We start from the raw sequence: 112,857 nt of genomic DNA, 5'->3' as shown, positions 1-112,857 counted from the left end.
GTGACCTCGAGTGTCGCGGCCTACAAGCGCCCCTACCGGAGTGTGCCGACGATTGAGGATCAGGAGGCGCTCTGGGACGATCCCGGCTTTCCCTATGCCTTCCACAAGGCCGCCATGGAACGGGTCCTGTGGGAATCGATCCGGCAGGACCACCTGCCGATCACCGTCATTCGTCCGTCATTGACCTACGGGCCGGGGGCGATGAATATCGGCGTGCTGCGCCAGAACTACGGGATCGTCGACCGAATCAGGCGTGGCAAGCCCTTGGTGATGTTCGGCGATGGGACGACGCCATGGAGTTTTACTTTTGTCCCGGATCTGGCCAAGGCCTATGTCGGCATCGCCGGCAATCCCCACACTTTTGGCCAGGATTTCCATGTCACCAGCGAAGAACGCTGTCTTTGGAACGACCTGTATCTCGAATTCGGTCATCTGCTCGGCCGGACGCCGGAGATCGTCCACCTGCCTTCCGAGTTGCTTCGGATCGCGGCGCCCGATCTTTGTACCCATTTGTATTTCGAGAAATCGCATTCGGGCCTGTTCGATAACACGAAGCTGAGGAGCGTGATTCCCGATTTCAGGGCCGACGTGTCGCTACGGGATGGACTGAGAGCCATTCTGAACTGGTATGAGTCGGAAGCGCATGAGGTCGATCGGCAAAAGGACGACCTGGAGGATCGGTTGGTGGCGCTTCATGGTGCTTTCTCGGCGCAGATGGCGGCGATCGCGGCAGGCAATGCTCAGGAGACAAAATGAAAACCGTGGCAGCAGTCTATACGGCGCAATCCCTGATCGAGCCGACCAAGGCCTTGTTTGCGGAACTCATCCCGGAGCATCGGCTGGTCAACATATTCGACGACAGCCTGATTGCCGACGTCATGCGGGCCGGGCACAGCGTCACGACCGATGTCCGTCGGCGCTTGTCGGCGTACTACCGCGCCTGCGAGGACATGGGCGCCGATGTCATTTTCAACACATGTTCTTCAATGGGCGACATCGTCGATCAGATCCGGCCGTTCTCCAGGGTCCCGATTCTGAAAATAGACGAGCCGATGGTTCGCCAGGCGGTCGGTGTCGGGACATCGATTGCGGTGATGATGACCAATCCGACCACCCTCGTTCCGACGCTCGGTCTGGTTCGCTCGGTTGCTGCGCATTTGCAGAAGCCGATCCGCGTCATCGAAGGCATGGCACAAGGGGCATTCGAGGCACTCGTTGATGGGCAGCCGGAGAAGCACGATGCGCTGTTGCTGGACGCGGCGATCAAGGTTGCCAGCGAGGCCGATGTCATCATCCTGGCCCAGGGGTCGATGGCACGAATGCAGGAGGCGATCGTCGCGGCCACCGGCCGGCCCGTTTTTTCAAGTCCACGGCTTGGTGTGATGGCGATCAGGGATTTTCTGAACGTGTCCTGACTGGGCTGTGGAAGCCCTGACAGATAGATGCAGCACACCCCCTACGAGAGTACAGCCCATGATCAGAGTGACCGTAATATCGTTTTCGGATGGCCGGAAAAGAGTGCACGACGAACTCGAACCGTATATCGCGAAGCAGGCCGAGCGCATTCGCGCCAGTCTTGAGTCGACCGGAGAGGTTCAGGTGCGATTGGCTGAAAGCATCGTCTGGAACAACGCGTTGGCCAAGTCGGAGGCCATCGCCTGTTTGGCCGATTATCCGGATGCCGTGATCTTGAACATCCCGGTGTTTGCTTTCCCCAATTTCGCCATGATCGTCGCGTCATTGGTGACGGCGCCGTGTCTGGCGATTGCGCCGGTTAACGGAAAGCTTCCCGGACTCGGCGGCCTTCAAGCCGCCACCAATGCTATTCGCCAGGTCGGGTTCAAGTGCGACAAGGTCTGGGGCAATATCGATGAGCATACGACCCTCGACAAGGTGATGTCATTCCTTCGTGCCGCGCACGCCGTCACGCAACTGAAGGGACAGGTCTATGGGCTGATCGGCGGCAGGAGTATCGGCATGGCTTCCGGCGCCGTCAATCCGGACGCCTGGATGCGGATTTTCGGCGTCGATGCGGATCATGTCGATCAGTCCGAGATCCTGCGGCGTGCCGAGCATGTCGATCCGGAGCGGGTTGAGGCGGCGCTGTCGTGGCTCGCCCAGAATGTGCGGGCGATTCATTATGACGGCGACAAATTGACGCCGGAATCGCTGAAGATGCAAATCCGCTGTTATATGGCGACCAAGGAATTGATCGAGGAGCGGCATTTCGATTTTGTCGGCGTGAAATGCCACTATGATCTGAGCGAGTACTATGTGACTCAGTGCCTCGCGGCCGCGCTGTTTAACGATCCTTACGACTGGGACGGCAGCAAGAAACCGGTGATCTATTCGTGCGAAGCGGACGCCGACGGCGCCCTGACGATGCAGATCATGAACCTCGTTTCGAACAAGCCAGCGCTGTTCTTCGATTTCCGGCATTACGACAAAGAGGCCTGCGTGTTCGTGTTCTGCAACTGCGGTTCCATGTCGACCTGGTATGCCGCCCGTAGCAGTAAGCCGGAAACGAATCTGAAGAAAGTATCCCTGCATCCGATCATTTCCAAGTACGGCGGAAAAGGCTGCCATGTGCAATACATCGCCGATCGGGGCGAAATGACCTTGGGAAGGCTGACCCGGGTCGGCGGGGAATACAAGATGACGCTGTTCCGCGGGCGCCTCAAGTCGTTTCCGGAAGAAAAGCTGCAGGAGTCCTGCTCGGTGTGGCCGCACGGTTTCCTCGAGCCTTATGTCGACCCGTGGCGGGTGATCGAAGGCTACGACTGCAATCATGTGCACGGAATATACGGCGACTATGTCGATGCATTGGTGAAATTCTGCGAACTGAAGGACATTCAATGCGAAGTCCTGAGTTGAGAAGCGTTTGCTGAAAACGTCGAGGATGGGGACGCAGGAACGAATACAGGAGGATTGACAGATGAATTCAGGAGAAATATTCATCGGTAACGATCATGGCGGTTTTAACCTGAAGGTCAGGATCGTCGATGTGCTCGAGAAGAAAGGCATTCCCGTCCATGATGTCGGAACCGGCTCAACGGATATCGTGCGATATCCCTATTTTGCCCAGAAGGTGGCCGGTGCCGTTTCGGAGGGACGGGTTTCGCGCGGCATCCTGATTTGTTCGACGGGCATCGGCATGAGCATCATCGCCAACAAGTTCCGGGGAGTGCGCGCATCGCTGTGCACGAGCACTTTCATGGCCAAAATGACGCGCGCGCACAATGATTCCAACATCCTGGTGCTTGGCGGCAAGATCACCGGTGAATTGGAAGCGCTGGATATCCTCGACGCATGGTTGTCAACGGACTATGAAGGTGGGCGCCATGCCATATCGCTGGGGCTGATCAGCGAAGCCGAGGAAGTGCTCTGCAATCCGGCGGGCTGGCATCCTTCGGCGCCGCCCCCCTGATCCTTCCAACACCGAAGAAGCCGGACGGAAATCTCCACTTTCATCCGGTCGGCAATCGGAGGGAGATGTTCAGGGTGTGTTCTAACACCGCGATCAAGGCTTGATTGTGACTTCCCCCCAAGGCGGGCAGTCGTCGCTTGGCGATAGTTATTGGCTATTGAAAATATAGACTTTAATCATTGGACGCTATCGCGGGGTGTCGCGACAATGAGGATCAAAGGCAAGCCAACGAGGAGATCGTCATGAACATGCTGGATTTGCGCCGCCTGGGACGTGGTTTTTCGGACGTGTTTTCCCAGTGTGAACTGACCCCGAGGCTAGTACTGGGAATCGCCATCAATCTGTGCGGTGCGATGGTGCTCCTCGGTGGCGGGCTGACGTGATCGCACCGGTGCTCGATCGAAACCGTCGCCCGATCGAGCGACCCTTCATCCAAACCAATGCATTTGAAAAGGAGACCCTTCATGGCCACGAAGAAATCGAAGAAGTCCGTCATTGACATCGGCATCGGCGTCGCCGACCGCGAGGAAATCGCCCGGGGCCTGTCCATGCTGCTGGCCGACAGCTACTCGCTTTACCTGATGACGCATAATTTTCACTGGAACGTGAAGGGGCCGATGTTCAATACGCTCCACGTCATGTTCATGGCGCAGTACACGGAGCAATGGAACGCGCTCGACCTGATCGCCGAGCGTATCCGCGCGCTCGATTTTCCGGCGCCGGGTACCTATCGGGAGTTCCAGAAGCTGTCGTCGATCAAGGAGGTCGCCGGCGTGCCGAAGGCAGTCGAGATGATTCGCCTGCTGGTCGCGGCGCAGGAAGCGACGGCGCGTACCGCCCGCAGCGTCTTGCCGATCGCCGACAAGGCCAACGACCAGCCGACGCTGGACCTGCTGACGCAGCGTCTCGACGTGCATGAGAAAACGGCCTGGATGCTGCGCAGCATGCTCGAAGAGTAATCGGGCGGTATTGATTCGTGTTCGCGGTAAGGGCGCGCTTCGCGCGGGATGGATTTTCCCTTCCGCGCGAATGGGCGCGTGCTGCGCCGGGAAAATGACGGAGGCTTGACTCCGCGCCTTACAGGACGCCGGTGTGGCGGAGATGCTCGGCGAATTTCCGGTCCTGTTTGTTGATGTGATCCAGCCACCATTCCTTGAGGAAATTCAGCACGATCGTGGCGTCGTTGTTGACGATGCCCTCGTGCAGGATTTCATGCGCCTGGCTTTGCAGGTCGCGGTGCAGCAGAAGATGCGCGTCGAGGTCGCGAAAGCCGTGCAGCTTCATCAGTTCTTCCTCGGTTTCGAAATGGATCTTCGTGTATTGCTCAAGCACGTTCAGCGTCGGGCGCAGGGCAGCGACGCCGCGCTTCATCTGCATGAAATAGAAGAGCGAGTTGATCGTGCCGACGGCGACGCGGTGCTGTTCGTCGATGATGGGAATCCCGATTTCGTTGTCCTTGCTCCAGACGATGTAGAGGTCTTTCATCACAGGCGCTCCCGAGGCTGTATTTGGAATGACAATGCGCTTACAGTATCTCGCCAAACGGGTGCGCCTGTCACGATGCCGCCTGCCGATCGGCGCACATGGCGCGGCGCGGCCGCCGCAGCCTGGGCCGCGACGGCCGCCTGCCGTCGGGTCCTGCTTCGAGGGATTAAATTGCCTTCACGGCCGCCGGCCGTTTTCAGGGCGATGTTGTGGCGTCAGCCGATCTGCACATCAACTCGTCAGGACGTCGGTATACGAGCACGGGAATACGGCTGTGGGCGAGCACGTTTTGCGTCTCGCTGCCGAGGAGCAGCGCGCCGATGCCCCTGTGTCCGTGCGATGCCATGAAAATCAGGTCGCACCCCTGACGCTGGACGGCTTCGACGATTGCCTCGCTGGGCGCGTCGCAGGTCATCGTCAGCGAGGCGCACGCGACCCCGGCGGCAGTGGCGCGTCGCTCGGCGTCGCCGAGAATCTCCTGCGCGATGCTGTCTTCGCCTTGATGAAAGCGGTGCAGCATCTGCGGGTCGCCGATCGCCCCCATGTCGACGTACAGCGCCGGCAGGCGTTGCTCGGCGTGAAAGAAGGTGATGCGGGCGTCGGCGTCGTGCGCGAAGGCGATGGCGTGCTCGACCGCGTCGCAGGAGAGCGGCGAGCCGTCGGTGGGAACGAGAAGATGCTTGAACATGTCTGTTTTCCTTAGGGAAATGTGGGGCGGCATTCAGTGGCCGCCGGCGCCGGGCTCGACCATCCGAGACGGTTTCGGCGCCAGCCAGATGACGCTCGCGGCGACGATGAAGGCGAGCCCGATGCCGATCATCAACTGGTTGGTCGCCAACATGACGCTCTGCTGGGTGATCATGGTGTCCACCACTGACAGCGTCGCCTCGGGCGTGCTGCCGGCGCTGTCGAGCAGGGTGCGCACGCTCTGGTCGGCGTCGGCGAGGCCGACGAGTTCGGCGTGGTTGGTGATGATCCTGTTCGACCAGAGCGTGGTGACGACCGACGTCGCGGCGGCGCCCGACAGCGTGCGCAGGAAATTCATCAGTCCGGCGGCCGAGTCCATCTCGTGTTCGTCGACGCTGGCCAGCGCCAGCCCGGTGGTCGGGACGAAAAAGAGCGGCAGGCCCAAGCCCATGACCATCAGCGGTATCGAGACGTCCCAGAAGCTCATGTCGGTCGTCGCTACCGAACGCCAGAGCGTTACCAGACCCATCAGCACGACACCGACGAAGACCAGGCGGCGGGGGTCGCTGCGATGCGCCGCCTGGGCGACGATGGGCGCGAGAAATACAGCGGTGACGCCGGACCAGGCGGTCGCCAGTCCGGCGATCGTCGCCGTGTAGCCCATGAAGCTCTGCAGCCAGAGCGGCGTCAGCACGTTGACGCCGAAGAAGGCGGCGAATGCCAGGGTAATGGTCAGGACGCTGGCGGTGAAGCCGCGGTGACGGAATACCTTGAGGTCGACGATCGGATGCGTCTCGTACGACTCCCAGATCAGGAAGGCGGCGAAGCCGGTCGCGGCAATGACCGCCAGCGCGATGATCTTGTTCGAGGCGAACCAGTCGAGATCCTTGCCTTCGTCGAGCATCAGTTGCAGTGCCGCGACCCAGACGACGAGCAGGGCGATGCCAATGGCATCGATCGGGTTCTTCGCCAGCGGTTCGGTGTAGCGCTTGAGGAGATTCCAGGCGAAGAGCGCGCAGACCATTCCGATCGGGGCATTCAGGTAGAACACCCACGGCCAGCTGTAGTCGTCGCAGAGATGGCCGCCGAGGATCGGGCCGACGACCGGCGCGATGAGCGTCGTCATCGACCACAGGCCGATCGCCGCTGCCGCCTTCTCCTTGGGAAAGATCCGCATCAGCAGCGTTTGTGACAATGGCATCAACGGGCCGCCGGAAAAGCCCTGGAATATCCGTGCGACGACGAGCAGTCCGAGCGAGTTCGACAGGCCGCAGATGGCCGAGAACGTCCCGAACAGCGCCATCGATCCGACGAAGACGCGGACCGAGCCGAAGCGGGCGGCGAGCCATCCGGTCAGCGGCACGGTGATCGCCTCGCCGACGGCGTAGGCGGTGATGACCCAGGTGCCCTGGCTCGTCGTCGCGCCGAGGCTGCCGGCGATGTTGGGCACCGAGACGTTGGCGATGGTCATGTTCAGCACGGCGATGAAATTGGCCGCGGCGAGAATGATGGCCGCCACCCACAGCATGCCGCCTGTCAGCGGGGCGTCCGTGTCCCGCGGGGCGGGCAGCGCTAGCGTATCGCTCATCGGGGCGTCTCCGCTCAGTTCAGCTTGCGGGTGTCGATCTCGGCCGTCATCGACAGTCCGACCTTGAGCGGATGCGTGGCGATTTCGCCCGGATCGAGCTTGATGCGCACCGGCAGACGCTGGACGACCTTGATCCAGTTGCCGGTGGCGTTCTGCGCCGGAATGGCGGAGAAGGCAGCGCCGGAGCCGCCGGAAAAGCCCTCGACGATGCCGTGGTAGGTGACGCCGCCGCCGTAGAGGTCGGCATGCAGCTTGACTGGCTGGCCGGGGTGGACGTTTTCGAGCTGAACCTCCTTGAAGTTGGCGTCGACGTGCATTTCCTGGACCGGCACGACCGCCAGCAGCGGCATGCCCGCCTGCACGCGCTGACCGAGCTGGACCGTGCGCTTGGCGACGATGCCGTCGACCGGGGCGCGCACGACGGTGCGTTCGAGGTCGACGGCGGCCTGGTCGCGGCGGGCGCGGGCGAGGGTGACTTCCGGATTGGTTTCTTCGGTGGCGTTGGCGATCAGGACGGCGTTGGCTTCGCGCGAGCTGAGCGCGGTGCTGCGGTTGGCCTTGGCCTGGGCCGCGACGGCGCGACTGGCGTCGAGATTCGCCTGGGCCGCGGCGAAGGCATTGGTCGCGCGCGTCAGTTCGTCGCCGGAGACCGAGCCGGAGGCTGCCAGCGCCTGGCGCCGGTCGAGATCGATCCGGGCGCGTTCAAAGTCGGCTTCGGCGGCGCTCAGCGCGGCGGCGGCGCGCTTTTCGTCGGCTTCCCGCGCGGCGATCTGCGCCGCCAGGCTGCCGTCGTTGGCGACAAAGCCCTTGACGCGGCGGACGGCGCGGGCGAGGTCAGCTTCGGCTTGGGCGAGGGCCAGCGTCGCATCGGTCGGGTCGATGCGGACGAGGATGTCGCCCTGCTTGACCGCTTGCGTGTCGGTGACCAGCACTTCGCTGATGGTGCCGCCGACCGACGGTGTCACCTGCGCGACCTCGACGGCGGCATAGGCGTTGTCGGTCGAGACGAAATGCGCGCCGTAGAAGAACCAGTACGCACCGCTTGCGACGGCGACCAGGCCGACGCCACCGGCGAGGGCGCCGAGCAGGGTCTTGCGGCGCGAGGTCGGGGAAAGTTGGAGGGTGTTCTCAGACATGGAGCGGTCCTTGTGGAATTAGAGGGAGTCGATGTGATAGCCGCCGCCGAGCGCGCGCTTGAGCGCGACGTCGAGCACGAAGGCGCGGGACTGGAGCACGGCGAGCGCGCGCTGGTTGCCGAGAAGCAGGTCTTCGGCCGACAGCACTTCGAGATAGTTGGCGAGGCCGCCTTCGTAACGGTTGCGCGCGACGCGGTGCGCGTCCCCGGCCGCCTCGACGGCGGTCCGGCTCTTTTGCAACTGCGCGCTCAGCGCTTTCTGGCTCAGCCCGGCACTGGCGACGTCCTGCAGGGCCTGGGCGACCGTGCGGTCGTAGGTGGCGACAGCTTCGTCATAGGCGGCCGACGCGTCGCGCAACTCGCCGCTCAAGCGGCCGCCGGTAAAGATCGGCAGCGAGATCGCCGGGCCGGCCGAGCCGAATTTCGAGCCGCCATCGTGCAACTGGTTGAGCCCGAGCGATTGCAACCCGATCATCGCCGACAGGTTGACGTTGGGGTAGAACTCGGCCTTCTTCTGCTCGATGCGGCGCGCCTGGGCTTCAGCCATGAGACGCGCGGCGACGATGTCGGGACGGCGTCCGAGCAGGTCGGCGGCGAGTTCCGGCGGCAGGCCGAAGGCGCCGTCCAGGCGGATCGTCGGGCGCTCGATGCGCAAGCCCCGGTCGGGACCGGCGCCGAGCAGCGCGGCCAGACGGTGGCGCTGCAGGTCGATCTGCTCGTCGAGGGCCAGCACTTCGCCCTCGGCAACCGCCAGCCGGGCGCTCGCCTCGTTGAAGCTGCCGCGGGTTTCCAGACCATTGGCGAAACGCTGGTCGAACAGTTCCGCCGTCTTGCGACGGATCTCGACCGAGCGGCGCGCGGTGTCGCGGACGGCAAAGCGCTGGGCCAGTTCGGCATAGTTCGTGGCGATGGCCACGGCCAGGCTCAGCCTGGCTTGCGCCAGCTCGGCCCGGCTGGCTTCGATCTGTGAGGTGGCGGCGGCGAGGCCGGCCCGGTGCTTGCCCCAGAAATCGATTTCCCAGCCGAGGTTGAGCGTCGCCTGGCCGTAGTCGTTCCAGCCGTCGGGCAGCGCCGAACGCGGCATCAGGTAGTTGTAACTCTGCTTCTGCTCGCTGGCCGACACGTTGACGCCGACCTGTGGCAACAGGGGCGATCCGGCGACTTGCGCACCGGCTTCGGCCCGGCGCAGGCGCGCCGTGGCCGCCGCCATGTCGGGCGAATCGCGCAGCGCCTCGTCGATGAGCGCGTCAAGCTGCGCGTCGCCATAGGCGGTCCACCAGCGATCGGCTGGCCAGGCGGCGGCGGGGGCAGCGAAGGCGCTGCTGGTTTCGTAACCGGACGCGGGTTTCAGCGTCTTGGCCAGGTCGAGCGACGGCAACTGGGCGCAGCCGGCGAGGCCGACGATCGATGCCAGGGCCAGCGCCAGCGAACACGGCGCAGGTCGGCGGGGAGGTCTGTTCTTGCTCATGCAAACTCACTTTCTAAACTGTACTAAACGTTACGGTACAGAATCGATTATAACCGACTCGGTGTAAAATTGAACCGTTCGGTACATTTTTTGAAAGGTGTCAGCGATGCGTGTGAGGACCGAGGCGAAGCGCCAGGCGATTCTGGATGTCGCGGCAAAAACATTTCAGGAACTGGGATTCGCGCGGACGTCGATGTCCGAGATCTGCGCCCGGGTCGGGGGCTCGAAGGCGACGATCTACAATTATTTCGCGTCCAAGGAAGAACTGTTTTCCGAGGTCATGTTTCAATCGACCGAGGCCGAATTCATCGTCATCCACCATGCGCTGGCCGAGTCGACCGACGATATTGCCGCATCGCTGCGCCGTTTCGGCGAGCGCCTGCTCGGCTTCATCTATTCTCCCCGCATTCGCGCCGAGCGGCACCTGGCGATCGCCGAATCGAAGCGTTCGGACTTGGGGCGGCTCGTGTATGAGCGCGGCGTGCTGCGCAGCCAGACGCTGATGTCGGCGTTCATGGACGGCGCCATGTCGGACGGCCGTCTGCGGCGCGCCGACCCGCTGGTGGCAACCCGGCATTTCATCGGATTGCTGGAAGCGGAATTGCTCGAGCCCTTCCTCCACCATCAGTTGGGCGACGTCGATGACGCGCAGATCAAGGCCGTTACTGCTCGCGCCGTCGACGTCTTCATGGCCGGGTACGGCGCGGCGCGCGCGTGATACCGCCCGTCAGCGCCACGGGTTTTGCACCGCCGGCGCGTGTCACGCAGCGACAGGCGAGCGATTATTGAACGAAGAAATCCGTGATCAGCGCATCCTTGACGGCCGACGGCTCGGTCTCGCGAAAGGCCTGATTGATTTCCTTGACGATCTGCCGCTTCAGCTCGATCTTGCCCTTGTTCGACAGCAACACCTCCGATGCCTGTTCGCTGAGGACGAGCAGGATCTGGTGCATCAGCTTCGGCTTGAAGCGCAGGAAATGCGCGGCCAGGCGACTGTCGGCATACTCCAGGACGATGGCGATCCGCAAGATGCCCCTGCGATAGTCGTCCCTCTTGATGTTGACCAGGAACTCCATCGGTTCGGGCGGTTTGACGACGGCCGTTTTATCGGATGCCCACGACGGAAGGGCGCAGGCGAGCAGGACGAACGCGACAAGATGCGGCAGACGCGCCAGGATGAAACGCCGGAGAGGGGGGCAATACGCGCTCATGGAAGATTCGGTAGCGTCGCACGTTCGGAAGAGGCGAGGCTTTCGGCATGTTGCCAATGCGCCGATTGCCTCGATGCCGACTGATTATAGTGAGACGGAATCGCGAACAGGCGTGTCGCAGTGCCCAAAATGGGCGGTCATGATGGGGCGTGGAAGGGCAGTTTTTGCCTTGTCGAGGCCACGACGCGGCGACGCGAACGGAATCGTGGCGGCAGCCGCTTCAGCCGATCGGCGAGCACCCGGCAATCGGCATTCCGGTCAGTTCCCGCATGCGTCGTTCAGCTGCGCAAGAGAATCTTCGCGATTCTTTCGTGGGTGTGCATGAAGTCGATGAAGTCCTTGTAGCCGACTTCCGGAAGGGTTTTTGTCCGAGGTTTGTTCGTTAACACGAAGCCGTCGTCTTCCCTCCTGATATGTCCGTCCCGTTCCAGAATCGCCAGCTTGCGACGAACCGTTTCCCTGGGAATGCCCGTGGATAGGGCAATCGACGAGGCGTTGCACGGCTTGAGGCTGCCCGGCGAATGCAAAGCGTCCAATTCCTCCTCGATTCCTTGCGCGTAAGACTCGTGCTCGCCGATGACGCCCGAGACATTCCGGAAGGCGATTTCCCCGAGAATCATCGGCAGAAGAAGATCGCCGTCATAAAGGGTGTAAAGCATCCGCGCATGTCTGACGTGGTACTGCCCGAGAATCACGGCAAACTGCAGTTCGTTCTCCGCATGGCGTCGCCGATCGAGTGCCGTGTCGCGGCTGATGGATCGGGGTGTCTTGGGGGTGGCCATGGAGTGTTCTTCCGTGAAGTGCCCAAAATGGGCACAAAATGTTTGAGCGAGTGTACTTCCATGCAGTAGATTCCGCCAGCTCCGTCGGACAACTACACGGGACTCGCTCCCCAAAAAAATGAAAAACGTTTCCATTTCCCTGCGCCTGATCGTGCTGATTGCGTGTTCGATCATCGCGCTGATTATGGTCGGTGCAACTGGCCTGTCCGCCGCCAACAAGGCGGAAAGCGGCATCGCCAACATTCGCGACGACAGTCTCGCCAGCATCAAGGTGCTGAATGCTGCGCGCGCAGCGTTCCAGAGTTTTCGCGTCAATGCGTATGCCCATGTGCTTAGCACGGGCGACGCTGACATGGATGCGATCGAACAACGTTGCCGGGAGTTGGAAGCGCGCGTCGAGGAAAATCTGAAAGCCTACGAAAAGCTGCTGGTCAATGAGGAAGACAGGAAGCTGTTCGAGGCCGAGGTCCGCGATTTCCAGGCCTACAAAGCGCTGTTCTGGCGGGATCTGCGGCCAGTGTCGCGACAGAACGACACCGCCAAGGCGACCGAATTGTTGCGCGTGACCATGCGGCCGATCGCCCTGAACCTGCAGCAGGGATTCGACAAGCATGTGGTTTTCAACGACACCATGGCGGTCGGCTATGCCAACGAGGTCGGCGAGACCGTCGCCACGAAGAAACTGCAGATCGCCGTGATGATCGCGCTTGCCGCGCTCTTCGTCGGCGGTATCGGATTCGTCATGTATTCGATTATCCGTGGCTCGCTCAACCATATCCGCGATCGCGTCGCGCTGGTCGAGTCGACACTGGACTTCACACAACGCGTCGAGATTGCGCGCAAGGACGAAATCGGAATTGCCGGGGAAGCGCTCAATCGATTGCTCGGCAAGCTCCAGGACAGCCTCAAGACGATCATGACGCGCACCGAACATGTCGCGCATTCGGCCGGTGAACTGGCGACGACGTCGAAGCAAGTGGCCATCGCCTCGCAGCATCAAAGCGAAGCGGCGTCGACGATGGCGGCGACCGTCGAAGAGATGACGGTCAGCATCAGCCATGTCGGCAACCAGGCGCAGGAGAGCGATCGTCTCTCCGCCGAGTCGGGCCGCCTGGCCGCTTCGGGCGAGGCGATCATTGGCGCCACGGTCAATGACATCCACAATATTTCGGCGACCGTTCGCTCTGCCGCAGAGAAGATCCGCGAACTCGAACAGCATGGACAGCAGATCGCCAGCGTCGTGGCGGTCATCAAGGAGGTCGCAGACCAGACCAACCTGCTCGCGCTGAACGCGGCGATCGAAGCGGCGCGGGCCGGCGAGCAGGGCCGAGGGTTTGCCGTCGTTGCCGACGAGGTGCGCCAACTGGCGGAGCGCACGGCGAGTTCGACGCATGAAATCGCCGCGACGATCGCAGCGATGCGGACGGGCGCCACCGACGCCGTCGTCAGCATGCAGCAGATCGTCGGCGAGGTGAGCAACGGCGTCGAATCGGCGCAGAAGGCGAGCGACGCCATCCAGAGGATCGGTGCCGGCAGTCGCGCCACGGTCGAGATGGTCGAGGAGATTTCGACGGCGATTCGCGAGCAGGCCAGTGCGATGACCGGAATCGCGCAGCAGGTCGAGCGGGTTGCGCAGATGTCGGAGGAGAGCAACGCCGCCGCGGAGAACAGTGCGCAGGTGGCCGGCGATCTCGATCAGGTGGCCTCGGAAATGCGGCGGATCGTCGCCGCCTATCGTCTATGAGCTGAAAAGGAAGATCTCGTGGCCGCCGATGTCCCTATCCTGGGAACGACCGACTTGCAGGATCGCGACGGGATCGCCGTGCGTCCGGATGCCTGCATCCGCCACGGCGGGCAGCGCCATGGCGAAGGGCGGGCGCGGGATCAGAACAACGGAAAGCGAAGGACCTGGCGCGCCTCGATGCATTCTTCCTGAAGCGCGTGCAGGTGCCGCGTCACCTCGTCGCGCAGCGCATGCAGTTCGCTCAGCCGGCCGCGTGCCAGTTCGGTCTGGCCATTCGCCCACAATTCGGTCAGTTCCAGACCGAGCGCATGCATCGACGCGTGCAGCGGGCCGAGCGCGGCGAACGCCGGCAGACGTCCGTAGTGCGTCTGTCCGTCGCCGTGGTACCACTGCCCGAAGCGGTACTCGCAGAGGTCGGCGACGGTCGCGACGCTGCTGGCGACGAAGCACGATTCGACGCATTTGACCCAGTGGCGCAGTTCCACTTCGGCATAGGTCAGCGGCAGATCGTCGCGCGTGGCGGCAAGATTGCGACAGGCGCTCCAGCTGGGTTCGGGTTTCCAGGTCGCCGCCCAGGCGGGGATGTCGTTTGCCGGCATCGGGCGGGCGATGCCGTAGCCCTGGGCGAGGTCGCAGCCGAGGCGGAGCAGCAGTTCGCCGTGTTCGGCCGTTTCGACGCCTTCGCCGATCACCGTGCGCCGGAACGCCGCGGCGAGGCCGATGACGCCTTCGACGATGGCCATATCCTCGGAATCCCAGAGCATGTCGCGGACGAAGCTCTGGTCGATCTTGAGCACACTGGCCGGCAGGCGGCGCAGATAGGTGAGCGACGAGTAGCCGGTGCCGAAGTCGTCGAGCGAGAAGCGCACGCCGAGCGACCGGCAGTCCTCGATCAGGCGCGAGATCCTCGAGACGCCTTCGAGCGCAGCGGTCTCGACGACCTCGAGTTCGAGATTGTCGGCCGGCACGTCGGCGTGGGTTTCGAGCTTGGCCTGCAGGCGCTGGAGAAAATCCTCCTGCTGCAGATGCAGGGCGGCGATATTGACGCTGACCGGCAGGCTCAGTCCCTGCGATCGCCATTCGGACATCTGGCGCAAGGCCGTGTCCATGACCCAGTCGCCGATGCGGACGATCAACTCGTCGTCCTCGATCAGCGGCAGGAATTCGCCCGGCGAGATCAGTCCGCGTTCCGGGTGTTGCCAGCGGATCAGGGCTTCGGCGCCGGCGATTTCGCCGCTGCGCATGTTGACCTTCGGCTGGTAGAACAGTACGAATTCGCTCCGCACCAGCCCCTGGGCGATCTGGCGCCGGGTTTCGAGGTGCGTCTGCGTCTGCCGGTCGCGCTCGGGGTCGAACAGGTGATAGCGGTTCTTGCCCGCCTGCTTCGCCTGGTACATGGCCTGGTCGGCGTGACGGAGAAGGGTGTCGGCATCGCTGCCGTTTTGCGGATAGAGCGTCACGCCGAGGCTGGCGGACAGTTGCAGCGTGTGCTGCCGGATCTTCACCGGGGTCGCCGCCGCCTGCTGCATGCGCGCGAGGATGCCCGTCCATTCTTCCTGCTCGCCGAGGTCGGTCAGCACGGCGACGAATTCGTCGCCGCCGAGTCGCGCCAGCGTGTCGCCTTCGCGCAGCGTGTCGCGCAGTCGCTGGGCGATGGCGATGAGCAGCAGGTCGCCGGTCTCGTGGCCGTGCAGGTCGTTGACTTCCTTGAAGCCGTCGAGATCGAGGTAGACGACGGCGAGGTTGCGCTTGCGCCGTTGGCTCTGGGCAATGGCCTGCTCCAGCCGGTCGGCGAGCAGGACGCGGTTCGGTATGCCGGTCAGCGCGTCGTAGTGCGCCATGCGTTCGAGCTGGTGCTGGTGTTCCTTGAGTTCGGTGATGTCGGAAAAGAGCGCGACGTAGTGGCGGGACTCGCCGTCGACGTTCTTGACCGCGGCGATGCTGAGTTTTTCGGCGTAGAGTGTGCCGTCGCGGCGCCGGTTCCAGACTTCGCCGTGCCAGTGGCCGAGCTTGACGAGGTCGCGCCACAGGTTGGTGTAGAACGCCGAATCCTGGCGGCCGGACTTGAGCAGGCGCACGTTCTGCCCCAGCACTTCCTCGCGTGAATAGCCGGTGATCCGGCTGAAAGTGTTGTTGACCTCGACGATGCAGCTGCGCGTGTCGGTGATGATGATGCCTTCGTGGGCATGGGTGAAGACGCTGGCCGCCAGCTTGAGCCGCGACTCGTTGGCCTTGCGCTCGGTGATGTCGGTGAACGAGAAAACGCGCCCGATGATCAGGTTGCCGTGCCGCGCCGGCCGCGACTTGCGTTCGAGGACGCCGCCGTTGGCCAGCATCAGGGTGTCGACCGTCTCGATATCGTCATAGGGCCGGATCTCGTCGATCCGCGCGCGGTAGGCCTCCGGATCGCGCATGCGGCCGGCCATGAATTCGAAGATTGCCGCATCGTCGTGCGCCAGCAACAGGTCTTCCGGGATCTGCCACAGCTCCGAGAAGCGGCGGTTCATGTTGAGGATGGCGCCGGAACGGTCTTCGACGAGGATGCCGTCGGCCGTCGCCTCGAGCGTCGCGCGCAGGCGGGCGCTCAGGTCGGCGAGTTCCTTTTCGGTGCGCTGCAGCTTGCCGACCGGCAGCGCGCAGACGACGAGCAGCGTCGAGTCGGGGGTCGCCCGGACGACCGTCTTGGTCGCCTGCAACACCTCGCCGTCGGCCTTCAGGTACGAGGCTTCGGCGTCGTGGAGTTCCGGGGCGATGCCGTTGCGCGCGTCTTCCCAGTAGAACACGTCGGACAGCGCGCACTCGATGTCGGTGACCTGCATCTTCAGCAGCGCCTCCTGCGCGTAGCCGAGATGCCGGGTGGCGGCGGCGTTGGCGGAGAGGATCGCCAGACTCGCCGGTTCGACCAGCAGCAGGATCTCGTTGCCGTGCGCGAGCAGCAGCTGATTCGTATCGAGGCTCATTTCGTTCCCTGAGAGGGTTGCACGCTGCTGTCGAAATAGTAGGTGACGCGCTGCCGCGGGCTCAGATAGGCGTGGATCGCCGGCGGCAGGAGCGCCGGGCGCAAGGCCTTGGCGATGACCAGTTCGGTTTCCTGTTCGAGGTTGAGCAGGATCGCTTCCTCTTTCGGCACGTCGGCGTCGTAGGCCATGATCCAGGGGCGCAGGGGCTTGGTCGGGTTGACCGACATCACCAGGCCGACGACGTCGTTCGACAGCGTGACGATCGAGCCCGGCGGATAGACGCCGAGGCAGCGGATCATCTGCTGCAGGATGGCGGTGTCGAATTTCGTCCGGCGCTGGCCGAACATGAAGGACAAGGCTTCGTGCGGCGTCAGTGCCTGGGCGAGGTCGGCGGGGTTGCAGAGATTGTCGTAGAAATTGACGAGCGAGACGACGCGGGCCGGGAAGGTGATCTTGTCGAGCCGGGCGCCGGTCGGGTAGCCCGATCCGTCGGCCATTTCGTGGTGCTGGAAGATGATCGCCAGGATGTCGGGCGGCAGGCCCAGCTGCTTGCCGAGGCGCACGCCGAACTCGCAGTGCATGGCGCGCAGGTCGCGCTCCGGCTTGGTGTATTCGTCCGGCCGCTTCTTGAGGACGCGTTCGGGAATCTCGGCGAGGCCGATGTCGTGCAACAGCGCGCCGAGGCCGAGGCTGTGCGCCTGGTCCGACGAAAGTCCCAGGCCCTTGCTCAGCATCATGCAGAGTACCGACACGTTGAGACTGTGCGAATACGATTCGACGCCGCTGAATTTCTCGCCCATGACGTGCAGCGTCACTTCCGGATGCTTGAGGAAGGCGGTCACCATCTGGTCGACCAGCACGTCCATTTCCTGCAAGGTCTCATCGCCCCGGTCGAGCAGCTTGCGATTCAGGTTGCGCAGGATGCCGGTGGCCTTGAGGTAGGTCTTGTCGACTTCCTCGATGCGGCGCCGGTGCGCGTCGAGGACACGGATGCGTTCCCGCCGGGCGGCAAACTCCGGCGAGAGGTCTGCGTCGTCGCTTTCGCCGATGCTTTCTCCGACGGTGTCGCTGACGGTGGCTTCGAGTTCTGCTGGCAGCGCTTCGACCGGGTCGTCCGGGTCGACATCGCTACGCTTCGGGTCGTAGCGGAAACGCGACTCGCCGAGCGACTTCAGGGTTCTGACCTGGTCTTCGCTGCTGATCCGGAAGCTGTTCAGCGTGAACGGATGCTGGAACCATGGCAGGTCTATGAAAACGTAAAGTCCGATTTGTAATTTTTCAACTGAAACATAATAGGTGCCTGAACTGCTGTTGTTTGCCATGAATCATCTCTCCGCGCCGCAATTATCCGTTGCCGGTCGTTTGAGTTCAATGGTTTGCTCTCAAGTCCATGAATATTTTCAAAGACGGCTGAATCGATGCACTGATGTGTGCTTCAGTTGGTCGCGTGTCGGGGCGCCCCGACGGTCCGTGTCTCCGAAGCCTGCGCCCGCCTGTCGCGAGGCGCTTTCGCGGCGATGAAACGAAGCGCAAACAGGCGCTTGCGCGCGCCGGCGGCATTGCGGCGACGCGTGTGTCGACGCTTCCTCGCCGTCGATTCGATCATTGGTGGATGCAAACGTTGGCGTGGATTTTCGCCGATTTACCCCGATTTACGGCGATGTCCGGAGGCTTGCCTCGGCCGCGTCGCTCGGGTCGCAGTAGCGCTGCCGGATCTCGGTGCATTCCGAAATCATCGTGACGAACAGCGTCACCAGCGCCGGGTCGAAGGCTTTGCCCGATTCGAGGACGATGTGGTTGATCGCCGCATCGAAGGACCAGGCTTTCTTGTAGGGGCGGGCGCTGGTCAGCGCGTCATACACGTCGCAGATCGCGGCGATTCTCCCTTCGAAGGGAATGGCCTCGCCGGCCAGACCCTGCGGATAACCCATGCCGTCCCAGCGTTCGTGGTGCGTCAGGGCGATGTTTCGCGCCAGGATCAGCAGGTCGCCGTCGTGGACGCCGATGATCTCCGCGCCGATTTCGGCATGGCGCTGCATTACCCGCCGTTCTTCGTCGGTCAGCTTGCCCGGCTTGAGCAGGATGTTGTCGGGAATCCCTATCTTGCCGATGTCGTGCATCGGCGCCGCGAGCTGCAGCAGGTCCGCCTGGGCTTTCGGCACTTTCGCCGCGAGGGCGAGACGATTGCAGTACAGGCTCATGCGGATGACGTGCATGCCGGTTTCGTTGTCGCGATACTCGCCGGCGCGGCCCAGACGCCGGATGATCTCGACGCGGGTCTCCTCCAGTTCGCGCGTGCGTTCCTGGACGCGCGTTTCGAGGGCGAGATTCTGGTTGTGCAGGGCCAGATGGATGCGGACGCGCTGCAGCACGATCGCCGGATGGCAGGGCTTGTGCAGGTAGTCGACGGCGCCCAGCCGGAGTCCGACCTCTTCGTTGCGGACGTCGTCCTGCGCCGTCAGGAAAATGACCGGGATATTGAGCGTGCGCAGATCGGCCTTGAGGCGGCGGCACACGTCGTAGCCGTCCATGTCGGGCATCATCACGTCGAGCAGGATGAGGCTTGGCTGGGGCTGCGCCTGGGCGGCCCGCAAGGCATCGGCGCCGTTGGTGGCAAAGGTCACCCGATAGTCGTCGCCGAGGATGGCGACCAGTGTCGCGATGTTCTCGGGAACGTCATCCACCACCAGAATGGTTTCACCGCCTTGGCTTGTCATGGTTTATCGCTCTCCGCATTGGTTATTTCGGCCGGCAGGGCCTGCAGCAGCGTCGCGGCCTGACGATAGTCGAAGCTGCCGATGGCGTGTCGTATCCGTGCCATTTCCGGCGCATCGATACCGCGGGCGGACAGCGCTTGACTCAATTCACCGAAGCACGTGGCCGCCGCCGTATCGTTGGCGTCGAGCAGCGCTATCAGGCGGGCGACGAGCGTCGGACAGTCGGCGCTATCGGTCGTCGCCGCCGGACTCTGCAGCGGCGCGTCGAGCAAGGGACCGAGCCGGAGCAGGCCCGGCAGGATGCGCGCCAGCTCCCGTTCGACGGCGACTTCGAGCGCAATCGCCGCCTCGACGTCGCGCCGCACCGTCGCTCGTTCGAGTTGCGCGGCAACGTCGCCGAGATCCCTGGCGCCGATCGATTGCGCCAGTCCCTTCAGCGTGTGGGCCAGGCGAGTCGCGGTGATCCAGTCGTTCGTCGAGCGTGCCCAGCGGAATTTTTCGAGGAAGACGAGCACGTGCTCGTCACGGAATTTCTGCAGGAGACGCAGGTAGAACTCCTTCTTGCCGAGCAGGTAGCCGAGTCCGACCGTCGTCTCGATGCCCGGCAGTTCCGGCAGGGCGTCGGCATCGGGCGGCGCCGATATTGGTGCCGGCGCGCGTCCGTCGTTCCCGTCGCCGCTCATGTCCGCGTCCAGCCCGTCTGGCGAGGCGCTGCACGATGTCCGGGAGACCGGCGGATTCAGTTGCAGCCACTGCAGCAGGGTCGTGAAGAAGCTGTCGGGATCGACGGGCTTGCTGATGAAATCGTTCATCCCCGCCTCTTCGCACAGACGCCGGTCTTCGTCGAAGGCGTTGGCGGTCATCGCCAGGATCGGGCGCTTTTCCCAGCCGGGCAGCAGGCGGATGATCCGGGTCGCTTCGGTGCCGTCCATTTCCGGCATCTGCATGTCCATCAGGATCAGGTCGTAGGCGCCGCCTTGCGCCTTGGCCACCGCTTCGGCGCCGTTCGCCGCGGTGTCGACGTGCAGGCCGACCGAGTGCAGCAGTTCGAGCGCGACTTCGGCGTTGATCTCGTTGTCCTCGGCGAGCAGGATGCGCGCGCAGCCAAAGCGCTGGCGCAGTTTTTCCTCGGCATTGTCCGACGCATTGAACGAGACGCTGGGCATGATGCCGTGGCCGCGCGCGAGCCTGGCGGTGAACCAGAAGGTGCTGCCGACACCGGGGATACTCTCGGCATCGGCCTCGCCGCCCATCAGGTTCGCCAGGCGGCGCGTGATCGCCAGCCCGAGGCCAGTGCCGCCGAACTTCCGGGTGATCGAGGCGTCGGCCTGCTCGAACGATTCGAAGAGCTGGGTCAGCTTGTCGGCCGGGATGCCGATGCCCGTGTCCTCGACCTCGAAGCGCACCAGCATGTCGTCGCCACGGTCCTCGAGCAGGATGGCGCGCAGCGTGATGCGGCCACGCTCGGTGAATTTGACGGCGTTGCCGGCGTAGTTGAGCAGGGCCTGGCGCAGGCGCGTCGGATCGCCGCGCAGCCAGACCGGCACCGAATCCGGATCGATCTCGATCGTCAGCCCCTTGGCCTTGGCCTGTTCGCCGATCAGCGACTGGATGTTGTCGAGGATGGCGGAGAGGTGGAAATCGGTGCTCTCCAGTTCCATGCGACCGGCCTCGATCTTCGAGATGTCGAGGATGTCGTTGATGATCGAGAGCAGGTGGAGGCCGGCGCTTTCGATCTTGCTCATGCGTTCGGCCTGTTCCGGTGGCTGTCCGGCGCGCTGGACGAGGTGGGTGAGGCCGATGATGGCGTTCATCGGGGTGCGGATTTCATGGCTCATGTTGGCGAGGAAGGCACTCTTCGAGCGCGTCGCCGCTTCGGCTTCCTCGGCCCGCAGCGCGAGTTCGCGCTGCATGATCCGCAACTGTTCGTTGCGCGCCCTGTGTTCGCTGTTGTCGATCAGGGTGCTGCGTGTGTAGAGGAATTTGCCCCTGGCGTCGCGGACCATGTCGCCGTTCACCAGGCAGGGCACGATCGTTCCATCCTTGCGCACGAAGTCGAATTCGAGGTCGCGTATCCGCCCGCTCCGGGCGAACTCGGAGAAATTCCGGTGCAGATGTTCGCGACTTTCCATCGTCATGAAGTCGCCGATGTTGCGACCGAGGAATTCGTTGCGCGAATAGCCGAACATCTCCAATTCGGTGTCATTGACGGCAATCACGCTTCCGTCCGGCGCCAGCGAGTGATAGCCGCAGGGCGCCCGGTTGTAGAGTTCGGTGATTTCCTCGGTCCGCAGCGTCAGGGTGCGATTCGCTTCGGCCAGTTCGGCCGTCTGCGCATCGACCAGTTCCTTGAGGTGCTTGCGGTGTTGCTCGAGTTCGGCTTCGGCGCGTTTGCGCTCGCTGATGTCCATGACGATGCCGAGATAGCGGTACGGCTTTCCGTCCGCATCGGTTTCCGGGCGGCCCCGGGACAACAACCAGCGTTCCGGGCCGGAGGCGGTGTTAACCCGCCATTCGACACTGAGCTCGGCGAACTGCCGGCTCGCCTCGCCGACGGCGGCGACGGCGCGCGCGCGGTCGTCCGGATGGATCGTTTCGAGCCAGGCCTCATAGGAGGGCTCGCAACTGCCCGGCTGCAGCCCGTACAGACGAAAGACCTCGTCCGACCAGATGTTCTTCTGCGTCTGCAAGTCCCATTCCCAGCTGCCGGCTTTGGCCGATTCGAGGGCCAGTCGGAGCCGCGATTCATTTTGCCGGATCAGCGCCTCGATGACTTTTTGCTCGGTGATGTCGCGGCCGACGACCACCGAACCGACGATCTGACCCTGTTCATCGCGGATCGGCGCGTAGCTGTAACTGCCGATCCAGGTTTCGCCAGTGTCCTTGCGGCGCAGGTGGATTTCGGCATTGCTGTCTGTCTCGCCGCGCAAGGCCCGCGGTACGGCCCATCGCTCGATCGGGATCGCCTCGCCAGTACTCGCATAGGCCTCCAGGATCGCCGGATACTCGGCTAGCGTTCTGGCGCAGGTGTCCTTGTCCTGGAATCGGTGCAGCCTGGCAAAGGCTTCATTGAGCTCGACCAGTTTCCCCGCCGTGTCGGAGATGCAGACGGCATCGGTCATGCTGGCCAGCGCCGCTTCCAGCTTGCGCTTGGTCGCCAGCACCTCGTCCCGCGTTTTCTTGCGCGCATCGATCTCCTCGATCACCGAAATGAAATAGTCGGGTTGTCCCTCCGCCGTCCAGATCAGGGCGACCGTCAGGTTGACCCAGACCTGGCTGCCGCCCTTGCGTAGATAGCGTTTTTCGACCGAGTAGGTGGAGAACTCGCGCGCCAGCATGCCCGCCACCAGATCCTGGTCATGGCTCAGGTCGTCGGGGTGGGTGATGTCCTGAAAGGTCTTTGTGAGCATTTCGGCGGGCGAATAGCCGACGATGCTGGCGAGTTTCCGGTTGACGCGCAACCACTGGCCGTCGGGGGCGACCAGCGCCATGCCGACCGCCGCCTGTTCGAAGGTGGCGGTGAAGCGCCCCTCGCTGGCGATCAGGTTCTGATAATCGATCTCGCGTTGCCTGGCGGCGGCATCGAGTTGATCGCGCACCTGGGCGATCTCGGCGATCTCGGCGCGCGGCGCGCCGGTCGCCGTCGGTTGCAGCAGGTTCGAAAAGCCCGACACCAGACGGCGGGCCGTGATCTTGCCGGCGGCGACACTGATGAGCAATACGGCCAGCAGTCCGGCCAGCAGTTGCAGGATCGCCGAGCGGACCGGTTGCCACAGCGCGGCGCTCGGAATGTCGACGACGACGGACCACGGCGCATTGTCCAGGCGGACGGCAATCCGCTTGCCCGCATCCTCGCGCGCTGCCGGATCGTCGTTCGTGGCACCACTACGGGCGATCGTCTTGCCGGTGCTGTCGACGAGCGCGAGGGACCAGCCGTTTTCGCTATGCGCGTTCTCGAGATGCTTCCGGAAGGAGTCGGTCTCGATCGTCGTCAGCATGACATTCACGGCCTTGCCCTGGCGCATGACGGGCACGGCGACGGCGACCAAGGGCGTGCGGGCGACCGGGCCGAAGAAGAGATTGCTGACGGCCGGCCGGCCGGTCGACACCGCCAGCGGCGCCGCCGCCTGTCCTTCCGGGCGGGGCAGTACGGGCAGCGGCTTGCCGAACGGTTGGCGCGTGTTGAACAGCATCTGCATGGGGCCGCTGGCACTGGCAAAAATCACATGGGTGCCGAAGCTTCTTTCGAAGGCCTGCGCTTCCCGGTACAAGGCCGGCCAGCCCTGGGGATCGTCCACATACGCCGAGTCGGCCAGCATGGCCAGGCCGGCGACGTAGGTTTCCAGTCGCTGGTCGATGGACAGGGCAATGTTGCGGGTGAGGTGCTGCGCGTCGTCGAGGAAGTCGGCCTGCTTGGCCTTGACGTTGTCGAAGGCCAGCCAGGCGGCGAGCAGCAGCGGCGGGAGCAGGCATAGCCAGATCAGGCGTGTGATGAAGGCGCGCATCGAGACATCCGCCGGGGCGACCAGCAGGCGGCCGATGCACGAAAGAATGCGGTTGCCGGTCATGACGCGGCGCTCCTGCCATGGCCGGTGCGGGCGGCTGCGGTCCGGCCTCGCGTGCGGCGCGGGACCGGGTCTTTCGACAAGAGTTCTTCACACCGGCTTCGCGGTTTCGCCAACGCGCGCATCCTTCACCTCTGTGCAAGCCAGAATTACATTGGCTTAAAATCAGAACGGATCAATGATGCGCGGATGCCAGTGTCTTGTCTGTCAGATAAAAAAGACAAAGCCGACAAGAATTGCAGTTAGTCGGGATGTCCCATCAGGCGAATCAGGTCGACGTTGTTCTTGACGCCGAGCTTGTCGAGGAGACGCCGCCGGTAGGTCGTGACGCTCTGTGGACTGATACCGAGTTCGGCGGCGATGTCGACGAGCGGCGTGCCGCGCAGGAGTTGGTTCAGCACCTCGTTCTCGCGTGACGAGAGCGTCGGCAGCTCCCGAATGGGCGTGTTGACCGAGCGGTGCCGTGGCGTCGTCAGCGAGGGGAAGAACACGTTGCCGGCGAGGATCTTGCGGATGGCGGCGAGCAGCGTTTTTTCCTCGGCGTCCTTGCCGATGAATCCCTGGGCGCCGGCCTTCCTGATATACGGGACATATTGGTCGGGGGGATACATCGAGAAAAACAGCACCGGCAGCCGGATCCCCGCGCTGCGCAGCGATTCGAGCACGTCGAGCCCGCTCTTGATCGGCATCGCGACATCGAGAATCAGCAGGTCCGCCGGTCGCTGTTTTGCCATCGTCTCGGCCTGCTCGCCGTCGTGCGCGATGGCGACGACCTCGAGGTCCGGCGTTCGCGCGATGATTTCGCTGAGCCCGTGACACATCATCGGATGGTCGTCGGCAATGATCAGTCCGGATTTCATGCTTCTCCCTGCCAGGGAATGGTCAGCGTCACCGTGGTGCCGGTCTTTCCCGACTCGATTGTCATCTGCCCGCGGTGGCGGAGGATGCGTTCTTTCACCCCGAGCAGCCCATAGCCCTTGCTGCGCGCCTCGTCCACGGCGAATCCGCGGCCGTCGTCGCTGACGCGCAGGCGCAAGCCCTGGCGGCCCGAAGACAGGCTGACCTTGACGCCATTTGCATGGGCGTGCTTGGCCACGTTGTTGAGCAATTCCTGGAAGGCCCGGAACAGGTCGGTGCTCAGTTGCTCGCTGCAGTCCGGCAAACGACTGGGAAAGCGCCCCTGGGCGGCGATGCCGACCAGCGCCGACCAGTCCTTCATATACCATTGGCAGGCCGATGCGAGGCCGAGGTCGTCGAGTACCGGCGGCCTGAGCGCGTTGCAGATGGTGCGGGCGGCAGCGTTGGCCTGCTTCACCAAGGACCGGATCAGGTCGATTTCATTCCTGATCGCCTCGTCGTCCCTGAAGCGATGCTTGAGCGAGTCGATGCGGAAGCCGATCGAGGTGAGGAGCGCGCCCAGTTGGTCGTGAATGTCGCGGGCGATGTCCTTGCGCTGCTTTTCGCGCAGCTTGTCGGAGTACTCGAGCAGTTCATAGATGCGGGCCTGGTACTTGGCCAGCGCCTGCTCGTTGCGTTTACGTTCGGTGATGTCGCGTCCGACCGACTGGATCTCGCGGAGGACGCCGCTTTCGTCATACAGGCCGCGATTGACGAACTGCATCCAGCGCTCTTCCCCTTGGCCGGAATACACCCGGTTTTCGATGACAACGACGGGATTGTTGACGGAGAGTTCGTTCAGCTTCGCCTCGACCAGCGCAATATCGTCCGGGTGCGCCACCGGTTCCCACGAATGGCCGACGATCTGCGCCTCGGTCTTGCCGAAGAAGCGACAATAGACTTCATTGGCATAGAGCATCGTGCCGTCGCGCCGATAGCGGGCAATCACTTCGGTCTGGTCTTCGAGGACCGCACGGTAGCGTTGTTCGCGCTGCATGCGCTCGGTAATGTCGGCGGCGACGCCGATAATGCCGATAATGGCACCGTCCGCATTCCGTTCAGGTTCGATCAGGGTGTCGTACCACCGGATCTCTCCCGCGATGGTCATGCGAATTTCATGGCGCTCGCCGATCCCGCTCTCGATGACGCGCTGTTTGATGGCGCTCGTTACTTTCGCATCTTCCGGGGTGAAGAGGTCGTGATCGAAGCCTCCGATGATGGTTTCGCCTGTTTTCGGGACCTGCGGGTTGGCGATGAAGGTGTAGCGCAGGTCGAGGTCCTGATGGAAAACCACGATCGGCATGAGATCCAGCGAGAGCTGCAGTCGCCGTTCGGTGATCCGTCGTTCGCGTTCGGCTTGAAGTTCGGCGGTGATGTCGCGCAGGGTGCCGACCAGATAGTTCTCGTCGGCGATCGTCGAGATCGTGGCGGAGAACATGACGTCGCGGACTTGCTTGTCCTTGCGCACGATCTTGCTCGGCATTTCCTGAATGACGTCGCCGGACAGGATGCGCGCGAAAGTGCGATCGCGCTCGTCGGGATCGGCCCAGAGGCCGAGTTCGGCCGAGGTCTTGCCGAGCAGTTCGCTGCGGTTGTAACCGAGAAGCTGGCTGAAGGCTTCGTTGACGTCGATGAGCGCGCCGTCGCGCATTCGTGTGATGCCTATGCCTACGGGACTCAGCCGGAATATCACCTCAAGACGTTCGAGTTCTCCGGTCAACTGGCGGCGGCTTTGCTCCGGCCCTGAGTTTCTGGCCTTCATTGTTTCTCTTCCCCGTGCAACGCGTACTTCATGTCAGCTGTGTTTCGACCCTGTTCGATGTGTCTGTACCGCGTCTTTGCTTGTTTTTTGCGCGATGCCAGTCTTTGTCGACCACCTTAGCAAAAAGTTCAGGATTTTGTCATGTCAAATATGCTTTTTTCTTAGTCTGGAAATGGCAACCAGGCGTGAATCGACGTCGCTTTGCGAGCACGTGGCGGCTTCGGTCGGCCCGTCGGACGAGCCTTTCCGCAGCTTCGTTGGCGTTCGCAAAATGCGAATGCAAATGGCGCGATTGAAGAATGGACGCCAGCCAGCGGGGAACGCACAGTAGCGCCTCATCAGGGTATCGCCCGGGCGCCGTGGATTGCTGCCCGGGCGCGGATGCCTGTTGGTGAGTTCTGACCGGCTCGATAGTCAAGAAAGGGAACTGTATGGAAAGTGTCGAACGCCTCAAGGAGATATGCAAGGACGTCCGTGCCGATATCGTGCGAATGACGAACGCGGCGGGCTCCGGGCATCCGGGCGGAAGTCTGTCGGCTGTCGAAGCGATGGTCACCCTGTATTGCAATGTAATGAACCATCGCCCGGCCGATCCGGCCTGGGCTGATCGCGACCGTTTCTTCCTGTCCAAGGGGCATGTCTGCCCGGTCGTCTATGCGACGATGGCGCGCACCGGCTATTTCCCCGTCGAAGAGTTGCTGACGCTGCGCAAGCTCGGCACGCGCCTGCAGGGGCATCCCTCGTGCAAGACGCTGCCCGGCATCGAGGTCTCCAGCGGGTCGCTGGGGCAGGGGCTGTCGGTCGCCAATGGCTTTGCGCTGTCGGCCCGGCTCGATCGCAAGCCCTATCGCGCCTATTGCCTGCTCGGCGACGGCGAACTGCAGGAAGGCCAGGTCTGGGAAGCCATCATGACCGCCGCCCACTACAAGCTCGACAACGTCTGCGCCATCGTCGATTACAACGGCTTGCAGATCGACGGCGAGGTGGAGAAGGTCATGGGCATCGCGCCGCTGGCCGACAAGTGGCGTGCCTTCAACTGGCATGTGATCGAAGTCGATGGCCACGACGTCGCGAAAATGCTGGCCGCCTACGACGAAGCGCGGCAGACGCGCGGCAAGCCCTCGGTGATCCTGATGCGGACGATCAAGGGCAAGGGCGTCTCGTTCATGGAGAACGTCGCCGGCTGGCATGGCAAGCCCTGCAACCGGGACGAGATGGCACTGGCGCTGGCGGATATTTACGGGAAGGGACACTGAGATGAGCTTGAAGATGCTGCCGACGCGGGATGGTTATGGCAACGGACTGGTGGAGCTGGGCGCGACCCGTCCGGAGGTGGTCGTGCTCGACGCCGATCTGGCCAAATCGACACGTACCGACTGGTTCCAGGCCAAGTACCCGGAACGGTTTTTTGACATCGGCATCGCCGAGCAGGACATGATCGGCACGGCGGCGGGCTTGTCGCTGGGCGGCAAGGTGCCGTTCGCGACGACCTATGCGGTGTTCGTCGCCGGGCGCGCCTGGGACCAGATCCGCACGACCGTGTGCTACTCCAATCTGAACGTCAAGATCGCCGGCGCCCATGGCGGTATCTCGGCCGGCGGCGACGGCGCCACGCACCAGTCGCTGGAAGATGTCGCGGTCATGCGCGTGCTGCCGAACATGACGGTCATCCTGCCCTGCGACGCCATTGAGGCGAAGAAGGCGACGATCGCCGCCGCGAGCATGCACGGGCCGTGCTACCTGCGCTTTGCCCGCGAGGCGACGCCGGTGTTCACCCGCGAAGACGACCCGTTCGAGATCGGCAAGGCGATCGTCATGAAGCCCGGCGAGGACGTGACGATCATCGCCGCCGGACCGCTGCTGCACGAGGCCCTGCTCGCCCACGATCAGCTTGCCGCCGAAGGCGTGTCGGCCCGCGTCATCAACATGCATACGGTCAAGCCGCTCGACGCGGCGGCGGTCCTCGCCGCGGCGAAGGAGACCGGCGCGATCGTGACCGTCGATGAAGCGCAGCTTGCCGGCGGACTCGGCGGCGCGGTCGCCGAAACGCTGGTGAGCACGGTTCCCGTCCCCGTCGAAATGGTCGGTATCGTCGATACCTTCCTGGAATGTGGCCTGCCGGAGGAACTGGCGGTGGCCTACAACTTGAAGGCGAAGGACTTTGTCGACGCGGCAAAGCGGGTGCTGAAGCGCAAGCGCGGGGATTGACCTCGTCCGCCGAACTGCATACAAATGGGCGACAGGGCGATTCCTGTGATCGGGCCGGAGGGACACACGCATGAGGACGACTGCTTATAACCTCGCCAGGTTTGACCTGGTGTCCGTCCGGCTAGCCGTCGCCTGCGCCCAGACCGGCAGCCTGACCGCCGCGGCGAGAGAAACGCATCTGGCCCTGGCGGCGGCGAGCCGGCGCATCCGCGAACTCGAAAACGCAGTGGATAGCCCGCTGTTCGTTCGTCATACCAAGGGCCTGCTGCCGACCGCGGCGGGCCGGGTGTTCGTCAAGCACGGCCTGGCGCTGCTCCATACGATGGACGAGATCGGTGCCGAACTCGCCGATCTGCAACAGGGGATTGCCCGTCATATCCGCCTGCATTCGTCGAGTGCGGCGATCACCGAGTACCTGCCGCCCTTGCTCGCCCGTCATGCCGAGTTGCATCCGAACGTCCGCATCGACGTCGAGGAGATGGTCTCCGAGCTCGTCGTCGCGTCCTTGCGGGAAGGCCGGACCGATGTCGCGGTCTTCGTCGAAGGGCCCGACGTCAGCGACATGAGCGTCCGCTCTTTCCGCTCGGATGAATTGATCTTCGTCCTGCCCAAGGGGCATCCCCTGGCGCGCTCGAAAAAGCCCTTGTTTTTCGTCGATACCCTCGATGAGGAACAGATCTGCCTGTCCGCCGGCGCGGCGTCCCTGCAGAAGCAGCGGGCGGCCGCCCTGGCGGTCAATCGCCCGCTCAAGATCCGCATGCAGTTACGCAGCTTCGAAGCGGTGTGTCATATGGTCGCGGCCGGGCTCGGGATCGCGCTCCTGCCCAAGGGCGCAACGCAGCCGCTGATCAAGAGCCTGCAGCTCGCCTGGCGACCGCTCGGCGACGCCTGGGGGCAGCGCAATTTGCTGATCGCCGTCGGTCAGAACGAGGAAGACCCGGGCATCCTCGACTTCGTCAATTTCCTCGCCGAGTCGGCCTTGTCGGAGGCCGGGCAAGGTCCTGCCGCGGCAGCGCCCTGAGCGGGTGCTTTACGCCGGCACCGGCCGCGCCACGATCAGCGCCGTATCGACCGTAAAGCTGCCATCGTCCTCGATGTCGAAATGCCGGGCGACGTTGCTGTCGGCGCCGTGCTGCAGGGAACGGATGGCGACGACGTGGGACAGCGGCGTCTTGAGGCGCTCGATCCAAGGGTCGAAAGCCAGCCGCAGGCGCCCGACGACGGTTTCTTCGATCGCCATGCCGGCCGCTTCGATGACCCGTTTCCACTCCGACAGCGTCATGTCGCGGACATGCGACGGATCGCGCAGCAGTTCGACCGATTGCAGCCAGGTGTCATAGAGCGTCAGCTCCGGCGCGATGACGTCGATGAAGATGGCGATGCCGTCGTCCTTCAAGACGCGGCGGGCTTCCTTGATGCCGCTGGCCAGGTGCTGCCAGTGGTGCGCGCTGTAGCGGCTGACGACCGCATCGAAACTGGCCGGCGCGAAGTCGAGGGCTTCGGCGGCGCCGCGCACGGTGTCGATGTTGTTGAGGCCGCGTCGCGCGGCTTCGGCGGCGACCACCGCGAGCATGTCCTCGGACAGGTCGTAGGCCGTCACCGTTCCGGCCAGCTTCGCCAGGCGGAAACTGACGTGTCCGCCGCCGCAACCTGAGAGCCTATTTCGGCAGGGCTCGCGAGCCGCGTTGTCGATACGGGCGGATGGATGCAAGGCGCGAGGCGCAGCGCATGGTTATTCCATGTGCAAGCGGAGCAACGCCGCAGACGCCGCCCGTATCGACAACCCGAAGGGCCGATTCGTTGCGGGCGCATCGCTACGTTGCGGCCGATTCGTGGAGAATAACTCCACTTCATCGCCCACGCCTTGCGCTGCCTCCCGCAACGAAACGGCGCGGCCCACGATCCCTGCCGAAATAGGCTCTAACGAGCGCCCGTGGGCACGGGCGCCGGCCGACGATCTCGGCCATGCGGTCAAGATCGGCGCCGGCGGCGTGTACGGCGCTGGTCAGATAGGCGGCGGCGTTCGGCCCGAACTGCCCGACGACTTTGCGGTGATGAGGATCGCTGCTCATGGATTTCTCGCTGAATGAAGGATTCCCCACCCCGCCGTTCGCCGCCGACGGCCCGGTCAGGCCAGTGTGCCGATGTTGTTGAGGTCGGTGAAGGCCTGCTTGAGACGCGCCTTGAACGATTCCTCGCCTTTGCGCAGCCAGGCGCGCGGATCGTAGTACTTCTTGTTCGGCTTGTCCTCGCCTTCCGGGTTGCCGATCTGGCCCTGCAGGTAGCCTTCGTTCTTCTTGTAGAAGCCGCGGACGCCGTCCCAGAATGCCCACTGCGTATCGGTGTCGATGTTCATCTTGATGACGCCGTAGGAGATCGCCTCGCGGATTTCTTCGAGCGTCGATCCCGAACCGCCGTGGAAGACGAAGTTGACGGGTTGGGCCGGGGTGGCGAATTTCTGCTGGATGAAGTCCTGCGAATTCTTCAGGATGATCGGTTGCAGCTTGACGTTGCCGGGCTTGTAGACGCCGTGGACGTTGCCGAACGAGGCGGCGATCGTGAAGTTCGGGCTGATCTTCGACAGGCGCTCGTAGGCCAGCGCCACGTCCTCCGGCTGCGTGTAGAGCTTGGCGCTGTCGACGCCGCTGTTGTCCACGCCGTCTTCCTCGCCGCCGGTGACGCCGAGTTCGAGTTCGAGGGTCATGCCGATGCGGCTCATGCGGGCGAGATAGCGTTCGCAGATCTCGATGTTCTCTTCGAGCGATTCTTCCGACAGGTCGAGCATGTGCGAGCTGAACAGCGGCTTGCCGTTGGCCTGGTAGAAGGCTTCGCCGGCGTCGAGCAGGCCGTCGATCCAGGGCAGGAGTTTCTTGGCCGCGTGGTCGGTGTGCAGGACGATGGTGGCGCCGTACATGCCGGCGAGCGCGTGGATATGGTGGGCTGCCGACACGGCGCCGGCGACGCAGGCGCGCTGCCCGTCATTGTTGAGGGCCTTGCCGGCATAGAACTGGGCGCCGCCGTTGGAAAACTGGATGACGGCGGGCGACTGCAGTTCGGCCGCGGTTTCCATGACGGCATTGACCGTGCTGGTGTTGATCACATTGACCGCCGGCAGGGCGAACTGCTTGGCTTTGGCAAAGGCGAACAGCGCCTGCAAGTCGTCTCCGGCGATGACGCCGCTTTTGGTTTTCATGGGTTTTCTCTCTCTTGACGTTTTAAAGGATGGTTATCATGACAATGTACCATCCGGGACGGCGTCGGTGCCGGATTTCTTCGGGCCCGCATGCCGGGGGGCGGCACGCGGGCGGCGGGGGCGTTATTTGCCCGCCTGTATCTCGTTCATCGGTTCGTCGATCGTCGCGATGATCAGCAGGGTCAGGATCGACGAGGCGGCCAGGGCCATGAAGACGACATTCCAGTTGAAGGCGTCGAGGATCATGCCGACGACCAGCGGGGCGACGGCGCCGCCCAATTGACCGCCGGTGTTGACGAGCCCGTAGGCGACCGGATAGACCTCCTTGGTCGTCGCGCCCATCGCATAGACCGAGAACGCCGAGTAGCCGATGCTGAGCAGGAAGCCGGCCATGAACAACAGCGCCGAGAGCGTGATGGCGTCGTTCGGCGCATACACCAGGCTGTACATCATCACCGAGGTGCACAGCGCCGTCAGCAGCATCAGCGGCTTGCGGCGCTTGTCGAGGAGGCGGTCGGAGATCAGGCCGCCGATGAAGTTGCCGGCGACGGCGCCGACGAAGGGGGCGGCCGAGACGAATCCCATCTTCATCGTGGCGAACCCCTTTTCGCTGACCAGGTAGGTCGGAATCCAGGACATGATGACATTGACGATGCCGACCATGAAGAAATAGCCAAGCGCGTTGCCGATGATGTTCCAGGAGCGCCAGATGCCGGCGCTGGTGTCGACGAGCTTGACCTGTTTGGCGCGAATCAGCCGGTCGAGCCAGGCGAGGTCGCGCTTCGGCTTCGCCGGCCGGTCGGCGGCGACGGCGACGGCCTGTTCGGCGCGGATGTATTCAAGCTCGGCCGGCGAAACCATGGCGCTCTCTTCCGGCGTGTTCTTGACCGACAGATACCAGACCACGCTCAGGATGATGCCGGGAATGGCGAAGGCGAAGAAGACTTCGCGCCAGCCCCACATACTGATGATGAAGACGCCGATCGGCGGGGCGATCACCGCGCCGAATTTCGAAGCCGCCAGATAGATCCCGGTGGCGGTCCCTTTTTCCTTCGGCGGGAACCAGTGGTTGATCGTCTGCAGGCAACCGATCGGCAACGGTCCTTCCGAAATGCCGAGTCCGACCCGGTAGAGTTTGAGCATGAAGACCGACGACGTCAGGCCCTGCAGGCCGGTGAAGATCGAGGTCATGATCATTGCCAGCGGGAACACGCTCCTGACCTTGAACTTCTTGTAGATCAGCCCGGCCGGGATCTGTGCCACCGCATAGCCGAAAAACAGCAGGCTGACGAGCGCGCCGGCCTCGGTGTTGCTGAGCGCGAACTCCTTCTTGATGAAGGGCAGCGCCACGCCGAGATTCGAGCGGTCGGCGTAGGCGATGGTGTAGACGACGAATATCAGGAGCATGACGATCCATCGGTACCAACTCGTTCTTGCCTTGGCGGTGCTGCCAATTGCCAGTTCATTGCCATTCATTTTGACTCTCCTCGTTTGTTATTTGATTGCCGCGAATGAGCGGCGTGCCTGCATCGGCGATCCCTGTATCAGCCGGCGCTGCCCTCGTAGTGCTTTCTGAGTTCGCGGACGTATTCCGGCACCGGATGCAGGTCGCCGATGAGGCCGGATTTGACGAGCTGGCTCGGCACGTCGTGCGAGACGATGTGGGGCAGCTGTCGGGCGATCTTCATCAGGCGGTCGATGTCGATGCCGGTGTCGTGGCCCGATGCCTGCAGCATGTGAATCGCTTCCTCGCTGGCGATGTTGCCGCTCGCGCCCGGTGCATACGGGCATCCGCCGAGGCCGCCGAGCGACGCGTCGAAACGGGTGACGCCGCCCTGCACCGCTGCCAGGACGTTGGCGAGTCCCATGCCGCGGGTGTTATGGAAATGGAGGGTCAGTTGCAGCGCCGGGAAGGCGGCGTCGAAGGCCTGCTGAAAACCCGCCACCATCCGGCTGACCTGGGCCGGGTGCGCCATGCCGGTGGTGTCGCAGATCGTGATGCCGCGGACGCCGAGATCGGCGAAGCGTTTTGCATAGGCGAGGACGTCGGCCTCGGCGACATTCCCCTCCATCGGACAGCCGAAGCAGCACGACAGCGAGACGTTGATCGGCGTCTTGCCATCGACTTCGCGGATGACCTCGGCGAGCACCGAGAAGCTGTTGGCGCGCGGCATCCGCAGGTTGGAGAGGTTGTGCGTCTCGGAGACCGACATGACGAGATTCAGTTCGTCGGCCTGGGCGAGCATCGCCCGTTCGGCGCCGCGCATGTTCGGTACCAGGACGGTGTATTCGACGCCGGCGACGCGCTTGATCCGGTGCATCACCTCGTCGGCATCGCGCAGCATCGGGATCGCCTTGGGCGAGGTGAAGGAGCTCACCTCGATCTTGGCATAGCCGCACAGGCTCAATTCGTCGATCAGTTCGACCTTGGTTCCGGTCGGGATGAAGTTGCACTCGTTCTGGAAGCCGTCGCGCGTCGCCACTTCGTTGAAATACAGTCGTGTCATGATCTGTCTCCGCTGGCGATGCCGCCGATCACGCCCTTTGCCGCCATCGCCCGGATCGATTCGGGGGAATAGCCGAGTTCGCCGAGAATGTCGGCGCTATGCTGTCCGAGTGTCGGCGCCTTGGTCCGCAGCGATCCGGGCGTGCCGAGCAGCTTCGGCACGATGCCGGGAACGGCCAGAACGCTGCCGTCGTCCATGTCGACGTTTTCGAGCATGCCGCGCGCCTGGTAATGCGGGTCGGCGGCAATGTCGGCGATCGAATAGATCTTGCCGGCCGGGACCTTGGCGTCGTCGAGCGCCGTCAGCACTTCCTCGACGCTGTGCTGGATGCTCCAGTCGCCGATGGCCTTGTCGAGTTCGGCGACGCGGGCGACACGGCCGGCGTTGTCGGCGAGCGCCGGGTCGTTGCCGAGGTCGTCGCGGCCGATCAGCTTCATCAGGCGCCGGAAAATGCTGTCGCCATTACCGGCGATGAGGGCGTAGGCGTCGTCCTTGCAGCGGTAGGCATTGGTTGGTGCGATGCCCGGCAGGGCGCTGCCGGCGGGGCCGCGCACGGCGCCGAAGGCACTGTATTCCGGCAGCAGGCTTTCCATGCAGTTGAACACGGCCTCGTAGAGCGCGACATCGATGACCTGTCCTTCGCCGCGCGGAAGCTTCTCGCTCACCGTCTTGCTCCGGTGCTGCAGGGCGATCAGGATGCCGATGACGCCATGCAATGACGCCAGCGTATCGCCAATGCTGACGCCGACGCGCACCGGCACCCGGCCGGGTTCGGCGGTCAGGTGACGCAGGCCGCCCATGGCTTCGGCGACGACGCCAAAACCGGGACGGTCGCGATACGGTCCGGTCTGGCCATAGCCACTGATGCGCAGGATGATCAGCGACGGATTGATTTCCATCAGGCGATCCGGGCCGAGGCCCCATTCTTCGAGCGTTCCCGGCCGGAAATTCTCGATCAGCACATCGGCTTCGCGGGCCAGTGCGCGCACGACTTCCTGCGCTTCCGGGTCCTTCAGGTTCAGCGCCAGCGAGCGCTTGTTGCGCGATTGAACCTGCCACCAGACGGAAGTGCCGTCCTTGAGCATCCGCCAGCGGCGCAGCGGGTCGCCGCCCAGACTGGATTCGGTACTCGGCGGTTCGATCTTGATGATGTCGGCACCGAAATCGCCCAGCGTCTTGCAGGCGAAGGGACCGGCAATGAGTTGCCCCATCTCGACGACTTTCAGGCCCGCCAGGGGGCCGTGGGTCGACGCGTTGTCTTTCATGCTTGCGTTGTCCATGGTTGATATTCCTTGGCTGAGGTGTTGCTGCGGTTCTGAAGTGTGGTCGTGCGACCAGGCAGCGTCCATTGCTCATTACGGTCGCTGCGATTCGCGTTTTGCGAAGGCCGGCGATGGCGCCATTCCGTCGTCTCGCCGTTGCGTGCGATGGCGTTTTGAAGACCCTTCTGTCGATGCTTTTGGCATTGCTGCGCCGGCGGAATCTGTCCGTCGAGGGACGGCGGCTTGTCTGCCGATGCGTTTGCAAATGGCGAAGCGCACCGTCCGATTTCGCGAATGGACCGGCGTGCCGGCGTTTTGCATACTCTGCTTTCGATGTGGTCGCCGGCGAGGGGAAATGCAGGTGGCGTTTTTAAAATTTCTCTGCAGGGCATTTCAGGGCGACGCAGGTCGCCCGTTTTTTTGCGCCGTCGGTATGCGCCTTCGCGAATCGGATAGGCGAGCGTGCGTATTTGCAAATGGACAGGCGCGATTCGGCTGCAACAGACTGCCGATGCCGTTTGCCGTTTGCCGGTCGCCGGCCGGCATGGCCGTGTCAACACGCACATCGCAACACGAACATCGACGGGAGGAATTATGCTGAAATGTATCGCCGCACGCGTCCTGAGTCTGTTACTCGTATTTTTCTCTGCGGCGATCCATGCCGCGCCTGCAGGAGCCGACCAAGCCATGGCTAATGACCAAAGCATCATCGACAGTGTCGATCACATCGTCTTCACCGTCGCCAGCATCGACCGGACGGTCGAGTTCTATTCGCGCATCGGGATGGGGGTGGAGACCTTCGGCGCCGGCCGCAAGGCGCTGACCTTCGGCAAGCAGAAGATCAATCTCCACGAGAAGGGCAAGGAGTTCGAGCCGAAAGCCGCGTCGCCGACGCCGGGGGCGATCGACATCTGCTTCATTTCGAAGATTCCCGTCGACGCACTCAAGAAGACGCTGGAAAGTCGCGGCATCACGATCATCGAGGGGCCGATCCAGCGTACCGGCGCGGTCGGGCCGATCCTGTCGATCTATTTCCGCGACCCGGACAACAATCTCATCGAGATTTCCAACTACTGATCGCGCACGCCAGGCATGCCTGGCGGAGGGCGGGCGAGCGCAGCGGCGCCGGCAAGAAGACGCATTCTTTGCATAAAAATGCGGATTGGGCTTGCGAAAGAAATTTCAGCCGATATAATGCGCAGCCTGTTCCTCGATAGCTCAGTCGGTAGAGCGCCGGACTGTTAATCCGTAGGTCCCTGGTTCGAGCCCAGGTCGAGGAGCCAAAGTATCTGCGGGAGTAGCTCAGTTGGTAGAGCGCAACCTTGCCAAGGTTGAGGTCGCGAGTTCGAGACTCGTCTCCCGCTCCAGTTTCATTCGCTGATGTCTGGCATTCAGCGAAACAAGCGCTTTATCGGGCGCGGGGTGGAGCAGTTGGCAGCTCGTCGGGCTCATAACCCGAAGGTCGCAGGTTCAAGTCCTGCCCCCGCAACCACGACATTGTCGTTGGCGCTTATCGGTTCCGGGTCCCCATCGTCTAGAGGCCTAGGACACAACCCTTTCACGGTTGGTACCGGGGTTCGAATCCCCGTGGGGACGCCACAATACTTCGTTACGCGCTACCGAGCGCCCGATCCACGTGCGTCGGGAATGCCGCCACCTGTTCCTTGATCCATTGCCGGAATCGCGTCACCGGCGGCGTCTCCAGCTTGTCCATCCGGCACAGGAAATAATATGACATCGGCGACTCGACGACGGCGCTGAACGGCCGCACCAGGCGTCCGGCGACGAGATCGTCGTGCGCCAGCGAATGGCGGACGAGTCCGAGTCCCTGTCCCTTGATCGCCGCCTGCAGAATCAGCGCCGAGTTGTCGAACATGATGCCGCGTTCCGGTTCCTTCGCTGTAATCCCCGCGGCGGCGAACCACAGCGACCACGGCTCGTAGGACGAATGCATCAGCGGCACGCCGTCGAACCAGGCATGGTCGTGCAGGTCGTACTGGCGCGCGAATTCCGGCGAACAGACCGGGAAAAGCCAGTCGCGCAGGAGCAGTTCGCTGAAGACGCCGGGATACGGGCCGGTGCCGAAGCCGATCGAGACATCGGCGTCGAGGTGGGTGAGGACGGTCGGCGTGTTGGTCGACTGCACGTCGACGTCGATATCCGGGCAGGACGAGATGAAGTCGCCGATCCGCGGCAGCAGCCAGCAGGCGGCGAAGGACGAGATGGTGCCGACGCGCAGGTGCCGGTGCTGACTCGTGCAGACCTCGTGGGCGGCGTCCTCGATCTCGTTGAAGGCCGCTTCGACGCGCTGGGCGAAGCGGCTGCCCTCGGTGGTCAGGCTGAGGCCGCGCCCGGCCTTGTCGAACAAGGTGATGCCGAGCTCTTCCTGGAGGATGCGGATCTGGTGGCTGACGGCGCTGTGCGTCAGGTTGAGCACCTCGGAGGCGCGCGAGACGCCGCCGTGGCGGGCGACCACGACAAAGACGCGCAGGGCGTTGAGCGAGGGCAGGCGTTTCGACATTCCGGGGATTCCCGCAAACAGGCGCGAAAGTCGCGATGAACCGCGATTCTACGCCAGCTGAAACTCTTGGGGCGTGTTCTCGTTCAAACGCCGGCGCGTCCGGCCGGTATCTCAGAGTAGCCGCATTTTCCGAGCCGCGGCGCGCAGTTCCTCGCGAAAGTCGGGATGGGCGATGCCGATCAGCGCCTCGGCGCGCTGCTTGGCCGTTTTGCCGCGCAGCTGGGCGACGCCGTATTCGCTGACGACGTAATTGACGTCATTCTTCGTCGTCGTGACATGGGCGCCGGGCGTCAGGGTCGGCACGATGCGCGAGAGCGTGTCGCCCTTGGCCGTCGAAGGCAGGACGATGATCGCCTTGCCGCCGTGCGAGCGGTTGGCGGCGCGGACGAAGTCGGCCTGTCCGCCGGTGCCCGAATAGGGCGTGAAACCCATGCTTTCCGAGCAGCATTGCCCGATCAGATCGACCTGCAGGCTGGCGTTGATGGCGATCAGATTGTCATTGCGGCCGGCCAGCGCCGGATCGTTGGTGAAGTCGACCGGATGCATCTCGAGCGCCGGGTTGCGATGCATGAACCGGTACAGCTTGCGCGAGCCGAGGGCGAAGGTGGCGAACATCTTTCCCGGCCGGTAGTTCTTCTTGCGGTTGGTGACGACGCCGGCCTCGACCAGCGACATGATGCCGTCGCCGATCATCTCGGTGTGCACGCCGAGGTCGCGCTTCTCCGTCAGTTGCATGACGACCGCATCAGGGATGCCGCCGAAGCCGATCTGCAGCGTGGCGCCATCGGGGACGAGCTCGCCGACATATTTGCCGATCGCAGCCTGGACCGGTTCGATCTTCGGCAGACCGACCTCGAGGATCGGGTCTTCGCTCTCGATCAGCGCCGTCACTTGCGAAATATGCACATGGCAGTTGCCGTGCGCATAGGGCACGTTGGGATTCACCTCCAGCACGACGGCGCGCGCCTTGGCGATCGCGGCCATGGTGTAGTCGGCGCCGAGGCTGAGCGAGAAGTAGCCGTGCTCGTCCATCTCGGAGGCCATCGAAAAGACCACGTCGGCGCGGTTGAGACCGCGCTCGATCAGCACCGGCAGTTCGGAGAAGTAGGCCGGGACGTAGTCGATCCAGCCGTCCTGGCCGCCGGGACGCGAGGCCGGGCCGAAGAAGTAGGAGGTATGCCGGATGTGTTCGGCGGTGTCCGGATCGAAATAACCGAACTTGCGCAGCGGCAGCGTCTGGGCGATTTCGACGCCGCGGAAACTGCGGCGCTGTTCGGACAGCTCGGCCAGCAGCGTCGGCGGTTCGCCGACGCCGGTGGGAACGATGATGACATCATTGTCGCGGACGAGCCGCACCGCTTCGGCGGCGATGGTCCGTTTTTCCAGATACAGCGTGTGTGCCGACATGGCGTATCCCCTGATTCGATCTGTTGTTCGGCCGGAACCGTTGTTCCGGCCGTGCCCGGCGCTTCTGCGGCGCGCGCGGCGAGGGCGGTGGCTCAGCTTGAGTAACTGACCACGGCGAGTACTTTCGCGACCTCGTTGCCGAGCCCGTGGAAGGTGTGCGGCTGCGAGGAATCGAGATAGGCGCTGTCGCCGGTGTCGAGCCGGTAACTGTGCCCGTCGTAGAACAGTTCGACGGCGCCGCTGACGACATAGACGAATTCCTGCCCGTCGTGCGTGATCGGCACGCCCTGGCGAAGATTCGGGTCGAAGGTCAGCAGGAAGGGTTCCATCGTATGGCCGACAGTGCCCGGCCGCGTCAGCGAGGCGTAGGAATAGCTCTGCTCGGTGCCGCCCTGTTCGCCCGCCAGCGATTCGCCCGAGCGGCAGATGGTGAGCGAGTCCGAAACCGTGGCGCCGCCGTGCAGCAGTCCGGCCATCTTCGACCCGAGCACGCGCGACAGCTGGATGACGGCGCCGATCGACGGCACCGCCGAGCCATCCTCGTAGGCTTGCAGGCGGTCCTCATCGATGCCGGTGAGTTTGCATACCTGGGACAATGTCATGTCCTGCGCCTCGCGCAGCGCCTTGATCCGTTCCCCGACGTATTTGCGCATGATCCGTTTCTCCCGATGTCTGTGGTTCAGGCGACGCGCCGGGCCGGCACGATGCGCCCGCTGAGCGCGCGCAGTTCCTGCCAATGGCGGTCGATCGCCGGACGCAGGCCGGCGGCGCTGATGCCCGATTTCTGGAACCGTAGCTGAAGCGAGAGATACATGTCCAGCGCCTCGTCGGAGAAGTCGGGCTCGATATTCACCACGTAGCGTTTGCCGTCGAAGATCTCGATGACCGGGTAGAGCCCCGAGCGCACCGCCAGCCGCACCAGTTCCATGCCCATCGCCGGTTCCGATTTCCAGCCGGTCGGGCAGGGCGAGAGCACATGCAGGAAGCGGAAGCCCTTGAGGTCGAGCGCGCGGCGCAGCTTGCGCACGGTGTCCTCGGCGTGGGCGAGCGAGACCGAGGCGACATAGGGAACGCGATGCGCCGCCATGATCGCCAGGATGTCCTTCTTTTCCTCGGGCTTGGCGCTCGACAGGTTGCTCGTCACCGCGCCGGCCGGCGTCGCCGACGAGCGCTGCCCGCCGGTGTTGCCGTAGATTTCGTTGTCATAGCAGATGTAGAGCACGTCCTCGTTGCGATCCGCCGCCGCCGACAGCGTCGCGAAGCCGATGTCATAGGTGCCGCCATCGCCGGCAAGGCAGATGACGCGGGTATCCTCACCGTTCATGCGGGCGACGGTGGCGATGCCGCTGGCCGCTGCGGCGGCCGAGGCGAAGGTGGTCAGCAGGGTCGGCACGCCGTAGGTGCTCTGCGGGTAGATGCCGGCCGAGACGGCGGCGCAGCAGGCGGGGACGACGAGGTGCACACGCTGGTCGGCGACCGCATGGCGCATCATCTGCATCAGCGACGAGAGGCCGCAGCCGCCGCAGTTGGTGTTACCCATGCGCAGCAGGGGATCGGGGCGGTCGAGCGTGGTCTGGGCCATGCCGCCCAATACGGGTTCGTTCATCATGCGGCCTCCATCATCGCCGGGTGTCCGGCATTCTTGCGCGGCTGCAAATCGGCCAGCATATTGACGATATGCTCGGGACGGACGTCGCCGCCGCCGAGTCCTGCGAGGTAGCTCTGCACCACGGTGCCCGGATCGGCGAGGGAATTGACCTCGCCCCAGAGCACGCCGCCGAAGCCGAGGCTGACGTCGCGGTCGATCACGGCGATGCGCTGTTTACCGGCGAACCAGGCGCGGATGGCCTCGCTCGGCAGCGGACGGAAGAGGCGCACGCGCAGCGCGCCGACCTTCTGGCCCTGGGCGCGCAGCTGGTCGACGACGCGCTCGGCGGTGGCGCCGATCGTACCCATCGAGACGATCAGCGTTTCGGCATCGTCGGCGCGGTAGGGTACGACGGCGTCGCCCAGCCGGCGCCCGAAGATGTGCTCGAACTCGTCCTGGATGCCGGCATAGACGCGGGCGGCGCCGTTCATCGCCGAGAGATGCTGGTGCCGGTGCATTTCGGTCTGGTGCGGCAGGTCGATCTGCCCCAGCGCGTGCGGCGCTTCGCCGAGGCGGTGCGGCACCGTCGTCGTCGGCAGGAAGGCATCGACCAGCGCCTGATCGGGCACATCGATCTGCGCGACGGTATGCGAGAGGATGAAGCCCTCCATGCAGACCATCGCCGGCATCATCACCGCCGGGTCTTCGGCGAGCCGGAAGGCGGCCAGCACGGTGTCGAAGAGTTCCTGGTTGTCGGCGCAATAGAACTGGATGAGGCCGTGATCGCGCAGCATCAGCGCGTCGCCGTGATCGGCCCAGATGTTCCAGGGCGGGCCGATCGTCCGGTTGGCGACCGCCATCACCACCGGCAGGCGCAGGTAGGCGGCGGCGATGCAGTTTTCGGCCATGTAGGCGAGGCCGTTCGACGAGGTGGTGGTGAAGCTGCGCGCCCCGGCTGCCGCCGCGCCGATGCAGACGGCCATGGCGCTGTGTTCGCTCTCGACCTTGACGACGCGGCCTTTTTCGATCTCCTGCAGGCAGAGATATTCCATGCATTCGGTCGAGGGGGTGATCGGATAGACCCCGCTGCAGAAGCCGCGGCCCGTGCGATTGGCGCGGCCGGCGAGCGTCGCGGCGAGTCCGGCGCCGTGATTGGCACTCAGCAGTTTCAGAGACATGAGCTCACCTCTTGCTTGTTTTTTTCGTGCATTTCCATGGCACTGCGTGGACATTCGGCGACGCACATGCCGCAGCCCTTGCAGTAGTCGGCATCGATCCGGTAGCCGTCGCCGGCGCGGGCGATGACGCCTTCCGGGCAGTAGATCAGGCAGGTGTCGCAGTGCGTGCATTGCCCGCAGGAGAAGCAGCGTTCGGCTTCCTCCGGCCCGGCCAGGCCGTGATTGCATTCGTCGAAGCTGTTGCGGCGCACCGAGGGCGGCGATTCCTTGTCGCGATGCGGCGGCGCCACGTCAAAGTGGGAGAAGCGGATCTGGCCCGGGGCGACGGGGTTTTCGCCGTTTTTATCGCCAGTTGGCACGCCGCCGTCCAACCCACTTTCCAGCCAGCTCAGGGCGGCCAGCGCTGTCCGCCGTCCGTTGCCAATGGCATGGGTGACGGTGCCGTCGCCGTTGGCGCAGTCGCCGGCCAGCCAGACCGGCAGCGCCGCGTCGCCGCGCCAGACGCGTCCGTTGCGGATCTGCCAGTCGTCCGGCAGGACGTCGGCCATGGCGCCCTGGCCGAGCGCGAGCAGGACCGTGTCGCAGTCGAGCGTCGAGGTCCGCGAGCTCACCACCGGCTGCCGCCGTCCGCTCGCGTCGGGTGCGCCGGGTTCGACTTCGGCCAGCACGACGGCGCTGACGTTGCCGTTGCCAGTGAAGGCAACCGGCTGGCGCTGCAGCACGAGGCGCACGCCTTCGAATTCGGCGGCGTCGATTTCCTCGGCGATCGCCGGCATTTCCTCGCGGCTGCGGCGATAGACGAGTTTTACCGAAGTGGCACCACAACGCAGCGCCGTGCGTGCACAATCGATCGCCGTGTTGCCGCCGCCGACCACGACGACGCGGCCCTGCAGCGTGACCTGGCCCTGTTTCGCCTGGTCGAGGAAGTCGAGGCCCTGTTCGACGCCGGGCAGTGTTTCTCCCTCGACGCCGAGCTTCAGCGCCGGGCCGAGACCGGTGCACAGCAGCAGCGCGTCGACCTCGTCCGGCAGGCGCGCCAGCGCATCGCGGTCGAGGCGGGCGTTGAGGCGCGTGTCGACGCCGAGACTGACGATGCGATCGACATCGCGCTGCAGCACGTCCGGCGGCAGGCGGTAGGCGGGGATGCCGTTGCGCAGCACGCCGCCGAGGCCGGGGCCGGCGTCGTAGAGGGTTACCGCGTGGCCGCGTCGCGCCAGTTGATAGCTTGCGCTCAGGCCAGCGGGGCCGCCGCCGATGACGGCGAAGCGGCGCGGCGTGTCGGTGCTTTGCCGTTCGAGCGTGACGTCCGAGTGATCGGCGATCCAGCGCTCCAGGCTGCGGATATTGACGGCGCCGTCGAAGGCCTCGCGGTTGCAGCCCTGCATGCACGGGGCCGGGCAGACGCGGCCGCAGACCGAGGGCAGGGCTTGCGTGCGCAGCAGCACGCGTGCTGCCGCGTCGGCGCCTTCGTTCTTCAGCGCCTGGATGAATCCGCGGATGTCATTGCCGGCCGGGCAGGCCTGGTTGCACGGCGCGGCGTGCTCGCGGTAGCGCGGCGCTTGGGTACTCCAGGTACCGGTCTTGAGCGTTGCCGGCAAATCGGTGTGGTGTTCGGTCAGCGGCAGGACCGGCGGCAGCACCGGCTGCCAGGTCGTCGCGCCGCGCGCGGTGGCGCCGGCTGTTTCGGGGCGCGGATCGCGAATCTGCACCTGGTCGTAGGCATGTTCGGCGGCGGCGAGGTCGCCGCTCAGGCCCAGCGACGCATACGCCTTTTCGAGCGCGCTCAGCGGCACGCCGAGCAGCCGCGCGTAGGCGCCGAGGATGGTGGTGTTGATGATCACTACCGAACTGCTGCCGATGCCGTGCTCGCGGGCGATCGCGGTGGCGTCGATGGCGCCGAAGCGATAGTCCTCGAATTGCCCGGCGAAGGCGTCGAGGCGTGAGCGGGTGTTGAGCAGCAGCAGCGCGCCCGCCGCCGTGCCCGACAGCACCTGCGGCCCCATCAGCGCCTCGTCGAGGACGATCAGGTGGTCTGGCTGATAGACCTTGTTGCGGTTCGAGATCGGCTGGCGGTCGACGCGGGTAAAGGCCTGGATCGGCGCGCCGGAGCGCTCGCTGCCGTAATCGCCGAAGGTCTGCACGTGCAGTCCCATTTGCGTGTACAACGAGGCGATCAGCTTGGCGCAGGTGACGCCGCCCTGGCCGCCGCGTCCATGCACCCGTACTTCCAGCGGCAAGGACAGATTTTCCAGGCCGGATGCGGAAGCTTCTCGTGGTAAATCGTTTTTCATAAGTCGGTCGCGCTTCCAATAGGTTTTATGCAAAGCTCGAAGAACAGCGCCCCGTTGCCGACCCCCAAAAACGCCTCGCTTGCCGCGACGCGGCACGATCGGGCGCGCGCGCTCGGGCCGGCGTTCCGGCAACTCAGGCAGAAATTCTAGGGAGCGGACCCGGCAAGGACAATCGCGATTTTTTTGACATATTCGTTAGAAATTTCGACAGGTTGGCGGGGCAGCGGGGGCGGGGGCGCACGAAAAAAAAACCGGGCGGCTCCGTGGGGAGCGGCCCGGTGTCGTCTTCTGCGATGGTTGCCGGAAGATCGGCAACCCGGGAAGGTCAGAAGGCGAGTTGCACTTTCATCTGCGTCTTGCGGTCGCGCGCGATTTCGAAGGCCTCCTTGACGCGTTCCATCGGCAGCGTCGCGGTGATGGTCGGCTTGACGTCGATCCGCCCTTCGCGGATCAGCTGTGCGGCGTGCGCGTATTCGTTGTTGAAGCGGTGCGTGCCGACGAGGCGGATTTCCTTGCCGACCAGCGCATTGATCGGGATATCGGCGCTACCGGTGACGCCGACCTGCACCACCGTGCCACGCGGCCGGACGACCGGGAAGGCCTGCTTCAGTACCGCGCCGACGCCGGTGCACTCGAAGGCGACGTCGAAGTAGCCCTTGTCGGCCGAGTAATCGCCGGCGAGTCGGTCCGGCTCGTTGGCGCCGTTGATGGCGACGTTGGCGCCCATGGCCAGGGCGGCCTTGAGCGGCGCTTCGGAGATATCCATGGCGACGATCTCGGCGGCGCCGGCAACGCGCACCGCGCCGATCAGCAGGGCGCCGATCGGACCGGCGCCGGTGACGAGAACGCGCTTGCCGATCAGGCTGCCGGCCTGGTTGATGGCGTGCAGGCCGATCGAGAGCGGTTCGGCGCAGGCGGCCTCGCCAAGGGAGACCTTGTCGCCGACCGGTTCGCATTGATGTTCCTCGGCCACCAGCAACTGGCGGAATCCGCCGTGCGTGTGCGGTTTGCGCATGGCGCTGCCGAAGAACTGCATCTCCAGGCAGTGCTGCTGCTCGCCGGCCAGGCAGAACTTGCAGTGGCCGCAGGGGCGGCTCGGGCTGACGGCGATGCGGTCGCCGGGGCGGACCTTGGTCACCTTCGCGCCGACGCTTTCGACGGTGCCGGCGACCTCGTGGCCCATGACGATCGGTTCGCTGACGCGGATCGTGCCGATGCCGCCGTCCCAGTAATAATGAATATCGGAGCCGCAGACGCCGCCGGCGCCGATGCGCACCAGGACCTGGTTCGGGCCGACGTCGCCGACCGGCCAGCTTTCAACGCGCACGTCTTCCTGCGCGTACAAGACACAAGCTTTCGTTTCCATTCGTGCTATTTCCAATCCGGCGAATTTGCCTGGTTGCCTATTTGCCGGCGTACTGCCCGGCGGAGAATCCGCGACCGGCACGCATGCCGGCCGCGTCCGACATGAGACTTAACGATGCGTGAAGAAGTTCAGGGGGACGATGACGAGGTCGGGGAAGACCGTCAGCAGCAGGAGCAGGCCGATCTCGATCCACATGAACGGCATGACCGACTTGATGATGTCTTCCATCGATATCTTGCCCACCCCGGCGGCGACGTTGAGCACCGTTCCCACGGGCGGCGTCAGCAAGCCGATGCAGTTGTTGAAGACGAACATGAAGCCGAAATAGATCGGGTCGATGCCCGCCATCTTGACGATCGGCATCAGCACCGGCGTCAGGATCAGGATCGTCGGCATGACGTCCATCGCCGTCCCGACCATCAACACGATCAGGTTGATCGCCAGCATCAGCAGGATCTTGTTGCCCATCAGCGGGCGCAGCAGGTCGACGATCTGGTCGGGAATGTTGGCGACCGTGATCAGCCATGACGAGACCATCGCCGATGCCGCCAGCAGCATGATGACGCTGGTCGTCTTGGCCGAGGAGATCAGCACCTTCACCAGCGTCTTCGGCGTCAGTTCGCGATAGACGAACATGCCGACGAAGAGCGCGTACCAGGCGGCGATCGATGCCGCTTCGGTCGGGGTGAAGACGCCGCCGCGCAAGCCGAAGATGATGACGAACGGCAGGACGAAGGCCCAGGCGGCGCCGCGTGCGGCCACCAGCGTTTCGCTCAGCGTGCGGCGCGGCTCGACCTTGAAGTCGTCCTTGCGGACCATCCATGCCCAGGCGACGGCGAGGAAGACCGCCAGCAGGAAACCGGGAAAGATCCCCGACATGAACAGCTTCGGAATCGAAACCCCGGCGGTCACGCCGAAGACGATCATCGGCACGCTCAGCGGCATGATCGGCGCGATGATGCCGGCCGAGGCGATCAGCGCACCCGAGCGCGGCTTGTTATAGCCGGCCGAGGCCATCATCGGGATGAGGATGGCGCCGAGTGCCGCCGTATCTGCCACCGCCGAGCCGGACAGGCCCGAGAAGATGACGCTGGCGATGATCGCGACATAGCCGAAGCCGCCGCGGATGTGTCCGACCAGGGACATGGCGAAGTTGATGATGCGCTTCGAGATGCCGCCCGCATTCATCAGCTCGCCGGCGAGGATGAAGAACGGAATGGCCATCAGCGGGAAGTTGTCGGCGCCGTCCATCAGGTTCGACGCCAGAATCTGCGTGTCGAACTGGCCGAGGTAGAACATCAGCGCGATACCGCAGATGAGCAGGGAAATGGCGACCGGAATCCCCATCGCCATCGCGCCGCAGAGCGATACCAGAAAAACGGTGATTGTCATTGCTTTTCTCCTGCGGTTCTCTGGGCGATCTCCTCGATTTCGGCGACCTTCTCTTCCGAATCGGTGGTCATGACCAGATCATTTTCGTTGAGCTTTCCGGAGAGCAGCATGTAGAGGTTCATGGCGACGATGAATCCCATGCCGATGCTGACGACGACGCCGGACGAATAGACGTAGGCGTAGGGGATGCCGATGGCCGGGGTCGATTGGTCGACGTTGAGCAGCGTCAGGTACCAGCTGCCGTGCAGCGTCAGCGCCATGGTGCCGAGGATGACGAAGCAATTGATGACGTAGAGAATCTTGCGGCCCCGGGGCGACAACTTGACGACCAGCGTATCGACGCCGAGATGTTCGTTGTCCTTGAAGGCGAGAATCGAGCCGAGGAAGATCAGCCAGATGAAGAGGATGCGGGACATTTCCTCTGCCCATGTCCATCCGGAATGAAAGAAGTAGCGCAGGATGACGTTGCCGAACACAAAGATCGCCATCAGCGCCAGGAACAAAGCAATGAGATAACTCAGCGATCGAGTGATCGCATTCCCGATATTTCGCATGTTTTCACCTTAGAGAAACCGCATGCCCCGTCGGGAGCATGCGGCTCGGAGTCGCGTTACTTGGTGGCCTTGATCTTGGCAACCATGTCCTTGGCCCACGGGTACTTGGCGTAGTACTCCTCGTAGATCGGCTGGACGGCGGCTTCCATCTGCTGACGGAAATTCGCGTCAGGCGTGATGAACTTCATCTTCTTTTCCATCAGGAATTTCTTGTCGTCTTCATAGCCGTTCTCGGAGAGCTGCCACTCGTAATCGGCATAGGCCTTGGCGGCGTCCTCGACGATCTTCTTCTGCTCGGCGCTCAGCTTCGCCCAGAGCTTCTTGCTGACGATCAGCACGTTCGGGCTGAAGGCGTGACGCGTTTCCAGGATGTTGGTCTGGACTTCATAGAAGCCCGAGGAGCGGACGACCGCGATCGGGTTTTCCTGGCCGTCGACGACCTTCTGTTCCATCGCCGTGAACACTTCCGAGAGCGGCATCGGCGAGACGTTGCAGCCGAGTGCCTGGCCGAGCTTGACGAAGACCGGCGAGTTCGGCATGCGCATGCGCAGTCCCTTGAAGTCCTGCATGTTGGCGACCTGGCGGCTGGTCGAGAACATGCGGAAGCCGTTCACGCTCCAGGCGAGGACATGCACGCCGTGCGTCTGTTCGAGGCTTTCGGCCATTTCCTTGCCGATCGGTCCGAGCAGGACGGCCTTGGCGTGCTTGAAGTCACGCAGCAGGAAAGGCCACTCGGGGATGCCCATCTTCGGGACGTCGCCCTGCATGATCATGCCGGGCAGGCCGACGTCGATCGTGCCGTTGCGCACGCCGGTGTAGAACTGCTGTTCGCCGCCGAGCTTGTTGTTCTCGAAAATGTCGACCTTCAGCGCGCCCTGCGACTTCTGTTCGATCAGCGGCTTGAATTTTTCCTTGAGCGCGACGTTCTGGGGGTGTTCGGCGGCAAAGTAATTGGCCACCTTGATGGTGATGGTTTCTGCATTGACGGTGCTGATCGCCAGGCTACCCAGTGCCACAGCGATCAAATTGACGACGTGCTTTTTCACTTGAATTCTCCTCGAATAACGACATCGATCGTCCGGCTGGCAAAGCGCGTGACGATCCCTTGGCAACAAATGCTTCGGTGTTTCGGTTTGTCTGGCGTTTCCCCCTTTCCCTGATTGCGCTGTTGCGCTGCTGACTGATTGCGCCTGGGCGGGCAACCGGGCCGGCCTCATTGGGCCGGTCTGGTGTTGTTATTGTGATTGACCGCGCAAGCCACCATACCGCTATACCGGTATGGTGGTATAGTCGTTAATGAGTTGTCAACAGGATTTGGTTTTCTTTTATAGTTTGAACATCGCGAGTCCGGATCGACGCAAATGACCCCAACAACAATTAATTCAGCGGTTGCCGATCTTTCGGAACGCTTGCATCGGGAGGGCGGCACCACGAGCGCGATCATTCACGACGCGCTGCGGGCCGCCATCATTACCGGGGAGTTGGCACCGGGGCAGGCGATTTCCGAAGTCGAAATCAGCAAGCGTTTTGCCATCAGCCGGCAACCCGTTCGCGAAGCCTTCATCCTGCTCGGGCAGGAGAAGCTCATCGAGGTCCGACCCAATCGCGGCACCTTCATCCGCAAGATCTCGGTGCGCGAGGTTCTGGATGCCTGTTTCGTGCGCGAGGTGATCGAGTTGGCGATCGTCCGCGAGGTGACGAAGACCCGCTCGGCCGCCCTGATCAAGAAATTGAGAAAAAATATCGCCAGTCAGAAGAAGGTGAAGACCGGCGACAGCCGGACCTTCCTGGAACTCGACGAGGAATTGCACTACCTGCTCGCGCAAAATGCCAAGCGCGATTTCGCCTGGGAGGTGACGGAAAAGGTCAAGTCACAGCTTAACCGGGTGCGCTTCCTGACCTACGACCATGCCACGCCGATTGCGACGCTGGTGGCGGAGCACGAGGCGATCGTCGATGCGATCGAGGCGGGGGATGCCGATCTCGCCGAGAAAAACATGCTGCACCACATGAGCGAGATCTATCGCTCGCTCCCGATCATGGCAGAAAAGTATCCGGGCATCTTCATCGATTAAACTGAGCGCTGTTCCGTCTGTGCTCGCGTTTGCGCCTGGCGGTCGGAGCAGCCGGAACATTCACAGGAAAGAAAGCCATGGCCAAGCACATGACATACGAAGGCTTCCTCGACGAAGTCACCACGCTGATTACCGAGAAATATGACGTTGCCGACGAGGTCGCCATCGCGATGGTGATGCGGGCGCAGGAGGACGGGTTCTTCAGCGGGCATGACGACACGCCGCAGATCTGCACGCTCGACCGCGCCCACGAGGATGCCCGGACCGTTTTCAAGAAGTACAAGCCCGCATGAACATCGAACTTACTCCGCACGAAGCGCGCGTCATCGGCGCACTGATCGAGAAGGAAATCACGACGCCGGAACAATATCCGCTGTCGCTGAATGCCCTGACCAATGCCTGCAACCAGAAAAGCAACCGCGATCCGGTGCTTGAACTCGGCGAGACGAAGGTCCAGGAAGTCCTCGACCAGTTGGTCAAGAAACGGCTGATCAGCGAGGCGGGCGGTTACGGTAGCCGCGTACCCAAGTATCGGCATCGCTTCTGCAACTCGGAATACGGCCAGCTGAAATTCAATCCGCAGGAGCTTGGCATCGTCTGCGAACTGCTGCTGCGCGGGCCGCAGACGCCGGGAGAGCTGCGCACCCACGCCAGTCGACTCTGTCCATTCAGGGATGTCATGGAAGCCGAAGCCGTCCTGGAGCGGCTGGCCCGGCGAGAAGATGGTCCCTTCGTCGTCCGTCTGCCGCGCGAACCCGGCAAGCGCGAGTCGCGCTACGCCCATGTCTTTTATGGCGACATCGACGTCGATAGCGCCGCTGCGCCGGACGAGGCGGCGGCTGAGTCGATAGCGGCGAATCCGCTGGTGCAGCGGGTCGAGCAGCTCGAGGCGGACGTGGCCGAACTCAAGGCGCTGCTGGCGCGGCACGGGCTGAACTGAGCACGGCCTGAAGACCGGCGCCGCTTCGCGGTCGCGTCGCCGCTCCCGGAAAGACAAAAGCCCGGTGCAGTTACCTGCCCCGGGCTTTTGAATGGTCCGCTGATACTTGTTTGGCGCTTACTTGCCGCCGATCGCGCCGACGTCGTTCGTCGCGGTGTTGCCCTTGCCGACAGCGACCGCATTGACGTTCTTGGCGCTGGCGTTGATGTTGGTGTTGCCCTTGATGTTGGTGCCGCCCTTGATCGCGCCGACGGCGTTCTTGGCCGTGTTGCCTTGTCCGACGGCAACGGCGTTGACGTTCTGGGCGTTCGCGTTGATGTTGGTGTTACCTTGAATGTTCACGCCTCCGGAGGTGGCCTGAACGCTTCCCGGTGTCGCTTGTACGCCCGCCTGGGCAAAAGCAAACGAAGAAGCAAGTGCGGCAACGATAACGAAAATGGACTTGCGCATGGTATGGACCCCTATATAGACGTTAGAAACGTTTCCCTTTGAACGGTTTTCGTGGCGGGCCGCAGTCCTACAGCATCAATCGACGTTGGCGACGTCCGTCGAAAACTGTCGTGCTGAACTCGTTGGAGTTCTATCACGCTTAACGTTTACGGCATGGATCGGTTGACATGTTTTTTTGGGTGATTCGGAAAAAAACGGGCGGGCTGTGCAAAAAAATCCGGACAGAGATGCGCCGGAGAATCTGCATATGTCATGAAAAAGTTGTACTTGTATAACTAAAGCAATGGCTTGCATTGATGTCTTCGCCGTTAACAGGAAGAGATCGGTGTATCCATAAGTCATGCCGATCGGCAACGTTCTGGCGGTCATGCCGGCCGGAAAAACTTCCATCCGGCATGTCGACGCCAAAGCTGTTTATGACAGGCACTGTTCTTTTGCCAGTTTCTGCACATAAACGCAGACGGCGCCGAGAAGTCCCAGACCGATGCCGAGTTCGACCAGGCCGCCGCTCAGGCCGCGTGTCACCGCGTGCCAGCCGGTGAGCAGGACGCTGATGCCAAAAGCGCAGAAAAACAGATACACGGCCTGTTTTCGCAGTTTGAAAAGGGTGATGGCGCCGAGCAGGTTCAGGGCCGCGCTGAGAACGCCGGCCAGGTGGTCGAGCAGGCCGAGATTGTCGAAATAGGCCCGCTGTGCGTCGCTGAGCGGAATGGCGCCGAACTCAACGGCGAAAAAGGAAAAGAGGCTGAGGACCCCGCTTCCGAAGGACCAGATGATGATCAGCCAGATCCAGAAATTACGTTTGCGCGGTGCTGCAGAATTCATGATGAACTTATCCCGGTGTGTATCGGACGATTGCTGGAAATAACGGCGCATGCGCCATCGGGCACCGACGTCGCCTGGATTGTAAATGACCGGCCCGCGAAGCGCGTCCCAATTTACGGTGTTGCCAGGATGAAACGGGCGGCGGTGTCGACGAGTTCGTCCTCGTTCTGGTTGAAACCGTGGTGGGCGAAGGACATGCAGGCATCGCCAGAGCTCTGGCCGCCGTCGATCAGGACGAATTCGGCCCTGGCACCCGGCGGGCGATTCCTGACGATCGATTCCGAAGCGCTAGCGGGGGTGACCCGGCAACTGTCATGCTTGTGGTGGATCGCCAGTACCGGCAGTGTCACGCTCGTGTCCAGCGATGCCGACTGGACAGTGCCGGCGACGATGATGCCGGCAATCAGGGGCGTCCAGTCGCGACCCTGGCTGGCAAACCGGGTAACGCTGACCGTGCCCCGGCTGTGTCCGAAAAGCCAGATCGGCAGGCCGGTCTTGTCCTTGTAGAAGTTGACCACCGTCCGGATACGCTCCTGATGATCGGGGCGCGGCCGCCGGTCGAGCCGCTCGTTTCCAAGGTCATAAGGCGTGTCGACCAGCACGGCATCGATGCCGTGGCGCGCCCACAGGTTTCTGGAGCGCACGAAGGTATGCATGTTCGCCGTCGTCCCCTGGTCGGAGAGCTTCAGGACACCGCCGCCGCCGGGAAAGAGCAAGACGAGCGCTTTCGCCGACTCGGCCGGAATCAGCAGCGTCCGCGTCACCGGCTCGTCGCCGTAGGCGACATCGAAGACCTGCGCATGCGCCGGGAATGCCAGAAGCACAGACAGGATGATGAGGATTCGTCCCGGTTTCATGGTGAACTGCCTGAATTGTCTCAACTCGATCGGTCGGTTGGCGCGTGCTGTTGCGTTGAAATGCGCCGTGTTTGTTCCGAATGACGCGGAGGGCATACTAATACGGTATGACATCGGCCGAAGCATATCCGGGATAATGCTCCTTGGATTGGTTCGGAAGCAAGGCTAGAATGGTCCGGAACGACGCATGGCGAGCAGGCTGCCGTCCTGCCCGTAAAAACAAATCGAAAAAGCGCAGGGTCATTGCATGAGTCAATATCTCGAGAAACTCATTCGGGCTGTCCCGGGGGTTGTCTATCAGTTTCGCATGGCGCCGACCGGTGAATGGAATTTCCCGTATCTGAGCGACGGCGTCCGGGAACTCTACGAATTCGCGCCCGAAGCGGTCTATGCCGATGCTTCGATCATGCTCGCCTGCGTTGTCAAGGCGGATGGCCCGGCGTTGTGGCGGTCGCTGCAGTTGTCCTTGGATGCCTTGCTTCCCTGGGTGCATGAATTCCGGATCAGCACACCCAGCGGCGCGATGAAGTGGGTGCGTGGACAGGCGATGCCCGAGCGCCTCGATGACGGCGCGATTCTGTGGAGCGGCATTCTCGTCGATATTTCGGCGCTCAAGACCGCCGAGATGCGCCTGCTCCGCCTCCAGAAGCTTTACGCCGCCGTAATCGAAGCGAATCGCCTGATTTCCCGTACGCAGAGCCATACCGACCTTTTCAGCGGGATCTGCAGGATTGCCGTCGAGTTGGGTGGAATGAAAATGGCATGGATCGGGGTGCCGAACGAAGCGTCGCAGCAACTCGACGCAATCGCCATGTTTGGCGACGGGATCGAGATCCTCCGCAATCCGGAGTTCTATGCCCGATTCGACGTTGCCGAGGGGCGAGGCCAGGCGGCGACGGCCTTTTCCGAGAGCAGGGTCATCGTCAATCAGGACTTCTTGCGCAACCCCAATACGCGCCGGTGGAGCGACCTGGGCCAACGGCATGGCTTCGGATCGTCGGCGTCCTTTCCGATCCGGAACGATCGAAAGACGATTGCCGTGCTGACAGTCTATCGCGCCGACATTCGCGCTTTCGACACCGAAAGCGTCGATCTGCTCGACCGTTTGTCGTCCGACATCAGCCATGCGGTGACCGCCCTTTCCGCGGTGGCGGAGCGCAAGCATCTCGAAGAGGCCCTGCGTTTTCGTCAGTTCGGCCTTGATCAGGCGGATGAGGAAATCTTCTGGGTCAATCAGCACGGGCGCGTTTGCGAGGTGAACGAGACGGCTGGGCGCCTGCTCGGCTATTCCCATGACGAACTGCTGCGCCTGTGCATGGCCGATATCGATCCCGCGCTGGTCGCCGAGCAATGGCAGAAGCATTGGCGGGCCTTGAAGCGGGACAAGATCCTGCGCTTCGAATCGACCCAGCGAACTCGCGACGGACGGACGTGCCCGACCGAGGTCGTAGCCAATTATTTCGAGTACCAGGGGGTCGAGTACAGTTGCATGCTGGTGCGGAATATTACCGAGCTCAAGATCATGGAGCAGGCGCTGGCCGAAAGCCAGGGGCGCTTCAATCTGTTCATGGACACGCTGCCGGCAGCCGTCTTCATCAAGGAAAGCGACGGCAGCGTGCTGTATGCCAATCGCTACATGTCGGACGTCATCGGCGCGCGTCACTGGATGGGGAAGTCGACGCGCCAGTTGTTTCCATCGGAACTTGCGGAAAGGATGATCGCCGACGATCGGCATGCGCTCGACGTTGGCTACCATGTGGTGGAAGAGCAGGTGCCGACGACCGACGGGGTGACGAGAACCTACCAGACGCACAAGTTCCGGATCGAGCGGCCGGAGCAGGCGCCGATCCTTGGCGGCATTGCCATCGACATCTCCGAGCACAAGGCGATGGAAGAAAAAATCCGTACGCTGGCGTATTTCGATTCGCTCACCAATCTCCCCAACCGGCGCATGCTCCTCGATCGCCTGACGCAGGCCTTGTCACGGGCCAGGCGCCACCACACTCCGCTGGCGGTGATGTTCCTCGATCTCGATTATTTCAAGAACATCAACGATCTGCTCGGACACGACGTCGGCGACGCCTTGCTCAAGGTAGTGTCCGCCCGTCTGACGCGTTGCGTGCGTACCGGCGATACCGTGTCGCGTCACGGCGGTGATGAATTCATCATATTGCTCGCCGAAATCGCGGCGCCGGAGGATGCGGCGCTGGTTGCCGAGAAGATCATCAATGCAATCAATGCACCCATACAGATTGAGTGCCACACGCTGAATATCACCACCAGCATCGGTATTGCCGTGTGCCGCGTCGATAGCGCCGACGAGGTGCAGGATCTCCTGAAAAAGGCTGATGCCGCCATGTATGCGGCCAAGGACGAAGGACGCAACGGCTACCAGTTTTTCCGCGAGTGAACGCGGCATGTTCGCCGCGAGAAAATTCTCCGGGACGACGCGACGGCGAGCTGCCATGGCGCGTCCGTGCGTCCGTGCACTTCGGGCCGTGGTGCTAGAATGATCCTCCCCCGAGCCTTCCTTCTCATTACAGAAGCATGCTTATCAGCCTGGTCAACAACATCGCGTTTCTGATCGCCCTTGTGGCTGCCGGTCAGATCGTTCTCGCTCGCTTCCCCAACCGGACGCGCTACCGCCAGGTCATGCTCGGATTATTGTTCGGTGGGGTGACCTTGCTGGGCATGCTCAATCCGATGCATTTCGCGCCGGGGCTCATCTTCGATGGCCGCTCGATCGTGCTCGCCGTCGCCGGGGTCGTCGGCGGGGGCGTCGTGGCGGCCATTGCTGCGAGCATTGCCGCCATCTATCGCTATCAGCTGGGGGGCATCGGTGCGCCCGTCGGCATCGTCATCATCCTGGTTTCCGCCCTGCTCGGCGTGCTGGCAAGACAATGGTGGCGGCGCGGGACAAGGCCGCCGTCTCCTTTCCAGTTCCTCGTCCTGGGGGTGGTGGAACAACTGTTCCAACTGGCGGCGTTCACGCAATTTCCCAACCGGGCCGGTTATCCCTTCATCGAGCAGGCGTGGTGGGTGCTCCTGCTGTTCTATCCGTTGGCCACCATGTTGTTGTGCCTGTTCTTCCAGGATCAGGCGCAGCGTCTGCAAAACCAGCGGGCCGTGCAGGCGGCGCAAGCGCTCGCCTTGCGCGAACGGTCGATGCTGCGGACGCTGATCGATGCGCTTCCCGACCTCATCTGGCTCAAAGATGCTCAAGGCATCTATCTTGCCTGCAACCGGCGCTTCGAGCAGTTCTTCGGCGCGCCCGAGTGGGAGATCGTCGGCAAGACCGATTTCGATTTCGTCGATGAAACCTTGGCCGAATTCTTCCGGGCCCACGACCGTGCCGCCATGGAAAAGAACGGTCCTTCGGTCAATGAAGAGGAAATCAGCTTTGCCTCCGACGGCCATCGCGAGTTGCTGCAGACGACCAAGATGCCGATGCGCGACCAGGATGATCGGTTGATCGGGGTGCTCGGTATCGGCTATGACATCACGCAGCAACGGGCAGCCAAGCGCGCGCTGGAAAACAGCGAGCAGCAATTGCGTTTCGTTCTTGAGGGCGCGGATCTCGGCTTCTGGGACTGGGATATCGCCGCCGGCAGCGTCTATCGTAACGAGCGCTGGGCGACCATGCTGGGCTACAGCCACGAGGAAATCCGCCACACGGCGCAGCAGTGGACCGACTTCATCTACCCGGACGACCGTGCTCGCGCCTGGGATTCGATCAATGCCGTCCTCGAAGGGCGGGCGAGCATGCATCGGCTCGAATACCGCATGCTGTGCAAGGACGGCAGCATCCTCTGGATTCTCGATCAGGCCAGGGTCATGCAGCGGAATGCGGACGGAAAGCCGATGCGCATGTGCGGTACGCATACCGACATTACCGAGATCAAATCGACGCAGGAAGAATTGCGGCAGCATCGTCGCAATCTCGAGGAACTCGTCGATCAGCGCACCCATGAACTGACCTTGGCGAAGAATGCGGCCGAAGCGGCGAACGTCGCCAAGAGCGCGTTCCTGGCGAACATGTCGCATGAAATCCGGACGCCGCTCAACGCCATCACCGGGATGGCGCATCTGCTGCGCCGTTCCGGGCTGACACCGCAGCAAACCGACCGGCTCGACAAGATCGAAGCGGCCGGACGGCACCTGCTTGAGATCATCAATGCCGTGCTCGACCTGTCCAAGATCGAAGCCGGAAAATTCGTCCTCGAGTTGGCGCCGGTCAGTGTCCTTGGCATTCTCGAAAATGTCGCGACGATGCTCGCCCAGAATGCCAGGAGCAAAGGCATCGAACTGTCGATCGAGGCCCTCGTGCCCGGCGACCGCTTGCTGGGCGATGCCACCCGGCTTCAGCAAGCGCTGCTCAACTACACCGCCAATGCCCTCAAGTTCACCGAGCAGGGGCGCGTGACCCTGCGTGTCAAGGAAGAGGCGCGAACGGAAGAGACGGTGACACTCCGGTTCGAGGTGGCGGATAGCGGCATCGGCATCGCTCCGGAGATTCTGCCCAAACTGTTCGGCGCGTTCGAACAGGCGGACAACTCGACCACGCGCAGATATGGTGGCACCGGGCTCGGATTGGCGATTACCCGAAAAATCGCCGAACTCATGGGCGGCAGCGTCGGTGTGACGAGTGCCCTGGGGCAGGGCAGCACCTTCTGGTTCACCGCCGTGTTGCTCAAGGAAGCTCATGCCGCCGGCGCAGTGGAGGCGGGCGAAGCCTGATTCCGGTCACCGTCCGGGCGGCGATGTCGCGGCATTTTTCCAGGCAGGCGGGGTGGCTCGAATTATTTGATGCAGATCATGGGGGTTGGGTCAATTGTTGAGTAAAATACTCAACAATTGATTTCCCAGTCAAAGAGGACTCCCATGTTCGGAAGCAAAACCAAACGCGCGCTGGCGGCGGCCCTGGTCGAGAATGCCGCTTTGCAGGCACAGTCGGCGGCGCGGCAGGCCCAACTGGCGGACGCCGAAGCGCGTCTCGCCCGCTCGGAAGAAGAACTGCAGACGCTGCGGGAACGTCAGGCCTTGCTCGATGGCGTGCTTGGCAACATTCCGCGTTTCGGCGAATCCTTGTCCGGCATCCGCCTTTCGTTTGCCGGACTTTCCAGCCAGTTGAGCGAGGACGCGAGCAAGGCGCTGACTGCGGCAAGCGAATCCGATGCCAACCGTTCGGCCTTCGAGAAAATCGCCGCCAACCTGCACGCCATGCACGAGCGCATCAGCGCCGCCGGCGACAGCGTCGAGGATCTGTCGCGGCGGGCCGGCGAGATCGGCGGCATCGTTCAGTTGATCAAGGAGATCGCCGAACAGACCAACCTGCTGGCGCTCAATGCTGCCATCGAGGCGGCGCGGGCGGGCGAGGCGGGGCGCGGTTTTGCCGTGGTGGCCGACGAAGTGCGCAAGCTCGCCGAGCGAACGGCAAAGGCAACGACGGAAATCGGTGGCCTGGTGGCGGGAATTCAGCAGGAAACCGGGCAGGCCAAGGCCATCATGGATCTTGGTGCGGGCAGCGCCGCGAGCCAGGGCGCCGAGAGCGAGACCGCCATGCGCAGCATGCAACGCCTGCTCGGCCTCTCGCAACTCATGCAGGAGAGCATTGCGTCGTCATCGCGACTGGCCAATGCCGAACTCGCCAATATCGAGGAGTTGACGCTGAAACTCGAGGTGTACAAGGTACTGCTCGGTCTTTCCGACCTGCGGCCGGGCGATTTGCCGGACGAAACGGAATGCAAGCTCGGCCGGTGGTATTACGAAGGCGAAGGTCGGGCGGAGTACTCCAGTCTGTCTGGGTACCGCGAAATGGAAACGCCGCACAAGGCGGTGCACGACGCCGCCCGGCAGGCCGTCGAGAGTTACCGCAACGGCGACTTCACCGGCACCCTGGCAGCCTTGACCCGGATGGAAGAAGCCAATCTGACCGTCATGGCTGGCATGGAGCGTATCCTCGCCCAAAGTCCGAGGCGGATGCTTGCCGTTTGAGTCGCCGCCGCGCGGCGACTCTTCCGCCATTAGCGCAGGGGGAGCGCCCCGACGTGCGGTCGCGCGTAGAGGTAGCCCTGATGCAGCAAGATGCCCATGTCTACCAGGGCATCGCGTTCCTGTGCGGTTTCGATGCCTTCAGCGACGACGCGGATATTCAGGCGTCGGGAGACGAGCACGATGGCTTCGACGATCGCCCGCTTCACTTCGTGCCGGTGCACCTCCCGGGTTAGTTCCATGTCGATCTTGAGGATGTGTGGCTGGAACCTGGCGAGCAGGTTCAGGCCGGCATAACCGGCGCCGAAATCGTCGATCGCGGTCAGGAACCCGCGCGCGCTGTAGTCCCGGAATATGCCAAGCAGGTGTGAGGCGTCGCTGACATGTTCGCCTTCGGCGACCTCGAACATGAGCCGTTCTGATGGAAATCCGAAAGTGGAGCAGGCCTCCAGGGTGGAGCGGATGCAGGTGTCGGGCCGATAGACGGCGTTAGGCAGGAAATTGATGCTCAAATGACAGTCGGGCAATTCGTGGAGACCGAGGCCGGCGGCCAATTCGATGGCTTTGACACGGCAAGCCTGGTCGAACCGATACCGGTTGCTGTCGTTGACCTTGGCCAGAATCGTCGCCGCACCCTCGCCATTCAAGCCCCGAACCAGCGCCTCATAGGCAAATGGGGTATTGGTTTCAAGATTCATGATGGGCTGAAAGGCCATCGTGAAATCGAAATCGAGCGCTTGAAGGTTTCGGCACCGGTCGCAACCGGTCGGTGACAAAGGAGAGCTGAACTGGGTTGTCATACCGTGTTCATCCATGGGTGATGTAATCCGTTATGCACATAGGGTTTGGCGGATGCTGCGCCCGGGGCGCCTGTCGATTTTGTGAAATTACATCAATTCGCGCTAGTCGGCCAGACGTTGTCGCTCGCGCCGCTCTGTTATGTCCTGCCGAGATAGGCCTGCTTGATTGTCGTAGGCGCTGGCAGAACAGCGACTGGATGTTCTTGCGCAACTGCTTCGACGTATGCCCGCATTCGTCGCGAAGCGGTGCCGATATCAGGACTGCATCGCATGCTCGTTTCGCAAACGATGTGATCGCCTGCTGGGACGATGACGATCGGATCGAGTGTTGCGGCGATGGCGAGCCAAAGGGCTGCGTCGATACGACGATACGGATGGGGCTGGCATCGTTAACGTCCCGTGGGGACGCGGTATGCTGCGGAAATATCCAGGGAGAAAATGGATGACGTTTCTGTCGCCATGCAGTAAAAAAAAATTGACGACGCGCGGCTTCAGGGGGTGGCGGGAGGGAAAGCCGTTGAGTGCGTCGTCAATGGCGCCATATTGGATTGATAATTAAATTTCGTTTGCCAAATATGTCACACTATTGACGACTAAATTTCATGGAGGTTATTTGGTAACACACTAAAAAATATAATGTTTTTGTGAGTTTTTAGATTCTGTTTTGATCTCAAGTTATTGATACAACTCGTCTGACTGTCAAATCTGACAGGTTGCGCCCGCCGCTCTGGTGGGCCGAATCCCTCTCTTTACTGTGCGGCTCGAAATCGGAGTGATTCGAGCATAGCCCTTTCAGGAAAGAATTGGCGTTGCAGCACAGTCGGCAAGCCTCGAAGCGTCTCTGGAGGGGGAGCGAACATTGCACGACATTGGGATGGCACTGCCGGAACTCTCGCCTTGATCGTGGGGTGGCCATTTTGCCGCTGGGTCGTGCGCCTGTAACGCCTGTTGGCGGAAACAACTGCCGTTGTGTGACATCGGCGATATTGAAGTCTCTGTTCGCTGAGCGGTGGTTGAAGTAAAGAATTCGCGCGATCGGTATCGATCAGGGGCTTGGCCCTCCGTGCCGGGCTCGAAATTGCGCCTGTGATCGGTGAGTGCAGGTAGGCCGGCGACGACACGCTGGAAGGCGAACCGGGAAACGACCTGCTAGACGGCGGCGCAGGTAAGTGCGTCGTCAAAAAACAGTGTCATGGCTGTATGCTTAATCTAACAACGTTTGCCTAATAAGTCACGAAAAATTTTCTTTATGTGCGTTTTTGTTTTGTAAATCATTATAAATACGTCTATTAGTCGTATTTCACTCTGCCATAGATTTCCTCCAAGTCATTGAATAAAAATAGTCATACTGTCAAATCTAACAGTTCCGGAGCGCCGCATTATTCCGCACAATTGGACATTACCGTGCGCGGTGTGAATTTCACTGGCGTCGGGCAATCGGCGAACGACAAAACCCATTGGGAGACAGCATGAACTCCATAGGACGTTGGAAGAGACTGGCCGGAAATATCGACTTGGTGGTGATGATGGCCATAGGGCTTTGTGCCTGCGGTGATCACTGGAAAGAAGAAGTGCTGGACGTGACGAGCGAACTCCGCGAGATGCCGAACATCGTCGGCATGGGCAATGTCGGGAGCCTGTGGCAAGTCATGGCGCAGGAAGCGCGAGACGGAAATCATGCGCTGAAAGACCTGATCGAACAATTTGGCGCGGAAGCCGACCCGATCGCCCGGCAAGCACTGACGGTGCAAATCATCTACGCCTGGACGAGGGTGACGGACAAAGACCCGGCGAGCCGGGCGAACTGGATGTAAGGCAACGTCATCGGCGATGCCCGAAAACTCTACGCGATGGAAGCGCTGCTGGGAGAAAGCTACGAAGGCGTGTGGTGCTGGGGCACCAAAGATCCGAACCCGCACGGGCCGGCGGCAGCGGTGCTGCTCGCTGCCTTCGACAAATTCGCCAACGGCATTACGGCGCAACTCATGCAACAGACGTGGCTGAACGAGTTCTACGATGTGATCCGCTACGATTGGGACGAGACGACGCATAGCGTCAAGGGCGACCTTGGCGGGGTGCTGCCGCTGCTGGCGGCGAAACTGGAAGAGAACCGGGCAGCAGGCAAGGCGCAGCTTGGCGAGTTTCTCAAGAACCTGAGCCAGACCAACAAGCTGAACGAACTCGACACGCAGGCGTTCGAAGACGTGTTGGGGGACATGGGCGATGACATCGTCACGGTTGCCGATATGGCCCGGAGCGGGTTGGTCGCGACGCGGGGCAATGACAACTTCATCGGCGGAGAATGCAACGACGTGATCGCCGGCTGGGACGGTAACGACGAGATCGAGGGCAATGGCGGGAACGACGGGCTGCAAGGCGAAGCGGGCAACGACCGGCTCTACGGCCAAGGGGGCGATGACACGCTCGAAGGCGGGGCAGGGAACGATTTGCTGGACGGTGGCGCAGGCAACGACACCTATCTCTTCGGTCGTAGCGACGGGACGGATGCTATCAGCATCTGTGCATGGATTGCGTCTGTCGCGGGGAGTCGTAGTGCTGAAAAAAATTGACGACGCGTGGCTTTAAGGGGGGTGTGGAGTGCCGGTGAGTGCGTCGTCAATTAACAATGTTATGGTTGCATGCTTAATCTAGCAATATCTGCCAAATAAGTCACGAAAAATATTTCATAAGCGCAGTTGTTGTGCTGTAAAACACTAAAAACACGTGTTTTTTTCGCATTTCTCTTCCTGCTATAGATTGTTCCCAAGCCATTGAAAAAAATAGTCGTACTGTCAAATCTGACAGTTACGGCGTGCCGAATTATTCCGCACAATTGAGCGTTTCGGTGCGCGGTGTGAATTTCACTGCGCCGAGCAATCGGCGAACAACAAAACTCATCGGGAGACGGCATGAACTCCATAGGACGTTGGAAGAAACTGGCCGGGAATATCGGCTTGATGGTGGTCGTGGCGATAGGGCTTTGTGCCTGTTCGGATCGAAACGACTACTGGGAAGAAGAGGTTCTGCTCCACGACGGAACGCGCCTCACAGTATTGCGTTCTCAGTCTTACGGCGGCCGGCATGAACTTGGGCAATCGGCGCCGATCAAGGCACAGGAACTGAGCTTCAGCATGCCAGGGTTGGGGAAAAGACTCAGCTTCAAGAGCGAATATAGCGAGGATATTGGTCGGGCGAATTTCAAACTACTCGCCTTGCATATCATCGACAGGACGCCCTATGTCATCACCGAACCGAACCTGTGTTTGTCCTACAACAAATGGGGTCGGCCAAATCCGCCTTATGTCATCTTCAAGCACGACGGCAAAGACTGGCATCGCATCCCCTTGAACGACCTGCCGCCAGAGTTCAAAGAAATCAATTTGGTGATCAGTACCAAATCCGAAATGAAAACGATTGCATCGCAGCCGTCTGTTTCGGCCGAACTCATAAAAAAACTCAACAGCAACATTCCACAACCTGAATTCAAAACGATTTTGCGGGAGCCGCTTCCGGAGAAGCGGATTAAGGATCTGTGCGAAGAACGGATTTTCTATAAAGGCTCATGGGTTGGACCAGGGGATTCCATTGGAAAACGGATGATGGACGCTAAAGCAAACTAACTTTACGGAGAAAAGTCATGGCATCTCAATTTGAACTTGATTGCGCACTAATGGCAGGAACTTCTTATTACGATACTCGTGATGGGAACAACCGTTTGCCGGCTCCGCTTGGCTGGATGAAGATCGAAAATCCGGATTCTCACGTGAGTAATCGGAACTCGGGTTTTGAAGCGGTTGCATTTCAGCAAGACACCGAAATCGTCATCTCCTTTGCTGGCACCTACGACAAATCGCTGGCAGACAAAGCAGCCGACGCGGCACTGGCGTCGGGCTTGGGCACGATGCAGTTGTACGAAGCCGCGCAGTATTACCTCGTAGTGAAAGAAGCCAATCCCGGCGCGACTATCAGTTTCACCGGTCACAGTCTCGGTGGTGGGCTTGCGGCGTTGATGGGCGTCATGTTCGACCGAGCGGCAGTGACCTTCGACCAGGCACCATTTGCCAATGCTGCCAGCACGAGTGTGCGCGATGGTGTCATCGCCTATCTCAATGACAAAGGCTACTGCGCGGAACGCCTGAACGAACTGGCGCCCGAACTGCTCGTATATGCTGGCGGCAACGATCGTGTTGGCAAGGTAACAGGGCAATATGTCACCGGCGAACTGTTGCATACGCCGCCGTTCTCTGCTTTCTCGACGCTGGGTATGCAAAGCCCGATCATACATGGTGGTGACGCGGCGGCGGGCGATCTGCATTCGCAGGCGCTACTCACTGCCTTTCTTCAGAGTCCGGCCTTCCAAGAGATGACGACTCGGCTATCCTCCGAGCCCTTCAATAGCCGCATGCTGATCGCCGCGGCATCCCAAGCTGTTCCGTCGGCAAAGCGGATCGCCTCGATGCCGCCAGGATTGAAATCACTACCGTTGGCAAAATAGTACTGGACCGTCAATTGATCCGGCATCCCCCGGATGCCGAGCGTCAGGGCGCCCCACCAGGTGCGTGATGCCGTCACATCCTCCGGCCGCACATCCTCCTTGAAGCGAACCACATCCTGCTTGTTGGGATCCCGATCCCACCCTCCGATCGTGTCCTGGCCGTCCCCCCGACCGAAGAGGTAGGTGTCGTTGCCGGAGCCGCCTTCCAGACTGTCGTTCCCCACACCGCCATCGAGCGTGTCGTCGCCGCCGTAACCATAGAGCGTATCGTTGCCGCCGAGTCCGGAAAGAACGTTGCTCATGTCATCGCCGGACAAGGCATCATCGCCCTCCGTGGCGATTATCATCCGCGCCTCGATGTCGGCTCCCCCCCATGCGCTTCCGTCAGAAAAGCGGATCGACTCGACACGGTATGGATAGCCTCCATCGCGGGAATAAAAGTGGTTTTTAACCGTCACTTGATCGGACGTCTCGGCGACACGGAGAATCAGATCATTCCATTGACGACGCACGGCCACGTCCGCCGCCGTCACGCCCGCCTTGAACCTCAGTTCATCCCGCTTCGAAGGATTCCATTCACAGCTCGATATCACATCCTGCCCGTCGCCACGACCAAAGAGATACGTGTCATTACCGTCGCCGCCGTCGAGAAGATCGTTCCCCGCCCCGCCGTCCAGCGTGTCGTTGCCGCCATACCCATACAGCGTATCGTTTCCGCCCAGGCCGGAAAGAATGTCGTCCGCTCCGTCGCCGTACAACATGTCGTCGCCACCGGTTGCCGTCCGCATCGCGACAATGATGTCCGCACGGCCCCATTCGCTTCCGTCCGCAAAACGGATCGATTCAATTCCAGAAGGATAAAATGAGCCGTTGTAGTAAAAAAAGTCGACGATAATCGCGACACGCTGTTCATCGATGCATCGATCGGCCAGGTCTGCTTCTCGCGCCGGGACGGGACGGCCGATCTGGCGGTGGGCCTGACAGACAGCGCCGCGACGATGACGATCCGCGGATTCTTCAGCGATCCGGCGGCCAAGGTGGAGCGCTTCGTGACCAATGACCATCGCATGTTGTCGGCCGCCGATGTCGTCGCCGCGGGCACGCCGTCACCGGCGGGCTGGAAGGCAGCGGACACGCTGGCGGAGCGCTTGATCACGGCAATGGCGCAGATGGCGCCGGCGTCGGCCGGGACGGCGCTTTCGACGAGCGATTTCCAGGCGCGTATGACATCGATTTATGCGGCGAACGTGATGGCATAGCGCTCGGTGTCAGGCGCGCATTTCCTCGGGGGCGCGCACGGGGTGGCGCGGGGGCTGTCGGTTTGTCGGTCGCGAATCCCCGTGCGCCCCGCCGCAAAACTGTGCTGATGCAGAATACAAGGAACGCCTCCGTTCATTGCTTTTGATCCGGACCAGAATCGGCGGGCGGCGGTGTTCATGCCGCCCGGTGCGGCGCCGCGGATCTAGGGAGAGACGCGAAATACCGAGGCGATGCTTTTGAGATTTTTGCGCATGTCATCGTTGGCGCGGAGTTGGCGCTGCGCGGCGCGATTGATCTCGACGACGGAGGTTTGATACTTGAGCAGGGCATCGACAAATCGCTCGAGACTGGAATGCAGATTGCCTATCCGTTTATGCATGATCGTTCTCCAGGATGCGTACAGGGAGGTGGCGCAGCGACCGCTGCGAGCACCCGATTAGTGCCTAATTTCCCGTATTAGTGCGTTGAAGGCGCTCCAGGTAAGAGCTGGCGGCAGCCTCGATGAACGGAAAAATGTAGGTGGCACCCATTTCGACGAGCAGATTGGTGGGGAACATGGCGTTTTTCCTTTCTTTCTCGATGATCACGGGAGAGAACTAGCATTTCGCGTGCCATGTGCCACGGTGCCTTCTCAATCCGGTGCCGGTGCTGTTCCGGTGGCATCGCGGCGCCTGCTGTCGGGGTGCTGTCGCCCGGGCGCAGATCGCGGGCGCGAGGCGTTTTTGGCACGGATGCGCCACGCTTCGCCGGGGGGCGGCGGTCAGTGCGTCGTCATGGCAGATGCGTTACGCATGCGCTGGAGGTACCATTACAGTCGGCTATAACTGTATTGCAACAAAAAATCTCAAACTGTATGTGGTGCGGCACAGTTTCGGAAACCATAATGCCCTCATGCATATCTACGAGAGTATTGCTCAAGAGTTCACGGCGCTGATCGGCGCGGGGCAGATTCGTCCCGGCGATCGCTTGCCCTCGGTGCGGCGGCTTGCCCAGCAGCGCAAGCTGTCGGCGTCGACGGTCATCCAGGCGCTGCGCGTGCTCGAAAGCAGGGGCCTCGTGGAAGCCCGGCCGCAGTCGGGATATTACGTCAAGCAAAGAAACCTGCGGCCGCTCGAAATCGAGAGCAGCGACCTCGTGCCGGAGCCGGTCGAGGTCGGCATCACCCACCGCATGCTCGGCATCCTGCGTGCTAACGGCATGCCGCATGCGGTTCCGTTCGGATCGGCATCGCCGGCGCCGGAACTCCTGCCGACGGCGCGCCTCGCGCGTCTCTACGCGAGTCTGGCGCGGAAGCACGTGAAGCTGCTGGCGGGCCTGAGCGACGGCGCCCACAGCGAGAACGCCTTCGCCAAATCGATCGTTCGCCGCTCGCTCGACTGCGGCTATGCCGTATCGCTCGACGAGATCATCGCCACCAATTCCTGTACCGAGGCGCTCAAGCTGAGCCTGCAGGCAGTCACTCAGCCGGGCGACACGGTCGCGGTCGAGTCGCCGACCTATTACGTCATGCTGCAGATGCTCGAGGCGATGGGCCTGAAAGCCCTGGAGCTGCCGACGAACCCGGAAACCGGCGTGTCGGTCGAGGCCCTCGATGCGGCGACGAAGAACGGCGAAGTCGCCGCCTGTATCCTGATCGCCAACGGCAATAACCCGTTGGGATGCATCATCCCCGACGAGAACAAGAAGGCGATTGCGCGCCTGCTGTCGTCGCGCAACGTGCCGCTTATCGAAGACGACATTTACGGCGACATCTGTTTCACCGCCGAGCGGCCGCGGCCGATCTATGCCTTCGACAAGAGCGGCAACACCATCCTCTGTTCCTCATTTTCCAAGATTGTCAGCCCGTCCTTGCGCGTCGGTTATGTCGCCGCGGGCAAACGCTTCACCGACATTTCGCTGCAAAAGGCGCTGACCAGCGGCAAGACCAATCCGCTGACGCAGCGTGTACTGGCCGAATTGCTCGATTCGCGCGGATTCGAAACGCATGTGCGCACCCTGCGCCGGCGTCTCGGCGAACAGGTGGCGAGAACGCGGGATGCCGTGGTCCGTCATTTTCCGGCAGAAACACGTATTACCGATCCGGTGGGCGGTTTCGTCCTCTGGGTTGCCTTGCCTGAAGACGTGAATGTGATGTTGTTGCACCGGCGGGCGGTCGAAGCCGGTATTACCTTCGTTCCCGGGGAGATGTTCTCGGCGAGCGGGCGTTATACCAATTGCCTGAGACTGGCCTGCGGACTTCCTTGGAGCGACAGGATTGAAGATGCCCTGCAGCGTTTGGCGAAGTTGATACCGACGTAATTTTTCCGTTTTAACCGACGTTTTTCGAGAGTGCCGCGCAGCGCGTGGCAGGGGTGCGGCTTGCCCATTTTTTTAGAGGCGGAGATGCTTTACACGATCATCAAAAAGAATAGCTATCAGGATTCGATCAGCCTGATGCTGTTGACCAATGCCATCAATACCCTCGACGGAGTCGTCAAGTGTTCCGTCATGATGGGGACCGAAGCCAACAAGGAAATTCTCAACGGCAGCGGTTTGCTCACGCCTGAAGGCGCGGCGGCTGCACCCAATGACATGATCATTGCCGTCGAGGCTGGCGACGAAAAGATTGTCGAGCGCGTGCTCGATGCCTCGGCGAAGTTCCTCAACGATCTCGCCGTCAAGAAGCAGGCGACCGGTACCAAGAGCGTGACGAGCATCGACGCCGCCCTGGCGGAAATGCCGGAAGCGAATCTGGCGCTGTTTTCGATCCCCGGCGAATATGCGGCCGATGAGATCGAGAAGGCGCTCGACAAGGGACTGCACGTCTTTTCATTCACCGACAATATTTCGATCGAGGACGAGGTCCGCCTCAAGCGTCTGGCGCATGAGAAGGGCGTGATGCTGATGGGCCCCGACTGCGGTACCGGCGTCATCAGCGGAATTCCGGTTGCATTCACCAACGTCGTCCGTCCGGGCAATATCGGCATCGTCGGCGCCTCGGGTACCGGCATCCAGGAAGTGACGACGATCATCGACCGCCTCGGCGGCGGCGTTGTCCATGCCATTGGCACCGGTGGCCGCGATCTCAGCGAAGAGGTCGGTGCCATCACCGTGCGCGACGCCATCGTCGGTCTCGAAGAGCACGATCCGACCGATGTCATTGTCGTGATCTCGAAGCCGCCGGCAAAGAAGGTCCGCGACGAAATCGTCGAACTGCTGCATAGCCTGACGAAGCCGGTGGTGGCGATCTTCCTCGGCGAGAAGCCGGATCACCACCAGGGACAGGTGCATTTCGCCCACACGCTCGAGGAGACCGCGCGGATCGCCGTCGATCTCGCCTTCGGCAGCAAGATCAAGTGCAATTACACGCAGCCGCTGGCGAACGAAGTCAAGGCGTCGCTCGCGTCCGGGAAGACGGTCAAGGGCCTGTATTCGGGCGGAACGCTGGCGGCCGAGGCCGCCATGCTGATCGCCGATGCGCTCGATCTCGGCAAACTCGGCAAGGAAGCCGGCTACATCCTCAATGCCAACGGCTATCAGGTGATCGATCTGGGCGACGACGTCTATACCCAGGGCAAGCCGCATCCGATGATCGATCCGGAAGTCCGCGTCAACAAGATTCGCGAGTGCGCCGCCGATGCCGATACCGGCGTCATCGTGCTGGATTGCGTCCTCGGTTATGGTTCGCACCCCGATATGGCCGGCGCCCTGGCGCCGTCGATCCGCGCGGCGCAGGAGAGCGCCCGGGCCAGCGGCCGCGAGCTGCATTTCGTCGCCAGCGTCTGTGGCACGCAGCAGGATCCGCAGAGCTACCAGGCCGCGATCGATACGCTGAAAGCCTGCGGCGTGCTGGTCGAGGAGAGCAATGAGCGGGCGGTCCGCCTGGCGCTGAAGCTGAAGGGTGTCGACCTCGGCGACGCGGACAAGCGCTTCGAGGCGGCGCCGGCGGCGAAGAAGCCGCTGCCGAAGGCGAGCGATGCCGTCGTCGATCTGCTCAACAGCAAGCCGCGCATCGTCAATATCGGCCTGCCGAGCTTCACCGAATCGATCGTCGCCTATGGCGGCCGCGCCGTGCAGTACGACTGGAAGCCGGCGGCCGGCGGTAACAAGAAGATGATCAAGCTGCTGAATTTCCTCTCGCGGATGTCGGTCATCGACACGGACAATGGCGACGTCATCGAGCGGATCAAGTCGGGACAGCCCTTCCTCGTCGACGTCGTGCCGGCGAAGTCGGTCATCGAGGTCCTCAACGGCCGCGCCCTGCTGCATGCCGGGCCGCCGATCGAGTACAAGAACATGACCGGCCCGATGCAGGGTTCCTGCGTCGGTGCCGTGCTCTTCGAAGGTTGGGCGGACGACGAGGCCAGCGCGCGCAAACTGCTCGAAACCGGCGGCGTGTCGTTCACGCCCTGTCATCACGTCGGCGCCGTCGGCCCGATGGGCGGCATCACCTCGGGCAACATGCCGGTGATGGTCGTCAAGAACCGCCTCGACGACACGACCGCCTACTGCATCATGAACGAAGGCATCGGCAAGGTGCTGCGCTTCGGCGCCTTCTCGGCCGATGTGGTGAACCGCCTGAAGTGGATGCGCGATTCGCTCGGCCCGGTCCTGTCGAAGGCGCTCCAGCGCAAGGAAGGCGGCCTCAACCTCAACGTGCTGATCGCCCGGGCGATCACCATGGGCGACGAATTCCATCAGCGTAATATCGCCGCCTCGCTCATCTTCCTCAAGGAAATGGCGCCGCTCGTCATGCAGCTCGACATCGACGCGCAGGAAAAGCTCAAGGTCGTCAGCTTCCTCGCCGACACCGACCAGTTCTTCCTGAATGTCATGATGGCGGTATCGAAGTCGATCATGGATTCGGCGCGCAAGGTGACGCGCGGCACGGTGGTGACGGCGATGTCGCGCAATGGCCGCGAATTCGGCGTGCGCATCAGCGGCATGGGCGACGAGTGGTTCACGGCGCCGGTGAATACGCCGAATGGTTTGTATTTCACCGGCTACAGCGCCGACGACGCGAATCCGGATATCGGCGACAGCGCCATTACCGAGACGGTCGGTGTCGGCGGCATGGCGATGGTGGCGGCGCCGGGCGTGACGCGCTTTGTCGGCGCCGGCGGCTTCCACGATGCCTTGCGGGTCTCCAACGAGATGAGCGAGATCTGCATCGGCAACAACCCGACCTGGACCATTCCGACCTGGGACTTCAAGGGCACCTGCCTCGGCATCGATGCGCGCAAGGTGGTGGCGACGGGAATCACGCCGCTGATCAATACCGGCATCGCGCACAAGCAGGCCGGCGTCGGCCAGATCGGCGCGGGGACGGTGCGGGCGCCGCTCGCCTGTTTCGAGAAGGCCATCCTGGCCTATGCCAAGAAGCTTGGCATCGATTTCGACTGAACGCGACGGGCGAGAAACCGACATGAAAAGCAATCTGCTACTGCACACCTGCGGCGACCGGAAGACGGTCGGCCGGGTGCATAGCGTTTTTGCCCGGGGTTTCAACATCGAATTTCCGACGCAACTGCTGTACGTCGGCGGCGACGATGCCCCCTTGTCGGCTTTCGGCCTGGCCTTGCCGGTGGCGCGCCTGCGCGAACTGCTGGCCGGCGTGCGGGTTGGCGATCTCGTCGTTCTCAAGGCGCAGCAGCTGTTCATCTATGGTCATGACGCTGTGATGAGCATCGACCTGGCCGAACTGCCGACCGTCGATCTGAGCGTGCCGGCCGTGGCCTGCGGCATCGACGCGATCGCCGCTTCGGAAGTGTATCGCCAGCTCGATGCGCTGGGTCTGGAGCGTTCGATCGGACTCAAGGTGGGACACGGATTCAGCGACGCCGATCGCGAACACCTGGCCTTGCTCTGCGAGGCCGACAAGGCCGATTTCGCCGCCAACAGTCGCGTGGTCGCCTATTTCGCCGGACGTGGGCAGGGGCTGACGCCGAGCGGCGACGACCTTCTGCTCGGCTTCACCTTCGCCCTGATGCTGTTCGGCCGCTATGCCGACTGGAATCGGGCCGTGGCTGCGGGCGTCACGCCGAAGACGACCACCGCGATCAGCGTCGCCTATGTCCAGGCGATGCTGATGGGGTATGTCGCCGAGCATCTTGCCGCACTCGCGGCGCTGATCGATGGCGGCGATGCGCGGGCGGTACGCCAGTGTGTCGATGCGGTGACGCAATTCGGTCACACGTCGGGCGTGGATACGCTGTTTGGATTTTTTCTGGGGCTCAAGTTTTTGACCCGGTCGTTTTAGCGCTGTGCATTGTTCAAAAAAGGAGAGGGCATGAATATCGAAGTAGCTGAAGTACGGCAGACCCTGGAGTGGCTGTCGTCGATCAGCGATGAGACGGGGCCGGGCACGACGCGCCTGCTGTACTCGCCGAGCTGGCTCACGGCGCAGAAGGCGCTCAAGGAGAAGTTCGAGTCGCTGGGCATGGAATGCCGCTTCGACGCGGTCGGCAACCTGTTCGGCACCCTTGTCGGCAGCGAATCTCCGGAGCGCAAGATCGCGACCGGCTCGCACGTCGACACGGTGGTGCGCGGCGGCAAGCTCGACGGCCAGCTGGGCATCTTCGGCGGCTATCTCGCCGTCAAGCATCTGCTCGAAACCTGCGGCCGTCCGAAGAAGAGCCTCGAGATCATCTCGATGGCCGAGGAAGAAGGTTCTCGCTTCCCCTATGTCTTCTGGGGCAGCAAGAACATTTTCGGCCTGGCCCGGCCGGAAGATGTCACCCACCTGAAGGACGGCCAGGGCGTCGGCTTCGTCGATGCGATGCGCGGCTGCGGCTTCGACTTCGGTGACGGCAAGGTCAAGGACGATCTCGACGCCTTTATCGAATTGCATATCGAGCAGGGCAACTTCCTCGAAGAAGAAAACGTCACCGTCGGCGTCGTCAATTCGATCGTTGGCCAGAAGCGTTACAACATCACCTTGCGCGGCGAGGCGAACCATGCCGGCACGACGCTGATGCGCTATCGCAAGGACACGGTCGAATGCCTGTCGCGTATCGTCGTGCACTGCCTCGACAAGGCGAAGGCCGCCGGCGATCCGCTCGTGCTCACCTTCGGCAAAGTGGTGCCGAAGCCCAACACGGTCAATGTCGTGCCGGGCGAGACGCTGTTCACCATGGACTGCCGCCATACCGACGCCGCCTTCCTGCAGGCATTCACCGCCGAACTCGAAGCCGACATGAAGGCGATCGCGGCCAAGGCCGGCATCGACATCGAGATCGACAACTGGATGAACGAGAAGCCGGTGTCGATGGACGCCAATGTCGTCAGCATCATCGAGCGCGTCTGTCGCGCCCGGCAACTCAACTACAAGGTCATGCACAGCGGCGCGGGTCACGACTCGCAGATTTTCGCGCCGCGCGTGCCGACCGGAATGATCTTCGTGCCGAGCATCAAGGGCATCAGCCACAACCCGGCCGAAGACACGAAACTCGAGGACCTGTGCGAAGGCATCAAGGCACTGGCCTACACCCTCCATGAACTGGCTTACTGATCTGAAAGGATTTTCATGAATACCGTTGCATTGAAAGACGGAATGAGAGCTTCATATCCGGACAACTACTGGAAGTTGCTCGTGTTCACGTTCTGCATGGGCTGGACGATCATCTGGATCTACCGCGCCATGCTCTCGCCGATCTATCCCGAAATCCAGGCGACGATCGGGCCGCAGACCAACGCCGCGATGGGCCTGATCGCCTCCTGCTATTTCTTCGGCTATACGGCCTTGCAGATTCCCTCGGGCTTCCTGGTCGACCGCTTCGGCCAGAAGAAAGTCCTGATTCCCGGCTTCAGCATCTTTGCCGCCGGCGTATTCAGCATTGCCTATGCCAATACGATTTCGATGATCTATCTCGGCGCCGTCATGGCCGGTATCGGTTGCGGTACGTATTACGGTTCCGCCTATTCGCTGACCTCGCAACATGTGCCGGCCGAGAAGAAGGGACTGCAGACGGCGATCGTCAATAGCGGTTCGGCGCTCGGCATGATCCTCGGCATGACCGGATCGAGCTACGTGGTCAAGACGCTGGGCCTGCCGTGGCAGACGATGGTGGTCGTGTCCGGCTGCCTGCTTGTCTTCCTCGTCCTCTGGTTCACTTTCGCCATCGTTGAGCCGAGCAAGGTCGCGCAAGCGCCCGGCGCCGCAACGAACAAGGCAGCGGTCGTCACCGAGGAGAAATCCAAGGGCTCGATCTTCCGCCTCTCGCTGGTGACCTGCTACTTCCTCTACTTCACCACCTGCTATGCGTATTACATGATCGTCACCTGGCTGCCGAAGTTCCTCGAAGCCGAACGCGGCATCAAGGGCGGCATGGTCGGTCTGGTGGTGTCGATGATCGCGGTGACGGCGGTGCCGGGCGCCCTGTTCTTCGCGCACCTGTCGGACAAGAAACGCGACAAGAAGGCCGAAGTCATCCTCTTCCTGGAAATCTCCGCGTTCGTCCTGATCGGCGTGTCGATGTTTGCGCCGGATACGACGACCTTCGGCATCGTCCTGCTGCTTTACGGTTTCCTCGGCAAGATGGCGGTCGATCCGGTGCTGATCTCCTACGTCTCCGACCAGGCTGACAAGAAGAACATGGCGACGACGCTCGGTACCTTCAACTTCTTCGGCATGTCCTCGTCGGTCGTCGCACCGGCGCTGACTGGTTACATCATCGACCGCACCGGCTCGGGCGTCTGGGGCTTCTACCTCGGTGCGATCCTGCTGCTGATCGGCGCGGTGACCTTCTATGCCGCCAACGCCGGCAAGAAAAAGCAAGCCAAGGCGGGATGATCGTGGGTTACCAGAACAATGTCCTGGGCTATCGGGCCGGTCTCCTGCAGAACCGGTCGGTCATCAAGGCCGGCCGCTATGCAGTGCTCGAGCCCGACGGCCTGGTCAGGAACGTGATTCCCGGCTTCGAGAATTGCGATATCACGATTCTCGGCTCGCCCAAGCTGGGCGCGAGCTTTGTCGATTACCTCCTCACCATTTATCCGGAAGGCGGAAATCTGCAGGGCTTCGGCGCCCCCGGCGAAGAGACGCTGATCTATGTGATCGAGGGCGCGCTCTCCGTCGGTACCGGCGAGCAGGTGCATGATCTGGCACGCGGCGGCTTCGCTTACTGTCCGCCCGGCGTCAAGCTGTTCCTGCATAACCGCAGCGGGGTGCCGGCGCGCGCCTTCCTGTACAAGCGCCGCTATGTTCCGCTTGAGGGGACGACGCCGTACATCGTCGTCGGCGATACCGAGGCGATGCCGTGGACCGAGTACGAAGGCATGAAGGATGTCCTCGTCAAGGACTTCCTGCCGAAGGATATGGCGTTTGATTGCAACTTCCATATCCTCTGCTTCAAGCCCGGCGCCTCGCACGGATACGTCGAGACGCATGTGCAGGAGCACGGCGCGTATTGCCTGAGCGGCCAGGGCATGTACAACCTCGACAATCAGTGGTTCCCCGTGCAGAAGGGAGATTACATTTTCATGGGGGCGTACTGCCCGCAGGCGTGCTACGCGGTCGGGCGGGATGAAGATTTCGCCTATGTGTATTCCAAGGACTGCAACAGGGATGTTGCGCTGTCCGATCCTTCGTGTTGAGGACGACTATCATGGGTAAGCAGTTGGTGATTGCGCTGGGCGGAAACGCCCTGGGAAGCACGCCGGAAGAGCAGAAGGATGCGGTCCTGGCGGCGTCCGGCAACATCGTCAGCCTGGTCAGGGATGGCTATAGCATTGTCATCGTGCATGGCAACGGTCCGCAGGTCGGCATGATCAACCTGGCCTTCGAACTCGCCTACGGCCAGAACCAGAACGTGTCGGCAATGCCGTTCGCCGAGTGCAGCGCGATGAGCCAGGGCTATATCGGCTTTCATCTGCAAAACGCGTTGCAGAACAGCTTCTACGCGAACGGGATGACGACGCACGTGTCGACGGCGATTACCCAGGTGGTCGTCGATCGTAACGATCCGGCCTTCCAGAAGCCGACCAAGCCGGTCGGGCTGTTCTATACGGAAGAGGCGGCGAACGCCATCGCCAAGGAGAAGGGCTATACCTTCGTCGAGGATTCGGGTCGCGGCTTCCGTCGCGTCGTGCCGTCGCCCGATCCGATCGACATCAAGGAGAAGGGCACCATCCGCTGCCTGATGGAGAACGGCGACGTCGTCATCGCTTGCGGTGGCGGCGGCATTCCGGTCTATCGCGAGGACGGCCTGCTGCACAGCGTCGACGTCGTCATCGACAAGGACAAGGCGGCGGCGAAGCTCGCCGACGTCATCGCTGCCGACACCTTCATCGTCCTGACGGCGGTGCCGCGCGTCGCCATCAACTTCGGCAAGCCGAATCAGCAGTGGCTGTCGCGCATTACCGTCAGCGAGGCGCAGAAATACATCGAGGAAGGGCATTTCGCTCCCGGTTCGATGTTGCCGAAGGTCGAGGCGGCGATCCGCTTCGTTACCTCGGGCGCCGGACGCGAGGCGATCATTACCTCGCTGGAAAACGCTTACCAGGCCGTCACCGAGGGTGGTGGAACGGTGATCTGTGCCGACTGACCGGCACGGAGGACGTGATTCTGGGAGCGCTGCCGTTGTCATGACGGCAGCGTTTTCCGCTTGCAGTGACAAGTTTTTCGTATTCGTCGCTATGGCGATGAATGCCGGCACAGGAGCATAATTCCACCGGTATCGATTTTATGCAAAAAGGATTGGATGAGACTATGTACAAGGACCTTGACACCTCACTAAGAACGATCATGACGCCCGGGCCGGTCGAGGTCGATCCCCGGGTTTTGCGCGCCATGTGCACGCCCATTCTCGGGCAGTTCGATCCGCAGTTCACCGGGATCATGAACGAAACGATGGAAATGCTGCGCAAGCTTTTCCAGACTGAAAATCATTGGGCATTCCCGATCGACGGTACCTCGCGCGCCGGCATCGAGGCCGTGCTTGCCAGCATCATCGAGCCGGGCGATGTCGTGCTGGTGCCGATCTACGGGCGCTTCGGCCATTTGCTGGTGGAAATCTCCCAGCGCTATGGCGCCAAGGTCGTGACGCTGGAAACGGAATGGGGCACGGTTTTTCCGCCGCAGACGGTGATCGAGAAGATCCGCGAAGTCCGCCCGAAGATCGTGGCGATGGTTCATGGCGAAACCTCGACCGCCTGCATGCAGCCGCTCAAGGAGATCGGCGCGGCGAGTCGCGAGGTCGGGGCCTTGTTCGTCGTCGATGCCGTCGCCACCATCGGCGGAACGCCGGTCAAGGTCGACGAATGGATGATCGATGCGGCCATCGGCGGCACCCAGAAGTGCCTGTCGGTGCCGTCGGGCATGGCGCCAATCACGTTTAACAGCCGCGTCGAGGAAGTGCTGCTGCGGCGCAAACGCGTCGAGCGCGGTCTGGCCGAGCGCGTGACCTCGGCCGAATGGGACGACGGCGTCATCCGGACGAACTATTTCGACCTGAGCCAGTTGATGGATTACTGGGGTCCGGCGCGCCTCAATCATCACACCGAAGCGACCTCGATGCTGTATGCCTTGCGCGAGGGCTTGCGCCTGGTGCTCGAAGAGGGCCTGGAGGCGCGCTTCAAGCGCCATCTGCGGCACGAGGCAGCGTTGATGGCCGGTCTTGAGGCGATGGGGCTGTCGCTCTACGGCGAGCGCGTCAACAAACTGACGCCGGTCACTGCCGTGAGCATCCCGGCCGGTATCGACGGCGAGGCCGTGCGCGCCATGCTGCTCAATGACTTCGACATCGAGATCGCCAGCTCGTTCGGGCCGCTCAAGGGCAAGATCTGGCGCATCGGCACGATGGGCTACAGCGGCCGTCAGAAGAACGTGCTGCATGTGCTGGGCGCGCTGGAGGCGGTGTTGCTCCGCTTCGGGGCGAAGGTCAATGCCGGCAAGGCGGTTCAGGCGGCATTGGATGTGTATCACGACAAGTAGCACTGAGGGGTGTTCACAATCAAGCGCTTGGTTGTGAACACCCCAGGACCGATTCATAACGGGAGGGCAAACAATGCCAAATGACACGGTGGTTGATTCCAGCTTACGTTTTTCTTGGGGGATGACATGGCAAAATTTCTGAAATCACTCTTTGGCCAGGTCATTGCAGCCACGGTCATCGGCGTTGTTATCGGTTTGTTCTGGCCGGCTTTTGGCGCTTCGCTGAAACCGCTCGGTGACGGCTTCATCAAACTGATCAAGATGATCGTTCCGGTGCTGGTGTTCTGTGTCGTCGTCCATGGCATTTCCAGCGCGGGCAACCTGAAACGCGTCGGGCGGGTCGGCGTCAAGGCGCTGGTCTACTTCGAGGTCGTCACCACCGTCGCGTTGCTGCTCGGTCTGGCGCTTGCCGTCATCTTCGAGCCGGGCGCCGGCATGAACATCGACCCGGCGAGTCTCGATGCGAAGTCGATGTCGGCCTACGTCGAGAATGCCAACCGACTGGCCGGCGGCGGCGTGGTCGAATTCATCATGAAGCTGATTCCCGGATCGGTGATCGGCGCCTTCGCCACCGGCGATGTGCTGCAAGTGCTGATTTTCTCGGTACTGTTCGGCTGTGCGCTGTCGATTTCCGGCAAGCACGGCGTACCGGTCGCGAACATGATCGACGCAGTCTGCCAGGTGCTGTTCAAGGTCATGGGCATCATCATCAAGCTGGCGCCGCTGGGCGTGCTCGGCGCGATCGCCTTCACCGTCGGCAAGTATGGCATCGGTTCGCTCAAGCAGTTGGCCTACTTCGTTTCGCTGTACTTCGTGACGGTGATCGTCTTCGTCTTCCTTGTCCTCGGCCTGATCATGCGCGCTGCCGGCTACTCGCTGCTCAAGTTGCTGCGTTATCTGCGCGAAGAGTTGATGATCGTCTTCGCGACGACCTCGGGCGACAGCGTTCTGCCGCAGGTCATGGCCAAGCTCCGGCATATGGGGATTCGCGATTCGACGGTTGGACTGGTGATCCCGACGGGATATTCATTCAACCTCGACGCCTTCTCCATCTACATCACCCTGGCGGCGGTATTTATCGCCCAGGCCACCAATACGGCCTACACGATGGGCGATCTGGCGGCGATCCTGGCGGTGTCACTGATCACCTCGAAGGGCGCACACGGCGTTCCGGGCTCGGCGATCGTCGTCCTGGCGGCGACCTTGCAGGCGATTCCGGGTATCCCGGCGATCGGTCTGGTCATCGTGCTGTCGACCGACTGGTTCATGGGAATCGCGCGGGCGCTCGGCAACCTGATCGGCAATTGCGTCGCCACCGTGGTGATCGCCGAATGGGAAGGCGACATCGACAGGGAGCGGGCGCACCGGATTCTGGACGGCGAGACCCTGGCGGAAAAGGAAGCCGATTACGACTACGAAACGACGGAAACCCCGCGTTGAGTGTGATGCGACAGAGTGGAGAGGATTGGTAATGAGTAACGAGGCAGTCGTTTTAGTCAATAAGGAAGAGCTGCACCGGCTGATCAAGGCCAAGGTGATGAAGGCCGGCTTGCCGGAGGACCATGCGCAGGAGGTCGCCAACCATCTGAGTTATGCCGATAGCCGTGGCGTGCATTCGCACGGCGCCGTGCGCGTCGAGTATTACGCCGAACGCATCGCCAAGGGCGGCAGCAATGCCCGGCCCGAGTTCTCGTTCCGTCAGACCGGTCCCTGTACCGGGGTCTATGACGGCGACAACGCGGTCGGCATGGTGGTCGCCCGCAACGGCATGATCGAGGCGATCCGGATGGCGAAGGAGAACGGGATCGCTCTGGTCGGCATGCGCCGGCTCGGGCATTGCGGGACCTTGTCCTATTTCCTGCGCATGGCCACCGAGGCCAACCTGATTGGCATGTCGATGTGCCAGTCCGACCCGATGGTGGTCCCGTACGGGTCGGCCGAGCCGTATTTCGGCACCAATCCGATCGGTTTCGCGGCGCCGGTGCCGGGCCGTTCGCCGATCGTCTTCGATATGGCGACGACGGTCGGCGCCTGGGGCAAGATTCTCGATTCCCGTGCCAAGAACAAGCCGATTCCGCCGACCTGGGCGGTCGATCGCGACGGGCGTCCGACCACCGATCCGTTCGCGGTCGGCGGGCTGGTGGCGATTGCCGGGGCCAAGGGCTATGGCCTGATGATGATGGTCGACATCCTGTGCGGTTCGATGCTCGGCGTGCCCTTCGGCAAGCATGTCAGTTCGATGTATGCCGATCTTTCCGCCGGGCGCGAACTGGGGCAAATCCACCTCGTCATCAATCCGGAATTCTTCGGCGGCGCCGAGCAGTTTGCCAATTGCATCAGCGCCATGGTCGAGGAAATCCATGGCCTGCGTCCGGCCGAAGGCTGCGGCCAGGTGCTCGTTCCGGGTGAGTCGTCGGAGGCAGTGGCCGAGCGCTATGCGCGCAACGGCATTCCGATCGTCAAGGAGATCCACGACTATCTGGTCAGCGCGGATGTCCACTATGACCGCTACGACGGGAAGACGGCGTTCGCGTCGGAAGTGCAGGACTGAGCCACAGGGAGGCGCGATGGAAGGGCTGGCGATGACGAAACTTCAATTGCCGGATGCCGAGCGGCAATGCGTGCAGCTGGCCGGCCTGATCCGGCCGCAACTGACGCCGGAGACGCTGCTCGTCGGGATTCACACGGGCGGCGCCTGGGTCGCCCGGCGTCTGGCCGAGATCCTCAAGCTGGAAGGCCGGATCGGCCTGCTCGACATCTCCTTCTATCGCGATGACTTTGGCAAGCGCGGCCTGCATCCGCAGGTCAAGCCGACCTCGTTGCCGCTCGATATCGACGGCCGGCCGCTCATCCTCGTCGACGATGTGCTGTTTACCGGTCGCACGACGCGGGCGGCGATCAACGAGTTGTTCGATTATGGCCGGCCGTCCTCGATCCGGCTGGCAGTACTGGCCGACCGGGGGGCGCGCGAGATTCCGGTGCAGGCGGATTTTTGTCCCTGGACGCCTTCGCTCGATGAGCATCAGGAACTGGTGCTGACCCTGAGCAAGGACGGACGCCTCTGCTGGCGGGTCGAGACGGAGGCGCTTGAGACGTCTCCGTCCGGGGTGTCGATCGACGCGATGCGGCGCCAGGCCCGCGCCTGTGCGCTTGAGGTGTTCTCCTAGTCCGGTCTCAGGCTTATCGCTCGTCCAGCCAGCTCATTATTTCGGCATAGACCGACGCGCCGGTCGGGTCGCGCGTGTCGCGGTCGAAGTCGTGCGTCTCGCCGTAAACGGTCATGAGCCGTGCGCCGGGAATCGTCCGTGATAATGACTTCGACATCCGGTAGGGGACGTCCGGGTCCATGGTCGCAGCCGCCAGGAAGGTCGGCGGGAAGGTGGCGAGTTGGGCCGCGTCGAGCGAATAGCGGGCGGGCGGGGCGTCCCCGCACAACATCCCGATCCACGATCCTTGCTGTCGCGCGGTGACATACAGGGCGAAGCGCGTGTTGATGTCGCCATCGGTGACCGGCGTGTGGCCGACGATTCTCTCCACCTCTTGCGGCGACAGGCTGGGAAAGCTGCTGTAGTGCTTGCTCGGCGTCAGGAACGCGGGGTCGTCGAGGCGTGCGTAGCCGTACAGGCTGATGATCGCCTTCGGGCCGGGGATGCCACGTTCATTGAGCGCCTGGCAGAGCGTCAGCGCGAGATAAGCGCCGGCGGAACGGCCGAACAGCACGTAATCCGGGTTGTCCAGCGGAAACCGCGGGTCGCGCCGGGCAATGCCGGCGGCAATCAGTTCGATCATCGTTGCCAGGATCGTATCCAGGTTCGATTCCGGCGCCAGCGGGTAGTCCGGCGCCAGCACGTCATAACCGGCGTGCAGGAAAGCATCGAGATGGCATGGCGGCAGATCGTGCCGCGTCCCGTACACCAGACCGCCGCCATGGAGGTACAGGATCGTCGTCCTCCTGTGCGGCGTCGCCGAACGGTAGAGCGAGAGCGGAACGTCGATCCCGGTGGTAGAGGGAACGGTGAAAGATTCTGATGTGGACATGGGCATTGACTACGCGATCAGCGGGCGGCGATCCGGGCATGCCTGCAATCGAACGACGATGCGTATCCAGCCGTCATGATGATCAATGACGGCCGGTCGAACGCTTATGCGGCGCGGTTTATTGGAGAGAGAATTCGGCATTCTTGCGATAGAACCCGAAACACTCCTTGATCGATTCGAGTTGATCGTGACAGAGGTCGGCAAACTCGATGCCACACAGGTAGTTGTTGCCCGACTTGTTCTGCCAGGCAATTTTCCCCTTGATGTCGATGGGGGCTTGCGCGCCGTAGTGGTCGAGGTCTGCGTGTGGCAGGTACAAGGAGACGGAGACCGCCTTGTCCTTGTGCACGGCTTTAGGAATTCTGATCCGCAAGCCGGAGGTCGAGAAGTCGCTGGCGATGCCCTCCAGGGTGTTTCCTTCCTGGCTGAGCTTGACGCGCAGCGTGTTCTGGGCGCGCGGGGTTCGTCTCTTCTCGTGTTGTTTTGCCTCGATGATGAGGCCCCCAGTGAAATCGAAGGCCGACATCAGCGTGTTGAGGCGGGTGGTGATCGCCAACAGATCCTCGCCGATGGCTGCCGTCGTGCCGACTTTGGTACTGTTCTCCTTCAACGTCGAGAACAGCGTTTCCATGGTGCTTTCGAGCGACCCGAACTGTTCCATCTGTTGCTGGCTGGCGAGCGAAATGCCCTGGTTTGCCCGGGCCGTGTCCACGGCCGTCTGGGCAATGCCCTCGATGGTCGTGGCGGTCTTGTGGGCTTCCTGCTGACTGATCTCGACGGTGTCGACGACGGCGCCCATGCTATCGACCACCTGGCTGACCTTCTGCGAGAGCCGGAGGATGATGTCACCGACTTCCGAGGCGGAAAGGGTGGTTCTTTCCGCCAGTTTCCGGACTTCATCGGCGACGACAGCGAATCCCCTGCCGCTTTCGCCGGCGCGCGCGGCTTCGATTGCGGCGTTTAGGGCGAGGAGGTTGGTTTGCTCGGCGATTTCCTTGATCACTTTGACGATGTTCTGAATCAGCTCGGCGAATTTTTCGAGTTCCTGAATCTCGCCGGAGGCGCGATTGACTCTTTGTGTCGTCTCTTCAAGTTGATGAATGCTCTGCCGCACGTTGCCAATGCCTTCGCGGGCGAGTTTCTCGACACGATCGGAGTGATCCGAGGCTTCGACGGCTTGTGCCTGAACCTCGGTGGAAATCTGGTGCACCTGTTGCATCGCCGCCTCGACATTGCCGGAATTGCTTTCCTGCTCCTGGCTTGCCTCCGATATCTCGTTTGAAATGGAGGCGACTTGGAAGGCGGATTGCCCCATGTTGCGGGAACTGTCTTCGATTTCCCGCAGGATCTGGTGCAACTTCTCCTGCATCTCGCTCATGGACGACAGTAACTGGCCGGTTTCATCCGCTGTGTCGATGGTGATCTCGTTATCGAGCTTGCCGTTGGCAACGCGCTGGGCAATCGAGACGGCATTGCTCAGGTTGCGGCTGATCTGCTTCACAATCAGGTATGACAGCGCGAAACCCAGCGCGACGGCGAACATTCCGAGCAGCATCGAAATGCGGGAAGCAAATGCGGCGGTATCGATGACCTGCTTTTTCGTTTCCGAGGCTCTTGCCGTCGATTTGGCGATGTTGTCGAGCACGAGTGCCTTGATTTCGCGCCACAACGGCGTTTCTTCACGGATCGTCAGTTCCTTCGCCTCGTTCAACTGGCGCGATGCGGCAAACGCAATGATCTGTTCCTGGATTCTGCTCTGCTTTTCTCTCAGGATCCGGATTTTTTCCAGGTTCTCCTTGCGCTCGCGATAGCCGCTCGAACCGTCGATTGCCCGTTTCAGGGCGCTATCGAAGTCGGCAGAGGCTTTCCTGAAGTTGTCGAAGCCCTGCTTGTTGTCCGGGTCGAGTTGGGCGTTGCGCAATGCGGTCGCGATCTGAAGCCCTTGGGCATACATTTCGGTGTAGGTGAGCAAGGTGACCTGATCTTTGTCGACGAACTCCTCGAAGCGTTCCGCCGTCTCGGCACCACTGAAAATCGCCCAGATGAGGGCGACGCCAAACAAGGTGAATATCACACCGATCAAAGCCAGGATCTTCGATCGGATCGTCATTCTTGCGAACATAATTCTCCCTTATGTTCAGGTGTGAGTGGTTGGCTAAGCCAAATTATTTGTATTGGATATTATACAGGCATGGAGAGGGCAGCTTTCGCGGCAAGTGCCTGCTCGCGGCGGTTTTATTCTGCCTCGGTCGTCGATGACGACGGTCTGATGCCGGCGAACGGGGGCGATCCGCACTTGCGTGCGGCTGCAGTGATCGCATTGGCGTGTGACGGTCGGCGGCTGCCGCCCCTGCCTGCGTTTTGCGCGGACAGGGGCGATGCAGGGGGCTCCGTTCGCTCAGCCGCCGGCGACGGCGCCGACGATGTCGATGCGGTCACCGCCGGCGAGCGCGGTGGCCGCATGTTGTCCGCGCGGGACGACTTGTCCGTTGCGCACGACGGCGACGCGCTGGCCGGCGTGGCCGGTCGTTTCGAGCAGTGCCGCGACGGTCAGCGCGGCAGGGTAGGAGCGGCGTTCGCCGTTCACGATGATTTCCATGGCATTACCTCGATCGGGGTGTGAAATGGCGGGGACGGCAATTGTCATAGCGATCCGTCCCAGTCCTTGAAGACCGGCTGGAAGCGCCGGGCGACGAGTGCGGCGGCGACCTCGGCGACGCTGCGCTGGTCGGTGATCTCGAACTGCAGCGCGTCGGCATCGGGTGGATCGACATAGCCGCCGACGCCGGTGCTCGACCCGGCCGAAAAGCGCGTGACGCCGAGCGGCAGGATGGCATCGCGGAATTCGGCGCGTTCGCGCGTCGATACGGTGATGCCGGCGCGCGGCAGGAACATTCGCAAGGCGGTCATGAACTGGACGAAGCTCTTGTCGCCGATGCGGTGGTCGGCGTCGAAACTGCCTTCGGCCGGGTTGATGCGCGGCAGCGAAATGGCGACTTCGGTTTGCAGGTAATGATCTTCGAGATAACGCGCGTGCAATCCGGTGAAGAAGATTTCGCGGCGCGGTTCGGCGAGTCCGAGCAGCGGGCCGATATTGACGAGGCGCAGACCGGCGCGGGCGGCGCGTTCGGGCGCGTCGAGCCGCCAGCCGTAGTCGCGTTTCTTGCCGCCGAGGTGCACGCGCCGGTAGGTGACGGGATCATACGTCTCCTGGAATACCGTCATGCCATCGACGCCGGCGGCGCGCAGTGCGCGGTATTCCTCCTCGTGCAGCGGATAGACCTCGATCGACACCGAGGCGAAGTGGCGCTTCAGGCAGCGGGCCGCGGCGGCGATGTATTCCGGCGGCGTGATGCGCCGGTCCTCGCCGGTGAGAATCAGCACATGCTGCATGCCGGTGCGAGCGATCGCTTCGGCTTCGGCTTCGATGGCGTCGAGGTCGAGCACACGGCGCGGCATGTCGTTGCCGACGTTGAAGCCGCAGTAGGCGCAGCGGTTATTGCAGTGGTTGGAGAGATAGAGCGGGATGAACATCTGGATCGTGCGGCCGAAATGCTGCACGGTGAGTTGGCTCGCCCGTTGTGCCATGGCTTCGATCCGGCGTGCTGCCGGCGGCGCCAGCAGGGTCAGGAAATCGGTGACACTGAGCTTTTCCGCCGCCAGCGCGCGCTCGACGTCGGCGTCGGTGACGCGCTCGAAGAATCCGGGAAAATCGAAATCGGCATAGCGGTCGATAGAGTCGCGAAAGGACATCGTCAAGATCCTCCCGGCCGTCAGTCGTCGAGAAAGGCGGTCAGCGGCGACGAGGCGCGCGCATCGCGCGAGGCGTCGGCGAGTGTCGCCCGGTAGGCCATGCGCCCGGCGCGGACGGCGTAGTCGAAGGCGCGGCCCATGGCTTCCGGATCGCTGGCGGTGGCGATGGCGGTGTTGACGAGCACGGCGGCGGCGCCGAGTTCCATCGCCTCGGCAGCATGCGAGGGCCGGCCGATCCCGGCATCGACGATGATCGGCAGGCGGCAGTTCTCGATCAGCAACTCGATCAGCATGCGCGTTTCAAGACCGCGGTTGGTGCCGATCGGCGATCCCAAGGGCATGACCGCAGCGGCGCCGGCGGCTTCGAGGCGCTTGGCCAGCGTCAGGTCGGGGGTGACGTAGGGCAGCACGATGAAGCCTTCGCGGGCGAGGATTTCCGTGGCCTTCAGCGTTTCCCAGTTGTCCGGCATCAAGGTCTTCATGTCGGTGATGACTTCGATCTTGACGAAGTCGCCGTAGCCGGCTTCGCGGGCGATGCGGGCGATGCGCACGGCCTGTTCGGCGTCGCGCGCGCCGGAGGTGTTGGGCAACAGCGTCACGTTCGGCGGAATCAGGTCGAGGATGTTGTCATCGGGCGCATTGCCGCCGACGCGGCGCAGCGCGACGGTGACCATTTGCGAACCGCTGGCGGCCAGCATCTTGGGGATGTCGGCGTTGGCGGCGAACTTGCCGGTGCCGGTGAATAGCCGGTTGCTGAAGCGGACCGGGCCGAGGGTGAGGGCGTCGTCGTCGGCTGCGGAGTGGGTCGCGGAGTGGGTCGTGATGCCGGGCGATGCGGGGCGGGTGGGGGTGTCGAAAGCGTCCATGCGGGGTCTCCAGTGATCAACAAAAAACCGCTTGACCTGTGGGAAGGGCAAGCGGCCTGTCGATCCTGTGAAACCCTGGCGGGTGAGCTTGTCCGCTTCCCTTCGCCGGTATTACCCGGATCAGGTTCATAGGGTTGGACATGCGTCCTCTCAGCCTTGCAGCACCCCTAGCGATGGGCGTCTTTATAGGGCAGCGGGCCGGCGACTGTCAAGTTTGCGCCGGGTCGCTGCTTGGTCTATCGCGACGCGAGTTTCTTTTCGAGTTCGCCGACCTGGCGCTTGAGCGCGCCGATCTGGCCGGTGAGCAGGCCGACGTTGAGGAAGGTTTCGTTGTCGACCGGCGCCGACAATTTCGCCGCCCAGCCGAGCCAGGACGAGTCATAGACCTTGACGTTCTTGAAGCCGAGGCTTTCGAGCACCGTCGAGGTTTCGGCGGCGCGCACGCCCGACTGGCAATAGACGATCGTTTCCTTGTCGCGGTCGAGCGCCTGGTACAAGGCTTCCAGTTCGGGGCGCGACTTGAGGGCCAGGCCATCGGTGCCCTTCGTCTCCTGGCGGGCGATCTTCTGCGGCGTGTTGGCGTCGCGCCAGTTTTCCTCGAAGGGGATATTGATCGCGCCGGGAATATGTCCGCCGCGTATGGCGCGGATGTCTTCGCCGGCATATTCCTTGCGCGTACGCACGTCGAGAATCTGGACGCTCGGCTTGGCGACGGCCTGGAGTACGTCGTCGGTCGAGGTGGCCAGCGCAGGCACCGGTTTCAGCGTCAGCGCGACGCGTGGCAGCCGGGTCGCCGCCGTCGCCACCGGCTTGCCGGCTTCCTGCCAGCCCTCGAAGCCGTCGTGGAAGATGCGGACGTTCTTGCCACCGAAGGCGCGCACGGCGTAGCCGCCGAAATAGGCATAAGGATTGCCGCGGGCGCCATAGACGACAATCTCCCTGGCCGGATCGAGGCCGGCCTCCGAGAAGATCTTTTCGATGCTCGCCGTCGGCAGGAAGTCTTCCTTCTGCTCGTCGCGCAGCACCTTGCCGGCGTCGCCGACGTTGATCGCGCCGGGCAGGTGGCCGCGCTGGTAGTCCTCGGCGGCGCGGACGTCCCAGACGATGGCGCCGCGTGCGAGGGCGGCCTCGACCTGGGCGGCGTCGATGATGATGCCGCCGACCGGCGATGCCTGCGTCGGTTCGGCGGCGCGCACCGCGAACGACGGCGTGAGGAGCGCGAGGCCGGCACCGGCCAGCACGATCGAGGTCAGGAGTGGAAGGGTGCGGGCGCTCAGCGAGCGCGGGCGGTGCGTGTGGGCGTGCAGCGACATGGGATGGGTTCTCCGGCAAAAAGTCATGAAGCGATTCTATGCAGGCTTCTTATGTTTAAAAAATACTGTTTTGCCATTTATATATTCCCGGAAGAGCATATGCCTTGCCGTCCTCCCAAAAGGCATGAAGCCCATGTCGGCTGGACATGGGCTTCGCGGATGGTGGCGCGATGCTTCGTTTTATGGCTGCGGCGCTGCCCAGCGGCTGACGTCGTCGAGCACGGCGTCGAGTCCGGTGTAGAGTGCGTTCATCACCCCATGCGCATGGAATATTCGGTGCCGGCGCCGATCGGTGGCGGGTCGCAGGATATCGAGTGCGACCAGGTCGGTAATGGCGGTGTTGGCGGCCGGGAAACTGACGCCGAGTCGCTCGGCCACGATGTTGACGTTCACGACCGGTTGCCCAAGCAGCAGGTCCGTCACTTTCCAGATCGCCGCATGGCGACGCTTGCCCGCTTCGGCGAGGCGTCTCCGCCACTGCGTTTGCAGTCGCTGGAGCGCCGAGAAGAGTTGCACGGTATGCCGGCAGGAAGCGACCGTGCATTCCAGGAACAGGGTCATCCACGGCGCCCAGTTGAGCCGGGTCTGCACCTGCCACAGCGCATCGTAATAATCGCGTTGCCGTACCTTGAGGAAGGTTGCCAGGTGAATCGGCGGCAGGCCGGCCGCTTTCAGCATCAACGGCAGCAGCAATCGTCCGGTCCTGCCGTTGCCGTCGAGGAACGGGTGGATGGCTTCGAACTGGGCATGGGCAATCCCGGCGCGCATCAGGATCGAGACGTCGACGACCCCGTCCGGCTGATAGCGAAGCACGCGCTGCAGATCCTGCATCAGTTCCGGCACCGCCGCGGCGGGCGGCGGCACATAACGGGCCGTTTCGAGGCGGCTGCCGATGAAATTCTGGACGTCACGCCATTCGCCCGGCCGGGCGCGCGGCTGCTTTTCCATCAGGGTGGCATGCAGCGCGCGGATCAGGTCGAGGCTTGGCGCGTCCTGACCGTGTCGTTCGACATCGCCGCAGCCCCGCATGAACGCGCGGACGTAGCTGAAAGTTTCCTCCGCGTCCGGGTCGGACTCGGCCTCCTGGCTTCCAGCCTCGATCTCGTGAATCAGCAGTCCGTCAAAGCCGGTTTGCGTTCCCTCGATCTGGCTGCTATCGACGGCCTCCCGGCGGTTCAGCATAGGCAGGACAAGGTCGGCATGTTCGGCGTGATGCGCGATCGTTTCGGTGAGCAGTTCCAATTCTCGTCGTGCCAGTGCAAACAGACCGTGACACGCCGGTACGTCGACCATGTCTGGCACGGGCGGCGGCACTACGGCATAGCAGCCTGAACGTCCCGGAACGGCGACGCAGCTGGCTTGCAAACTCGGATGAAGATCGGATTTGCGCATCGTAAAGATTTAATGGTCGATGTGTTATTAAAGCTTTCTGCATTTTACATTTAATTCGTCGGTGCTTGGCAAGGCTTTTCAGCGTACCTTGCGCAGCCTTGCCGTCCTCCCAAAAAGCATGAAGCCCATGTCGGCTGGACATGGGCTTCGCAAATTTTGTCCCCTGGCCCTTGGCCAAGGTGTTCGGCGACTCGCCGTTGGGGTGCTACCGGACCTTCTCGTCGGACTGCGGCGGATTTTCTGTCATGCAGCCTCCTGTCATTGGTTCAGGCGATACCGATATCCTCGCCTCGCTTTCAGCATAATCCGGATGCGTAAAAAGTCCAGCCCGGCCCCAGATTACCGATGCTCGCGGAATTTTGATTTCGTCATCGGCGCGCAAAGTCGTCGGCGCACGATAGAATCCACCTTCGTCCCTCATTTCGCACGGATACATGGCAACTTTCGGATTCGGTTTGCGCGCCAAGTCGATGTTGGCGCTGGCGCTGGCCTGCCTGCTGGCCCTGTTGCCCGCGAGCCTGATCGGCTGGCAAGTGCTCGACGGCGTGCGCAATCATTTCGGCGAGGCCTATGCCAGGAGCCTCACCCTGCTCAAGCGCCAGCAGATCATCGCGCCGGTTTTGCGCGACCTCGCCCTGTCCCGGCGTTTCGCCAATTCGGAGGTTACCCGCCAGTGGCTGCAGGACGAAAGCAATCCGGCCCTGAAAGCCTTGTTCTTCAAGGAAGCGGAAGGGTATCGGGAGGATCTCGGTAGTCGTTCGTACTTTCTCGCCAGCGACGGCAGCAAGGGTTTCTATTTCAACGACAAGGAGAAGGCCTTCAGCGACGCGCCGCGCTACACGCTGAGCGCCGAGAAGGAAAGCGACTCCTGGTTTTTCGGTTCGCTGCGGCAGACCGAGCCGTACAACATCAACGTCAATTACGACGCCCATCTGCAGATCACGCAGGTGTGGCTGAACATGCAGATCCGCAACGGCGACAAGGTGCTCGGGGTGGCCGGCACGGGGATCGATCTCTCCGCCTTCCTCAAGGATTTCATCGATACCGACGAACCCGGCATCACGCCGATGATCGTCGCGCGCACCGGCGCCATCCAGGCGCATCGCAACAAGGCGCTCATTGCCGAGAATCAGGCGGCGAGCCAGGCGACCGCGGCGCAGACCCTCGCCGGCCTGCTCCCCGACGCCGCCGCGCGCGATGCGCTGGCCGCGGCGATGGTGCGTGCCGAGCAGCACACCGACGCGGTCGAGACGCTGCACGCCAGCCTCGACGGGCGCCCGCAACTCTTGGCGCTGGCCTATATCCCGGAACTTAAATGGCATGTGGTGTCGGCGGTCGACCTGAAGGCCGTCCGGGTGCTCGACGACCGCTGGCTCTATGCGGCATTCGCCGCGATCGTGCTGCTCATCGGCCTCTTGCTGCTGGCCTTTGCCTATGCCGTCGACCGCCTGGTGCTGAATCCCTTGAAGGAATTGCAGCGCTCGGCGTCGCAAATGGCGCAGGGCAATTTCGATGTATCGCTGCCGCTGACCGGCCGCGACGAACTCGGCGATCTCAGCGAAGCGTTTGGCATCATGGCCCGGCAGGTGCGCCGCAACACCGAGGAACTGGAAACGCTGGTGCAGGCGCGCACGCAGGCGCTCGAAGCGGCCAATCAGGACATGCGCCGGGCGCATAAGCAGATCAACGATTCGATCGATTATGCCAGCCTGATCCAGAAGGCCATCCTGCCCAACCAGCAACTGGCGCAGCAGCTGGGGCCGCACCATTTCGTGCTGTGGCGGCCGCGCGACGTTGTCGGCGGCGATTTCTACATCTTCCGCAGCGAGGGCGAGCGGCATATCCTCGGCGTCGTCGATTGCGCCGGCCACGGCGTTCCCGGCGCCTTGATGACGATGCTGGCACGCGCCGCGCTCGACCAGGCGATGACCCAGTCCGGCATCGCGTCGCCGGCCGAAATCCTCACCCAGACAGACGCCAGCATGCGGCATATGCTGAGCGATTGCGAACTGCCGCGCGCCATCGCCACCAACATGGATATCGGCCTGGCCTTCGTCGTTCCCGACGAGCGGCGCCTGCGCTATGCCGGCGCCAAGATCAGCCTGTACTGGAGCGACGGCAACGAGATCGGCGAGATCAAGGGAACGCGCCGCGCCATCGGCGACCGCCGTTTCGGCCGCTACGAGGATCAGGATGTCGAGATGAGGCCCGGCGTCACCTATTACCTCGCGACCGACGGCTTCCTCGACCAGGCCGGCGGCGATCTGGGCTTCGGCTTCGGCAATACGCGCTTCGCCCAGCTCCTGCTCGCGCATGCCCGTCTGCCGATGGCCGAGCAGGCCAGCGCGCTGGACGCGGCGCTGACCGGCTATCGCGGCGGCTTGCCCCAGCGCGATGACGTGACCATACTTTCCTTCCGTTTCGATTGACTGGAGTTACCTGAGCCCGCCATGGAAACCCTTGACCTGTTCAGCTTGAGAACCCATTTCACGCGCAACCGCATCCTGCTCTGCTTCAACGGGCCGATTTCCCGTAGCCTGATCGAGGAAATCGGCAATGCCTTGCGCAATTACCTGCAGGCCGACAACGCCCTGCCGAGCGCCGCGATGGATGTCTTCAGCATTTATATCGAGATGACGCAGAACATCCGGCATTACGCCCAGAGTCGCGGCTACGGCGAACTCGAAAGCGCGGCGACGGTGGTGGTGGCGCGCGATGCCGAGGATCGCTACATGGTGCAGGCCGGCAATGTCGTCGAGAGAGCCGACGGCGCGGTGTTGCTGGCGCGCGTGGCGGAATTGGCGGCGCTCGACAAGGCGCAGCTCAAGGCTGCCTACAAGACGCAGCTGCGCCAGCCGCGCGAGCCGGGCGCGAGCAGCGGTGCCGGTCTCGGCCTCATCGACGTGGCCCGCAAATCGAGCCTGCCGCTCCAGGCATCGCTTTCCGAAATCGACGAAAATCGCGCCTTCTTCAGTTTGTGCGCATTCATTTAATGATTACTGGCACCTTCGACATGAACGACCTGAATATCGCTTCCACCCAATCCACGCCGGGCATCCAGACCGATTTTAGGAACGGTGTCCTGCGCATGCACGGCGACTCGTATCCGGAAAACTCCTTCGAGTTCTTCGGACCGGTGATCGAATGGATCGAGTCCTTCCTCGCCGCGAGCAGCGATCCGCTCCGTCTCGAACTGCGCCTCATCTATATGAACACCAGTTCGGTCAAGGCCATGATGGATATCTTCGACATGCTCGAAGAGGCTCATGGCAAGGGGCGCGCGGTTAGCGTGGCCTGGCATTACGACCCGCGCAACGAGCGCGTGCTCGATCTCGCCGACGAATTCCGCGAGGATTGCACGTTCCCGTTCGACATTTCGCCGGATGTGGCGTGATGGCGTTAACGAAATCGTCCGCGTGTCTGGAGGAAGCGGAGCTGCAGGCGCTGATCATGCGCCTCGTCGATGCGCCGGAGCATGCCGACAATCCGATGCGCGAACCGCTCCTGCGGCTGGTCAAGCACTGCGAGGGGCAGCGCGAGCGGCTCGAACGGCTCGTGCGCATTTCCGACGGCTATCACTCGATCAGCCGCGACCAGCGCCTCAGCCTCGCCGAACAATACGACAAACAACTACGCCGCCTGGAGAAGCTCGCCCGCATCTCCGATCGCTACCAGAACAGCCTGCGCGAACTGAGCGAGGCACTCAAGGACAGCGCTTCGCACGATCCGCTGACCGGCCTGGACAACCGCCGCGCGCTGACCGAGCGTCTGCGCGAGGAGAGCGAGCGGGCGACGCGCAAGCATCAGGCCTATGCGCTTTCGATTCTCGACGTCGACCGTTTCAAGCTGATCAATGACCGCTTCGGCCATGACATCGGCGACAAGGCGCTGTGCGCGATCAGCGACGCGATCCGCGGTTCCTTGCGCGAATACGACGCCTGCGGGCGTTGGGGCGGCGAGGAATTCCTGATCCTCCTGCCGGAAACGGCGTCGGAATATGCATCGCAGGTGATCGAGCGCGTGCGCGCCGCCATCGCGCAGATCCGCATCGATGTGCAGGAGTCGGCGTTGCCGCCGATCACCGCGAGCTTCGGCCTGACCCTGTACCGTCCCGGCGAGAGCTTTTCCGATACGATCAGCCGGGCCGATACGTTGCTGCGCGTGGCCAAGGCGCAGGGCCGCAACCGCGTCATCGTCGACTAAGGGGCTACGCCAGCGCCGACCAGGCGCTGTTGTCCGCCAGCGATTCGGCCAGGAAGTCGACGAAGGTGCGTATTTTCGCCGACAGGTATTTGCGGCTCGGGTAGACCGCGAATATGCCCATCGACGGCAGCGCGTAGTCGCCCAGGACCTGCACCAGGCGACCGTCGGCGATGGCGTCGCCGACCAGGAAACTCGGCTGGCACATGAGGCCGCCGCCGTCGAGCACGATCTGCGTCAGGAGATCGCCGTTGTTGGCCCGGACCTTGCCGGCCACCTTGACCGCGACGGCGCCGTCGGGGCCGGTCAGCGTCCATTCGTTACCGTCGGCGGCGTAGCTGTAGAGCGCGCAGTCATGCTCTTCGAGTTGCTCGGGCCGCGTCGGGGTGCCATGGCGGGCGAGGTAGGCCGGCGCGGCGCAGATCACCAGACGGTCCGATCCCAGGCGCCGGGCGACGAGGCCGGGGTCGAGCGAGGCGCCGATGCGGATGGCGAGATCCAATCCTTCCTCGATCAGGTCGATGCGCCGGTCGGCCACCGTGGCGTCGATCTGCACCTCCGGATATTTTTCGAGATAGCGCGTGATCAATGGCGCCACATGCTTGACGCCGAAAGACACCGGCATCGTCATGCGCAGCACGCCGCTCGGTTTCACCGTCAGCTTGGTGGCATCGGCTTCGGCCTCGTCGACGTCGGCCAGGATCTGCCGGCAGCGTTCGAAATAGGTGGCGCCCGATTCGGTCAGGCGCAGCTTGCGCGTGGTCCGCTGCAACAGCCGCACGCCGAGATGCTTTTCGAGTTGCTGCACGTGCTTCGAGGCCATCGCTCGCGACAGGCCGAGGCGATCGGCCGCCTGCGAGAAACTTCCCGCCTCGGCGACGGCGGCAAAGACGCGCATGCCCTGCAAGGTGTCCATCGGTGTTCTCCGGGCGCGATGCCGGAGCAACACCGGCGCGCCATGATGATTGTCAAATAAGTGGAAACAAATAATTACCAGAATGGATGTTTATTCGTCAATGGTAAATAAATAACATTTGCCTGGCGTCGATGGTGCGTCGATGGCGAGTCAGTATCGCCAGGGCATCCCGGCGAGTCTCGCCGTTGTTGCTCGCCCAAACGACGTTTTATTGAAAACGCGCACCACAATTCCGGAGGATTTAAAGATGTCGGCATCCACGCCCAAGTTCGATCCGTTCAACCCCGTCGTCATCGTTCGCATCCTGTGCGGGCTGCTCTTCGTGCCGCACATCCTGTTCAAGCTCACGGCCATGGACGGCGCCGCCGCCTTTTTCGCCAAGGCCGGCTTCGATCCTGCCTATCCTTTCCTGCTCCTCGCCATTTTTGCCGAGTCGCTGAGCGCGATCGGCCTGGTGTTCAATGTCGCGACCAAGTGGACCGGCCTGCTCGCCGCCGCGGTGATGGCCGGCGCCACCAAGGCGGTGCTGGCGACCAAGGGGGCAATATGGCTTTGGAATCTCGGCGGCATCGAGTACAACGTCGTCTGGTGTTTCCTCTGCCTGGTCATCGCCGTGCACGCCTGGCGGGAGGAGTACCAAACCTACGGCCGCGTCAGCCTGTTGTTTCCGCGGCCGGCCAGTGCCTGAACGGGCTTTCCCGGCAAACGCCGCGAATCCCTGCTAATTTGAATAGCATGCCCGGGCAGGCCGGGCGCTCACCAAGGAGAAATGAAAATGAGTAAGGCCGAAATCGCCGCGAAGTCTCCGTGTGCCGTCCAGGTCGAAAAGGGCAAGGACTACTGGTGGTGCAGCTGCGGTCGCAGCGCATCGCAGCCGTTCTGCAGCGGTGCGCACAAGGGCACGGAATTCGTCCCCCAGAAATACCCCGCGGAAGAGAGCAAGACCGTCTATTTCTGCGCTTGCAAACAGACCAAGAACCCGCCGTTCTGTGACGGCTCCCATCAGTCGTTGTAGCATAAAGACAACGGCATCCCGGCGCAGCGACGCCGGGCTCTTTTTTTTGCTGCTCGTATCCGTGCCGGAGCCGGGCGTGTCGTCGAGGCATCTGCCTTGCTCCGGCGGCGCATGGAGAAAATGCGACGATGGCGATCTATCAATGCGCGATTTGCGGCTGGGTCTATGACGAAGCCAAGGGCAGCCCGGAGGACGGGTTGGCGCCGGGCACCCGCTGGGCCGATATCCCCGATGACTGGACGTGTCCGCTCTGCGGTGCGGCGAAGGACGATTTTTTCATGCTGCTCGTCGGTGAGCCGGCAGCGCCGCCGGCGTCGTCGGCTGGCGATGCGGCGCCCCTGGTCATCATCGGCAGTGGTTGCGCCGCCTACACGCTGGCGCAGGAGTTCCGCCGCATCGACGGCGCGTCGCCGCTGTTGTTGCTGACGCGCGATGGCGGCGAGTATTACAGCAAACCTTCCTTGTCGAACGCGCTCGCGCAGGGCCTCGCTCCGACGCAATTGCAGACGCGCAGTGCCGCGCAAATGGCCGAGGCCTTGCGCGCCGAGATCCGCACCGCCTGCGAGGTCGTCCGCATCGATGCGGCGACGCGCACGCTGACGACCGCCGACGGTACGCGACTGTCATTCGGACGGCTGGTCATCGCCTGGGGCGGCGCGCCGCTTCGTCTCGAAGCCAAAGGCGATGGCGCCGATGCCGTGCAATCGGTCAACGATCTCGACGGCTATCGTCGCTTCCATGCGAGTCTGAGCGGCGCCGGGTCGGTGGCGATCGTCGGCAACGGCCTGATCGGCTGCGAATTCGCCAACGACCTCGCCAGTCATGCGTATCGGGTGATGTTGGTCGGACGTTCGGCGTGGCCGCTCGATCGCCTGTTGCCGCCGGCGGCTGGCCAGTATCTGGCCGCGGCCTTGCAGGCAAGCGGTGTCGAGCCGATTGCCGGGGTCGGCGTCGATGCCGTCTGGAAGGATGGCGCCGCCTATCGGCTGGAACTGAGCGACGGGCGTCGTCTCCATGCTGACCGGATTCTCTCGGCCATCGGGCTGCGCCCGCGCACGGCGATTGCCGAGGACGCCGGCATTGTCTGCCGGCGCGGCATCGTCACCAACCGCCGCCTCGAAACCTCGATCGACGGGATTTATGCGCTCGGCGATTGCGCCGAAGTCGACGGCGTCAATCTGCCGTTCATCGCGCCAATCCTGCATCAGGCGCGCGCGCTGGCGCGAACCCTGAGCGGCGAGCCGACATCGGTGTCCTATCCGGCGATGCCGGTCGTCGTCAAGACGCCGGCATGTCCGGTGACGGTCTGTCCGCCGCCGGCCGGGGCGGGCGGTGAGTGGATTTGCGAGGCCAGTGACAGCGGGATGACGGCGGTGTGCCGCGATGCACAGGGACGTTTGCTCGGCTTTGCCTTGCTCGGCAGCGCCGCGACGCAGAGCGCGTCACTGGCGGAAGGCTTGCCGGGTCCGTTTGGGCCGGAGGGCGGGGGCTAGGGTGTGTTCTCAATGAGGCCACCCCCTTGCCTTATTTCGGCAGGTTGAGAAGCGCGCCGACCCCGATTTCCTTCTTGAACCGTTCGATGTCGGCCTGGCTGACCGCGAGGCCGCCCTTGCACAGGGTTTCCGGGGTGCCCGGCGGGCAGCGTTCGCTGCCGGAGGGCGCGGCTGCGTTGGCGGTAGGCGGCGGGGGCGGCAGCAGCAGGCCGGCGGCCCCTTTCTTGTCGGCGGGGGGCGTCGTGCCGGTGCCACTGGCGACGGGCAGCCAGCGCCAGGCGTGGCCGGGCGTGCAGGGCTCGCACTGCAGGACGAGGGCGCCGGATTCCATGCTGCGGACATCGAAGGGTGGCGTCGTGATGCGCGTGCTTTCCATGCCTTTGGCACAGCGACGGATCTGATAATCGCGGAAGCCGTCGACGCCGGTGCATTGGTAATGCACATCGGCAAAGCCGAACATCGGCCACAGGCCGATCGACACCAGGCCAAGCCGCCTGGCCCACGCGTTCCGATAAATGATTCGCATACGTGCGAAGCGCCCCCCGACTTCTGTTCTCATCGGGATAGGATATACCAAAAGCGCCGCATCCGGCGTGGCCCGCTTTGCCTGCGGGCCTTGCCACGAGGGGCCGGCGCCCGGCGGCGCGGGATGCGATCGCCGTCGGCCGCTCAGGCCGGGCTGATCGCGATCTCGATGACGTTGGCACGTCCGCCGGCAATGCCGTCCTCGATCGCCGGCGCGATGTCGCGGGCGCGGGTCACGCGTCGGGCCGGGAGGCCGAAGGCGGCGGCGAGCGCGAGGTAGTCGACGGTCGGGTTGTCGATGTCCATGGCGATGAAGCGTCCGCTCCTGGCCGAGAGGTAGTCCTGCTGGTTCTTCATGAAGTTCTTCAGGACGTTGTATTCGCGGTTGTTCATGATCACGAAGGTCACCGGCAGGTTCTCGTGCGCCGCCGTCCACAGCGCTTGCGGCGAATAGAGCGCGGCGCCGTCGCCGACGAGGCTGACGACGGGTTGGCGTCCGAGGCCGAGCGAGCAGCCGACGGCGGCCGGCATACCCCAGCCGAGTCCGCCGCCGCGCAGGAAGGAGTACTGGTTGGGCGAGTCGGAATGGAGGAACTTGCGCACGTGGCTCGAGGTGGCGATCGCTTCGTCGACGATGGCGATGTCGGGGCCGATCGCGCGCACCGCTTCGCGCGCGGCCACCTGGGGCGCGATCGTTGCCGCGTCCATGCCGGCATCGGCGTCGGCGTGGCGTGCCTGGCGATTGCGCTCGGCGCGTTCGGCGGCGGCACTGAGCAGCCCGGCGCGATCGCTGCGCTGCGCGGCCGTCGCCTGCGTCAGCAGGGGCAGCAGCGCCTGCAGCGAGCGCTGGATGTCGCCGACGACGGAGAGCGGCGTGGCGTAGGTGCGACCGAGATCGCGCACGTCGGCCGAGAGCTGGAAGACGCGGCAGCTCGACGGCAGGGCCGAGTCCTGGGTGTAGAGGATGGTGATCAGCGACTTGCCGCCGAGCGCGAAGATGGCGTCATAGGCGCCCAACGTCTTGGCGATGTCGCTGGCATTGGTCGGGAGATTGCCGGACCACAGGGGATGCGCCGTCGGGAACGGGATGCGCGACGGCCAGGAGGAGCCGTAAACCGGCGCACCGAGCAGTTCGGCAAGGGCGACGACTTCCTCGGCCGCCTCGCTCGCATGCACCTCGTCGCCGGCGATGATCGCCAGCCGGCCGGGGGCGATGCCGGCCAGGTGTTCGGCCAGCGCCGGCAGGGAGCCGGCGATGCTGCGGCGGTCGATGGTCGAGGGGCCGGCGATGTCGACGTTGCTCATTTCCTCCATCACGTCCATCGGCAGCGACAGGAAGACCGGGCCGGCCGGCGCCGCGCTGGCGTCGTGAAAGGCGCGGCGGACGAGGACCGGTAATTGATCGACATGGGTGACTTCGCGCGCCCATTTGACCGTCGGTTCGGCGATGCGCACGAGGTCGCCGAAGAGCAGCGGATCGGTGACGGTGTGGCGGCTGTCCTGCTGGCCGGCCGTGACGACCAGCGGCGTTTGCGAGACGTGGGCGTTGATCAGGTTGCCCATGCCGTGCCCGAGGCCGCCGGCGGTATGCAGGTTGAGAAAGGCCGGACGGCGCGCCGCCTGCGCATAACCGTCGGCCATGGCGACCGCCGAAGCTTCCTGCAGGGCGAGGATGTAGCGGATGTCGGGCGTGCGGATCAGCGCGTCGATGAGCGGCAACTCGGTCGTGCCGGGATTGCCGAAGATGTAGTCGACGCCTTCGCTGGCGAGCACCTCCAGCAGTATTTCGGCGCCGCGGCGCGCGGAGAATTGTTCAAGCGTGTTCAGCATGGCGTTCGTCTTCGATTCTCGGGTTTCGGTGATGGCATAAGCTCATGACAGCGACCGGGTTTGGGTGGTTCCGGTCACCCGGCCTGCCCTTCCCGGTGGGGAAAGGCAGGGGGCGGCTTGGCGTCGGGGCGTGCCTTGTGAGCACGAAAAAATGTTACCGCCGGGTGCGCGAAATGTGCTTCTCTTTTCGGGTGATTCGCGGCCTCTTTATGAAGCCTGTTCTCTTTGTGTTAGATTCCGCAGAATATTCTTCTTTTATATTTTCCTTACCCCGGAGTGCTGATGAAAGACGGTCATCTCGACGATATCGATCGCAAGATCCTGCGCCTGCTCGCCCAGGACGGGCGCATCAGCAACCAGCGCCTGGCCGAGCAGGTGAACCTGTCGTCGACGCCGTGCTGGAATCGGGTCAAGGCGCTCGAGGAAATGGGAATCATCAGCGGCTATGCCGCCATCCTCGATCAGCGGGCGCTCGGCATGCCGGATATCGTCATCATCGAGGTGACGCTCGACCATCACGACGAAGGCATCCTCAACCGTTTCGGCGAGGCCTTGTCGGGACTGCCCGAGGTCATGGAGGCTTATCTCGTGACCGGCGACTACGATTACCTGATCAAGGTCGCGGTGACCGGCACCGAGGGCTACGAGCGCTTTCTCCGCCAGAAGCTCTACAAGCTGCCGGGGATTCGCCACAGCCGCTCGACCTTCGCGCTCCGCTGCCTGAAACGCATCCATTCGGTCGTGCCCTGAATCGGTCGTGGTACGCCGGCAAGAGCCGGCTGCCCGCGATCAATGACGCATGCATCAAATTCTTGGTGATTGCGACAATGTCATTTAGCATGCCGGCATTGCAGACGACGGAGAGTGACGCATGAACGAGCAGGAACATGCCGGGAGCGGTAGTGTTTCCGGGAAGTATTTGTCGCAGCGCCGGATGCCGCTGGCGATTGGCCTGGCGGTGTTGGCGCTGGCGCAGCCGGCGGCGGCGCGGGTGACGCGGATCGTCATCGATGAAAGCAAGCCGTTGGCGGTCGAGGCCTCCGGCGGAATCCGTTTCGAGCAGATCGCCGGGCGGGCTTTCGGCGAGCTCGATCCGGCGAATCCGGCCAATCGCATCATTCAGGACATCGAACTGGCCAAGGATGCCGACGGCAAGGTGCGCTATGTCGCGTCGTTCGTGCTGACCAAGCCGGTCGATCTCAAGCAGGCCAGCGGGCTGATGTGGCACGACGTACCCAATCGCGGCCGTCCGGTACCCAGCGCGTCTCAGGAGCGCGCATTCGGCGATATCGGGCTGTTCAGCGCCTGGCAGGGCGACAACGCCGGCGCGACGAAAGTGCGGTCGACGGCGTCGGTCGATGGTTTTCAGTGGTTGCAGCTGCCGGTCGCGAGAAATGCCGGCGACGCGCCGGTGACCGGACAGGTGTTCGGGCGCATCGTCAACCGCTCGGGGCCGGCGTCGCAAGCGCTGATCGTGCAATCCAATCCGGTGCCCTATCTGCCGCAGCAACTCGACACGCGGGCGGCGCGGCTGGTGTCGCGCCAATGGGAAGGGACGCGCGGGGAGGTGAAGGGGGAGAAGGTCATCGCGGCGGAAGACTGGGCCTGGGCGAAGTGCGACGACAAGACGCCATTCCCGGGGACGCCTGACCCGACGCAGATCTGCCTGCGCCAAGGCTTCGATCCGAACCTGCTCTACATGGTCAGTTTTACGGCTCGCGATCCCTATGTGCTTGGCATCGGATTCGCGGCCTTCCGCGATGTCGGCCAGTTCTTCAAGACCGCGACCGCCGACGATATCGGCACGCCGAATCCGGTGGCGGGCGCTGTGCGCCACAGCATTGCGCGTGGTATCTCGCAGTCGGGGAATTTCCTGCGCGGCTGGCTGCATCTCGGTTTCAACCAGGACGAATCGGCGCGGCAAGTGCATGACGGCTTGTGGCCGATCATCGCCGGACGCCGGATCGCACTGAATTTCCGCTGGGCGCAACCGGATGGCGTACTCGAACTGTATCAAGCCGGCAGCGAGGGACCGCAGTGGTGGCTTCCCCATCCCGACCCGGTGCGTGGCGGTCCGGCTACCGGCATTCTCGATCGCTGCATCGCCAGTGCGAGCTGTCCGAAAATCATCGAGCATTTCGGTTCGGCCGAGGTGTGGGCACTCAAGCTCACGCCGGAATGGATCGGCACCGATGGCAAGGCCGATCTGCCCTTGCCGCCGTATGTGCGCCGCTATTACATCGCCAGTTCCAATCATGGCGGCGGCGCCGGCGGATTCGACAGCAGCCTGCCCGGGGTCGGCTTGCCGGCGAAGGGCGCGGTATGCCCAGGCAATAATTTCGGCGTCGGCGTGCTGCCGCCGAATCCGGTGCCGCATGCCGAAACCGTCAACGCCCTGCGCGTGCATTTCCGTCAGTGGGTGATGCGGGGCGTCGAGCCGCCGCCAAGCCGTTGGCCGAAACTGGCCGATCAGACCCTGGCCGGCGCCGACAAGGCGGCGATCGGCTTCCCGACGCTGCCGGGCTTGCGGGCATCGGTCCCGGAAGCCGATTTCATCATGCCCGTGCATGATTACGACTGGGGGCCGCGGTTCGACGCTGCCGACGGTGCCGGCATTCCGTCGAATGCACCGCCGCCGATTCGCCAGGTGCTGCCGATGTATGCGCCGAAAGTCGATGCCGATGGCAATGAACTGGGCGGCGTGCCGGTGGTCCTGCTCGATGCCCCGCTCGGCACCTATCTCGGTTGGAATATCACGGCCGCGGGATTTCATGCCGGGCAAATCTGCAATTACGTCGGGGGCATGATTCCGTTCGCGCGCACCCGCGTCGAGCGTGTCGCCGCCGGTGATCCGCGGCGCTCGCTGGAGGAGCGCTACGGTTCTCACGAGGGCTATGTGCAGGCCGTGCGCCGTGCCGCCGAGCGCGCTCGCGGCGAAGGCTTCCTGCTGCCTGCCGATGCCGAGCGGCTTATCCGGGCCGCCGAGGACAGCCGCGTATTGCGCTGAGGGCAAGCCCCGGCGTTGGCCGTCGCCCGCCGCCCGCCGTGGCGGGCGTGCGGCGTGCTTCCCTAGCGTGCGGCTTGGCGTCCCTCGGCCGGTTTCCATAGCGCGCTGACGATCAGCACGAGGAAGAACAGTACCAGCACGATGGCATTGGCCATGGCGCCGCAGCGACGCAGTTCGAAGTCGTCGGCGAGTCCGCCCCCGACGCGCAGCAGCAAGGTCGCGTGCAAGGCGATGAGCGGCAGGTAGAGCAGCGGTCGATAGGGGATCTTGAGACGGGCGACGGCCGGCAGGATGATCGGCGCATGGCCGAAGACCATCGAGAAGACGAAGCCGAGGCCGAGCGCATGCAGGGTGGCATCGCGCCATGGATGGCCGGGGCTGAAGCCGCCGGCGAGGCCGAGGCCGCCGGCGACGGCCAGCCAGACGTAACCCGAGAGCAGGCAGAGCGCGATAAATCGGGGCAGTCCGGTCATGCGGGCATTGCGCCAGGCGATGTCGTAGCGCAAGAGCCAGAGCGACAGCGCCAGCAGGGCAGCGGCGAACAGCGCGAGGCCAAGGCCTTCATCGAGCAGGCTGACGGCGCAGCCGGCGGCGATGGCGACGACGATCAGCGTGAAGACGCGCTGCGCCGGTCGGGGTGTCGGGATGAAGCGGCTGAGTTCGAGGCGTTCGCCGGCGATCGTCAGCACCAGGAAGGCGAACCACCAGGGCGTGGCGGCAGCCGGCATTTCTGTCGCCAGCCAGACGAGGTTGCCGGCCAGCCAGCAGAGCGCGCCGCCACCGAGCACGAGCGTGAAGGTCGCCGTCAGCTGGCGTATGACGAGGATATTGGCGGCGACCATGACGACGGCGGCATAGACGGCAAGGCCGGCCGAAACGCCGGTCGGCGCGCCAGCCAGTAGGGCGATGCCGGCGAGGCCGGCGGCCAGCGGCGCCTGGTAGGCCCAGCGCCGGCCGAGGGCGACGGCGCGTTCGAGGCTGATGACCGCGCCGAAAAAGGCCGAGATCATCAGCGCGCCGTGCACGCCGACCGCCGCCACGGCCCAGGTCGGCATCGTCCAGCCGAGGCGGGCGAGGCCGGACAGCACCCCGCCGACCAGGGTGACGACGGCCAGGGCCGCCAGCGGCAGACGGGCGAGCGGCGGCAGGTCGCGCCGGGGCTTCGCGTCAGGCATGGGCTTTCTCGCCGGCGGGCTGTTTGCCGATGGCGACTTGCCAGACGTCCGGGCCTTTTTCGATGTAGTCCCAGCTGAAGGTGCCGGCGAGTTCGGCCTGGAATTGATAGAACAATGGCTTGGGGTCGTGGTCGTTGACCAGCAGCAGCGCTTCGCCGGGTTGCAGCGCGTCGAAGGTGCCGAAGATCAGCGGGTGGCGTTCGCGCGGGGCAATGCTGCGGACATCGACAGTGGTCTTGAGGGTCGGGGTATTGCTCATGGTGTTCTCCTGCGGGTTGAAATATGGAAAGTCAGTTCCAGCCGAGCGCCTGCTTGGCGTCGGCGCTCATCATTTCGGGCTGCCAGGGCGGGTTCCAGACGAGCTGGATATCGATCTCGCGGCCGTCATCGACCGCGGCGGCGATGGCGTTGCGCGCTTCCTCGCAGATCATTTCGCCGAGCGGGCAGGCCGGCGAGGTCATCGTCATGTCGACGCGGAGGCGCTCCGGCGCGGCGACGATGTCATAGACGAGGCCGAGGTCGACGATGTTGACGCCGACTTCGGGGTCGATGATCTGGCGCAGGGCGGCACGCACGCGGTCGGTCTCGTCGCCGGTGGCGCTGTTTTCCTTGGCGTTTTCGTTCATTCGGGCGATCCTGTTTAAAAGATGTATAATTTATGAATGTTTATGATATGCTTCGTCTCGTGCAAAAGCAATACATTTTTTACATCTTTAAAAGGTGAGTGTTCATGCGACTGACCACATTTTCGGATTACACCCTGCGCGTCCTGATGTTCCTGGCGGTCGAGCGGGACCGGCTGGCGACGATTCCCGAGATTGCCGCGGCCTACGGGATCTCGGAGAACCACTTGATGAAGGTCGTGCATCAGCTGGCGCGTGCCGGTGTCATCGCCTCGGTGCGCGGCAAGGGCGGCGGCATCCGGCTGCTGAAAGAGCCGTCGGCGATCCGCCTCGGGGAGATCGTGCGGGCCAGCGAGGGCAACAGCGCCATCGTCGAATGCCTGGGCGAGGAACACAGCGGCTGCAGGATCGTGCCGGCCTGCCGGCTGGCGCCGATCCTGGTGAAGGCCTTCGACGCCCTCTACCAGACGCTCGACGAATACACGCTGGCCGATCTCGTCGGCCAGCCGCAACGCCTGAGTCAGATGCGTCAGCTGCTGGCGCTGGCCTGATGGCAGGCTTTGGCCGGATTTCCGCATTTGTCATGAGTAGAGGCCGACGATGAAACGCAGCGCTTTCCTGATCACGCTCTCGCGCGAGCACCACACCGCGCTGGTCTGGGCCAAGCGCGCGCAACGCGGTAGCGGCGAGGAGGCGACAGCCCTGATGCCGTCGCTCGTCGGGCTGTTCGAGCGTGAACTGGCCCCGCATTTCGCCGCCGAGGAAGCCGATCTGTTGCCGCTGCTGCACGCGCACGGACAGGCGGCGCTGGCGGCACGCACCCTGGCCGAGCACGCGACCCTGCGTGCCGAGGCCGCCCGCCTGCGCGACGGATGTGCGGCGGCGCTGGCGCCCTTTGGCCGGGCGCTGGCCGATCACGTGCGCTTCGAGGAGCGGGAACTGTTCCCGGTCATCGAGTCGATTCTGGCGCAGCGCGCCGACGCAGCCGCTCCAACGGTCGGCCGGTCGACGCCTGCAAGGGGCGATATGCCCGAACAACGATAGGAGAACAGCATGTCCGATACGCAATCCTTCGACCTTCACGCGGCGATCCTGGAACAGAGCGCCGATGCCATCATCTTTGCCGATCCGGCCGGGCTCATCCGCCTGTGGAACGGCGCCGCCGAACGCCTTTTCGGCATTGCCGCCGGCGATGCTATCGGCAAGTCGCTTGACATCATCATCCCCGAGCGCCTGCGGGCGCCGCACTGGCGCGGTTACAACGCGGCGATGCAGGCGGGGCGGACCGAGCACGCCGGCAAGCCGACGCTGACCAAGGCGCTGCATGTCTCGGGTGAGTCGATCTATGTGCAGATGAGTTTCGCCGTCGTCGTCGCGCCGGATGGCGCGATGCAGGGATCGGTCGCCATCGCCCGCTCGGCGCCGGCGCCGACGCCGGCAGCCCCCCGCTGATTCACCTTTCTCAAAAAATTCACAGGAGTAAGACCATGACCCAGGCAAGCCCAAGCGCGACGACCGTGCGCAATCTCAAGACCATGCTCCAGTATCAGGACAATGCCATCGTCAGCAGCATGCTGATCAAGAACTCGGTCGGCAATGTCACGCTCTTCGCCTTCGACGGCGGGGAGGGCCTCAGCGAGCACACGGCCCCTTACGACGCGCTTGTAATTGGCATCGAGGGCGAGGCCGAGATCCCGATCGCCGGAACGCTGCATCGCCTCGGCGAAGGCGATTCGCTGATCATGCCGGCCAACGTGCCGCATGCCGTCAAGCCGCTCGGCCCTTTCAAGATGCTGCTGGTGATGATCCGCGGCGAGAAATAGGCGCGCTCTCCGCCCCGGCCGCCGAGCTTCCCGGTGCGGCCCGGGGTGGCTGTCCGGGCTCCTTCCCCTCCCGTTTTCCACTGCCCGGAAATGATGCTTTTAGCGTAGTCATCGCTGCTTTTCGGCTATCATGGAGTGGTCGATTCGCGGTATTTTCGCGACCGTTCCGGTGGGATTCCTGGAAAACGATGACTGCGCTCACGGATAGCCTGAAAGATACCTTGTCGGTCGGCATCAAGCAGATCGACGACGAGCATGCGCAATTGTTCGTGTGTCTTGATCGGCTGATGCTGTCGGTCAATACCCGCAAGGGCGAACGCACGTCGACCGAGGTGCTGGCGTCCTTGCAGGCGTATGCCGAAACGCATTTCCGTTCGGAGGAAGCGTTGATGGCGAGCTATGCGTTTCCCGGTCTCGAACCGCATCGGCGTGAGCATCAGACCTTCGTCGATGCCATCCTGCGTTTCCAGCGCCTCGCCGATGATCCGCAGGCGAACACGCCGCAACAGATGACGGCCTACCTCATGCAATGGCTGATGGCGCATATCCAGCGCAGCGACAAAGCGCTGGCGGCGCATATTCGCGCCGGCGGCGGCGAATAGCGCGCGCCGTTGCGCGCTGCCGGGGGGACACGTTGTCCCGCAAGCGCTCGCTCAGGCGTTGCGACGATCGAGCCAGCGCAGCAGCGTTGTGAACAGATGTTCGGGGTCGAAGGGTTTCGTCATGAAATCGTTCATGCCCGCCTTCAGGCATCGTGCCTTGTCTTCGGCGAAGGCGTTGGCGGTCATGGCGATGATGGGGACATGGTCGTTGCCGATTTGCTGGCGGATGGCGCGCACGGCATCGAGTCCGTCCATGTTCGGCATCTGGATATCCATCAGGATCAGGTCATAGTGCTGGCGGGCGGCTTGTTCGACGGCGCGGACGCCGTCATCGACGGCGTCCACCACGAATCCGATGCCTTCGAGGAAGGTGAGCGCGACTTCGCGGTTCGTTGCGTCGTCCTCGGCCAGCAGGACGCGGCATCCGGCATAGCGGCCGGCCAGGCGGGATTCGGCCGGTTCGGCGGCGTTCTCCGTCGCCGCGATTGCCCCCGTGTCGCACGATTTCAGCCGGGCCGTGAGCCAGAAGGTGCTGCCCAGGCCGGGCCGGCTCGAGACGCCGACCGTGCCGCCCATCAGTTCGGCGAATTTCTTGGTGAGGGCGAGGCCCAGGCCGGTGCCGCCGTACTTGCGGGTGGTCGAGTTGTCGGCTTGCTCGAAGGCGCTGAACAGGCGAGCTTGCGCCTCGTTGGCGATGCCGATGCCGGTGTCCTGGACTTCGAAACGCAGCAGGGTGTCGTCAGGGTGGACGTCGAGTGGAATGACGCGGACGGTGATGCGGCCGTGATCGGTGAACTTGAGGGCGTTGCCGATGTAGTTGATCAGGGCCTGCTGCAGGCGTGTCGCGTCGCCGACGAAGCAGGGGGGCAGGGAAGGATCGAGGCTGGCAGCGAGGGCGATGTGTTTTGCCTGTGCCCGTTCCCGGAACATCGACAGGGCGTCGTCGAGCAGCGATGCCAATTGGAATTCGCTTTCGTCGAGGGCGAGTTTTCCGGCCTCGATCTTCGACAAATCGAGGATCGCATCGATGATTTCGAGCAAATGCCGGCCGGCGATGTCGATTTTCCGGAGCTGGTCGTCCTGCTTGGCGCTGACGCCGCCGCGACGGACCAGGTAGGCCATGCTGGTGATGGCATTGAGCGGCGTGCGGATTTCGTGGCTCATGTTGGCGAGGAAGGCGCTCTTGGCGATATTGGCGGACTCCGCCACTTCCTTGGCCGCTTCGAGCTGGCGCGTGCGCAGGGTGACCAGCTTTTCCAGATTGCGGCGGTATGCGGCCACTTCCGCTTCGGCGTTCTTGCGCTCGGTGATGTCGATCAACGTCCCGGAAATGCCGGCGGCCGGCGTTGCCGCGATCGCCTGGGTATAAACCTCCATCCAGCGGACGTCGCCGCTCTGGTGACGGAAGCGAAGTTCGAGACGGCCATCGGCCCGTTCGCCTCGCGTCAGCGCATCGATCAGGCCCTGGCAGCTTTCCCGGTCCTCGCTGCAGACGGTGTCGGCGAGCGGCGTGCCGAGGCTTGCGGCGACCGGAAATCCGGTGATCTCTTCCCAGGCCGGGTTGAGAAAGGTCCAGCGGCCGGCGGCGTCGGTCTGGAAGATCACTTCCTTGACGCTGTTGACCACCGAGCGGTAGCGTTCCTCGCTGGCCGCCAGCGCCTCGTTCTTGGCGCGGATCTCGACGGTTTGCGCGTCGACATGACGTTGTACCAGGGCGGTCCGGCCGGTGATCGTCAGCAGCATCGTCTGCAAGAGCCCGATGAAGAGCAGGCCGAGGACGCCGACACTCCACGGCAGCCAGGAGCGATGCTGTTCGATGTAGGCGGCGGTGGCCCAGACGCGCAGCTCCCATTCCCGGTCGGCCATCATCAGCCGCGTCGTCCACAGCGTCCGTTCGCCGCCCGACGCCCCGTCGCCGACCCGGCGAACCAGCATGCGCCGGTCATCGCTGGCGGCGCGGTCGAGCAATTCCATTTGAATGCCGGGTTCGAGGTGGTCGCTCAGGGCGATGTCGACGAGTTCGTCGACCTTGAGGACGCCGACGGCGAAGCCGATGAGATCGTCCTTGCCGGCGATGTTCGCGGCGATGTTGCCAGCGATGTTGGCAGAATTCGCCGAGCGTCCTTCGGGCGTTGCCGCCGGTCTGCGGTAGGCGGGTGCGAGGACCAGAACGCCGGGGCGCTCGCGCTTTTCCTGTACCAGCCGGATCGGCGCGGTGACCGCGGGCCGGCCGCTGGCGAGTGAGCGTTCGATCGCGTCCCGGCGCGTCGGCTCCGAGTAAACGTCATAGCCGATTGCCGGCAGGTTGCCCTGCAAGGGGCGGATATAAGTGACGGCGACATATTCCGGGCGCTTGGCCGCGGGTACGAGTTGGCCGTCGCCGTTACGCTCGGTCAGCGGAAAGCGAGCGCCGCGATGGATCGTGCTCATGCGTTGTTCGAACTCGGCCCGCTGCGCGTCGCGCAGGTAGGTGTTGAAGCTCAGGGCGAAGACATCGGGCTGCTCTTTCAGGGTGACCGCCGTGAAATGCTCGAACTGCCCGTTGCCGAGCGCGGGATTGACCTCGATCAGGCGGGAAAGCGCCAGCAGAGCTTCGCGGTGGGCGACGAAGCGATGGCTCAGGTGGTAGGCGAGTTCCTTGCCCTTGTTGGCGACCGCTTCCTGCTGGCGATGTTCCTCCCAGTGGGCCATGCCGAAAAAGACCGCCATGGCGACGGCGAGAAGACCCAGTACGGGCGGCAGCAGGTTGCCGAGACGGGTGCGCCAGGCGGGATTGCGACTCTGGAAAACACCGAGTGCCAGGGGCGCTGCCACCCAGACGCCGAGCGTGTCGCCGACGTACCAGTTCCATCCGTCGTAGAAGACATTGGCGTCGGGAAGGATGCCGGCCAGTATCAGGCTGCCGACGCCGATGCAGGGCGAGACCAGGCAGGCCAAGGGCCCGGTGAGCGCGAGGAATTTGATGATGTCATGTTCGAGGTCGAGTTGCCGCCAGTTGGTGGGGAAGCGTTCGAGCAGCCAGCGCGCGAGCGCGGCCTGGAGCGCGGCGCCGCAGGCGATGGCGGCGGCGACGGCGAGCGCTGCCGGGGTCGGCGATCCGCTGCTGACGGCAACGCCGATGTTGAGGATCAGCGAACCGAACCAGATCGCGGGCAGGGCGGCGAATCCCTGGACGAGGACCAGGGCGACCGCCAGTCCGGCCGCCGGAAAGAACGGGCTGGCATAACCCGTCGCCACGGCGAGCGTCAGGCCCAAGGCGCCGAGGAGGGCGTAGAGAAGGCTGGCGAGCAGCGAGGGGAGTTCAAGCAATCCATCCGGCTCGGCGCCCCCCGGAGGGGAACGGTCGGGCGTGGCATTGTCAGGCGTGTACTCCGCCGGATGGTCCGATGTCATTGTCGTTGGCTCCGCGCAAATACGGCGTCCTGCCCGCCAGCAGGGCGAGCGCGTGCGTTCTGCGCTTTCTCCCAATGCTTACAGCTTACTGCGCGGGTTCGCCGTGATCAATGTTTTGTCATGGTCGGCGGCGGCAGGAGGCCGATTTTCCGGCCGAAATCGCTCAGTGAATCGATGAAGACGAGCTGCGCGGCGAGGTCCTCGGGCAGCCCTTCGCGCGGATGCAGCGAGTAGACGCGCATGCCGGCGGCCAGGCCGGCGACGAGTCCGGGCAGGCTGTCCTCGACGACGGCGCAACGCCCGGGCGGCGTCTTGAGGGCGCGCGCGGCGATCAGGAAGAGTTCGGGGTCCGGCTTGAAATGGCCGAGTTCCGGCGCGCTGAAGACCTTGTCGCCGAAGAAACGGTCGAGGCCGGTGAGGGCGAGGCCGAGGCCGACCTTCTCGCGCGGGCCGTTGGTGGCGACGGCGACCGGCAGGGGCAGCGCTTCGAGAAGATCGACAGCGCCCGGCATCGGCGCCAGCGCTTCGTGAAAACGGCGGAGGATGCCGCGGTGATACCGGTCGACGAAGCTGGCGACCTGGTCGGACTCGGTGCGCCCAAGTTCCGCCATGACCCAGCCGCCGACTTCGGCGATGCCGACGCCGCGGAAGCGCCGGTGCGCCTCGTCGCGCGTTAGCGGGAGCCCGGCGTCGCGCGCCAGTTCCCAGAGCAGGTCCATCCCGAGTGTTTCGCTGTCGAGCAGGGTGCCGTCGCTGTCGAAAATGACGGCCTGGATCGTGAATGTCATGCAGTCCGGTGCGTGAAAATGAAATCAGCCGTCATTATCGCCGTCTTGCTGCCCGTAATGGGCGAATTTGGCCAGGACCGCCGCCATTTCCGCGTCATCGAGCACCACCGGTTCGCCGGCCAGACGCGCGCGCCAGTACTGTTCGCACAGTACTTCGAGTTCGACGGCGAGGTCGAGCGCATGACGCGGGCTTTTGCCGAAGGCGATCATGCCATGGTTGGCGAGCAGGCAGGCCGAGCGACCCTCAAGCGCCGCCAGCGCCGCGTCGGAGAGCGCCTGCGAGCCGAAAATGGCGTACTGCGCGCAGCGCAGCGTGTCGCCGCCGAAGCGCGCGATCATGTAGTGAAAGGCCGGGATGTCGCGGCGCAGGCAGGCGAGACTGGTGGCGAAGGGCGCGTGCGCGTGCACGATCGCGTCGGCTTCGCGGCGGTGGAGGTAGATGTCGCGGTGGAAGCGCCACTCCGACGAAGGCTTGCGCCGGCCCGCCGCCGTGCCGTCTTCGGCGACGAAGACGATGTCATCGGCTTCGAGCGAGGCATAGGGGATGCCGGTCGGCGTAATCAGGAAGCCGCGCCGGCCGTTCTCCTCGCAGCGTGCGCTGACGTTGCCGGCGATGCCTTTGTTGAGGCCGGCGGCGAGCGTGGCACGGGCGGCGGCGATGATCTGTTGGCGGTGTGTCGTCATGGTTTTGTCATTATCAGTGGTTGTGGCTGATCGAGACGCGCAATTCCTCGTGGTCGCGGGCGTAATCGGCGAGCGGCACGCCGCTGCGGATCGCCTCCCAGCCCTGGTGGAGGCTGGCGGCGCCGGCCTTGGGGCCTTGCGGGTGGCCGAAGACGGCGCGTCCGGGAACGATGGCGAAGTCGGTCGAGCCGATGTCGCGGTAGAGCGATTCGATCGATCCGGCCCATTGCGAGCCGCCGGGGATCGGCAGCGCCGGTTTGATCGGGCAGGGCGCGTCGGCGGTATGCTCGCGCTGCAATGCGCACAGCGTCTCGGTGCAGGCCTTGACGTCGGCGAGGACGCCGCCGCGCGTCGTCTTCATGCGCGCGCCCATGCCGGCAAAGATGATGGCATCGAAGCCGGCCAGGCGTTGCAGCTTGGTGATGACGCGCGAATGGACGCCGTAGTAGGGCGAGCGCGTCATCGGCGCGATGAAATCGAAATGGGCGACGAGCGGCACCTCGGTGTGCTTGCGCAGCATGCGCACGGCGCTGAGCCCGGTCGCCATGGCGTTGACCATCAGCATGTTGGCGCCGTTGGCGACACCGATGTCATGGAGCGGGATGAGGCGGTCGACCTCGTCGGTGACGTTGGCGAGGTAGCAGCATTTCTTCCCGGTCTTCTGCTCGGCGTCGAGGCGCGCCTCGCCGAGCAGGCGGGTGCGCTTGTCGAAGGGCGACCAGTCGGTGTCGAAGATGAGTTCGTCATCCTTGGCGACGTCGAGTCCGCCCAGCCAGCTTTCGTAGGCGATGTCGCGGAAGGGCTCCGGCGCGAGGCCGATGTTGGGCTTGATGACGCCGAAGAAGAGCGGGCGGTTGTGCACGCCGGTCCACTCGCGCAGCCCGGCAATGCCGAATTTCGGGCCTTCCTGCGCTTCAAGATAACCGGGCGGGAATGAGATGTCCTGCAGCTTGATGGCATGGATGCCGGGGCTGAAGAAGGCGCCTTCGCCGCAGGCGGCGGTGATCAGATTGGGCAGGGCGCGGCCGATGTTGCGGATCGGATAGGCGATCTTGACGCGGCAGGCCCAGAGCCTGTCCCAGTGCTCGACCATGAAGGGAATGCAGGGCTGGCTCGGCATGCACTCGACGACGAGGTCGATGACTTTGGCCGCATGCAGCGGGCGCATGTCCTCATCGACGCCGACGCGTTTCCATTGCGCCGTCGATTGCTCCTGACATAAGTGCGCGGCGGCGTGGGTAGGTTCGACCGAGGATTCGAAGAAGTAGTCGAGCACGACGTATTCGGAGAGATCGATCTGGTCGGCCTTGGCAAAGAAGGCCTGGTCTTCGCTGTTCATCACATTTCTCTTTCGTTGGGGGTCAGGCGCTTTCCCGGGCCTTGCCGAGCGTGCGCAGGCGTTTGATCCAGCTGGCGATGTCGCTGCCCTGATTGAGGATGAGGGCGACGAGGATGACGATGCCGGTGGCGATCGGGTGATAGGCGGACGGCATGTCGAGGAGGTTCAAGCCGTTGTTGATGAAGCCGACCATGACGGCGCCGATCAGGGCGCCGATGACCGAGCCGTTGCCGCCCATCAGGCTGGTGCCGCCGACGACGATGGCGGTGATGACATCGAGCTCGTAACCGCTGGCGTTCATCGCGTAGGCCTGCTGGGTGAGCGACGCCATGACGATGCCGGCGATCGTCGCCGTCACCGACGAGATCGTATAGACGATGATGCGCGTCTTGTCCGGATTGACGCCGGTCAGCTTGGCCGCGACCTCGTTGGCGCCGACGGCGATCGCCCGCCGCCCGAAGGCGGTGTGCTTGAGCAGCACATGGCTGGCGACGACCAGCAGCATCATGATGTAGATCGGGATCGGGATGCCGAGGAACTTGCCGACGCCGATTTCGAGGAAGGGCTTCGGCTCCATGATCGT

At 63.1% G+C, this 112,857-nt stretch carries 101 protein-coding genes, 4 tRNA genes, 3 pseudogenes and 1 riboswitch (1 of these 109 only partly in view); of the genes and pseudogenes, 54 read left to right on the top strand and 54 right to left on the bottom strand.

All coding sequences use genetic code 11. The features are described from left to right. The 6 genes from BLR25_RS13545 to BLR25_RS13520 all read left to right on the top strand — a co-directional run. Nucleotides 1-756: the 3' portion of an NAD-dependent epimerase/dehydratase family protein gene (locus BLR25_RS13545; protein ID WP_091938418.1), read on the top strand. The gene continues 282 nt to the left of window position 1, outside the view; 756 of the gene's 1,038 nt are visible here — the last part of the coding sequence; its start codon lies off the left edge, out of view; its stop codon occupies nt 754-756. Next, entirely contained in the window at nt 753-1,415 is a 663-nt protein-coding gene (locus BLR25_RS13540; RefSeq protein WP_091938417.1) for an aspartate/glutamate racemase family protein, read from the top strand. The genes BLR25_RS13545 and BLR25_RS13540 overlap by 4 nt, the downstream gene beginning before the upstream one ends. A gap of 58 nt (nt 1,416-1,473) precedes the next feature. Next, entirely contained in the window at nt 1,474-2,874 is a 1,401-nt protein-coding gene (locus BLR25_RS13535; protein ID WP_091938416.1) for an L-fucose/L-arabinose isomerase family protein, read from the top strand. 61 nt (nt 2,875-2,935) lie between these two features. Beyond that, nucleotides 2,936-3,427, top strand: coding sequence for a ribose 5-phosphate isomerase B (gene rpiB / locus BLR25_RS13530; protein WP_091938415.1), 492 nt, complete (start codon nt 2,936-2,938; stop codon nt 3,425-3,427). Between the two features lie 242 nt (nt 3,428-3,669). Beyond that, nucleotides 3,670-3,810, top strand: a complete 141-nt coding sequence (locus BLR25_RS21300) for a hypothetical protein (RefSeq protein ID WP_176785889.1) — start codon at nt 3,670-3,672, stop codon at nt 3,808-3,810. 81 nt (nt 3,811-3,891) lie between these two features. Beyond that, entirely contained in the window at nt 3,892-4,386 is a 495-nt protein-coding gene (locus tag BLR25_RS13520; protein ID WP_091938413.1) for a Dps family protein, read from the top strand. Nucleotides 4,387-4,504: 118 nt separating this feature from the next. On the opposite strand, the gene BLR25_RS13515 is transcribed toward BLR25_RS13520, so the two are convergent. The 5 genes from BLR25_RS13515 to BLR25_RS13495 all read right to left on the bottom strand — a co-directional run bounded on the left by BLR25_RS13515 (nt 4,505) and on the right by BLR25_RS13495 (nt 9,790). Further along, the gene (locus BLR25_RS13515) at nt 4,505-4,912 is read right to left on the bottom strand and encodes a bacteriohemerythrin (RefSeq protein ID WP_091938412.1); all 408 of its coding nucleotides are present in this window, start codon (nt 4,910-4,912) and stop codon (nt 4,505-4,507) included. Between the two features lie 196 nt (nt 4,913-5,108). Continuing rightward, entirely contained in the window at nt 5,109-5,600 is a 492-nt protein-coding gene (locus BLR25_RS13510) for a universal stress protein (RefSeq protein ID WP_091938411.1), read from the bottom strand. 33 nt (nt 5,601-5,633) lie between these two features. Then, nucleotides 5,634-7,187, bottom strand: coding sequence for a DHA2 family efflux MFS transporter permease subunit (locus BLR25_RS13505; RefSeq protein ID WP_218122743.1), 1,554 nt, complete (start codon nt 7,185-7,187; stop codon nt 5,634-5,636). A gap of 14 nt (nt 7,188-7,201) precedes the next feature. After that, a complete protein-coding gene (locus BLR25_RS13500; protein ID WP_091938410.1) occupies nt 7,202-8,323 on the bottom strand; it encodes an HlyD family secretion protein in 1,122 nt (373 codons plus the stop codon). Between the two features lie 18 nt (nt 8,324-8,341). Continuing rightward, complete coding sequence (locus BLR25_RS13495; protein WP_091938409.1) at nt 8,342-9,790, bottom strand: efflux transporter outer membrane subunit; 1,449 nt, start codon at nt 9,788-9,790, stop codon at nt 8,342-8,344. A gap of 106 nt (nt 9,791-9,896) precedes the next feature. Between BLR25_RS13495 and BLR25_RS13490 the strand changes: the two genes are divergently transcribed. Beyond that, nucleotides 9,897-10,508, top strand: coding sequence for a TetR/AcrR family transcriptional regulator (locus BLR25_RS13490; RefSeq protein WP_091938408.1), 612 nt, complete (start codon nt 9,897-9,899; stop codon nt 10,506-10,508). A 64-nt stretch (nt 10,509-10,572) separates the two neighbouring features. On the opposite strand, the gene BLR25_RS13485 is transcribed toward BLR25_RS13490, so the two are convergent. Further along, on the bottom strand, nt 10,573-11,001 hold the full coding sequence (locus tag BLR25_RS13485) for a flagellar basal body-associated FliL family protein (protein WP_091938407.1): 429 nt from the start codon (nt 10,999-11,001) through the stop codon (nt 10,573-10,575). A 278-nt stretch (nt 11,002-11,279) separates the two neighbouring features. After that, a complete protein-coding gene (locus BLR25_RS13480) occupies nt 11,280-11,918 on the bottom strand; it encodes a hypothetical protein (protein WP_143009858.1) in 639 nt (212 codons plus the stop codon). Here BLR25_RS13480 and BLR25_RS13475 point away from each other — a divergent pair. Further along, nucleotides 11,902-13,527: a methyl-accepting chemotaxis protein gene (locus BLR25_RS13475; protein ID WP_091938405.1), complete on the top strand. Its 1,626-nt coding sequence runs from the start codon at nt 11,902-11,904 to the stop codon at nt 13,525-13,527. The genes BLR25_RS13480 and BLR25_RS13475 overlap by 17 nt on opposite strands. Before the next feature lie 140 nt (nt 13,528-13,667). Here BLR25_RS13475 and BLR25_RS13470 read toward each other — a convergent pair whose 3' ends face one another. From BLR25_RS13470 to BLR25_RS13445, 6 genes are all read right to left on the bottom strand, one after another. Beyond that, on the bottom strand, nt 13,668-16,487 hold the full coding sequence (locus BLR25_RS13470) for an EAL domain-containing protein (protein ID WP_143009857.1): 2,820 nt from the start codon (nt 16,485-16,487) through the stop codon (nt 13,668-13,670). Continuing rightward, entirely contained in the window at nt 16,484-17,809 is a 1,326-nt protein-coding gene (locus BLR25_RS13465; protein ID WP_091938404.1) for an HD-GYP domain-containing protein, read from the bottom strand. Before BLR25_RS13465 ends, BLR25_RS13470 begins: the two co-directional genes overlap by 4 nt. Nucleotides 17,810-18,139: 330 nt before the next feature. Beyond that, on the bottom strand, nt 18,140-19,204 hold the full coding sequence (locus BLR25_RS13460; protein WP_091938403.1) for a response regulator: 1,065 nt from the start codon (nt 19,202-19,204) through the stop codon (nt 18,140-18,142). Then, nucleotides 19,201-23,772, bottom strand: coding sequence for a PAS domain S-box protein (locus BLR25_RS13455; protein WP_091938402.1), 4,572 nt, complete (start codon nt 23,770-23,772; stop codon nt 19,201-19,203). The genes BLR25_RS13460 and BLR25_RS13455 overlap by 4 nt, the downstream gene beginning before the upstream one ends. Nucleotides 23,773-24,011: 239 nt before the next feature. Continuing rightward, a complete protein-coding gene (locus BLR25_RS13450; protein WP_091938401.1) occupies nt 24,012-24,629 on the bottom strand; it encodes a response regulator transcription factor in 618 nt (205 codons plus the stop codon). Continuing rightward, nucleotides 24,626-26,428 (bottom strand): sensor histidine kinase, encoded by a 1,803-nt coding sequence (locus tag BLR25_RS13445; RefSeq protein ID WP_091938400.1) that lies wholly within the window; start codon nt 26,426-26,428, stop codon nt 24,626-24,628. Before BLR25_RS13445 ends, BLR25_RS13450 begins: the two co-directional genes overlap by 4 nt. A gap of 431 nt (nt 26,429-26,859) precedes the next feature. On the opposite strand from BLR25_RS13445, the gene BLR25_RS13435 reads away from it, so the two are divergent. The 3 genes from BLR25_RS13435 (at nt 26,860) to BLR25_RS13425 (ending at nt 29,657) form a co-directional block, all read left to right on the top strand. Continuing rightward, complete coding sequence (locus BLR25_RS13435) at nt 26,860-27,684, top strand: transketolase (RefSeq protein ID WP_091938398.1); 825 nt, start codon at nt 26,860-26,862, stop codon at nt 27,682-27,684. 1 nt (nt 27,685) lies between these two features. Then, nucleotides 27,686-28,636 (top strand): transketolase family protein, encoded by a 951-nt coding sequence (locus tag BLR25_RS13430; RefSeq protein WP_091938397.1) that lies wholly within the window; start codon nt 27,686-27,688, stop codon nt 28,634-28,636. 70 nt (nt 28,637-28,706) lie between these two features. Then, a complete protein-coding gene (locus BLR25_RS13425) occupies nt 28,707-29,657 on the top strand; it encodes a LysR family transcriptional regulator (protein WP_091938396.1) in 951 nt (316 codons plus the stop codon). Between the two features lie 9 nt (nt 29,658-29,666). On the opposite strand, the gene BLR25_RS13420 is transcribed toward BLR25_RS13425, so the two are convergent. From BLR25_RS13420 to BLR25_RS21025, 7 genes are all read right to left on the bottom strand, one after another. Next, entirely contained in the window at nt 29,667-30,347 is a 681-nt protein-coding gene (locus BLR25_RS13420; RefSeq protein ID WP_091938395.1) for a class I SAM-dependent methyltransferase, read from the bottom strand. Between the two features lie 139 nt (nt 30,348-30,486). Then, nucleotides 30,487-30,708 (bottom strand): hypothetical protein, encoded by a 222-nt coding sequence (locus tag BLR25_RS21030; protein ID WP_143009856.1) that lies wholly within the window; start codon nt 30,706-30,708, stop codon nt 30,487-30,489. Nucleotides 30,709-30,764: 56 nt separating this feature from the next. Beyond that, the gene (gene fbaA, locus BLR25_RS13410) at nt 30,765-31,829 is read right to left on the bottom strand and encodes a class II fructose-bisphosphate aldolase (RefSeq protein ID WP_091938393.1); all 1,065 of its coding nucleotides are present in this window, start codon (nt 31,827-31,829) and stop codon (nt 30,765-30,767) included. Nucleotides 31,830-31,952: 123 nt separating this feature from the next. Beyond that, nucleotides 31,953-33,305 carry an MFS transporter gene (locus tag BLR25_RS13405; RefSeq protein ID WP_218122742.1) on the bottom strand — a complete coding sequence of 451 codons (1,353 nt, stop codon included), beginning with the start codon at nt 33,303-33,305 and terminating at the stop codon, nt 31,953-31,955. 68 nt (nt 33,306-33,373) lie between these two features. Beyond that, nucleotides 33,374-34,336, bottom strand: a complete 963-nt coding sequence (locus tag BLR25_RS13400) for a hydroxymethylglutaryl-CoA lyase (protein ID WP_091938392.1) — start codon at nt 34,334-34,336, stop codon at nt 33,374-33,376. Further along, a complete protein-coding gene (locus tag BLR25_RS13395; RefSeq protein WP_091938391.1) occupies nt 34,333-35,616 on the bottom strand; it encodes a CaiB/BaiF CoA transferase family protein in 1,284 nt (427 codons plus the stop codon). Before BLR25_RS13395 ends, BLR25_RS13400 begins: the two co-directional genes overlap by 4 nt. Beyond that, entirely contained in the window at nt 35,598-36,074 is a 477-nt protein-coding gene (locus tag BLR25_RS21025) for a hypothetical protein (protein ID WP_143009855.1), read from the bottom strand. Before BLR25_RS21025 ends, BLR25_RS13395 begins: the two co-directional genes overlap by 19 nt. A 211-nt stretch (nt 36,075-36,285) precedes the next feature. Here BLR25_RS21025 and BLR25_RS13390 point away from each other — a divergent pair, with 211 nt between their 5' ends. The 5 genes from BLR25_RS13390 to BLR25_RS13370 all read left to right on the top strand — a co-directional run bounded on the left by BLR25_RS13390 (nt 36,286) and on the right by BLR25_RS13370 (nt 37,197). Beyond that, nucleotides 36,286-36,675, top strand: a complete 390-nt coding sequence (locus BLR25_RS13390; RefSeq protein WP_091938445.1) for a VOC family protein — start codon at nt 36,286-36,288, stop codon at nt 36,673-36,675. Nucleotides 36,676-36,805: 130 nt separating this feature from the next. Continuing rightward, nucleotides 36,806-36,881, top strand: a tRNA-Asn gene (locus tag BLR25_RS13385). An 8-nt stretch (nt 36,882-36,889) separates the two neighbouring features. Continuing rightward, nucleotides 36,890-36,965 (top strand) — tRNA-Gly (locus BLR25_RS13380). Between the two features lie 49 nt (nt 36,966-37,014). Continuing rightward, a tRNA-Met gene (locus BLR25_RS13375) sits at nt 37,015-37,090 on the top strand. Between the two features lie 31 nt (nt 37,091-37,121). Continuing rightward, nucleotides 37,122-37,197 (top strand) — tRNA-Glu (locus BLR25_RS13370). 10 nt (nt 37,198-37,207) lie between these two features. On the opposite strand, the gene gcvA is transcribed toward BLR25_RS13370, so the two are convergent. From gcvA to BLR25_RS13320, 10 genes are all read right to left on the bottom strand, one after another. After that, on the bottom strand, nt 37,208-38,119 hold the full coding sequence (gene gcvA / locus BLR25_RS13365) for a transcriptional regulator GcvA (RefSeq protein ID WP_091938390.1): 912 nt from the start codon (nt 38,117-38,119) through the stop codon (nt 37,208-37,210). Nucleotides 38,120-38,230: 111 nt separating this feature from the next. Beyond that, entirely contained in the window at nt 38,231-39,526 is a 1,296-nt protein-coding gene (locus BLR25_RS13360) for an acetyl-CoA hydrolase/transferase family protein (protein ID WP_091938389.1), read from the bottom strand. A gap of 92 nt (nt 39,527-39,618) precedes the next feature. Next, nucleotides 39,619-40,179, bottom strand: coding sequence for a helix-turn-helix domain-containing protein (locus BLR25_RS13355; protein WP_091938388.1), 561 nt, complete (start codon nt 40,177-40,179; stop codon nt 39,619-39,621). A gap of 26 nt (nt 40,180-40,205) precedes the next feature. Then, complete coding sequence (locus BLR25_RS13350; RefSeq protein ID WP_091938387.1) at nt 40,206-41,135, bottom strand: thiamine pyrophosphate-dependent enzyme; 930 nt, start codon at nt 41,133-41,135, stop codon at nt 40,206-40,208. Then, entirely contained in the window at nt 41,132-42,292 is a 1,161-nt protein-coding gene (gene porA / locus BLR25_RS21020; protein ID WP_176785888.1) for a pyruvate ferredoxin oxidoreductase, read from the bottom strand. Before porA ends, BLR25_RS13350 begins: the two co-directional genes overlap by 4 nt. After that, complete coding sequence (locus BLR25_RS13340; protein ID WP_091938386.1) at nt 42,283-44,583, bottom strand: FAD-dependent oxidoreductase; 2,301 nt, start codon at nt 44,581-44,583, stop codon at nt 42,283-42,285. The genes porA and BLR25_RS13340 overlap by 10 nt, the downstream gene beginning before the upstream one ends. Before the next feature lie 325 nt (nt 44,584-44,908). Beyond that, nucleotides 44,909-45,949 carry an L-idonate 5-dehydrogenase gene (locus tag BLR25_RS13335; protein WP_091938385.1) on the bottom strand — a complete coding sequence of 347 codons (1,041 nt, stop codon included), beginning with the start codon at nt 45,947-45,949 and terminating at the stop codon, nt 44,909-44,911. A gap of 108 nt (nt 45,950-46,057) precedes the next feature. Continuing rightward, nucleotides 46,058-47,341 carry a TRAP transporter large permease gene (locus BLR25_RS13330; protein WP_091938384.1) on the bottom strand — a complete coding sequence of 428 codons (1,284 nt, stop codon included), beginning with the start codon at nt 47,339-47,341 and terminating at the stop codon, nt 46,058-46,060. Next, complete coding sequence (locus BLR25_RS13325) at nt 47,338-47,895, bottom strand: TRAP transporter small permease (protein ID WP_091938383.1); 558 nt, start codon at nt 47,893-47,895, stop codon at nt 47,338-47,340. The genes BLR25_RS13330 and BLR25_RS13325 overlap by 4 nt, the downstream gene beginning before the upstream one ends. A gap of 56 nt (nt 47,896-47,951) precedes the next feature. Then, nucleotides 47,952-48,941, bottom strand: coding sequence for a TRAP transporter substrate-binding protein (locus tag BLR25_RS13320; RefSeq protein WP_218122741.1), 990 nt, complete (start codon nt 48,939-48,941; stop codon nt 47,952-47,954). 315 nt (nt 48,942-49,256) lie between these two features. Between BLR25_RS13320 and BLR25_RS13315 the strand changes: the two genes are divergently transcribed. The 3 genes from BLR25_RS13315 to BLR25_RS13305 all read left to right on the top strand — a co-directional run bounded on the left by BLR25_RS13315 (nt 49,257) and on the right by BLR25_RS13305 (nt 50,910). Further along, a complete protein-coding gene (locus BLR25_RS13315; protein WP_091938381.1) occupies nt 49,257-49,970 on the top strand; it encodes a GntR family transcriptional regulator in 714 nt (237 codons plus the stop codon). 89 nt (nt 49,971-50,059) lie between these two features. Beyond that, nucleotides 50,060-50,263, top strand: coding sequence for a hypothetical protein (locus BLR25_RS13310; protein ID WP_091938444.1), 204 nt, complete (start codon nt 50,060-50,062; stop codon nt 50,261-50,263). Further along, entirely contained in the window at nt 50,260-50,910 is a 651-nt protein-coding gene (locus BLR25_RS13305) for a YceH family protein (protein ID WP_091938380.1), read from the top strand. The genes BLR25_RS13310 and BLR25_RS13305 overlap by 4 nt, the downstream gene beginning before the upstream one ends. Nucleotides 50,911-51,027: 117 nt before the next feature. Here BLR25_RS13305 and BLR25_RS13300 read toward each other — a convergent pair whose 3' ends face one another. From BLR25_RS13300 to BLR25_RS13290, 3 genes are all read right to left on the bottom strand, one after another. Further along, nucleotides 51,028-51,360 carry a hypothetical protein gene (locus tag BLR25_RS13300; protein WP_091938379.1) on the bottom strand — a complete coding sequence of 111 codons (333 nt, stop codon included), beginning with the start codon at nt 51,358-51,360 and terminating at the stop codon, nt 51,028-51,030. A 414-nt stretch (nt 51,361-51,774) separates the two neighbouring features. Next, nucleotides 51,775-52,185 carry a hypothetical protein gene (locus BLR25_RS13295; protein WP_143009853.1) on the bottom strand — a complete coding sequence of 137 codons (411 nt, stop codon included), beginning with the start codon at nt 52,183-52,185 and terminating at the stop codon, nt 51,775-51,777. A gap of 113 nt (nt 52,186-52,298) precedes the next feature. Beyond that, the gene (locus BLR25_RS13290; RefSeq protein ID WP_091938377.1) at nt 52,299-53,042 is read right to left on the bottom strand and encodes an alpha/beta hydrolase; all 744 of its coding nucleotides are present in this window, start codon (nt 53,040-53,042) and stop codon (nt 52,299-52,301) included. A gap of 247 nt (nt 53,043-53,289) precedes the next feature. On the opposite strand from BLR25_RS13290, the gene BLR25_RS13285 reads away from it, so the two are divergent. The 4 genes and pseudogenes from BLR25_RS13285 (at nt 53,290) to BLR25_RS21975 (ending at nt 59,036) form a co-directional block, all read left to right on the top strand. Continuing rightward, the gene (locus tag BLR25_RS13285) at nt 53,290-55,452 is read left to right on the top strand and encodes a diguanylate cyclase domain-containing protein (RefSeq protein WP_091938376.1); all 2,163 of its coding nucleotides are present in this window, start codon (nt 53,290-53,292) and stop codon (nt 55,450-55,452) included. 137 nt (nt 55,453-55,589) lie between these two features. Beyond that, nucleotides 55,590-57,779 carry a PAS domain S-box protein gene (locus tag BLR25_RS13280; RefSeq protein WP_091938375.1) on the top strand — a complete coding sequence of 730 codons (2,190 nt, stop codon included), beginning with the start codon at nt 55,590-55,592 and terminating at the stop codon, nt 57,777-57,779. A gap of 144 nt (nt 57,780-57,923) precedes the next feature. Then, nucleotides 57,924-58,595: pseudogene (locus BLR25_RS21980) on the top strand (methyl-accepting chemotaxis protein); the annotation flags it as partial. 6 nt (nt 58,596-58,601) lie between these two features. Continuing rightward, on the top strand, nt 58,602-59,036 hold the full coding sequence (locus BLR25_RS21975) for a CZB domain-containing protein (RefSeq protein WP_425438694.1): 435 nt from the start codon (nt 58,602-58,604) through the stop codon (nt 59,034-59,036). A 29-nt stretch (nt 59,037-59,065) separates the two neighbouring features. Here BLR25_RS21975 and BLR25_RS13270 read toward each other — a convergent pair whose 3' ends face one another. Continuing rightward, nucleotides 59,066-59,848, bottom strand: coding sequence for an EAL domain-containing protein (locus BLR25_RS13270; RefSeq protein WP_245715556.1), 783 nt, complete (start codon nt 59,846-59,848; stop codon nt 59,066-59,068). Nucleotides 59,849-60,943: 1,095 nt separating this feature from the next. Between BLR25_RS13270 and BLR25_RS21970 the strand changes: the two are divergent. The 5 genes and pseudogenes from BLR25_RS21970 to BLR25_RS21670 all read left to right on the top strand — a co-directional run. Further along, nucleotides 60,944-61,060: pseudogene (locus tag BLR25_RS21970) on the top strand (hypothetical protein); the annotation flags it as partial. A 242-nt stretch (nt 61,061-61,302) separates the two neighbouring features. Continuing rightward, on the top strand, nt 61,303-61,647 hold the full coding sequence (locus tag BLR25_RS13265; protein ID WP_143009852.1) for a hypothetical protein: 345 nt from the start codon (nt 61,303-61,305) through the stop codon (nt 61,645-61,647). A 36-nt stretch (nt 61,648-61,683) separates the two neighbouring features. After that, complete coding sequence (locus tag BLR25_RS13260; protein ID WP_091938372.1) at nt 61,684-62,403, top strand: calcium-binding protein; 720 nt, start codon at nt 61,684-61,686, stop codon at nt 62,401-62,403. 339 nt (nt 62,404-62,742) lie between these two features. Continuing rightward, nucleotides 62,743-63,453, top strand: a complete 711-nt coding sequence (locus BLR25_RS13255; RefSeq protein WP_091938371.1) for a hypothetical protein — start codon at nt 62,743-62,745, stop codon at nt 63,451-63,453. 17 nt (nt 63,454-63,470) lie between these two features. Continuing rightward, a pseudogene (locus BLR25_RS21670) lies at nt 63,471-63,881 on the top strand (Tle-like phospholipase domain-containing protein); the annotation flags it as partial. A gap of 293 nt (nt 63,882-64,174) precedes the next feature. Here BLR25_RS21670 and BLR25_RS13245 read toward each other — a convergent pair. Beyond that, nucleotides 64,175-65,392 carry a calcium-binding protein gene (locus tag BLR25_RS13245; RefSeq protein WP_091938369.1) on the bottom strand — a complete coding sequence of 406 codons (1,218 nt, stop codon included), beginning with the start codon at nt 65,390-65,392 and terminating at the stop codon, nt 64,175-64,177. Between BLR25_RS13245 and BLR25_RS13240 the strand changes: the two genes are divergently transcribed. Continuing rightward, nucleotides 65,378-65,587 (top strand): hypothetical protein, encoded by a 210-nt coding sequence (locus BLR25_RS13240; protein ID WP_143009851.1) that lies wholly within the window; start codon nt 65,378-65,380, stop codon nt 65,585-65,587. The genes BLR25_RS13245 and BLR25_RS13240 overlap by 15 nt on opposite strands. Nucleotides 65,588-65,790: 203 nt before the next feature. Here BLR25_RS13240 and BLR25_RS21290 read toward each other — a convergent pair whose 3' ends face one another. Further along, nucleotides 65,791-65,967 carry a hypothetical protein gene (locus BLR25_RS21290; protein ID WP_176785887.1) on the bottom strand — a complete coding sequence of 59 codons (177 nt, stop codon included), beginning with the start codon at nt 65,965-65,967 and terminating at the stop codon, nt 65,791-65,793. Nucleotides 65,968-66,479: 512 nt separating this feature from the next. Between BLR25_RS21290 and BLR25_RS13235 the strand changes: the two genes are divergently transcribed. The 11 genes from BLR25_RS13235 (at nt 66,480) to pyrR (ending at nt 80,666) form a co-directional block, all read left to right on the top strand. Then, nucleotides 66,480-67,886 (top strand): aminotransferase-like domain-containing protein, encoded by a 1,407-nt coding sequence (locus BLR25_RS13235; RefSeq protein WP_091938367.1) that lies wholly within the window; start codon nt 66,480-66,482, stop codon nt 67,884-67,886. Nucleotides 67,887-67,970: 84 nt separating this feature from the next. After that, nucleotides 67,971-70,970: a bifunctional FdrA/YlbE family protein gene (locus BLR25_RS13230; RefSeq protein ID WP_091938366.1), complete on the top strand. Its 3,000-nt coding sequence runs from the start codon at nt 67,971-67,973 to the stop codon at nt 70,968-70,970. Between the two features lie 22 nt (nt 70,971-70,992). Then, nucleotides 70,993-71,826, top strand: a complete 834-nt coding sequence (locus BLR25_RS13225; protein ID WP_176785886.1) for an oxamate carbamoyltransferase subunit AllH family protein — start codon at nt 70,993-70,995, stop codon at nt 71,824-71,826. Nucleotides 71,827-71,856: 30 nt separating this feature from the next. Next, on the top strand, nt 71,857-73,077 hold the full coding sequence (gene allC, locus BLR25_RS13220) for an allantoate deiminase (protein ID WP_091938364.1): 1,221 nt from the start codon (nt 71,857-71,859) through the stop codon (nt 73,075-73,077). Nucleotides 73,078-73,119: 42 nt separating this feature from the next. After that, a complete protein-coding gene (locus tag BLR25_RS13215; RefSeq protein WP_091938363.1) occupies nt 73,120-74,358 on the top strand; it encodes an MFS transporter in 1,239 nt (412 codons plus the stop codon). A 2-nt stretch (nt 74,359-74,360) separates the two neighbouring features. Continuing rightward, the gene (gene allE / locus BLR25_RS13210) at nt 74,361-75,161 is read left to right on the top strand and encodes a (S)-ureidoglycine aminohydrolase (protein WP_091938362.1); all 801 of its coding nucleotides are present in this window, start codon (nt 74,361-74,363) and stop codon (nt 75,159-75,161) included. An 11-nt stretch (nt 75,162-75,172) separates the two neighbouring features. Further along, complete coding sequence (gene arcC / locus BLR25_RS13205; RefSeq protein WP_091938361.1) at nt 75,173-76,111, top strand: carbamate kinase; 939 nt, start codon at nt 75,173-75,175, stop codon at nt 76,109-76,111. Nucleotides 76,112-76,275: 164 nt separating this feature from the next. Next, entirely contained in the window at nt 76,276-77,499 is a 1,224-nt protein-coding gene (locus BLR25_RS13200) for a pyridoxal-phosphate-dependent aminotransferase family protein (RefSeq protein ID WP_091938360.1), read from the top strand. Between the two features lie 126 nt (nt 77,500-77,625). Beyond that, a complete protein-coding gene (dctA, locus tag BLR25_RS13195; RefSeq protein ID WP_091938359.1) occupies nt 77,626-78,939 on the top strand; it encodes a C4-dicarboxylate transporter DctA in 1,314 nt (437 codons plus the stop codon). Between the two features lie 31 nt (nt 78,940-78,970). Then, nucleotides 78,971-80,050, top strand: a complete 1,080-nt coding sequence (gene allD, locus BLR25_RS13190) for an ureidoglycolate dehydrogenase (protein WP_091938358.1) — start codon at nt 78,971-78,973, stop codon at nt 80,048-80,050. Between the two features lie 31 nt (nt 80,051-80,081). Then, nucleotides 80,082-80,666, top strand: a complete 585-nt coding sequence (gene pyrR, locus BLR25_RS13185) for a bifunctional pyr operon transcriptional regulator/uracil phosphoribosyltransferase PyrR (RefSeq protein ID WP_091938442.1) — start codon at nt 80,082-80,084, stop codon at nt 80,664-80,666. A 13-nt stretch (nt 80,667-80,679) separates the two neighbouring features. On the opposite strand, the gene BLR25_RS13180 is transcribed toward pyrR, so the two are convergent. From BLR25_RS13180 to BLR25_RS13150, 7 genes are all read right to left on the bottom strand, one after another. Beyond that, nucleotides 80,680-81,537: an alpha/beta hydrolase gene (locus BLR25_RS13180; RefSeq protein ID WP_176785885.1), complete on the bottom strand. Its 858-nt coding sequence runs from the start codon at nt 81,535-81,537 to the stop codon at nt 80,680-80,682. Nucleotides 81,538-81,655: 118 nt separating this feature from the next. After that, complete coding sequence (locus tag BLR25_RS13175; RefSeq protein ID WP_091938356.1) at nt 81,656-83,659, bottom strand: methyl-accepting chemotaxis protein; 2,004 nt, start codon at nt 83,657-83,659, stop codon at nt 81,656-81,658. Between the two features lie 276 nt (nt 83,660-83,935). Then, nucleotides 83,936-84,136, bottom strand: a complete 201-nt coding sequence (gene thiS / locus BLR25_RS13170) for a sulfur carrier protein ThiS (RefSeq protein ID WP_091938355.1) — start codon at nt 84,134-84,136, stop codon at nt 83,936-83,938. A 44-nt stretch (nt 84,137-84,180) separates the two neighbouring features. Next, nucleotides 84,181-85,290 carry a 2-iminoacetate synthase ThiH gene (gene thiH, locus BLR25_RS13165; RefSeq protein WP_091938354.1) on the bottom strand — a complete coding sequence of 370 codons (1,110 nt, stop codon included), beginning with the start codon at nt 85,288-85,290 and terminating at the stop codon, nt 84,181-84,183. Nucleotides 85,291-85,310: 20 nt separating this feature from the next. Continuing rightward, complete coding sequence (locus tag BLR25_RS13160) at nt 85,311-86,156, bottom strand: thiazole synthase (RefSeq protein ID WP_091938353.1); 846 nt, start codon at nt 86,154-86,156, stop codon at nt 85,311-85,313. Between the two features lie 80 nt (nt 86,157-86,236). Next, nucleotides 86,237-86,335: riboswitch (TPP riboswitch) on the bottom strand. A gap of 57 nt (nt 86,336-86,392) precedes the next feature. Then, nucleotides 86,393-87,469, bottom strand: coding sequence for a sulfurtransferase (locus BLR25_RS13155; protein WP_176785884.1), 1,077 nt, complete (start codon nt 87,467-87,469; stop codon nt 86,393-86,395). Nucleotides 87,470-87,649: 180 nt separating this feature from the next. Then, nucleotides 87,650-88,711: a Fic family protein gene (locus tag BLR25_RS13150; RefSeq protein ID WP_176785883.1), complete on the bottom strand. Its 1,062-nt coding sequence runs from the start codon at nt 88,709-88,711 to the stop codon at nt 87,650-87,652. Nucleotides 88,712-89,295: 584 nt separating this feature from the next. Between BLR25_RS13150 and siaA the strand changes: the two genes are divergently transcribed. From siaA to siaD, 4 genes are read left to right on the top strand one after another with little or no spacing between them, the layout of a single operon-like run. Continuing rightward, nucleotides 89,296-91,290: a biofilm regulation protein phosphatase SiaA gene (siaA, locus tag BLR25_RS13145; protein WP_091938350.1), complete on the top strand. Its 1,995-nt coding sequence runs from the start codon at nt 89,296-89,298 to the stop codon at nt 91,288-91,290. Between the two features lie 21 nt (nt 91,291-91,311). Next, nucleotides 91,312-91,854 carry a biofilm regulation protein kinase SiaB gene (gene siaB / locus BLR25_RS13140; protein WP_091938349.1) on the top strand — a complete coding sequence of 181 codons (543 nt, stop codon included), beginning with the start codon at nt 91,312-91,314 and terminating at the stop codon, nt 91,852-91,854. Continuing rightward, nucleotides 91,854-92,255, top strand: coding sequence for a biofilm regulation phosphoprotein SiaC (gene siaC, locus BLR25_RS13135; protein ID WP_281245582.1), 402 nt, complete (start codon nt 91,854-91,856; stop codon nt 92,253-92,255). The genes siaB and siaC overlap by 1 nt, the downstream gene beginning before the upstream one ends. Further along, nucleotides 92,255-93,064, top strand: a complete 810-nt coding sequence (siaD, locus tag BLR25_RS13130; RefSeq protein WP_176785882.1) for a biofilm regulation diguanylate cyclase SiaD — start codon at nt 92,255-92,257, stop codon at nt 93,062-93,064. Before siaC ends, siaD begins: the two co-directional genes overlap by 1 nt. Nucleotides 93,065-93,068: 4 nt before the next feature. Here the strand turns inward: siaD and BLR25_RS13125 are convergent, their stop codons facing one another. Then, nucleotides 93,069-93,977, bottom strand: a complete 909-nt coding sequence (locus BLR25_RS13125) for a LysR family transcriptional regulator (protein ID WP_176785881.1) — start codon at nt 93,975-93,977, stop codon at nt 93,069-93,071. A gap of 247 nt (nt 93,978-94,224) precedes the next feature. Between BLR25_RS13125 and BLR25_RS13120 the strand changes: the two genes are divergently transcribed. The 3 genes from BLR25_RS13120 to BLR25_RS13110 all read left to right on the top strand — a co-directional run bounded on the left by BLR25_RS13120 (nt 94,225) and on the right by BLR25_RS13110 (nt 96,485). Next, entirely contained in the window at nt 94,225-94,665 is a 441-nt protein-coding gene (locus BLR25_RS13120; protein WP_176785880.1) for a DoxX family protein, read from the top strand. Nucleotides 94,666-94,752: 87 nt separating this feature from the next. Beyond that, nucleotides 94,753-94,992 (top strand): CDGSH iron-sulfur domain-containing protein, encoded by a 240-nt coding sequence (locus BLR25_RS13115; protein WP_091938438.1) that lies wholly within the window; start codon nt 94,753-94,755, stop codon nt 94,990-94,992. 128 nt (nt 94,993-95,120) lie between these two features. Then, complete coding sequence (locus BLR25_RS13110; RefSeq protein WP_091938347.1) at nt 95,121-96,485, top strand: FAD-dependent oxidoreductase; 1,365 nt, start codon at nt 95,121-95,123, stop codon at nt 96,483-96,485. A 31-nt stretch (nt 96,486-96,516) separates the two neighbouring features. On the opposite strand, the gene BLR25_RS13105 is transcribed toward BLR25_RS13110, so the two are convergent. Then, a complete protein-coding gene (locus BLR25_RS13105; RefSeq protein ID WP_091938346.1) occupies nt 96,517-97,011 on the bottom strand; it encodes a hypothetical protein in 495 nt (164 codons plus the stop codon). Between the two features lie 143 nt (nt 97,012-97,154). Continuing rightward, nucleotides 97,155-98,840: a thiamine pyrophosphate-binding protein gene (locus BLR25_RS13100; RefSeq protein WP_091938345.1), complete on the bottom strand. Its 1,686-nt coding sequence runs from the start codon at nt 98,838-98,840 to the stop codon at nt 97,155-97,157. A gap of 282 nt (nt 98,841-99,122) precedes the next feature. On the opposite strand from BLR25_RS13100, the gene BLR25_RS13095 reads away from it, so the two are divergent. Then, entirely contained in the window at nt 99,123-99,590 is a 468-nt protein-coding gene (locus BLR25_RS13095; RefSeq protein ID WP_091938344.1) for an Lrp/AsnC family transcriptional regulator, read from the top strand. 121 nt (nt 99,591-99,711) lie between these two features. Continuing rightward, a complete protein-coding gene (locus BLR25_RS13090; RefSeq protein WP_218122739.1) occupies nt 99,712-101,847 on the top strand; it encodes an alpha/beta hydrolase domain-containing protein in 2,136 nt (711 codons plus the stop codon). Between the two features lie 62 nt (nt 101,848-101,909). Here BLR25_RS13090 and BLR25_RS13085 read toward each other — a convergent pair whose 3' ends face one another. From BLR25_RS13085 to BLR25_RS13075, 3 genes are read right to left on the bottom strand one after another with little or no spacing between them, the layout of a single operon-like run. Next, nucleotides 101,910-103,022 carry a hypothetical protein gene (locus tag BLR25_RS13085; protein ID WP_091938342.1) on the bottom strand — a complete coding sequence of 371 codons (1,113 nt, stop codon included), beginning with the start codon at nt 103,020-103,022 and terminating at the stop codon, nt 101,910-101,912. Next, nucleotides 103,015-103,281, bottom strand: a complete 267-nt coding sequence (locus BLR25_RS13080; RefSeq protein ID WP_091938341.1) for a DUF2249 domain-containing protein — start codon at nt 103,279-103,281, stop codon at nt 103,015-103,017. Before BLR25_RS13080 ends, BLR25_RS13085 begins: the two co-directional genes overlap by 8 nt. A gap of 31 nt (nt 103,282-103,312) precedes the next feature. Then, nucleotides 103,313-103,648, bottom strand: a complete 336-nt coding sequence (locus BLR25_RS13075) for a metal-sulfur cluster assembly factor (RefSeq protein WP_091938340.1) — start codon at nt 103,646-103,648, stop codon at nt 103,313-103,315. 104 nt (nt 103,649-103,752) lie between these two features. Here BLR25_RS13075 and BLR25_RS13070 point away from each other — a divergent pair, with 104 nt between their 5' ends. The 5 genes from BLR25_RS13070 to BLR25_RS13050 all read left to right on the top strand — a co-directional run bounded on the left by BLR25_RS13070 (nt 103,753) and on the right by BLR25_RS13050 (nt 106,070). Continuing rightward, nucleotides 103,753-104,196: an RrF2 family transcriptional regulator gene (locus BLR25_RS13070; RefSeq protein WP_091938339.1), complete on the top strand. Its 444-nt coding sequence runs from the start codon at nt 103,753-103,755 to the stop codon at nt 104,194-104,196. 49 nt (nt 104,197-104,245) lie between these two features. Continuing rightward, the gene (locus BLR25_RS13065) at nt 104,246-104,689 is read left to right on the top strand and encodes a hemerythrin domain-containing protein (RefSeq protein WP_091938338.1); all 444 of its coding nucleotides are present in this window, start codon (nt 104,246-104,248) and stop codon (nt 104,687-104,689) included. A gap of 9 nt (nt 104,690-104,698) precedes the next feature. Next, nucleotides 104,699-105,097: a PAS domain-containing protein gene (locus BLR25_RS13060; RefSeq protein ID WP_091938337.1), complete on the top strand. Its 399-nt coding sequence runs from the start codon at nt 104,699-104,701 to the stop codon at nt 105,095-105,097. Between the two features lie 35 nt (nt 105,098-105,132). Continuing rightward, entirely contained in the window at nt 105,133-105,468 is a 336-nt protein-coding gene (locus BLR25_RS13055) for a cupin domain-containing protein (RefSeq protein ID WP_091938336.1), read from the top strand. Between the two features lie 188 nt (nt 105,469-105,656). Further along, entirely contained in the window at nt 105,657-106,070 is a 414-nt protein-coding gene (locus BLR25_RS13050; RefSeq protein WP_091938335.1) for a bacteriohemerythrin, read from the top strand. 51 nt (nt 106,071-106,121) lie between these two features. Here BLR25_RS13050 and BLR25_RS13045 read toward each other — a convergent pair whose 3' ends face one another. The 5 genes from BLR25_RS13045 to BLR25_RS13025 form a co-directional block, all read right to left on the bottom strand. After that, nucleotides 106,122-109,463 (bottom strand): CHASE domain-containing protein, encoded by a 3,342-nt coding sequence (locus BLR25_RS13045; protein WP_091938334.1) that lies wholly within the window; start codon nt 109,461-109,463, stop codon nt 106,122-106,124. 107 nt (nt 109,464-109,570) lie between these two features. Further along, a complete protein-coding gene (locus BLR25_RS13040; protein ID WP_091938333.1) occupies nt 109,571-110,251 on the bottom strand; it encodes an HAD family hydrolase in 681 nt (226 codons plus the stop codon). A 24-nt stretch (nt 110,252-110,275) separates the two neighbouring features. Beyond that, nucleotides 110,276-110,935 (bottom strand): class II aldolase/adducin family protein, encoded by a 660-nt coding sequence (locus tag BLR25_RS13035; RefSeq protein WP_091938332.1) that lies wholly within the window; start codon nt 110,933-110,935, stop codon nt 110,276-110,278. 13 nt (nt 110,936-110,948) lie between these two features. Continuing rightward, entirely contained in the window at nt 110,949-112,274 is a 1,326-nt protein-coding gene (locus BLR25_RS13030; RefSeq protein WP_091938331.1) for a RuBisCO large subunit C-terminal-like domain-containing protein, read from the bottom strand. 22 nt (nt 112,275-112,296) lie between these two features. After that, on the bottom strand, nt 112,297-112,857 hold a 561-nt coding region (locus BLR25_RS13025), incomplete at its 5' end, for an ABC transporter permease (protein WP_143009850.1).

It is taken from the genome of Propionivibrio dicarboxylicus (assembly GCF_900099695.1).
Classification (GTDB): Bacteria; Pseudomonadota; Gammaproteobacteria; order Burkholderiales; family Rhodocyclaceae; genus Propionivibrio; species Propionivibrio dicarboxylicus.
The sequence above is the reverse complement of the archived record's forward strand: the minus strand, read 5'-3'. Positions and strand labels throughout refer to the sequence as shown.

What these genes read in the sequence shown, in the direction of transcription:
- BLR25_RS13230 (WP_091938366.1), top strand. Translation starts at nt 67,971, where the DNA reads ATGCTTTACACGATCATCAAAAAGAATAGCTATCAGGATTCGATCAGC.
- BLR25_RS13390 (WP_091938445.1), top strand. Translation starts at nt 36,286, where the DNA reads ATGGCTAATGACCAAAGCATCATCGACAGTGTCGATCACATCGTCTTC.
- BLR25_RS13305 (WP_091938380.1), top strand. Translation starts at nt 50,260, where the DNA reads ATGAACATCGAACTTACTCCGCACGAAGCGCGCGTCATCGGCGCACTG.
- BLR25_RS13430 (WP_091938397.1), top strand. Translation starts at nt 27,686, where the DNA reads ATGAGCTTGAAGATGCTGCCGACGCGGGATGGTTATGGCAACGGACTG.
- BLR25_RS13505 (WP_218122743.1), bottom strand. Translation starts at nt 7,187, where the DNA reads ATGAGCGATACGCTAGCGCTGCCCGCCCCGCGGGACACGGACGCCCCG.
- siaC (WP_281245582.1), top strand. Translation starts at nt 91,854, where the DNA reads ATGATTACTGGCACCTTCGACATGAACGACCTGAATATCGCTTCCACC.
- BLR25_RS13035 (WP_091938332.1), bottom strand. Translation starts at nt 110,935, where the DNA reads ATGACGACACACCGCCAACAGATCATCGCCGCCGCCCGTGCCACGCTC.
- BLR25_RS13295 (WP_143009853.1), bottom strand. Translation starts at nt 52,185, where the DNA reads ATGAATTCTGCAGCACCGCGCAAACGTAATTTCTGGATCTGGCTGATC.
- BLR25_RS13105 (WP_091938346.1), bottom strand. Translation starts at nt 97,011, where the DNA reads ATGCGAATCATTTATCGGAACGCGTGGGCCAGGCGGCTTGGCCTGGTG.
- BLR25_RS13110 (WP_091938347.1), top strand. Translation starts at nt 95,121, where the DNA reads ATGGCGATCTATCAATGCGCGATTTGCGGCTGGGTCTATGACGAAGCC.
- BLR25_RS13310 (WP_091938444.1), top strand. Translation starts at nt 50,060, where the DNA reads ATGACATACGAAGGCTTCCTCGACGAAGTCACCACGCTGATTACCGAG.
- BLR25_RS13280 (WP_091938375.1), top strand. Translation starts at nt 55,590, where the DNA reads ATGCTTATCAGCCTGGTCAACAACATCGCGTTTCTGATCGCCCTTGTG.
- BLR25_RS13045 (WP_091938334.1), bottom strand. Translation starts at nt 109,463, where the DNA reads ATGACATCGGACCATCCGGCGGAGTACACGCCTGACAATGCCACGCCC.
- BLR25_RS13435 (WP_091938398.1), top strand. Translation starts at nt 26,860, where the DNA reads ATGGAAAGTGTCGAACGCCTCAAGGAGATATGCAAGGACGTCCGTGCC.
- allC (WP_091938364.1), top strand. Translation starts at nt 71,857, where the DNA reads ATGAATATCGAAGTAGCTGAAGTACGGCAGACCCTGGAGTGGCTGTCG.
- BLR25_RS21300 (WP_176785889.1), top strand. Translation starts at nt 3,670, where the DNA reads ATGAACATGCTGGATTTGCGCCGCCTGGGACGTGGTTTTTCGGACGTG.
- BLR25_RS13330 (WP_091938384.1), bottom strand. Translation starts at nt 47,341, where the DNA reads ATGACAATCACCGTTTTTCTGGTATCGCTCTGCGGCGCGATGGCGATG.
- BLR25_RS13335 (WP_091938385.1), bottom strand. Translation starts at nt 45,949, where the DNA reads ATGGAAACGAAAGCTTGTGTCTTGTACGCGCAGGAAGACGTGCGCGTT.
- BLR25_RS13520 (WP_091938413.1), top strand. Translation starts at nt 3,892, where the DNA reads ATGGCCACGAAGAAATCGAAGAAGTCCGTCATTGACATCGGCATCGGC.
- BLR25_RS13245 (WP_091938369.1), bottom strand. Translation starts at nt 65,392, where the DNA reads ATGGTCATTGGTCACGAAGCGCTCCACCTTGGCCGCCGGATCGCTGAA.
- BLR25_RS13515 (WP_091938412.1), bottom strand. Translation starts at nt 4,912, where the DNA reads ATGAAAGACCTCTACATCGTCTGGAGCAAGGACAACGAAATCGGGATT.
- BLR25_RS13055 (WP_091938336.1), top strand. Translation starts at nt 105,133, where the DNA reads ATGACCCAGGCAAGCCCAAGCGCGACGACCGTGCGCAATCTCAAGACC.
- BLR25_RS13360 (WP_091938389.1), bottom strand. Translation starts at nt 39,526, where the DNA reads ATGTCGGCACACACGCTGTATCTGGAAAAACGGACCATCGCCGCCGAA.
- BLR25_RS13495 (WP_091938409.1), bottom strand. Translation starts at nt 9,790, where the DNA reads ATGAGCAAGAACAGACCTCCCCGCCGACCTGCGCCGTGTTCGCTGGCG.
- gcvA (WP_091938390.1), bottom strand. Translation starts at nt 38,119, where the DNA reads ATGTCGAAACGCCTGCCCTCGCTCAACGCCCTGCGCGTCTTTGTCGTG.
- BLR25_RS13475 (WP_091938405.1), top strand. Translation starts at nt 11,902, where the DNA reads ATGAAAAACGTTTCCATTTCCCTGCGCCTGATCGTGCTGATTGCGTGT.
- BLR25_RS13350 (WP_091938387.1), bottom strand. Translation starts at nt 41,135, where the DNA reads ATGATGAACGAACCCGTATTGGGCGGCATGGCCCAGACCACGCTCGAC.
- BLR25_RS21975 (WP_425438694.1), top strand. Translation starts at nt 58,602, where the DNA reads ATGCGCAGCATGCAACGCCTGCTCGGCCTCTCGCAACTCATGCAGGAG.
- BLR25_RS13325 (WP_091938383.1), bottom strand. Translation starts at nt 47,895, where the DNA reads ATGCGAAATATCGGGAATGCGATCACTCGATCGCTGAGTTATCTCATT.
- BLR25_RS13425 (WP_091938396.1), top strand. Translation starts at nt 28,707, where the DNA reads ATGAGGACGACTGCTTATAACCTCGCCAGGTTTGACCTGGTGTCCGTC.
- BLR25_RS13215 (WP_091938363.1), top strand. Translation starts at nt 73,120, where the DNA reads ATGAGAGCTTCATATCCGGACAACTACTGGAAGTTGCTCGTGTTCACG.
- BLR25_RS13260 (WP_091938372.1), top strand. Translation starts at nt 61,684, where the DNA reads ATGGAAGCGCTGCTGGGAGAAAGCTACGAAGGCGTGTGGTGCTGGGGC.
- BLR25_RS13300 (WP_091938379.1), bottom strand. Translation starts at nt 51,360, where the DNA reads ATGCGCAAGTCCATTTTCGTTATCGTTGCCGCACTTGCTTCTTCGTTT.
- BLR25_RS13125 (WP_176785881.1), bottom strand. Translation starts at nt 93,977, where the DNA reads ATGGACACCTTGCAGGGCATGCGCGTCTTTGCCGCCGTCGCCGAGGCG.
- BLR25_RS13265 (WP_143009852.1), top strand. Translation starts at nt 61,303, where the DNA reads ATGAACTCCATAGGACGTTGGAAGAGACTGGCCGGAAATATCGACTTG.
- BLR25_RS13270 (WP_245715556.1), bottom strand. Translation starts at nt 59,848, where the DNA reads ATGGATGAACACGGTATGACAACCCAGTTCAGCTCTCCTTTGTCACCG.
- thiH (WP_091938354.1), bottom strand. Translation starts at nt 85,290, where the DNA reads ATGTCCTTTCGCGACTCTATCGACCGCTATGCCGATTTCGATTTTCCC.
- rpiB (WP_091938415.1), top strand. Translation starts at nt 2,936, where the DNA reads ATGAATTCAGGAGAAATATTCATCGGTAACGATCATGGCGGTTTTAAC.
- BLR25_RS13160 (WP_091938353.1), bottom strand. Translation starts at nt 86,156, where the DNA reads ATGGACGCTTTCGACACCCCCACCCGCCCCGCATCGCCCGGCATCACG.
- pyrR (WP_091938442.1), top strand. Translation starts at nt 80,082, where the DNA reads ATGACGAAACTTCAATTGCCGGATGCCGAGCGGCAATGCGTGCAGCTG.
- BLR25_RS13510 (WP_091938411.1), bottom strand. Translation starts at nt 5,600, where the DNA reads ATGTTCAAGCATCTTCTCGTTCCCACCGACGGCTCGCCGCTCTCCTGC.
- BLR25_RS13405 (WP_218122742.1), bottom strand. Translation starts at nt 33,305, where the DNA reads ATGAATGGCAATGAACTGGCAATTGGCAGCACCGCCAAGGCAAGAACG.
- BLR25_RS13285 (WP_091938376.1), top strand. Translation starts at nt 53,290, where the DNA reads ATGAGTCAATATCTCGAGAAACTCATTCGGGCTGTCCCGGGGGTTGTC.
- BLR25_RS13040 (WP_091938333.1), bottom strand. Translation starts at nt 110,251, where the DNA reads ATGACATTCACGATCCAGGCCGTCATTTTCGACAGCGACGGCACCCTG.
- BLR25_RS13050 (WP_091938335.1), top strand. Translation starts at nt 105,657, where the DNA reads ATGACTGCGCTCACGGATAGCCTGAAAGATACCTTGTCGGTCGGCATC.
- BLR25_RS13485 (WP_091938407.1), bottom strand. Translation starts at nt 11,001, where the DNA reads ATGAGCGCGTATTGCCCCCCTCTCCGGCGTTTCATCCTGGCGCGTCTG.
- BLR25_RS13315 (WP_091938381.1), top strand. Translation starts at nt 49,257, where the DNA reads ATGACCCCAACAACAATTAATTCAGCGGTTGCCGATCTTTCGGAACGC.
- BLR25_RS21030 (WP_143009856.1), bottom strand. Translation starts at nt 30,708, where the DNA reads ATGAGCAGCGATCCTCATCACCGCAAAGTCGTCGGGCAGTTCGGGCCG.
- BLR25_RS13235 (WP_091938367.1), top strand. Translation starts at nt 66,480, where the DNA reads ATGCATATCTACGAGAGTATTGCTCAAGAGTTCACGGCGCTGATCGGC.
- BLR25_RS13175 (WP_091938356.1), bottom strand. Translation starts at nt 83,659, where the DNA reads ATGTTCGCAAGAATGACGATCCGATCGAAGATCCTGGCTTTGATCGGT.
- arcC (WP_091938361.1), top strand. Translation starts at nt 75,173, where the DNA reads ATGGGTAAGCAGTTGGTGATTGCGCTGGGCGGAAACGCCCTGGGAAGC.
- BLR25_RS13070 (WP_091938339.1), top strand. Translation starts at nt 103,753, where the DNA reads ATGCGACTGACCACATTTTCGGATTACACCCTGCGCGTCCTGATGTTC.
- BLR25_RS13095 (WP_091938344.1), top strand. Translation starts at nt 99,123, where the DNA reads ATGAAAGACGGTCATCTCGACGATATCGATCGCAAGATCCTGCGCCTG.
- BLR25_RS13060 (WP_091938337.1), top strand. Translation starts at nt 104,699, where the DNA reads ATGTCCGATACGCAATCCTTCGACCTTCACGCGGCGATCCTGGAACAG.
- BLR25_RS13450 (WP_091938401.1), bottom strand. Translation starts at nt 24,629, where the DNA reads ATGAAATCCGGACTGATCATTGCCGACGACCATCCGATGATGTGTCAC.
- BLR25_RS13080 (WP_091938341.1), bottom strand. Translation starts at nt 103,281, where the DNA reads ATGAGCAATACCCCGACCCTCAAGACCACTGTCGATGTCCGCAGCATT.
- BLR25_RS13090 (WP_218122739.1), top strand. Translation starts at nt 99,712, where the DNA reads ATGAACGAGCAGGAACATGCCGGGAGCGGTAGTGTTTCCGGGAAGTAT.
- BLR25_RS13340 (WP_091938386.1), bottom strand. Translation starts at nt 44,583, where the DNA reads ATGAAAAACGATTTACCACGAGAAGCTTCCGCATCCGGCCTGGAAAAT.
- BLR25_RS13115 (WP_091938438.1), top strand. Translation starts at nt 94,753, where the DNA reads ATGAGTAAGGCCGAAATCGCCGCGAAGTCTCCGTGTGCCGTCCAGGTC.
- BLR25_RS13400 (WP_091938392.1), bottom strand. Translation starts at nt 34,336, where the DNA reads ATGACACGACTGTATTTCAACGAAGTGGCGACGCGCGACGGCTTCCAG.
- BLR25_RS13480 (WP_143009858.1), bottom strand. Translation starts at nt 11,918, where the DNA reads ATGGAAACGTTTTTCATTTTTTTGGGGAGCGAGTCCCGTGTAGTTGTC.
- BLR25_RS21290 (WP_176785887.1), bottom strand. Translation starts at nt 65,967, where the DNA reads ATGCATAAACGGATAGGCAATCTGCATTCCAGTCTCGAGCGATTTGTC.
- BLR25_RS13500 (WP_091938410.1), bottom strand. Translation starts at nt 8,323, where the DNA reads ATGTCTGAGAACACCCTCCAACTTTCCCCGACCTCGCGCCGCAAGACC.
- BLR25_RS13085 (WP_091938342.1), bottom strand. Translation starts at nt 103,022, where the DNA reads ATGCCTGACGCGAAGCCCCGGCGCGACCTGCCGCCGCTCGCCCGTCTG.
- fbaA (WP_091938393.1), bottom strand. Translation starts at nt 31,829, where the DNA reads ATGAAAACCAAAAGCGGCGTCATCGCCGGAGACGACTTGCAGGCGCTG.
- BLR25_RS13355 (WP_091938388.1), bottom strand. Translation starts at nt 40,179, where the DNA reads ATGCGCAAATACGTCGGGGAACGGATCAAGGCGCTGCGCGAGGCGCAG.
- BLR25_RS13490 (WP_091938408.1), top strand. Translation starts at nt 9,897, where the DNA reads ATGCGTGTGAGGACCGAGGCGAAGCGCCAGGCGATTCTGGATGTCGCG.
- BLR25_RS13445 (WP_091938400.1), bottom strand. Translation starts at nt 26,428, where the DNA reads ATGAAGGCCAGAAACTCAGGGCCGGAGCAAAGCCGCCGCCAGTTGACC.
- porA (WP_176785888.1), bottom strand. Translation starts at nt 42,292, where the DNA reads ATGTCTCTGAAACTGCTGAGTGCCAATCACGGCGCCGGACTCGCCGCG.
- BLR25_RS13535 (WP_091938416.1), top strand. Translation starts at nt 1,474, where the DNA reads ATGATCAGAGTGACCGTAATATCGTTTTCGGATGGCCGGAAAAGAGTG.
- allD (WP_091938358.1), top strand. Translation starts at nt 78,971, where the DNA reads ATGAGTAACGAGGCAGTCGTTTTAGTCAATAAGGAAGAGCTGCACCGG.
- thiS (WP_091938355.1), bottom strand. Translation starts at nt 84,136, where the DNA reads ATGGAAATCATCGTGAACGGCGAACGCCGCTCCTACCCTGCCGCGCTG.
- BLR25_RS13395 (WP_091938391.1), bottom strand. Translation starts at nt 35,616, where the DNA reads ATGGACAACGCAAGCATGAAAGACAACGCGTCGACCCACGGCCCCCTG.
- BLR25_RS13225 (WP_176785886.1), top strand. Translation starts at nt 70,993, where the DNA reads ATGAAAAGCAATCTGCTACTGCACACCTGCGGCGACCGGAAGACGGTC.
- BLR25_RS13155 (WP_176785884.1), bottom strand. Translation starts at nt 87,469, where the DNA reads ATGTCGCTGCACGCCCACACGCACCGCCCGCGCTCGCTGAGCGCCCGC.
- BLR25_RS13460 (WP_091938403.1), bottom strand. Translation starts at nt 19,204, where the DNA reads ATGACAAGCCAAGGCGGTGAAACCATTCTGGTGGTGGATGACGTTCCC.
- siaD (WP_176785882.1), top strand. Translation starts at nt 92,255, where the DNA reads ATGGCGTTAACGAAATCGTCCGCGTGTCTGGAGGAAGCGGAGCTGCAG.
- BLR25_RS13120 (WP_176785880.1), top strand. Translation starts at nt 94,225, where the DNA reads ATGTCGGCATCCACGCCCAAGTTCGATCCGTTCAACCCCGTCGTCATC.
- BLR25_RS13075 (WP_091938340.1), bottom strand. Translation starts at nt 103,648, where the DNA reads ATGAACGAAAACGCCAAGGAAAACAGCGCCACCGGCGACGAGACCGAC.
- dctA (WP_091938359.1), top strand. Translation starts at nt 77,626, where the DNA reads ATGGCAAAATTTCTGAAATCACTCTTTGGCCAGGTCATTGCAGCCACG.
- BLR25_RS13255 (WP_091938371.1), top strand. Translation starts at nt 62,743, where the DNA reads ATGAACTCCATAGGACGTTGGAAGAAACTGGCCGGGAATATCGGCTTG.
- BLR25_RS13200 (WP_091938360.1), top strand. Translation starts at nt 76,276, where the DNA reads ATGTACAAGGACCTTGACACCTCACTAAGAACGATCATGACGCCCGGG.
- BLR25_RS13065 (WP_091938338.1), top strand. Translation starts at nt 104,246, where the DNA reads ATGAAACGCAGCGCTTTCCTGATCACGCTCTCGCGCGAGCACCACACC.
- BLR25_RS13540 (WP_091938417.1), top strand. Translation starts at nt 753, where the DNA reads ATGAAAACCGTGGCAGCAGTCTATACGGCGCAATCCCTGATCGAGCCG.
- siaB (WP_091938349.1), top strand. Translation starts at nt 91,312, where the DNA reads ATGGAAACCCTTGACCTGTTCAGCTTGAGAACCCATTTCACGCGCAAC.
- BLR25_RS13470 (WP_143009857.1), bottom strand. Translation starts at nt 16,487, where the DNA reads ATGAGCCTCGATACGAATCAGCTGCTGCTCGCGCACGGCAACGAGATC.
- BLR25_RS13290 (WP_091938377.1), bottom strand. Translation starts at nt 53,042, where the DNA reads ATGAAACCGGGACGAATCCTCATCATCCTGTCTGTGCTTCTGGCATTC.
- BLR25_RS13180 (WP_176785885.1), bottom strand. Translation starts at nt 81,537, where the DNA reads ATGTCCACATCAGAATCTTTCACCGTTCCCTCTACCACCGGGATCGAC.
- siaA (WP_091938350.1), top strand. Translation starts at nt 89,296, where the DNA reads ATGGCAACTTTCGGATTCGGTTTGCGCGCCAAGTCGATGTTGGCGCTG.
- BLR25_RS13100 (WP_091938345.1), bottom strand. Translation starts at nt 98,840, where the DNA reads ATGCTGAACACGCTTGAACAATTCTCCGCGCGCCGCGGCGCCGAAATA.
- BLR25_RS13455 (WP_091938402.1), bottom strand. Translation starts at nt 23,772, where the DNA reads ATGACCGGCAACCGCATTCTTTCGTGCATCGGCCGCCTGCTGGTCGCC.
- BLR25_RS13030 (WP_091938331.1), bottom strand. Translation starts at nt 112,274, where the DNA reads ATGAACAGCGAAGACCAGGCCTTCTTTGCCAAGGCCGACCAGATCGAT.
- BLR25_RS13465 (WP_091938404.1), bottom strand. Translation starts at nt 17,809, where the DNA reads ATGGCAAACAACAGCAGTTCAGGCACCTATTATGTTTCAGTTGAAAAA.